95 protein-coding genes, 2 tRNA genes and 1 pseudogene (1 of these 98 running past the window's edge) are annotated in these 115,343 nt (G+C 57.6%); 43 read left to right on the forward strand and 55 right to left on the reverse strand.

Going from position 1 to position 115,343, the window contains the following annotated elements:
* Nucleotides 1-261: 261 nt before the first annotated feature.
* The 10 genes from PG871_RS19640 to PG871_RS19685 form a co-directional block, all read right to left on the reverse strand.
* Nucleotides 262-648, reverse strand: a complete 387-nt coding sequence (locus PG871_RS19640; protein WP_270732778.1) for a DUF805 domain-containing protein — start codon at nucleotides 646-648, stop codon at nucleotides 262-264.
* An 88-nt stretch (nucleotides 649-736) separates the two neighbouring features.
* Nucleotides 737-1,321: a hypothetical protein gene (locus tag PG871_RS19645; RefSeq protein WP_270732781.1), complete on the reverse strand. Its 585-nt coding sequence runs from the start codon at nucleotides 1,319-1,321 to the stop codon at nucleotides 737-739.
* Nucleotides 1,322-1,735: 414 nt separating this feature from the next.
* A complete protein-coding gene (locus PG871_RS19650) occupies nucleotides 1,736-15,616 on the reverse strand; it encodes a VCBS domain-containing protein (protein ID WP_270732840.1) in 13,881 nt (4,626 codons plus the stop codon).
* 23 nt (nucleotides 15,617-15,639) lie between these two features.
* The gene (locus tag PG871_RS19655; RefSeq protein WP_270732843.1) at nucleotides 15,640-16,941 is read right to left on the reverse strand and encodes an HlyD family type I secretion periplasmic adaptor subunit; all 1,302 of its coding nucleotides are present in this window, start codon (nucleotides 16,939-16,941) and stop codon (nucleotides 15,640-15,642) included.
* Nucleotides 16,938-18,899 carry an ATP-binding cassette domain-containing protein gene (locus PG871_RS19660; protein ID WP_270732846.1) on the reverse strand — a complete coding sequence of 654 codons (1,962 nt, stop codon included), beginning with the start codon at nucleotides 18,897-18,899 and terminating at the stop codon, nucleotides 16,938-16,940. The genes PG871_RS19655 and PG871_RS19660 overlap by 4 nt, the downstream gene beginning before the upstream one ends.
* On the reverse strand, nucleotides 18,896-19,795 hold the full coding sequence (locus PG871_RS19665) for a hypothetical protein (protein ID WP_270732848.1): 900 nt from the start codon (nucleotides 19,793-19,795) through the stop codon (nucleotides 18,896-18,898). Before PG871_RS19665 ends, PG871_RS19660 begins: the two co-directional genes overlap by 4 nt.
* Nucleotides 19,796-21,374: 1,579 nt before the next feature.
* On the reverse strand, nucleotides 21,375-22,511 hold the full coding sequence (gene nagA, locus PG871_RS19670) for an N-acetylglucosamine-6-phosphate deacetylase (protein WP_270732849.1): 1,137 nt from the start codon (nucleotides 22,509-22,511) through the stop codon (nucleotides 21,375-21,377).
* Nucleotides 22,508-23,539, reverse strand: coding sequence for an SIS domain-containing protein (locus PG871_RS19675; RefSeq protein WP_270732851.1), 1,032 nt, complete (start codon nucleotides 23,537-23,539; stop codon nucleotides 22,508-22,510). The genes nagA and PG871_RS19675 overlap by 4 nt, the downstream gene beginning before the upstream one ends.
* Before the next feature lie 25 nt (nucleotides 23,540-23,564).
* A complete protein-coding gene (locus tag PG871_RS19680; RefSeq protein ID WP_270732853.1) occupies nucleotides 23,565-24,320 on the reverse strand; it encodes a GntR family transcriptional regulator in 756 nt (251 codons plus the stop codon).
* Entirely contained in the window at nucleotides 24,307-25,194 is an 888-nt protein-coding gene (locus tag PG871_RS19685; protein ID WP_270732856.1) for a BadF/BadG/BcrA/BcrD ATPase family protein, read from the reverse strand. The genes PG871_RS19680 and PG871_RS19685 overlap by 14 nt, the downstream gene beginning before the upstream one ends.
* A 152-nt stretch (nucleotides 25,195-25,346) precedes the next feature.
* Between PG871_RS19685 and PG871_RS19690 the strand changes: the two genes are divergently transcribed.
* The 6 genes from PG871_RS19690 to PG871_RS19715 all read left to right on the forward strand — a co-directional run bounded on the left by PG871_RS19690 (nucleotide 25,347) and on the right by PG871_RS19715 (nucleotide 31,367).
* The gene (locus PG871_RS19690) at nucleotides 25,347-26,234 is read left to right on the forward strand and encodes an N-acetylmuramic acid 6-phosphate etherase (protein ID WP_270732859.1); all 888 of its coding nucleotides are present in this window, start codon (nucleotides 25,347-25,349) and stop codon (nucleotides 26,232-26,234) included.
* Between the two features lie 27 nt (nucleotides 26,235-26,261).
* Nucleotides 26,262-27,515 carry an ABC transporter substrate-binding protein gene (locus PG871_RS19695; protein ID WP_270732864.1) on the forward strand — a complete coding sequence of 418 codons (1,254 nt, stop codon included), beginning with the start codon at nucleotides 26,262-26,264 and terminating at the stop codon, nucleotides 27,513-27,515.
* Nucleotides 27,516-27,582: 67 nt separating this feature from the next.
* Nucleotides 27,583-28,497 (forward strand): carbohydrate ABC transporter permease, encoded by a 915-nt coding sequence (locus PG871_RS19700; protein ID WP_270732867.1) that lies wholly within the window; start codon nucleotides 27,583-27,585, stop codon nucleotides 28,495-28,497.
* 10 nt (nucleotides 28,498-28,507) lie between these two features.
* Nucleotides 28,508-29,347 carry a carbohydrate ABC transporter permease gene (locus PG871_RS19705; RefSeq protein ID WP_270732869.1) on the forward strand — a complete coding sequence of 280 codons (840 nt, stop codon included), beginning with the start codon at nucleotides 28,508-28,510 and terminating at the stop codon, nucleotides 29,345-29,347.
* Nucleotides 29,344-30,375 carry a Gfo/Idh/MocA family protein gene (locus tag PG871_RS19710; RefSeq protein ID WP_270732872.1) on the forward strand — a complete coding sequence of 344 codons (1,032 nt, stop codon included), beginning with the start codon at nucleotides 29,344-29,346 and terminating at the stop codon, nucleotides 30,373-30,375. The genes PG871_RS19705 and PG871_RS19710 overlap by 4 nt, the downstream gene beginning before the upstream one ends.
* Nucleotides 30,372-31,367: an ABC transporter ATP-binding protein gene (locus PG871_RS19715; RefSeq protein ID WP_270732874.1), complete on the forward strand. Its 996-nt coding sequence runs from the start codon at nucleotides 30,372-30,374 to the stop codon at nucleotides 31,365-31,367. Before PG871_RS19710 ends, PG871_RS19715 begins: the two co-directional genes overlap by 4 nt.
* A gap of 13 nt (nucleotides 31,368-31,380) precedes the next feature.
* Here PG871_RS19715 and PG871_RS19720 read toward each other — a convergent pair whose 3' ends face one another.
* The 16 genes from PG871_RS19720 to PG871_RS19795 form a co-directional block, all read right to left on the reverse strand.
* Nucleotides 31,381-32,256, reverse strand: a complete 876-nt coding sequence (locus tag PG871_RS19720; RefSeq protein WP_270732877.1) for a formylglycine-generating enzyme family protein — start codon at nucleotides 32,254-32,256, stop codon at nucleotides 31,381-31,383.
* 114 nt (nucleotides 32,257-32,370) lie between these two features.
* Nucleotides 32,371-33,420, reverse strand: a complete 1,050-nt coding sequence (locus PG871_RS19725) for an ABC transporter ATP-binding protein (RefSeq protein WP_270732880.1) — start codon at nucleotides 33,418-33,420, stop codon at nucleotides 32,371-32,373.
* Entirely contained in the window at nucleotides 33,420-34,688 is a 1,269-nt protein-coding gene (locus PG871_RS19730) for an MGH1-like glycoside hydrolase domain-containing protein (RefSeq protein WP_270732883.1), read from the reverse strand. Before PG871_RS19730 ends, PG871_RS19725 begins: the two co-directional genes overlap by 1 nt.
* On the reverse strand, nucleotides 34,685-35,893 hold the full coding sequence (locus tag PG871_RS19735) for a carbohydrate ABC transporter permease (protein ID WP_270732885.1): 1,209 nt from the start codon (nucleotides 35,891-35,893) through the stop codon (nucleotides 34,685-34,687). The genes PG871_RS19730 and PG871_RS19735 overlap by 4 nt, the downstream gene beginning before the upstream one ends.
* Entirely contained in the window at nucleotides 35,890-37,131 is a 1,242-nt protein-coding gene (locus PG871_RS19740) for a carbohydrate ABC transporter permease (protein ID WP_270732888.1), read from the reverse strand. The genes PG871_RS19735 and PG871_RS19740 overlap by 4 nt, the downstream gene beginning before the upstream one ends.
* Nucleotides 37,132-37,211: 80 nt before the next feature.
* Nucleotides 37,212-38,564, reverse strand: a complete 1,353-nt coding sequence (locus PG871_RS19745; RefSeq protein ID WP_270732890.1) for an ABC transporter substrate-binding protein — start codon at nucleotides 38,562-38,564, stop codon at nucleotides 37,212-37,214.
* Nucleotides 38,565-38,585: 21 nt separating this feature from the next.
* Nucleotides 38,586-39,701 carry a LacI family DNA-binding transcriptional regulator gene (locus PG871_RS19750; protein ID WP_270732891.1) on the reverse strand — a complete coding sequence of 372 codons (1,116 nt, stop codon included), beginning with the start codon at nucleotides 39,699-39,701 and terminating at the stop codon, nucleotides 38,586-38,588.
* A gap of 359 nt (nucleotides 39,702-40,060) precedes the next feature.
* The gene (locus PG871_RS19755; protein WP_270732893.1) at nucleotides 40,061-40,834 is read right to left on the reverse strand and encodes an HpcH/HpaI aldolase/citrate lyase family protein; all 774 of its coding nucleotides are present in this window, start codon (nucleotides 40,832-40,834) and stop codon (nucleotides 40,061-40,063) included.
* 11 nt (nucleotides 40,835-40,845) lie between these two features.
* Nucleotides 40,846-41,646, reverse strand: a complete 801-nt coding sequence (gene hpaH, locus PG871_RS19760) for a 2-oxo-hept-4-ene-1,7-dioate hydratase (RefSeq protein ID WP_270732896.1) — start codon at nucleotides 41,644-41,646, stop codon at nucleotides 40,846-40,848.
* On the reverse strand, nucleotides 41,643-42,497 hold the full coding sequence (locus tag PG871_RS19765; RefSeq protein ID WP_270732899.1) for a fumarylacetoacetate hydrolase family protein: 855 nt from the start codon (nucleotides 42,495-42,497) through the stop codon (nucleotides 41,643-41,645). Before PG871_RS19765 ends, hpaH begins: the two co-directional genes overlap by 4 nt.
* Entirely contained in the window at nucleotides 42,494-43,891 is a 1,398-nt protein-coding gene (locus PG871_RS19770; RefSeq protein WP_270732902.1) for a pyridoxal phosphate-dependent decarboxylase family protein, read from the reverse strand. The genes PG871_RS19765 and PG871_RS19770 overlap by 4 nt, the downstream gene beginning before the upstream one ends.
* A complete protein-coding gene (locus PG871_RS19775) occupies nucleotides 43,888-45,357 on the reverse strand; it encodes an NAD-dependent succinate-semialdehyde dehydrogenase (protein ID WP_270732905.1) in 1,470 nt (489 codons plus the stop codon). Before PG871_RS19775 ends, PG871_RS19770 begins: the two co-directional genes overlap by 4 nt.
* On the reverse strand, nucleotides 45,354-46,337 hold the full coding sequence (gene hpaD / locus PG871_RS19780; protein WP_270732907.1) for a 3,4-dihydroxyphenylacetate 2,3-dioxygenase: 984 nt from the start codon (nucleotides 46,335-46,337) through the stop codon (nucleotides 45,354-45,356). Before hpaD (PG871_RS19780) ends, PG871_RS19775 begins: the two co-directional genes overlap by 4 nt.
* Nucleotides 46,338-46,346: 9 nt before the next feature.
* Complete coding sequence (hpaD, locus tag PG871_RS19785; RefSeq protein ID WP_270732909.1) at nucleotides 46,347-47,201, reverse strand: 3,4-dihydroxyphenylacetate 2,3-dioxygenase; 855 nt, start codon at nucleotides 47,199-47,201, stop codon at nucleotides 46,347-46,349.
* Entirely contained in the window at nucleotides 47,201-48,712 is a 1,512-nt protein-coding gene (gene hpaE, locus PG871_RS19790) for a 5-carboxymethyl-2-hydroxymuconate semialdehyde dehydrogenase (RefSeq protein WP_270732911.1), read from the reverse strand. The genes hpaD (PG871_RS19785) and hpaE overlap by 1 nt, the downstream gene beginning before the upstream one ends.
* Nucleotides 48,709-49,098, reverse strand: coding sequence for a 5-carboxymethyl-2-hydroxymuconate isomerase (locus PG871_RS19795; protein ID WP_270733093.1), 390 nt, complete (start codon nucleotides 49,096-49,098; stop codon nucleotides 48,709-48,711). The genes hpaE and PG871_RS19795 overlap by 4 nt, the downstream gene beginning before the upstream one ends.
* 108 nt (nucleotides 49,099-49,206) lie before the next feature.
* On the opposite strand from PG871_RS19795, the gene hpaR reads away from it, so the two are divergent.
* Nucleotides 49,207-49,644, forward strand: coding sequence for a homoprotocatechuate degradation operon regulator HpaR (hpaR, locus tag PG871_RS19800; protein WP_270732914.1), 438 nt, complete (start codon nucleotides 49,207-49,209; stop codon nucleotides 49,642-49,644).
* On the opposite strand, the gene PG871_RS19805 is transcribed toward hpaR, so the two are convergent.
* The 5 genes from PG871_RS19805 to PG871_RS19825 all read right to left on the reverse strand — a co-directional run bounded on the left by PG871_RS19805 (nucleotide 49,641) and on the right by PG871_RS19825 (nucleotide 55,457).
* Nucleotides 49,641-50,873: a Tm-1-like ATP-binding domain-containing protein gene (locus tag PG871_RS19805; RefSeq protein ID WP_270732915.1), complete on the reverse strand. Its 1,233-nt coding sequence runs from the start codon at nucleotides 50,871-50,873 to the stop codon at nucleotides 49,641-49,643. The two genes, hpaR and PG871_RS19805, sit on opposite strands and share 4 nt — an antisense overlap.
* Nucleotides 50,874-50,882: 9 nt before the next feature.
* Complete coding sequence (locus tag PG871_RS19810) at nucleotides 50,883-52,367, reverse strand: aldehyde dehydrogenase family protein (RefSeq protein WP_270732919.1); 1,485 nt, start codon at nucleotides 52,365-52,367, stop codon at nucleotides 50,883-50,885.
* 6 nt (nucleotides 52,368-52,373) lie between these two features.
* Nucleotides 52,374-53,891 carry a tripartite tricarboxylate transporter permease gene (locus PG871_RS19815; RefSeq protein WP_270732921.1) on the reverse strand — a complete coding sequence of 506 codons (1,518 nt, stop codon included), beginning with the start codon at nucleotides 53,889-53,891 and terminating at the stop codon, nucleotides 52,374-52,376.
* Nucleotides 53,892-53,903: 12 nt separating this feature from the next.
* Nucleotides 53,904-54,443, reverse strand: coding sequence for a tripartite tricarboxylate transporter TctB family protein (locus tag PG871_RS19820; RefSeq protein ID WP_270732923.1), 540 nt, complete (start codon nucleotides 54,441-54,443; stop codon nucleotides 53,904-53,906).
* A gap of 69 nt (nucleotides 54,444-54,512) precedes the next feature.
* The gene (locus PG871_RS19825; RefSeq protein ID WP_270732926.1) at nucleotides 54,513-55,457 is read right to left on the reverse strand and encodes a tripartite tricarboxylate transporter substrate-binding protein; all 945 of its coding nucleotides are present in this window, start codon (nucleotides 55,455-55,457) and stop codon (nucleotides 54,513-54,515) included.
* Nucleotides 55,458-55,570: 113 nt separating this feature from the next.
* On the opposite strand from PG871_RS19825, the gene PG871_RS19830 reads away from it, so the two are divergent.
* Both PG871_RS19830 and PG871_RS19835 read left to right on the forward strand, forming a co-directional pair.
* Nucleotides 55,571-56,380: an IclR family transcriptional regulator gene (locus PG871_RS19830; protein WP_270732927.1), complete on the forward strand. Its 810-nt coding sequence runs from the start codon at nucleotides 55,571-55,573 to the stop codon at nucleotides 56,378-56,380.
* Nucleotides 56,377-57,723 (forward strand): aminotransferase class III-fold pyridoxal phosphate-dependent enzyme, encoded by a 1,347-nt coding sequence (locus PG871_RS19835; RefSeq protein ID WP_270732928.1) that lies wholly within the window; start codon nucleotides 56,377-56,379, stop codon nucleotides 57,721-57,723. Before PG871_RS19830 ends, PG871_RS19835 begins: the two co-directional genes overlap by 4 nt.
* A gap of 84 nt (nucleotides 57,724-57,807) precedes the next feature.
* Here the strand turns inward: PG871_RS19835 and PG871_RS19840 are convergent, their stop codons facing one another.
* Nucleotides 57,808-57,990 carry a hypothetical protein gene (locus tag PG871_RS19840; protein WP_270732930.1) on the reverse strand — a complete coding sequence of 61 codons (183 nt, stop codon included), beginning with the start codon at nucleotides 57,988-57,990 and terminating at the stop codon, nucleotides 57,808-57,810.
* 222 nt (nucleotides 57,991-58,212) lie between these two features.
* Between PG871_RS19840 and PG871_RS19845 the strand changes: the two genes are divergently transcribed.
* The 3 genes from PG871_RS19845 to PG871_RS19855 all read left to right on the forward strand — a co-directional run bounded on the left by PG871_RS19845 (nucleotide 58,213) and on the right by PG871_RS19855 (nucleotide 58,664).
* A tRNA-Asp gene (locus PG871_RS19845) sits at nucleotides 58,213-58,289 on the forward strand.
* A gap of 51 nt (nucleotides 58,290-58,340) precedes the next feature.
* Nucleotides 58,341-58,417: transfer RNA gene (locus tag PG871_RS19850), tRNA-Asp, on the forward strand.
* 73 nt (nucleotides 58,418-58,490) lie between these two features.
* Complete coding sequence (locus tag PG871_RS19855; RefSeq protein WP_270732932.1) at nucleotides 58,491-58,664, forward strand: RND transporter; 174 nt, start codon at nucleotides 58,491-58,493, stop codon at nucleotides 58,662-58,664.
* Nucleotides 58,665-58,839: 175 nt separating this feature from the next.
* Here the strand turns inward: PG871_RS19855 and PG871_RS19860 are convergent, their stop codons facing one another.
* Nucleotides 58,840-60,213 carry a M20/M25/M40 family metallo-hydrolase gene (locus tag PG871_RS19860; protein WP_270732935.1) on the reverse strand — a complete coding sequence of 458 codons (1,374 nt, stop codon included), beginning with the start codon at nucleotides 60,211-60,213 and terminating at the stop codon, nucleotides 58,840-58,842.
* 257 nt (nucleotides 60,214-60,470) lie between these two features.
* Here PG871_RS19860 and hemA point away from each other — a divergent pair, with 257 nt between their 5' ends.
* The 3 genes from hemA to ispG all read left to right on the forward strand — a co-directional run bounded on the left by hemA (nucleotide 60,471) and on the right by ispG (nucleotide 64,211).
* Nucleotides 60,471-61,706, forward strand: coding sequence for a 5-aminolevulinate synthase (gene hemA / locus PG871_RS19865; protein WP_270732938.1), 1,236 nt, complete (start codon nucleotides 60,471-60,473; stop codon nucleotides 61,704-61,706).
* Between the two features lie 105 nt (nucleotides 61,707-61,811).
* Nucleotides 61,812-63,008, forward strand: coding sequence for a helix-turn-helix domain-containing protein (locus PG871_RS19870; RefSeq protein ID WP_270732941.1), 1,197 nt, complete (start codon nucleotides 61,812-61,814; stop codon nucleotides 63,006-63,008).
* A gap of 72 nt (nucleotides 63,009-63,080) precedes the next feature.
* The gene (gene ispG / locus PG871_RS19875; protein WP_270732944.1) at nucleotides 63,081-64,211 is read left to right on the forward strand and encodes a flavodoxin-dependent (E)-4-hydroxy-3-methylbut-2-enyl-diphosphate synthase; all 1,131 of its coding nucleotides are present in this window, start codon (nucleotides 63,081-63,083) and stop codon (nucleotides 64,209-64,211) included.
* Nucleotides 64,212-64,411: 200 nt separating this feature from the next.
* Here ispG and PG871_RS19880 read toward each other — a convergent pair whose 3' ends face one another.
* Both PG871_RS19880 and PG871_RS19885 read right to left on the reverse strand, forming a co-directional pair.
* Entirely contained in the window at nucleotides 64,412-65,158 is a 747-nt protein-coding gene (locus PG871_RS19880) for a DsbA family protein (RefSeq protein WP_270732946.1), read from the reverse strand.
* A 13-nt stretch (nucleotides 65,159-65,171) separates the two neighbouring features.
* The gene (locus PG871_RS19885; RefSeq protein ID WP_270732948.1) at nucleotides 65,172-66,539 is read right to left on the reverse strand and encodes a M48 family metalloprotease; all 1,368 of its coding nucleotides are present in this window, start codon (nucleotides 66,537-66,539) and stop codon (nucleotides 65,172-65,174) included.
* A 23-nt stretch (nucleotides 66,540-66,562) separates the two neighbouring features.
* Here PG871_RS19885 and PG871_RS19890 point away from each other — a divergent pair, with 23 nt between their 5' ends.
* On the forward strand, nucleotides 66,563-67,711 hold the full coding sequence (locus PG871_RS19890) for a pyridoxal phosphate-dependent aminotransferase (RefSeq protein ID WP_270732949.1): 1,149 nt from the start codon (nucleotides 66,563-66,565) through the stop codon (nucleotides 67,709-67,711).
* On the opposite strand, the gene PG871_RS19895 is transcribed toward PG871_RS19890, so the two are convergent.
* The gene (locus PG871_RS19895) at nucleotides 67,708-69,528 is read right to left on the reverse strand and encodes a sensor domain-containing diguanylate cyclase (RefSeq protein WP_270732952.1); all 1,821 of its coding nucleotides are present in this window, start codon (nucleotides 69,526-69,528) and stop codon (nucleotides 67,708-67,710) included. The genes PG871_RS19890 and PG871_RS19895 overlap by 4 nt on opposite strands.
* Before the next feature lie 173 nt (nucleotides 69,529-69,701).
* Here PG871_RS19895 and PG871_RS19900 point away from each other — a divergent pair, with 173 nt between their 5' ends.
* From PG871_RS19900 to PG871_RS19930, 7 genes are all read left to right on the forward strand, one after another.
* Nucleotides 69,702-70,922 carry an N-acetylmuramoyl-L-alanine amidase gene (locus PG871_RS19900; RefSeq protein ID WP_270732953.1) on the forward strand — a complete coding sequence of 407 codons (1,221 nt, stop codon included), beginning with the start codon at nucleotides 69,702-69,704 and terminating at the stop codon, nucleotides 70,920-70,922.
* A 32-nt stretch (nucleotides 70,923-70,954) separates the two neighbouring features.
* Complete coding sequence (locus PG871_RS19905; RefSeq protein WP_270732955.1) at nucleotides 70,955-71,392, forward strand: NUDIX hydrolase; 438 nt, start codon at nucleotides 70,955-70,957, stop codon at nucleotides 71,390-71,392.
* A gap of 53 nt (nucleotides 71,393-71,445) precedes the next feature.
* Nucleotides 71,446-72,177, forward strand: coding sequence for a hypothetical protein (locus PG871_RS19910; protein WP_270732957.1), 732 nt, complete (start codon nucleotides 71,446-71,448; stop codon nucleotides 72,175-72,177).
* A gap of 101 nt (nucleotides 72,178-72,278) precedes the next feature.
* Nucleotides 72,279-74,828 (forward strand): penicillin-binding protein 1A, encoded by a 2,550-nt coding sequence (locus PG871_RS19915; protein WP_270732961.1) that lies wholly within the window; start codon nucleotides 72,279-72,281, stop codon nucleotides 74,826-74,828.
* A gap of 306 nt (nucleotides 74,829-75,134) precedes the next feature.
* A complete protein-coding gene (gene prfB, locus PG871_RS19920) occupies nucleotides 75,135-76,259 on the forward strand; it encodes a peptide chain release factor 2 (protein ID WP_270732962.1) in 1,125 nt (374 codons plus the stop codon).
* A gap of 114 nt (nucleotides 76,260-76,373) precedes the next feature.
* The gene (locus PG871_RS19925) at nucleotides 76,374-77,789 is read left to right on the forward strand and encodes an amidase (RefSeq protein ID WP_270732965.1); all 1,416 of its coding nucleotides are present in this window, start codon (nucleotides 76,374-76,376) and stop codon (nucleotides 77,787-77,789) included.
* A gap of 143 nt (nucleotides 77,790-77,932) precedes the next feature.
* Nucleotides 77,933-78,745 carry a DUF2189 domain-containing protein gene (locus PG871_RS19930; RefSeq protein ID WP_443020518.1) on the forward strand — a complete coding sequence of 271 codons (813 nt, stop codon included), beginning with the start codon at nucleotides 77,933-77,935 and terminating at the stop codon, nucleotides 78,743-78,745.
* Here PG871_RS19930 and PG871_RS19935 read toward each other — a convergent pair.
* From PG871_RS19935 to PG871_RS19945, 3 genes are all read right to left on the reverse strand, one after another.
* The gene (locus PG871_RS19935; RefSeq protein ID WP_270732967.1) at nucleotides 78,742-78,954 is read right to left on the reverse strand and encodes a hypothetical protein; all 213 of its coding nucleotides are present in this window, start codon (nucleotides 78,952-78,954) and stop codon (nucleotides 78,742-78,744) included. The genes PG871_RS19930 and PG871_RS19935 overlap by 4 nt on opposite strands.
* Nucleotides 78,951-80,114: an aromatic ring-hydroxylating oxygenase subunit alpha gene (locus PG871_RS19940; protein WP_270732969.1), complete on the reverse strand. Its 1,164-nt coding sequence runs from the start codon at nucleotides 80,112-80,114 to the stop codon at nucleotides 78,951-78,953. Before PG871_RS19940 ends, PG871_RS19935 begins: the two co-directional genes overlap by 4 nt.
* A 104-nt stretch (nucleotides 80,115-80,218) precedes the next feature.
* Nucleotides 80,219-80,977 (reverse strand): helix-turn-helix domain-containing protein, encoded by a 759-nt coding sequence (locus PG871_RS19945; protein ID WP_270732970.1) that lies wholly within the window; start codon nucleotides 80,975-80,977, stop codon nucleotides 80,219-80,221.
* Between the two features lie 282 nt (nucleotides 80,978-81,259).
* On the opposite strand from PG871_RS19945, the gene PG871_RS19950 reads away from it, so the two are divergent.
* Nucleotides 81,260-81,637, forward strand: a complete 378-nt coding sequence (locus PG871_RS19950) for a hypothetical protein (RefSeq protein ID WP_270732971.1) — start codon at nucleotides 81,260-81,262, stop codon at nucleotides 81,635-81,637.
* Between the two features lie 73 nt (nucleotides 81,638-81,710).
* Here the strand turns inward: PG871_RS19950 and ilvN are convergent, their stop codons facing one another.
* Together ilvN and PG871_RS19960 are read right to left on the reverse strand one after the other, a co-directional pair.
* Nucleotides 81,711-82,274, reverse strand: coding sequence for an acetolactate synthase small subunit (ilvN, locus tag PG871_RS19955; RefSeq protein ID WP_270732975.1), 564 nt, complete (start codon nucleotides 82,272-82,274; stop codon nucleotides 81,711-81,713).
* An 11-nt stretch (nucleotides 82,275-82,285) separates the two neighbouring features.
* Complete coding sequence (locus PG871_RS19960) at nucleotides 82,286-84,040, reverse strand: acetolactate synthase 3 large subunit (RefSeq protein ID WP_270732977.1); 1,755 nt, start codon at nucleotides 84,038-84,040, stop codon at nucleotides 82,286-82,288.
* 305 nt (nucleotides 84,041-84,345) lie between these two features.
* Between PG871_RS19960 and PG871_RS19965 the strand changes: the two genes are divergently transcribed.
* Nucleotides 84,346-84,717: a bleomycin resistance protein gene (locus tag PG871_RS19965; protein ID WP_270732979.1), complete on the forward strand. Its 372-nt coding sequence runs from the start codon at nucleotides 84,346-84,348 to the stop codon at nucleotides 84,715-84,717.
* Nucleotides 84,718-84,825: 108 nt separating this feature from the next.
* Here PG871_RS19965 and PG871_RS19970 read toward each other — a convergent pair whose 3' ends face one another.
* Nucleotides 84,826-85,485: a response regulator transcription factor gene (locus tag PG871_RS19970; protein WP_270732980.1), complete on the reverse strand. Its 660-nt coding sequence runs from the start codon at nucleotides 85,483-85,485 to the stop codon at nucleotides 84,826-84,828.
* Nucleotides 85,482-86,915 (reverse strand): cache domain-containing protein, encoded by a 1,434-nt coding sequence (locus PG871_RS19975; protein WP_270732982.1) that lies wholly within the window; start codon nucleotides 86,913-86,915, stop codon nucleotides 85,482-85,484. The genes PG871_RS19970 and PG871_RS19975 overlap by 4 nt, the downstream gene beginning before the upstream one ends.
* A gap of 248 nt (nucleotides 86,916-87,163) precedes the next feature.
* On the opposite strand from PG871_RS19975, the gene PG871_RS19980 reads away from it, so the two are divergent.
* From PG871_RS19980 to PG871_RS19990, 3 genes are all read left to right on the forward strand, one after another.
* Entirely contained in the window at nucleotides 87,164-88,246 is a 1,083-nt protein-coding gene (locus PG871_RS19980; protein ID WP_270732984.1) for a TRAP transporter substrate-binding protein, read from the forward strand.
* Between the two features lie 122 nt (nucleotides 88,247-88,368).
* Nucleotides 88,369-89,283: a TRAP transporter small permease subunit gene (locus PG871_RS19985; protein ID WP_270732986.1), complete on the forward strand. Its 915-nt coding sequence runs from the start codon at nucleotides 88,369-88,371 to the stop codon at nucleotides 89,281-89,283.
* A 17-nt stretch (nucleotides 89,284-89,300) separates the two neighbouring features.
* Complete coding sequence (locus tag PG871_RS19990; protein ID WP_270732987.1) at nucleotides 89,301-91,655, forward strand: TRAP transporter large permease; 2,355 nt, start codon at nucleotides 89,301-89,303, stop codon at nucleotides 91,653-91,655.
* 103 nt (nucleotides 91,656-91,758) lie between these two features.
* Here PG871_RS19990 and PG871_RS19995 read toward each other — a convergent pair whose 3' ends face one another.
* From PG871_RS19995 to PG871_RS20010, 4 genes are all read right to left on the reverse strand, one after another.
* A complete protein-coding gene (locus tag PG871_RS19995; RefSeq protein ID WP_270732990.1) occupies nucleotides 91,759-92,175 on the reverse strand; it encodes a VOC family protein in 417 nt (138 codons plus the stop codon).
* A gap of 30 nt (nucleotides 92,176-92,205) precedes the next feature.
* Complete coding sequence (locus PG871_RS20000; RefSeq protein ID WP_270732992.1) at nucleotides 92,206-93,027, reverse strand: arginyltransferase; 822 nt, start codon at nucleotides 93,025-93,027, stop codon at nucleotides 92,206-92,208.
* Nucleotides 93,028-93,134: 107 nt separating this feature from the next.
* Complete coding sequence (locus PG871_RS20005) at nucleotides 93,135-93,584, reverse strand: RDD family protein (RefSeq protein WP_270732995.1); 450 nt, start codon at nucleotides 93,582-93,584, stop codon at nucleotides 93,135-93,137.
* 78 nt (nucleotides 93,585-93,662) lie between these two features.
* The gene (locus PG871_RS20010; RefSeq protein WP_270732997.1) at nucleotides 93,663-94,088 is read right to left on the reverse strand and encodes a DUF2852 domain-containing protein; all 426 of its coding nucleotides are present in this window, start codon (nucleotides 94,086-94,088) and stop codon (nucleotides 93,663-93,665) included.
* 315 nt (nucleotides 94,089-94,403) lie between these two features.
* On the opposite strand from PG871_RS20010, the gene PG871_RS20015 reads away from it, so the two are divergent.
* The 6 genes from PG871_RS20015 to PG871_RS20040 all read left to right on the forward strand — a co-directional run bounded on the left by PG871_RS20015 (nucleotide 94,404) and on the right by PG871_RS20040 (nucleotide 100,529).
* Nucleotides 94,404-94,790: a nuclear transport factor 2 family protein gene (locus tag PG871_RS20015; protein WP_270733000.1), complete on the forward strand. Its 387-nt coding sequence runs from the start codon at nucleotides 94,404-94,406 to the stop codon at nucleotides 94,788-94,790.
* A 72-nt stretch (nucleotides 94,791-94,862) separates the two neighbouring features.
* Nucleotides 94,863-97,673 (forward strand): bifunctional [glutamine synthetase] adenylyltransferase/[glutamine synthetase]-adenylyl-L-tyrosine phosphorylase, encoded by a 2,811-nt coding sequence (locus PG871_RS20020; protein ID WP_270733002.1) that lies wholly within the window; start codon nucleotides 94,863-94,865, stop codon nucleotides 97,671-97,673.
* Nucleotides 97,660-97,944 (forward strand): hypothetical protein, encoded by a 285-nt coding sequence (locus tag PG871_RS20025; protein WP_270733003.1) that lies wholly within the window; start codon nucleotides 97,660-97,662, stop codon nucleotides 97,942-97,944. The genes PG871_RS20020 and PG871_RS20025 overlap by 14 nt, the downstream gene beginning before the upstream one ends.
* Before the next feature lie 135 nt (nucleotides 97,945-98,079).
* On the forward strand, nucleotides 98,080-98,736 hold the full coding sequence (locus PG871_RS20030; RefSeq protein ID WP_270733005.1) for a DUF6778 family protein: 657 nt from the start codon (nucleotides 98,080-98,082) through the stop codon (nucleotides 98,734-98,736).
* Between the two features lie 42 nt (nucleotides 98,737-98,778).
* Nucleotides 98,779-99,978: an RSP_2647 family RNA methyltransferase gene (locus PG871_RS20035; protein ID WP_270733007.1), complete on the forward strand. Its 1,200-nt coding sequence runs from the start codon at nucleotides 98,779-98,781 to the stop codon at nucleotides 99,976-99,978.
* Nucleotides 99,975-100,529 carry an RSP_2648 family PIN domain-containing protein gene (locus tag PG871_RS20040; protein ID WP_270733009.1) on the forward strand — a complete coding sequence of 185 codons (555 nt, stop codon included), beginning with the start codon at nucleotides 99,975-99,977 and terminating at the stop codon, nucleotides 100,527-100,529. The genes PG871_RS20035 and PG871_RS20040 overlap by 4 nt, the downstream gene beginning before the upstream one ends.
* Here the strand turns inward: PG871_RS20040 and PG871_RS20045 are convergent.
* Nucleotides 100,526-101,218, reverse strand: a complete 693-nt coding sequence (locus tag PG871_RS20045) for a M48 family metallopeptidase (RefSeq protein ID WP_270733011.1) — start codon at nucleotides 101,216-101,218, stop codon at nucleotides 100,526-100,528. The genes PG871_RS20040 and PG871_RS20045 overlap by 4 nt on opposite strands.
* Nucleotides 101,219-101,392: 174 nt before the next feature.
* Here PG871_RS20045 and PG871_RS20050 point away from each other — a divergent pair, with 174 nt between their 5' ends.
* The gene (locus PG871_RS20050; protein WP_270733013.1) at nucleotides 101,393-101,854 is read left to right on the forward strand and encodes a hypothetical protein; all 462 of its coding nucleotides are present in this window, start codon (nucleotides 101,393-101,395) and stop codon (nucleotides 101,852-101,854) included.
* On the opposite strand, the gene PG871_RS20055 is transcribed toward PG871_RS20050, so the two are convergent.
* The 5 genes and pseudogenes from PG871_RS20055 to PG871_RS20075 all read right to left on the reverse strand — a co-directional run bounded on the left by PG871_RS20055 (nucleotide 101,851) and on the right by PG871_RS20075 (nucleotide 106,020).
* Complete coding sequence (locus tag PG871_RS20055) at nucleotides 101,851-103,035, reverse strand: vWA domain-containing protein (protein ID WP_270733016.1); 1,185 nt, start codon at nucleotides 103,033-103,035, stop codon at nucleotides 101,851-101,853. The two genes, PG871_RS20050 and PG871_RS20055, sit on opposite strands and share 4 nt — an antisense overlap.
* Before the next feature lie 3 nt (nucleotides 103,036-103,038).
* The gene (locus PG871_RS20060) at nucleotides 103,039-103,206 is read right to left on the reverse strand and encodes a hypothetical protein (protein WP_270733019.1); all 168 of its coding nucleotides are present in this window, start codon (nucleotides 103,204-103,206) and stop codon (nucleotides 103,039-103,041) included.
* Between the two features lie 9 nt (nucleotides 103,207-103,215).
* Nucleotides 103,216-104,592, reverse strand: a complete 1,377-nt coding sequence (locus PG871_RS20065; protein WP_443020519.1) for a DUF2927 domain-containing protein — start codon at nucleotides 104,590-104,592, stop codon at nucleotides 103,216-103,218.
* Nucleotides 104,592-105,056, reverse strand: a pseudogene (locus PG871_RS20070) (GNAT family N-acetyltransferase); the annotation flags it as partial. The gene PG871_RS20065 and the pseudogene PG871_RS20070, both read right to left, overlap by 1 nt.
* 124 nt (nucleotides 105,057-105,180) lie before the next feature.
* On the reverse strand, nucleotides 105,181-106,020 hold the full coding sequence (locus PG871_RS20075; protein ID WP_270733022.1) for an AAA family ATPase: 840 nt from the start codon (nucleotides 106,018-106,020) through the stop codon (nucleotides 105,181-105,183).
* Between the two features lie 183 nt (nucleotides 106,021-106,203).
* Here PG871_RS20075 and dksA point away from each other — a divergent pair, with 183 nt between their 5' ends.
* Nucleotides 106,204-106,626 carry an RNA polymerase-binding protein DksA gene (gene dksA / locus PG871_RS20080; protein WP_270733099.1) on the forward strand — a complete coding sequence of 141 codons (423 nt, stop codon included), beginning with the start codon at nucleotides 106,204-106,206 and terminating at the stop codon, nucleotides 106,624-106,626.
* A 91-nt stretch (nucleotides 106,627-106,717) separates the two neighbouring features.
* The gene (locus PG871_RS20085; RefSeq protein ID WP_270733025.1) at nucleotides 106,718-107,893 is read left to right on the forward strand and encodes an FAD-dependent monooxygenase; all 1,176 of its coding nucleotides are present in this window, start codon (nucleotides 106,718-106,720) and stop codon (nucleotides 107,891-107,893) included.
* 9 nt (nucleotides 107,894-107,902) lie between these two features.
* On the opposite strand, the gene xth is transcribed toward PG871_RS20085, so the two are convergent.
* The gene (xth, locus tag PG871_RS20090) at nucleotides 107,903-108,682 is read right to left on the reverse strand and encodes an exodeoxyribonuclease III (RefSeq protein WP_270733027.1); all 780 of its coding nucleotides are present in this window, start codon (nucleotides 108,680-108,682) and stop codon (nucleotides 107,903-107,905) included.
* Nucleotides 108,683-109,088: 406 nt separating this feature from the next.
* On the opposite strand from xth, the gene PG871_RS20095 reads away from it, so the two are divergent.
* From PG871_RS20095 to PG871_RS20105, 3 genes are all read left to right on the forward strand, one after another.
* Nucleotides 109,089-109,349: a DUF6749 family protein gene (locus tag PG871_RS20095; RefSeq protein ID WP_270733028.1), complete on the forward strand. Its 261-nt coding sequence runs from the start codon at nucleotides 109,089-109,091 to the stop codon at nucleotides 109,347-109,349.
* A gap of 68 nt (nucleotides 109,350-109,417) precedes the next feature.
* On the forward strand, nucleotides 109,418-110,500 hold the full coding sequence (locus tag PG871_RS20100) for a DUF6902 family protein (protein ID WP_270733029.1): 1,083 nt from the start codon (nucleotides 109,418-109,420) through the stop codon (nucleotides 110,498-110,500).
* Nucleotides 110,497-111,390, forward strand: coding sequence for a DMT family transporter (locus PG871_RS20105; RefSeq protein WP_270733031.1), 894 nt, complete (start codon nucleotides 110,497-110,499; stop codon nucleotides 111,388-111,390). The genes PG871_RS20100 and PG871_RS20105 overlap by 4 nt, the downstream gene beginning before the upstream one ends.
* On the opposite strand, the gene PG871_RS20110 is transcribed toward PG871_RS20105, so the two are convergent.
* On the reverse strand, nucleotides 111,383-111,706 hold the full coding sequence (locus PG871_RS20110; RefSeq protein ID WP_270733035.1) for a HesB/IscA family protein: 324 nt from the start codon (nucleotides 111,704-111,706) through the stop codon (nucleotides 111,383-111,385). The genes PG871_RS20105 and PG871_RS20110 overlap by 8 nt on opposite strands.
* A gap of 92 nt (nucleotides 111,707-111,798) precedes the next feature.
* On the opposite strand from PG871_RS20110, the gene PG871_RS20115 reads away from it, so the two are divergent.
* From PG871_RS20115 to PG871_RS20125, 3 genes are all read left to right on the forward strand, one after another.
* Nucleotides 111,799-112,938 carry a deoxyguanosinetriphosphate triphosphohydrolase gene (locus PG871_RS20115; protein ID WP_270733038.1) on the forward strand — a complete coding sequence of 380 codons (1,140 nt, stop codon included), beginning with the start codon at nucleotides 111,799-111,801 and terminating at the stop codon, nucleotides 112,936-112,938.
* A 66-nt stretch (nucleotides 112,939-113,004) separates the two neighbouring features.
* Nucleotides 113,005-114,753: an arginine--tRNA ligase gene (gene argS / locus PG871_RS20120; RefSeq protein WP_270733040.1), complete on the forward strand. Its 1,749-nt coding sequence runs from the start codon at nucleotides 113,005-113,007 to the stop codon at nucleotides 114,751-114,753.
* Between the two features lie 83 nt (nucleotides 114,754-114,836).
* Nucleotides 114,837-115,343 carry the 5' portion of an SPOR domain-containing protein gene (locus PG871_RS20125; protein ID WP_270733043.1) on the forward strand. Its footprint extends 498 nt past the window's final position, so only the first 507 of its 1,005 coding nucleotides appear in the window; the start codon lies at nucleotides 114,837-114,839; its stop codon lies beyond the right edge, outside the window.

Genomic DNA, 115,343 nt, shown 5'->3' on the forward strand with positions numbered 1-115,343 from the left:
GTGCAAAGCCTGTGACCGGATCGTCCGGTCGCGAAGAGCGGCCTCCTCGCGGAGCAGTTCGTAAAAATCCGGGCGGAAAGTGACGTATCGCGGCATGAAAAACCTTTCCCTTCAAATGCGCTGCAATGCAGAGCGCGATAGAAGGGAAGGGGGGAGCGGCTTTAGATTAACGTCGGGCGAAACATGACTATCGGCAGCTCCCTGCCCAAAGACGATCGAAGTCGGTTGGTATGGCCGACCGGAACACCGTGCAGAATAAGTTCACGGAGCAGGCATGGGACTACCAAAGCTATTCGGTTCCTGATCGCCTTTGCATAGATAGAAATACAATAAAACCAGTCCTCCGATGAGAGGCACCAATCCGATTAGCAACCACCAACCGGATTTGTTGATGTCATGCAGCCTGCGAACGCCTACGGCGAGATTTGGAATAAAAAGAACAAGCGCAAGGAGTAAACTTAACGGTTGGCCCGCCGCACTTTCATAAGGTTGGAACCCTAACGCAGGCGCAATGATCGCGGCATCCACTGCCTGGGTAACGGCCATGAGGATAAAAACAAACAAGACCCACCACCACAGTTCAGCCCGGGAAGCACGTCCGGAGAACGTGGCATAGTTTGAAAGCACGGTGCGTATTGCATTGTTCATTTTGCGGCTCCTGAGTACTTGATATGCGTCGAATTAACTAGGGTCCGGGCATGGCTTGCGCCGGCGTTAGAAGACGCAGGTTTTTTAGTCAGTTGATCCCGATGCCGATGTCGAACGTCACAGGTTGGCTGCCTGCATTGACAACGCCAATCACGTGATCTCCCGATTGCCAGAGTTGCCCTTCATAAGGCCTGTCCGAAGAAATCAAATCCAACAACATCGAACCGTCAGGGTTTTCGATGCTGTAGTCCAGAGCGCCCCCGTGAGAGGCGACATCCACATTCAGAAACTGCCCATCGCTGGCGCCCAGAATGTAACGAACTGTCGTATTTGGCTTAAGAGTCGCGGACATTGCAGAACCACTGGTTCCTTTGTCAAATTGAACGCGTTGGGTCCCTGACACAACGTCCACTGGGGGAATTTCCTCTCCGTCGGCACGTCTTAGGTCCGCAACCTCAGGTCCCGACCAAACCACACATTCATACACCACCCCGTTTTTGTCGCGAAGCCGCACAAGTGTCCCTGCTTCACTTCCAAGTTGGTCAAGAATTTCACCGCCAACATTACCAAAACGCACGCGCATTTCGTCTATACAGGCATTGGCTTCTTCAGAGATGTCCGCCAGGGCAGCACTGGAAAGAATGGCGCACGCGAAAAGAGTTTTCTTGAACATTGAACCTCCAGTTGAATAATTGAGAGTTCGTTTCCTTAACAGTAGGCTCGAACAGCCTATTTTTCAAAGACTTTGACGTTCTACTTGTCCGTGCTGAAAGCTGGCGTTTCAACTGTATGCGCATTCAAACGGTGCTGGCGAGAACGGTTGTTGTCGGCCAATGATCAAACAGCCGCGTCAGCAAGGAGCACAACATGCCTTTGACATTCCTGACGCAGAAGCACTTGCTTTCGCCATCTGCTCCAATGACGACCTGCTTTGCATCAATGTGTGTTCGCGAAGGAAAGGGCACTCTGCGGGCCAATGACTTGTTCCATGGCGTCTCCACTTTCCGGGCACAGAGAATGACCGCGTGCAACCTGCAGCGGCAACGGCTTTCAGAACACTCTTACTTCCACAGAACGTCCGATTTTCTTACCCGTTCTGGGTGTCATCAGTGTCCGGAGGCGGGTCAGGGAGATCAAGAACGTCGTCCAAAGGATCAGGTAGCGGCAGATCATCAGGATTATTTGTACCGTCCTCCAAGTCTGGGATGTCCAGAAGATCAGGATCAACGCCAGTCGCACCTGTTTCGGGCGTTTCAGATGCATCGGCGCCTACCGCGTCCAAATAGGGGTTTTCAGGCGTGGTCGCATCAAGTGTCGAGGAATCGGCGTCTTGAGAAACACCGACGGCGTCGAGATAGGCGCCAACTGACGACGTTGACGCGGTGCCTGTTAGATCGATGCCAGAAACGGCGTCGGTGGCTGCTGCGGCCTCGCCCATGTCAACATTATCAGCCTGCGCTTCCATGTCTGTTGTCGTTTGAGCTTCATCTGACATCACCTTCGGTCCTACCGGCGCGGGCGGCGGCGGCGGCGGCGGCATGGTAGGTCCTTCGTCGGTCCCGTGGATAGCAATTGTGACCTCATAAAGTTGATGAGTTGAAGACTGGATCAATAGCGTGTCCGTCAGCTGATCTCCTGTGTCCAGTGCCTGTATCGCGGGGTTGCCGTTGTCGGCGGCATACATCCAATTGCCATCTTTGTTCATGATCAGATCCCCGTAGGTTCCATGAACCCAGTGGGTTGCCCATTGCTCTGTGTCTGGATCGACAAGTGCCATACTTCCGTTCACTGCAAGATGATTGTTGGAATTGACGTTGGTGTCTTCAGTTACCTGACCCGTTGAAGTGCCGAAAATGGCATCCTGAACTTGTGCATTGCCTTGTCCGTCCACGCTGACCCGCAAAGTGACAGGCGTAGTTGCGCTGCTTATACCGCCCACCGTTCCGTACACAGTAAACTCTTCCATAACCGTTTGATGCGGGTGGATCGCCGCGGCTTTTGCCGGATCAATGCTATAGGTCCAAACGCCTGAACTAAGATCGACCGCAACGCTGCCAAACTGCCCGTCAATTGAAGTCGCCGGAGCCCCGTGATCTGTCCGAAGAACGAACATGTAGCGCCCTGCATCTGTATCAACGTCGTGGGCGGCCAGCTGTCCACCCACGACGCTGGCCTGCGCGCGCGCCGTGCCTTGTGTAGCACCTTCGGTCAAATGCCCGAGATCATCCGATCCGGAAACCAGCACAAGCATCTCTTTGGTTGCGCCATTTGTCGTTTGCACGGTGAAGTGTTCGGCCTGCGTTTCCCCGGTCGCCATAGAATTGGCTTTTGCGTTATCAACCGTATAGGTCCATTGACCATCCTGATCGACGTGAAACAGGCCGTACTGACCCTGCTGGTCCCCATCGAAAAAGGTCGGTGCTGTGCCAAGGTTTGTGTCGATATCCAAATCGCCGCTGATACGGTGCGCGTCTTCGTCCGTGCGTACCCGCGGGACACCAGTTATGACGGTGTAATGGGCTCCCGCCGGATCGACCGCCACATGCACAGGGGCACTGGTGGCTGTTTGTCCCGTTCCGGCGTCGGTTGAAATTGCCGTCACCACAAGATCTAAAGGTGTTGAATGCAATACTTGTAAGCCCTGCAACTGGGCCGCCGTTACGGTCCAGGAGCCATCCTGATTATGGCTTCCAGCTGACAACGCCGCATTATGCAGCCCCTCAACATGCCACGTCAGGCTTTGATCCTGATCTGCGCTGTCTCCTGTTTGCCCCGACAAGTCCAGATTAGTTGCGTAGCGCACAAGTTCAGCCTCGACATGCGTCAGCTTCACATTGGTGTTGAAATGCGTATGTGCATTTGTTCTCGGTGGTGCCTCGGCATGCAGCGCAATAAAGGCAAAAGGGACAGTCGTTTCGATCGACAAATCCTTGATGTTTGTGGGGTTTGTTGCCGATGTTTCTTCTAAAATGCCTTTTGCAACCACACTATGATCCGCGCCATAGGCAACCCAGCTCACCCGGTCGCCTTGCCCGCCCATTGAGTCCAAGCTGAGAAATGCGGACCGCGAAAGACCTTGCAGTTCAACGACCAGTGTTTGACCAACCTGATCATCTGGACGCGTAATATCGGTCAACTGGCTGTTAATTTGATTTGCACCCGGCGTTGTTTGGACAGTCGCTCCGACCGGAGTGGGTGAGTCCACGCCAATCCCACCGTCTGAAACACCAACCGTCCCGGAGGTCGCAGCCAGATCCACCAACTTGCCGCCTGTTTCATACGCTTCGCCATAGCCCAAGGCATGCAGCGTAAAACCATTGGTCTGCAGATTAGAAACCCTGCCTGTTGTCACCACTTCCACAAGCGCGTGCCCCGGCACGGAAGCTGCAACTTGTGTAACCGCATGAACGGTTGGATCGTCGATCGCTCCATTGATCGTGACTGTGATTTCTTGACTTGTGCCATCAACAGTCATGACGGTCAGCTTGTCCGTCAGTTGTTGTCCCGGCCCCATCGTCTGGATCGCGGCTTGTTGGTTGTCCGCGCTGTAGCTCCAGTGTCCTGAGGCATCCACATCAAAGGTGCCATAGCCGTTTGCTCCTGCGACAGAAGTCTGCGGTACAAATCCGGCTTCTCCAGCGTCAGGGTCTGTGATCGCCAGATCGCCGGATGCGCTGATTTGCGCGACAACTGTATGCGGCCCTTGATCTTCGGTTATACCCCCTCTTGAGACGCCGGTGACGACGGCACGGTCTTCCCTTCCTTGAAGTGAGATTTCAATGTCATGAGTCGTGCCGTCCACCGAATGAACAGTGAAGGTTTCATGTTCAAGACTACCCGCCAGTAGAGCATCTGCTCTGTCGTCAGGAGAGTAGGTCCAATGACCATTAGCGCCGATCACCAGTCGGCCATAGGTGCCATTGAGCGTGGTCCCGACGATATGCGCGTCCGATGGTGTTGCGTCTGTGACTGTCAGAATACCTGAAACGGCTGTATCTTCGTCGGTAGTTTTATTGTCGTCACCCGAAATCGTAGCGTCAGCCACCGGGAGCGACGGATCAAAGATCAACGGTTTACTTGTTTCGGCGACGGCCTGTGTGCCGTCCGGGCCTTCGGTGGTGACCGCCAGAACAATACGCACATTCCCATGAAAACTGGCCGGCGGGGTGGCCGTCAAAGAGGCAAGCGTCCAATCCTTGATATCAATACCCGGGCTGGCTTGGCTTACGGTAAAGCTGTGACCTCCGACGCCGTCAGAAATCACCGTCCCATCCGGCAGTCCCGTTAGCTCTGCTGCAACAATGTGGTCATCAGGATCCCTTGGCGCACCAAGCGTCGTGGCGAGCACGAGAGTTGCCCCTGGATTTGGGGGCGCGATGGATGTGTCGACGACAACAGTTGGGTGGGTGAATGTTCCATGGGTGTCATAGTGGAAATTCCCCGTCTGATCGAGGATTTGGCCACCCGCTATCTGTACTGCGGTCAGAAGGCTCGGGTCTCCATGAAGCTGGTTGGCAAGAGAGGTGTGCTGGAGATCGGGAACATCAACCACTGAGGTGGCCAAAGCTGCGCTAAAGATCTTGCCGTTGAAGGCATCATTGCCGGAAAAGCCGCCGCGCAGGCTGTCCTGATCCCCGCCAAAGGCCAGCGTGCCGCCATCCGTCAAAGTGCTGCCCTTGGCCACGTTATCCATATGTTTGACGCAATTGCCGTCAATCAGAACGTCCAGTGTGCCTGCCTGACCGTTCCACAGGAAGCTGTACCTGTGATCGTGCCCATCAGACAAAAGAGCGACCCTTGTGTCGTACTCGTGCCCGTCCAGCTTGATCGTGAGCGAGTCGGGTTTGTAGATGTACATTTCGTCGGTGTGCGTGCCGGTTTCATAACTCGCAAGCGTCGCACCGTGGATGCCCGCGGAGGCCACTTGTTGCCCACCGAGCACCGTCATTTCAACCGCAAGGGCAGATATCGGACCGCCGTTTTGAACCGTTTCGCGGGTGAAAATGGCGGCAGCCGACGAGCTGTCAAAATGCATGACCTGCTGTTGCGCGGATATGGTTAGGCCCGGTGTTGCCAGATCGGTGACGGGTGCAATGTCGAATGTGCCATGTGCGTCGGTCGTGGTATGGCCGTCTGATACGGTGACCGTCACAGCGACATTGTCGTGGTGATAATCTGGAGCGGGCGTAAAGGAGAACGTGCCATCGTGGTTGTTGACGATTTGTCCGACGGAATTGGCAACATGGATGTCTGAGACAGTTATCGTGTCTCCGTCGATATCCTGGACGTTCAAGCTTTGCAAAATGGCATCGGCGTGCAATGTAACCGTCCGATCCTCTGTCATGACGGGCATGGCCACAGATCCGCTCACAATCGGGCCGTCATTGCTGCCGGCAACCGTGATGACCAAATCTTGTGTATCTGTTGCGCCTTCACTGTCAGTCACTGTCACTGGAATTGCGACTTTCTGTGTCGCGCCAGCGGCAAGGGTCTGATAGGCGGCGTTGGTCGGATCAAACGTCCAGTTCCCGTTCCGGTCGATGCTAAAGCCATCCACCGCCGCCCCAATGGCAAAAGTGCGGTTGTCACCAACATCTGCGTCCGTGGCAGACATCCGCCCAGTTACAGCTTGGCCGTCCTCGGTGGCTGACGCCGTTGCCGCTGTCAGAACAGGGGCGTCATTGGTTCCGTGAACAGTGACTTCAATTGCATGATGGGCGCTGCCGTCCAAGCTCTGGACCCAGATCCGGTCCATAACTGTTTCTCCGCTCCGTAGCGCCTGTGTCGCCGCTAAGGTGTTGTTTAGCGTGTAGGTCCAGGATCCGTCAGCCGCTACCGAGAAAGTGCCATTCGCGCCCTGTTGGCTGGCCTGAGCTACAAGGGCAGCCTCACCTGCGTCCACATCCGCTATGGTAAGCGTCCCGCTGACGGTCAGCTGCCCGTCTTCGGTCACGCTACCCTTATCCGTCCCCGAAATGACAGCAGCGTCGTTTGTTGCACTAAGTGTCAAAGTGGCGGTCTGGGCAGCCGTGCCGCCTTGCCCGTCGGTGACTGTGTAGTTCAACTGTACCGGGCCGTTGTAGTTGGGGTCCGGTGTGAAGGTGAAACCGTTGGCCGCGTCGCCGCTGAGCGTGCCGTGGCTGGCGCTCAGCCCAGTCACGGAGAGCTGGTCGCCCGTGTCGATATCGGTGGCATGTCCGAGAAGCTGCGTCGCGGTGATCTGCACCGCCTTGTCCTCGGTGCCACCGGGAAGCGCGACAGGGCCACTGACGGCTGGGCCGTCATTGGTGCCGGTGACCGTGATTACGAGGTTCTCGGTGTCGGTCGCACCCGCGCTGTCAGTCACGGTCACGGGAACGGTCACCTGCTGCGTCGCCCCTGCCGCGAGGTGCTGATAGGCGGCATCCGTCGGATCAAAACTCCACGAGCCATTCACGCTTAGTGAAAAGCCTGCCGGTGCTGTTTGGCCGAGCGAATATTGCAGTGTGAAAGAACTGCCATCGACGTCCGTCGCGGACATTTGACCAGTAACGGCATTGCCATCCTCGGTCGCCGAAGCCGTCGCAGAGGACAGGACCGGAGCATCGTTCCTTCCAAGCAGCTGAACTCTCAGACTTCCTGTACTGTTCAGCCCATCGGAATCCGTGACCGTAATGGGTATCGAAATTATCGTATGATCACCATTGTTAAGGTGGCTATATGCGGCGTTTGATGGATCAAAGCTGTAACTTCCATCATTATTCAGGTGGAAGCCCGCAATGGGCGCATTGCTTGTGAACGTCAATGACGTTGAATCATCGTGATCCAGATCGCCGGCAGCGATATTACCGTTGAAGACATTTTCGCCCTCGAACTTGGTTACGAGATTGCGATAAACGACAGGTGCGTCGTTCGTGCCTGCAATGGTGAAATCTACTGGATGAGTTGTGCCATCCACACTGTGAATGACAAAACTATCCTTTGCTTCTTCGCCAGTCTTGAGATGGTCAACGATAGTATTGGCGAGGTGGTAAATGTACTGCCCATCCGGATTGACCTGAAGGCTGCCCCCCAAAGATCCGGTGTAGGTTTGGAACCCCATATTTGGAAACTGGGATTCAGAGGCACCATCCGGATCAGTGACATGAAATTGGCCATAAGCGCTCAGCAATCCATGGTCCCCGACACCGGTTCCAACTCCGACATCTTCTTTTAGCGATGCTCCTACACCTGTGATCACTGCCTGATCACCGACAGCGGCCAGACTCGTCGTGGCGCCTGTATGCGTCACGCCGCCATGGGCGTCTTTGACGTCATAGGTGAAATGGACCGTGCCGTTGTAGTCCTTCTCTGGCGTGAATGTGTAGGTACCGTCCTTATTGTCCAGGATAGAACCGTGATCCGGATGCAGGTTGGCAATGGCCAGCTTGCCGGCATCGTTGGCATCCACGTCGACCGTGTTCCCGAGCAACTGCGCAGAGGTAAGCGTCTGGCGCGTGTCCTCGGCGCCGGGGCGCAACACGACCTCGGACGAGCAATAGGGCCGGTCATTGCTGCCATGGATCGTGATCACGATGTCATGGGGGGTACCGTCCTTGGAATGTACCGTGATCGTGTCGGTCAGCGTCTCACCGTCGCCCAACTGGTCAATCGCAGTGCCTCGCGTAGTGGGCCGTCCACCGACAAACCGCAAGCCACCAGCGTCCGCATTATAATGCCAAGACCCATCAGGGTTCAGAAGAAGATCACCAAACTGGCCTTGATAATTGAAACCAATTCCTTTGCCGTCAAACTCGGCTTCCCCTGCGTCAGGATCGATTATGGTCAACTGTCCGTCGACTTTCAGCGTCGCCATTCGAAGATGGGCCATGCCGGGTTGGGCATAATCAGGTGACATATCCTGACCTGCGGTTCCTTCGGTCACGCTTCCGGTATCCACTCCGCCGATCACAGCGGCGTCCCCAACAGCCGCGAGTGTCAGGGCGGCAGTTTGTGCAACTGTGCCGCCGTGGTTGTCGGTGACGGTGTAGCTGAGGCTGACCGGGCCGTTGTAATTCGGGTCTGGCGTGAAAGTGAAACCGTTGGCCGCGTCGCCGCTGAGCGTGCCGTGGCTGGCGCTCAGCCCAGTCACGGAGAGCTGGTCGCCCGTGTCGATATCGGTGGCATGTCCGAGAAGCTGCGTCGCGGTGATCTGCACCGCCTTGTCCTCGGTGCCACCGGGAAGCGCGACAGGGCCACTGACGGCTGGGCCGTCATTGGTGCCGGTGACCGTGATTACGAGGTTCTCGGTGTCGGTCGCACCCGCGCTGTCAGTCACGGTCACGGGAACGGTCACCTGCTGCGTCGCCCCTGCCGCGAGGTGCTGATAGGCGGCATCCGTCGGATCAAAACTCCACGAGCCATTCACGCTTAGTGAAAAGCCTGCCGGTGCTGTTTGGCCGAGCGAATATTGCAGTGTGAAAGAACTGCCATCGACGTCCGTCGCGGACATTTGACCAGTAACGGCATTGCCATCCTCGGTCGCCGAAGCCGTCGCAGAGGACAGGACCGGAGCATCGTTCCTTCCAAGCAGCTGAACTCTCAGACTTCCTGTACTGTTCAGCCCATCGGAATCCGTGACCGTAATGGGTATCGAAATTATCGTATGATCACCATTGTTAAGGTGGCTATATGCGGCGTTTGATGGATCAAAGCTGTAACTTCCATCATTATTCAGGTGGAAGCCCGCAATGGGCGCATTGCTTGTGAACGTCAATGACGTTGAATCATCGTGATCCAGATCGCCGGCAGCGATATTACCGTTGAAGACATTTTCGCCCTCGAACTTGGTTACGAGATTGCGATAAACGACAGGTGCGTCGTTCGTGCCTGCAATGGTGAAATCTACTGGATGAGTTGTGCCATCCACACTGTGAATGACAAAACTATCCTTTGCTTCTTCGCCAGTCTTGAGATGGTCAACGATAGTATTGGCGAGGTGGTAAATGTACTGCCCATCCGGATTGACCTGAAGGCTGCCCCCCAAAGATCCGGTGTAGGTTTGGAACCCCATATTTGGAAACTGGGATTCAGAGGCACCATCCGGATCAGTGACATGAAATTGGCCATAAGCGCTCAGCAATCCATGGTCCCCGACACCGGTTCCAACTCCGACATCTTCTTTTAGCGATGCTCCTACACCTGTGATCACTGCCTGATCACCGACAGCGGCCAGACTCGTCGTGGCGCCTGTATGCGTCACGCCGCCATGGGCGTCTTTGACGTCATAGGTGAAATGGACCGTGCCGTTGTAGTCCTTCTCTGGCGTGAATGTGTAGGTACCGTCCTTATTGTCCAGGATAGAACCGTGATCCGGATGCAGGTTGGCAATGGCCAGCTTGCCGGCATCGTTGGCATCCACGTCGACCGTGTTCCCGAGCAACTGCGCAGAGGTAAGCGTCTGGCGCGTGTCCTCGGCGCCGGGGCGCAACACGACCTCGGACGAGCAATAGGGCCGGTCATTGCTGCCATGGATCGTGATCACGATGTCATGGGGGGTACCGTCCTTGGAATGTACCGTGATCGTGTCGGTCAGCGTCTCACCGTCGCCCAACTGGTCAATCGCAGTGCCTCGCGTAGTGGGCCGTCCACCGACAAACCGCAAGCCACCAGCGTCCGCATTATAATGCCAAGACCCATCAGGGTTCAGAAGAAGATCACCAAACTGGCCTTGATAATTGAAACCAATTCCTTTGCCGTCAAACTCGGCTTCCCCTGCGTCAGGATCGATTATGGTCAACTGTCCGTCGACTTTCAGCGTCGCCATTCGAAGATGGGCCATGCCGGGTTGGGCATAATCAGGTGACATATCCTGACCTGCGGTTCCTTCGGTCACGCTTCCGGTATCCGCTCCGCCAATAACGGCGGCATCACCAGTCGCGGCCAGCGTCAGGGCGGCCGTTTGCGCAGCCGTGCCGCCGTGGCTGTCGGTGACGGTGTAGCTGAGGTTGACCGGGCCATTGTAGTTGGGGTCCGGCGTGAAAGTGAAGCCGTTGACCGCGTCGCCGCTTAGCGTGCCGTGGCTGGCGCTCAGGCCGGTCACCGAGAGCGTGTCGCCGGTATCGATGTCGGTGGCATGTTCCAGCAACTGGGCCGCGCTGATTAGAACGGATGTGTCTTCTGTGCCGGCGGGCAGGGTGACCGGGCCACTGACGGATGGCCCGTCATTTGTACCTGTCACGGTTATGACGAGGTTTTGGGTATCGGTGGCGCCGGTCTTGTCGGTGACGGTGACGGGGATGGTGACCACCTGAGTCGCGCCTGCTGCGAGGTGTTGATAGGCCGCATCTGTCGGATCAAAGCTCCAGGAGCCGTCGGTGTTCAGGGTGAAGCCGGGCACAGGGTTGGCCGGGGCAAAGCCGAGTGTATCTCTGGTATCCACATCCGTGGCGGACATCTGGCCCGTCACGGATTGACCGTCTTCCGCCGCCGAGGCCGTCGCCGCGCTCAGAACAGGCGCGTCATTCGTGCCATGAATCGTGATCTGGATCTGATGCGTCGTGCCGTCAACTGAACGGATCGTAACCGTGTCTTTGGTACTCTCGCCCGCCCCAAGCTCCTGAACAGCTGGCAGACGATTGTCCAGATAGTAAATGAAACTTCCGTCTTGAGACAGCAGCACGTGCCCGCCCATGTGGGTGTCATAGCCTATACCCTGCGTTGTCTGGGTGCCGCGATTGATATCGAACTGGGCTTCACCTTGGTCTGGGTCGACAATGTCTAACTTCCCATAAACCTGCAGTTCGTCGTGTGTATTGATATAGCTCCGATCCTCGGTGATTGACGGGATTTGAGCATCGGTAATCACGGCCGGATCGCCGACCGCCGCAAGGGTCAGTGTTGCGGTGGCTGTCAGGCTGGGGTCTGTGCCGTCGGTGACCTGATAGCTTATGGCAACAGCGCCATTGTAGTTGGCTTCTGGATGGAAGGTGAACGAGCCGTCTGTATTGGCCGTGAAGGTGCCATGATCGGCTGTCGGGGTGCCGGCAATGCTCAGGTGGTCGCCGCTGTCGATATCCGTGGTTTGTCCCAGAAGCTGGGTTGCTGTCACCACCTGGGTCTGATCTTCATGCCCGCCCGGCAGCGCCACGGCGCCTGCGACAACGGGCTGGTCATCGGTGCCGGTTACCGTGATGGTCACGGTTGATTGGGCTGATGCGCCCTGTGCATCGGTCACTGTTACGGGCACTTGCACCACCTGCGTGGCGCCCGCTGCGAGGCTTTGATAAGCCGCATCGGTGGGATCAAACGTCCAGCTGCCGTCCGAGTGCAAGGCAAACCCGGCAGGCGCGGTGCCATCCACCGCAAAGGTCAGCAGCGCGTGTTGATCGGCATCCGTGCCTGGCAATGTCCCTGAAACCTGCGCCCCGTCCTCTGTCGCCGTTGCCGTGCTGGCCGACAGCTTGGGCACATCGTTGGTGCCTTGGACGTTCATCAAAAGTGTGGTGCGTGTGCCGTCTGTGGTTTGCACCACAAAACTCTCGGTGCGGGTGTCGCCTTCGCCCAGTTGCTGCACCGCCGGACTGGCGTTGTTTAGCGTGTAGGTCCAGGCCCCCTGGGCATCAACTGCCAAGGTGCCGTAGGTTCCGACATGGCTTGCGGCCGCAAAGCTCGACTGGCCGCTGTCCACATCGGTTACACTGAGCTGCCCCGTGGCCAGCGGTGCGCGGTCTTCCACCGCTGTGCCGGTCAGCGGGCCGGTGACCACCGCTCGGTCATTGGTGCCGGTGACGGTGATGACGAGATTGCGTGCGTCGCTTCCGTGCCCATCCGAAACCATCACCGGAATTGTGACCTGTTGGGTCTGACCTGCTGCGAGGTGTTGATAGGCCGCGTCTGTCGGATCAAAGCTCCAGGAGCCATCGGCGTTCAGGGCAAATCCTGCAGGGGCCGCCTGCGGCAACCCAAATGTCAGCGTGTCGCCGGTATCCACATCCGTGGCGGACATCTGGCCCGTCACGGATTGACCGTCTTCCGTTGCAGAGGCCGTCGCCGCGCTCAAAACAGGCGCGTCGTTGGTGCCGGAAATGGTCACGGTGATCTGTTTGGTGGTGCCGTCCACAGAGGTAATTTGCAACGTGTCGGTCAGGCTCTGCCCGGCGCCAAGCCCCTGTATCGCAGGCAAACTGTTGTCCGCAGTGTAGCTCCAGTGACCATCCGCGCTCAGCGCAAAGCTGCCATACTGAGCTGCACCCGCAGATCCCGACACCGGCGTAAACGCCGCTTCGCCCGCATCCGGATCCGTGATGCTCAGCTGACCGCTCGTCAGCAAATTCCCACCCGAGACACCGCGATCCTCCGTCAGGGACGCGGCTCCGCCGGTAATCACGGCCGGATCGCCGACCGCCGCAAGGGTCAGTGTTGCGGTGGCTGTCAGGCTGGGGTCTGTGCCGTCGGTGACCTGATAGCTTATGGCAACAGCGCCATTGTAGTTGGCTTCTGGATGGAAGGTGAACGAGCCGTCTGTATTGGCCGTGAAGGTGCCATGATCGGCTGTCGGGGTGCCGGCAATGCTCAGGTGGTCGCCGCTGTCGATATCCGTGGTTTGTCCCAGAAGCTGGGTTGCTGTCACCACCTGGGTCTGATCTTCATGCCCGCCCGGCAGCGCCACGGCGCCTGCGACAACGGGCTGGTCATCGGTGCCGGTTACCGTGATGGTCACGGTTGATTGGGCTGATGCGCCCTGTGCATCGGTCACTGTTACGGGCACTTGCACCACCTGCGTGGCGCCCGCTGCGAGGCTTTGATAAGCCGCATCGGTGGGATCAAACGTCCAGCTGCCGTCCGAGTGCAAGGCAAACCCGGCAGGCGCGGTGCCATCCACCGCAAAGGTCAGCAGCGCGTGTTGATCGGCATCCGTGCCTGGCAATGTCCCTGAAACCTGCGCCCCGTCCTCTGTCGCCGTTGCCGTGCTGGCCGACAGCTTGGGCACATCGTTGGTGCCTTGGACGTTCATCAAAAGTGTGGTGCGTGTGCCGTCTGTGGTTTGCACCACAAAACTCTCGGTGCGGGTGTCGCCTTCGCCCAGTTGCTGCACCGCCGGACTGGCGTTGTTTAGCGTGTAGGTCCAGGCCCCCTGGGCATCAACTGCCAAGGTGCCGTAGGTTCCGACATGGCTTGCGGCCGCAAAGCTCGACTGGCCGCTGTCCACATCGGTTACACTGAGCTGCCCCGTGGCCAGCGGTGCGCGGTCTTCCACCGCTGTGCCGGTCAGCGGGCCGGTGACCACCGCTCGGTCATTGGTGCCGGTGACGGTGATGACGAGATTGCGTGCGTCGCTTCCGTGCCCATCCGAAACCATCACCGGAATTGTGACCTGTTGGGTCTGACCTGCTGCGAGGTGTTGATAGGCCGCGTCTGTCGGATCAAAGCTCCAGGAGCCATCGGCGTTCAGGGCAAATCCTGCAGGGGCCGCCTGCGGCAACCCAAATGTCAGCGTGTCGCCGGTATCCACATCCGTGGCGGACATCTGGCCCGTAACGGATTGACCGTCTTCCGTTGCAGAGGCCGTCGCCGCGCTCAAAACAGGCGCGTCGTTGGTGCCGGAAATGGTCACGGTGATCTGTTTGGTGGTGCCGTCCACAGAGGTAATTTGCAACGTGTCGGTCAGGCTCTGCCCGGCGCCAAGCCCCTGTATCGCAGGCAAACTGTTGTCCGCAGTGTAGCTCCAGTGACCATCCGCGCTCAGCGCAAAGCTGCCATACTGAGCTGCACCCGCAGATCCCGACACCGGCGTAAACGCCGCTTCGCCCGCATCCGGATCCGTGATGCTCAGCTGACCGCCGGTGCTCTGCAGCTTGTCCTCGGTTACCGCTCCGACGCTTGTGCCGGAGATGGTTGCCCCATCATCGCGACCGTTCACTGTTATGGTCACAGGGCGCGTTGTGCCATCAACTGTCTGTATCTGAAATGTCTCGGATACACTGTCGGTGGTCGTCAATTTTTGGACATCAGGGTTGCTATTGTCGAGTGCAAAATGCCACGCACCCGCCGTGTCAATCTCGAACCGGCCATATGCGCCTTGTTGAGTCGCGGCGACAAATGAAGCCTCTCCGGGATCTGGGTCAACAACGGTCAATTGCCCTGATGTCGATAGAACCAGATCTTCGGTTGTTGCGCCGGTGAGTGGCCCTGATATTTGCGCGGCATCCGGAGTGTTAAGTACCGTAAACGGCAAATGCGTCGACGTGCTTTGACCATCAGGTTGTGTAACCGTGATCGCCAAAGAACCTTGGCCGAACCAATTTGGAGCGGGAGTCATAGTCAGGCCGACCAATGATGTCCCTACAGGAATTACCCAGCCGCCGGTTGCCTCCGGATGTCCGGCAGACAGCGTCGCCCCCGGTGGCAAGCCCGAAAGATGTGTCTCTACGTTTGCGCCATTGTTGTTCCCGTCCGTAGCAGCCAGCAAAAGAGACAGCGGGTGTTCTTCAAATCCAGTCGCCGTCATGGCTGCCACTGCCGGTCCGTTCGGATGACCCGCAACAGCCAAATGTGGGAGCGGGTTGGCAGACGGCGCTTGGCCTCCGCCCGAGGTCAGCGGAGCGGAAATTCCGACAGACGCCCCCAAAGAGGAGAGCGGCATCTGAATGGAACCGCCGTGGCCTCCGACGTTGGGCAAGTGAACCGCACCGGGGAAGGCGTGCAAAATTCCTTGCAGCGATGGCATTGCGGCGGGCACAGAGACACTTCCGGCTGTCTCACCAGATGGCAAACTTTCAGCATTTTGCCCGACCAACCCCGCGATTGCAGACATTGGTAAAATGAAGCTGCGTCCGTCGGTCGTTCCGGCCGTCACCGAAGCATCCTCGCCGCCCTGAGCAACGTTTGTGGCTTCCGGAGTTGTGTCCGAAGACTCTGTAGTGACCCAACCGAACCCTTCCTCCGAGAGCCCCTCGCGAAGCGCCGGTTTTTTGACTTTCGGATCGTCAGTGCCAGGTATGTCAGACATGGAAACCTCGTGTGTGCAGGGCCTCAGCGTTCAGTCAAAGCGAGATCGAGATTGGTGAAGACAGGTTTCCAGATGTACTGGAAAACGGTCTTGGCCCCGGTAATGATGTCCGCTTCGCCCGTCATACCAGGCAAAAGTTTCAATTCGTCTTCGGGGTTGCGAAAATAGTCACGAGGCAATGCGACTTGAACCTCATAAAATGCCACACCACGCTCATCGAAGATGGTTGTCGGCGAAATCTCTTCGACCTCACCATCTAAAGCTCCGTAGCGACTGAAGTCGAAGCTTTCAATCTTGACTCGAACACTTTGACCCACGTCAACAAAGGCAATATCGCGCGGTGCAAGTCGCCCCGTAAATCGTATACCGCCTTCGGCGGGTACAATCGTTGCAACCATACCTCCAGCGTCGATGACATTGCCGGAAATTTCGTCAGGAACGTTTTGAACGAGGCCAGAAAGCGGTGCCTTTATTTCCGCTTCCAGCACCCGTGCCCTCAAGGCGTCCGATTCTGCGAGCAGGGCACGTCGCTCTGCAACTGCATCTACGATCCTGTTGCGCGCCGTGGAGTTCTGGTCCAGTTCGACGCGCTCAATAGAGGACTGCAATTCGATGATAGCTGCTTCTGCGATGGTTGCGCGGCCAGACAATCGAGACAAGTCAAAGCGGTACTGTGCCTCGCGCTCAACGAGTTCAACCATTCGGGCGCGGGCAGAAAGCCCTCGCTCAACTAAACCTTCTTCGATGGCGCGTTCTTCCTGCGCAACTGAGATCTGTTTCTCCAGTTCGGGACGCTGCTCTTCTATGGCCGCCAGTTCTGCGCGCTTTTCACGGATTTGGGCGCCGAGAACGCTCCGCTCAGCAGACACAAAGTTTTCCTGAGTTTGGATCGCTGCGACCTCAAATGCGACAAGTTCGGGATAGTCGGCAGAAAACTGTGAGAAATCAGGCGATCTCTTTTCAACAAATGCCGTCAGCCGTTCCACCTCAAGCGTCAGCCCGGCAATGCGAGCTTCTGTGGCCGAGAGGGCGCTTTGCGCTTCCGTGCGGTTCATTGTGACGATCACATCACCTGCGGCCACCATTTGCCCGACCCGCACCAGAACGTCGTCGATCTGGCCACCGTGACGGCTCTCAACTCTTTGAATAAGCGCGATCGGTTCAACAGCGCCGTGCGCTTTGGCAACCTCGTCGACCTGCGCGATCAACGACCAGCCAACAACCGCGGCGACCCCAATGACGGTTGCCAAAGCGGCGCGCTCCACCCATTTCGCGGTCGGTCCATCATCTATTCGGAACGGCTCTGAAACCTTGTTATCTGTCATGGTGTCGTCTCCTTGGCAGTCACTATGGACCCGTCCGCCACGTTTTCCGATGCGTTGACCGGACCGGAATAGACAAGCGATCCGTTTTCCAAAACGATGGCAATGTCGGCCAGTTGCACCAATTTGGTATCATGAGTTGCGAAAATAATTGTGGAGTCACCGCGGTTCTTGGTCACAAACGTTTCGATTTTCGCCAGCGCGTCAGGGCCACTTACTGACAAAGGATCGTCCAGAACAAACATCGGCGCGTCCCGCGCAATAGTGGCTTGCCATGCGGCTTCTTCGGAAACGACCTCGTCTATTAATACGTTCTCTGACAACATGGGCGCTACGTTCGCACAGTCACGTGGATCGGCGGGTAAGTAGGCAACCTTCTCGGCAAGGCTATCCGGACTGAAATGACTCAAAGATCGACCACCCAGCATCAATCGGCCCGATTGGGTTTCCAATGCACCGGACAACAACCGCAAAAGCGTGGATTTCCCCGAGCCATTTGGTCCAATGACAGCAACAACGTTGCCAGGTGGAATATCAAAACTAACTCCCGTCAAGGCTGGGTCTGCGCCAGTTGCATAGCGTACAAATAGCCCTTCTGCCTTGATCAATTTGGGTGTGGTCGGTGCGTGATCTTGCGCATGGCTCGCAGAATGTATGACCGGCAAGTCCAAAAGTGGTTTCAACTGCCGCCATGCATCGCTCAATGCCCGCAAGCGTGGCATTGCCAAAAATAGGCCTTGAGCGGGCCCGGTTATTCGCCACGTCAAAAGCATTGTTCCGATCAATGTTCCTGGCGACAAATGCCCCTGAAGCGCAAGGTCGAGCCCTACAACCAGAGTTATCAATGCAGTACCTGTTCCAAGAGTTGTACCAATGCTCTGAATAAGGGCGGGGCGTTGTTGTGCAGCGTGTGTTGCGCGCGCTGTGGCCTTACTCAGTTGATCAAACTTATCGAGCCACTGTGCCGACAGACCTTTGGTGCGAATGTCAGCTGCGTAGGGTAAATCCGCAACGAGGGCCCTGTGTTTTTTGACCAAGCGGGACCGAACAGGATCGGTCTCTGAGCGGGTCCACCCCAAAACCACTCCAATGACAAGAAATACCACCAAATAAAGCGCCGGGATGACTGCCAGAACGCCACCAACAATGACCAATGCAATCACTGTCAGTATGATAAAGGGAGCGTCATAAATTGCCTGTGTGTTTTTGCTGGAAAACAAGTCCGCTGTCCGCTCCGCGCCTCGAATGCGCGCCATCGCGGTTTCCGCATCTTGCCGGTCGCGTGCGACAAACGGCTGTCTGAACAGGCGATGCACCACGGCAAGGCTGACACTGGCCCCGAACCGGGCATACTCAGAAGCAAACATGTGGGCACGAATGCGCCGCAGTATAAACATGATAACGAGAACAAGGACCGCGCCGCTCAGCAAGGCTGGCAAGCTTGAAACAGCCGCGCCGCCCAGGACACGATCATAGACGGCCATCGTGAAGAAAGGCACCGAGAGCGCGCAAAGATTGACTGCCAGAGATTGCCAGATTCCGTGACGAAATGTGCGACGCGCGCGCGCAGAGAAGTCGTTAAATGTAAGTGCGGCCGCTTCATTCACCGGTACGGGCTCAATGTGTAGAACACGTTCCCCGGCCTGAAACGAAAGGTCCTGTTTTGGTGCGTTTGTAGGCAGGGTCTCAAGGACACCATCATAGCGGGTCTGCGCATAGAGTCGCCCATCTCGGAGGAAGATCAGCGCGCCTTCGCGGCCGTCGCGCCATCCCACCGGCACCTTTTTGACCACTTGTGCGGAGACACCCAAAAGAGAAACAGCTTCCGCAAAGTCGTCGAGATTTGTTTGTGGTGCAAAACCTGTGCATGCGCTGGCCGCTACTTCGGCACAGACGGGCCACCCCATTTTGGATAACAGGTCAGCAATGAATATTGCTGCGACTTGTGAGTCACGTGTCATGCGCGGCTCTCCACATCAGCACCGGATAACTCAGCTGCCACAGTTCTGGTGGCGACGCTCGCCAATTTTTCATCCGTTGTAGTCATCACAAACACGGTATCTTGCCCTCGAGACCTCAAGAATTCCGCAGTGCGCGTGCGTCCATCGATGTCCAAGCCGGCAGCAGGGCGCTCAAGGACCACCAAACGGGGAGCCGCCACCAAGGCTTGAACAAGTGCTGCCCGTTTCATGGCTCCTGGCGAAAGACCACCGTTGTTGGTCCGGCTGACTTCGGTTTGATATCCCCGCGACAGGCGGCCGATCATCGCATCAAGCCCGAGTTCTGACGCCATTTCCAGCGCGGTATCCTCGTGCTGTCGCTGAAAGGCCGACAGGTTTTCCAAAAGACTGCCCCTTGCAAAGGTCGGTCGAGCGGGGACCAAAATCGCGTCTTTAGGGGGCATTTTCTCATTCCAGACATGCTGAACTAAGGTCGCAAGCGCGCTTGCCTCAGCGTGTCTGTTTTCCGCGCTCACACGCAACACGTCACCGCCGATAACTGGCGCGGTATTGAATGCGCGTTCGACCTGCTTCAAACAGTCCACTGCAGCGTCATTCGGACCAGCTGCTAATTCCGCCAGCACAGCAGCAGATGCCTTGGTGTTCGCGCGGCGGCCAATCGCCACCACAGCGCCAATGCTTTGGCTGGCAGCTCTGCTGCCTAAAAGTGTACATGCGGCCAAGCCACCGGTGGTCATATCACCGGCAAGAACCTGTGCCGCTCCGAACCCGACGACGAGAACTGTGGTTGCCAAACCAGCACTTTGCATCAGATCCATGAGTGTGCTGTCGTCATTTTCCACGGCACGCACTTCGGCGGCGCGCTGCCTTAAAAGGCCGCTGCTGGTCGCAATCATAGGGACAACGGATGCCAAAGTGCTTGTTGAACCGGAAGACAGACTTGCTATGACACCATTTAGGTTCGTTTCGGCCTTCTCAAGATCAGATTTAGCGCGCTCGGCGGGCCTCCTGCGCGCCAGTAAAGTAAAGGAGACGGTTATCGCCACGGCAAAAGGCGCGAGGACAACATTGCCCCCAAGGAACCAGATCAAGCAAAGGAAAATGACTGCAAAAGGGGCGTCGTACAGCCCGACCAATCCCTGACCAGCGTCCACATCACGTGCTGCCACGGGCACCTTTGTAAGTGCGCGCGCTTTTTCAGGCGAAAAGCCCCTATTTAGAATGGCGGTCGAAACTGCCTGCCAGTTTGCATAATCCGACGAAGCGCTGATCCGCGAAAAAATCCTGGCCCGGACGGCCCGAAGAAAACCGCTTAGGACCAGCGCAATACCAACCGCAGTAAAGACAACAGCAGCTGTTCCAGTGCTTTGGTTTGGCAGAATCCGATCGTAAACTTGCAGAAGTGCCAACGGCAGCAACAGCGCCAATAAATTTATACCAACCGACAAAACAGAGACTGAAATACGCATGAATGAAGCTTTGCCCAAGCAAGCCCTTGCGTCAACTGTTCGATAGATGATGTCCTTAGGCGTTTGGGTAGCGTTCGCTTCGAGGGGAGGCTATTTTTCTCTTACCTGGAATGCCCAAATTGCCGAACTGAGACCCGTGGCACCTTCAACGGAAGCAAAAGAAACGTGTGCGCGTTGAATTCCTTTGAACTTTGGCAACCCTTTTGGCGGCCAGAGCGAGCCATTGGATGTCGACCCGACCCATGTAGCAAGGTGTCGCCGATCGCCCGGATTGCCTTTGCATGGCAAATAGCAATGCGTCTGGCTTTGGCATTTGTGAAACCCCGCGCTTAGTTTTTCTAAGACGATATATTCTCGGTGGTATCAAGCTCTCGATTTGTCCCGTGGTCGCCAAGGATGAATCGACTGGATGTTGCTTCAATTTGGGGGCCATACTTTTTTAGGAAACGAAATGGAGTGGCGAGTGGGGACAAGCATTTGTATTGCACCTTTGAACGCCGACATTGCCCAATTACAACTCATGACTGGTTAGCGTCCTTCGTGTGTCTTCATCTGAAGCAACCGAAGGGAGAAGGGCCGCAGGTGCAAAACCCTGCGTGGATAACTGAGCGCAGGGAATGAGGGGGCCGCCGAGTTAAAGGATGGCGCGCATTAAGTAGCTAACGAAGCGCTCCTCAGTTCATGGAACCAGAGAATCTCGACCTAAGTTGTGCAGGCATCTGAAAAGCCCCAATAGAAAGCGCTCTTTACGTCAAAAAACAATAACTTAGCTGAGGCGCGGTTTCTTTACACCGAAGATGTCGGGAGTTCGAGCCTCTCACGACCCACCATTTCCCCCTTGGGTTTCGTTGCCTGGATAGCCACTTCTTGGCGAGTTCCTGAAGAACTATGGGTTCAATGAACCTTAGACGCATGTTTGCCAAGCAACCTGAGATGCCACTTAGAGGCTCCGCCTTCCAAATGCTCTGGCAGGTAGGCAAAGCTCGCGTGGATTGCTGCGCCGCGTTCAAAACCTGTCGATGTGGTGCAGGTCTCGGGAGATCCTAACCAGATCGCCAAGCGCGGTTCCTTCCGTCAGCATGCTGGCCTCTCCAAGGTCAATCAGGCTTGCGGGGGTTGTGATTGCAGCTTGGAGGGCCGTTTCCAAGGAAACACCCGTGCTGTGCTTTAAAATCCGAACCGCCGTGGTTAGGTCCAGATCGGCGCCTGCGAGTGTGCCGTCCTCCAGCGTCAGTCGGCCATGCCGACGGGCGATCCTGCGACCTTCGAGCTGGAACTCGGGTACGTCAGTGCCCGCAACGGCCATTGCATCGCTGACCAAGAACAAACGGCCGGGGCCGGTTTTGGCCTGCCATGCAGCCCGCAGCGACTGTGTGTGGACGTGGATGCCGTCAGCAATGAGACCTGCCGACACCGACCCCGACGCTAGCGCTGCGCCGACAAGGCCGGGTTCGCGGTTGCCCAGCTGGCTCATGGCGTTGAACAGGTGGGTCACGCAGCGCGCGCCGGCGTTGAAATAGGTCATGCAAGTGTCAAAGGACGCATCGGTGTGTCCCAATGAGACAAGAACGCCTGCATCATTCAGTGCTTTGACCTGCGCAAGGCTTACGTTTTCCGGCGCGATCGTGATTTTCAGTGCAGGAAGACGGTCAGCAGCCTTCAGCAATTCGGCAAGGTCGACATCGGTCATCGGGCGGATCAGCGACGCATCGTGCGCGCCTTTTCGGGCAACGGACAAATGTGGTCCTTCCAGGTGCAGGCCGGCAATACCCGAGATGCCTTGTTGGATCGCGGCAATGGTCGCGGCTATCGTCAGATGCGTTTTTTCGGGTGTATCAGTTATGAGCGTTGGCAGAATGCGGCTGCAGCCAAGGCGTTTGTGCGCGGTGACCATACGCTGAAGCGTTTCCACGGTTGGCGCGTCATTTAACATCAATCCGTCGCCGCCGTTGACTTGCAAATCAACAAAGCCCGTCGACAGGATGTTGCCATCCAGGTTGATTACTCTGGCCCCGTCTGGTGTTTCTGGCGACGCCACAAATCCGGAGAACAGCCCGCCGTCAAAACGCGCCGTTCGGTTGTCGTGGAGTTGGCTGCCGTCAAATATCGGGCCGCCATGGACCATCACCACATCAGAGATCATACCGTTTCCGTCACTTTCTTCAGGTGGCGTGGCGCGTCGGGATTGATCCCGCGCGCGGCGGCGACCTGTTCCACCATGCCATAGAACGACACGATGGCGGCTATTGGATCGGTTATCCAGTGATCCGTGCGGATGTGTGGCAACACAATCGCGTCCTTGACCTTGTCTGTGGTGGCGAAAACCTTTGCGCCTTTGGTGACAAGCGCGTCGGCCACGTCCGCGACGCTGTCTTCGGCGGCATCTCCGGCAGCAAAGGCGATAACCGGAAATCCGCGTTCCACAATTGACACGGGCCCGTGCAGGACTTCGGCGGAGGAGTAGCTTTCGGCGTGGATCTGGCAGGTTTCTTTGAATTTCAAGGCGGCCTCATTGGACACTGCCCAGCTTGGTCCGCGACCCAGTGCGAACAGAGACCGGCCATCAACGGCCTCCACGACCGGCGACCAATCACAGGCGGTGGCCTTTGCCAAATGTGCTGGCAGGGCGTGGATGGCTTTGAGTAAATCCGCGTCACCTTTGATTTCCGCCAGCAACCAGAGGCCGGACACCATCGAGGTGACAAAAGTCTTGGTCGCGGCGACGCTGAGTTCCGGGCCGGCGTGGATGTCGAGCGTGGCATTTGTAGCCCGCGCCAGCGGCGAGCCGACGTCATTGGTTACGGCCACCGTATAAGCGCCGGTTTGGCCAAACGCTTCGGTTAGCTGCACGATGTCGGGGCTTTGTCCGGATTGGGAGACAGAAATACACAGCGCGCCGTCGCCTGCGATGTTGACGCCGTAGATCGATTTGATTGAAGGCCCAACAGAGGCCATCGGCAGGCCCAAAAGCAACTCGCTGGCATACTTCATAAAGCTCGCGGCGTGATCGGAGGATCCACGGGCAACAGAAAGCAAAAACCGTAAGTCGCGATTGCGGACTTCGGCGGCGGTTTTCTGGACCGACGATTTGCCGTTGGTGAGCAGACGCTCAACAGCATCGGGAATTTCCAGAATTTCGCGCTTCATGCGCGTTGCGTGTTCAACAGACATGTTGGCAGCCTCTCGTAGAAAAGGGTCAGTTTGACAGGCGCAGTTCGGCCACAAAGTCGTAGGCGTCGCCGCGATAAAGTGATCGGGTCAGTTCGGCGACGCGGCCGCTTTCGAGGTAGGAGGTGCGTTGAATGCTCAGTCCGGCAGTGCCTTCAGCCACGCCCAACAACTCGGCCTCGACCGGTTCAAGATTGATTGCAGAAATTTTTTGCACCGCGCGAACGGGGCGCAGGCCGTGGCGTTCCAGAACTTCGTAGAGAGAGGTGGTGACGTCGGTTGGGTTCGGCAGAATGTCGAGTGGCAGAGAGGCGCGTTCCAGCGCCATTGGCTGCCCACCAGCCTCGCGCAAGCGATAAATGCGCGACACCGAGTCACCGGCCGACAAACCCAGCGCCACAACCTCTTCGGGGGAGGGCATAAACACGCCGCGTTCCAGCCATTTGGAAGTTGTGTCCTTACCACGTCGTTTCATGTCTTCGGTAAAGGACGTCAGATGTGAGAGGGATTGTTCCACCTTCTCGACTGGCGCACGCACGAAGGAGCCGGACCCCTGACGCTGTTCGATTGCGCCCTGTTTGACCAGTTCGTGAATGGCTTTGCGCACCGTGACGCGGGACAGCGCAGTGATCTCTGCGATTTCACGTTCCGGTGGCAGGGAGCTATTGGGCGGCAGGACACCGTTTTCGATGCCTTCCTCCAGACGGTGGCGTAATTGGACGTATCGTGGCCCTGATGTTCGGCCAAGCCATTCTTTTGGCTGGAGAAACTCAGTGATACTCATCTGTGATCTCCTTGCTGAAATCTCTGGCCAATGACACGGCGCCGGCCATCGGCTCGCCCAGCTTCTCAGCCAAACAAGCCTGCATCTCCGGGGGCATGTACGGCGCATATAGCGGGCCAATCCCGCCAGTCAGGCAAATTGGTAACCCATCCTGCCATCCCAACTTGCGCAGGGTGGTTGCCATTCTATCCGTCGCGTCCTGCATGATCGCTATTGCCATGGCGTCGCCATTGGCGGCCCCCTTGGAGACCGCCGGCGCCAACGCCCCGAAATCCGCCGGAGACGCCGTTGCGGCAAAAGCCACGATGCCTGCTGTGCCGTCGAACCGGTCCATCAAAGCCTGAGACAAATCCGAAGGTTGCCTAAGGCCGTCCGACACATCCAACGTTCGCGAAAGCGATTTGCGCCCAACCCATTGTGCCGAAGACGGATCGCCCAGAACCGCGCCCCAGCCCCCCGCAAGATGCACGCGGCCTTTCAATTGCGCAGCTACAAAGGAGCCCGTGCCACAGTGGACGACAAACCCGTCTCCCGCACCTACGGCTCCGCGCAAGGCAGAGGGCCTGTCGTCTTCGACTTTGATGGTTTGAAAAGGCAGCGCTGCCGCGACGCGGCTGGCGATTTTCTGGCCGGTCACGCCTGCCAAACCGGCGTACGTCGGCATAGCGCAGAGCGTTTGCGTGGCGATCCCGGTCTCTTTGGAAAGGGCCGCGAGGCCCGCGAGAATCTCCCGAATCGCGGCCTCAAAGTTGGTCGAAACATTTGCTGAGCCAGCCTCGATCTGGGTCAGATTTTCGCCGTCCTGCAAGGCGATACGGCACCGCGTGCCACCGCCATCGATGGCCAGAACAGGAATGGTATGCTTTTTTGTCATGTGCATACCTATATAATACCTATGAGCACATTGGAACCCGAAAAACAAAACCTTTGCCTGCGCTTTTTGGTGAATTTGCCGGGTCCCGAACAAAATGGTAGACAAATGGTATCTAAAAGGTATTCTTGCCTGCAATCGAGAGGGGGAATCACGTGCCAGCAAAAGCCACAGAGAAAATCCATGCAAACGCCGAAGGGTTGGACGCCCGTCCGTTGGCGGAAGTGGCTGATATATTGGCAAAAGGTCAGGTTGAGGCCGCGCATGCCACCCTCCCTGCACGTATGGATATTGTCGCTGGCGGTGAGGCTATGGCGAGGACCATTCAGGCCGGTGGGACGCTGCATTATATTGCAGCTGGATCATCAGGATTGATGGCGGCCGCGGACGCGATGGAACTGGGCGGGACATTCTCTATTCCGGTGGATCAAATTCGGATTCACATGGCAGGCGGTCTACCGCAAAGCGCTGAAATGCCAGGTGATACCGAAGACGACACGGAGACACTGACGGATGCTCTTTCAGATCTTGCACCAAGGGACGCTGTGATAGCTGTGTCCGCCAGCGGTACGACACCTTACACACTGGCGGCGCAACGCATTGCACAAAACGCCGGGGCCACCGTTATCGGCATTGCCAACAACGCGGGTTCGGAGCTCTTGGCGAAGGCTGACATCGCGATCTGTCTGGAAACCCCGCCGGAAGTACTCTCTGGCTCGACCCGCATGGGGGCGGGGACGGCGCAAAAAATCGCACTCAATATGATGTCGACGCTGATGGCGGTGAACCTTGGCCACGTGCACGATGGATTGATGGTCAATCTGCGGGCTGACAACATCAAGCTGCGTGATCGCGCGAAGACCATCGTGAAAACCATCGCCGGATGTGCTGACGATACAGCCGTCGCGGCCCTGCAATCTACAGATGGCAGCGTAAAATCCGCGGTTCTTTGTGCTGCCGGAGAGATTCCGCCGGATCGTGCCGGACGCCTTTTGGATGAGGCGGGCGGCAATCTGCGCAAGGCTCTTAACGCACTGACTTAAAACTAAAATCAACCCTGGGAGGATACTATGACACGCAACATTTTAAAGATGGCACTGGCCAGCACGGCGCTGGTTGCCTCGACGGCTTATGCCGACGACGTCACGCTGATCATCGAAAGCTGGCGCAACGACGACCTTGCCTTGTGGCAGGAGAAGATCATTCCTGCGTTTGAAGCGGAAAACCCTGGCATCAAAGTGAAGTTTACGCCGTCTGCGCCTGCGGAATACAACGCCGTTCTCAACTCCAAACTGGAAGCAGGATCTGCCGGTGATTTGATCACCTGTCGCCCGTTTGACGCGTCGCTGGCGCTTTATGACGCTGGCCACCTGAGCGATCTGAGCGACATGGAAGCGATGGGCAATTTCTCGGATGTGGCGAAATCTGCTTGGCAGACCGATGATGGGTCTGCGAGTTTCTGTGTGCCGATGGCCTCGGTGATCCACGGCTTCATCTACAACAAGGACGCCTTTGCGGAATTGGGCCTTGAGGTGCCACAGACCGAAGCCGAGTTCTTTGCCGCGCTTGACGCGTTCAAGGAAGAGGGCAGCTACATCCCGATGGCAATGGGCACCAACGATCAGTGGGAAGCGGCCACGATGGGGTACAACAACATCGGCCCGAACTATTGGAAAGGCGAAGAAGGCCGTCGCGCATTGATCGCGGGTGAGCAGAAGTTGACCGACGCACAATGGGTTGCGCCTTATGCGACGCTGGCCAAATGGAGCGCGTATCTGGGGGATGGCTATGAAGCACAGACTTATCCTGACAGCCAGAACCTGTTCACGTTGGGCCGCGCGGCGGTTTATCCGGCAGGCAGCTGGGAAGTCTCTGGTTTCAACAACCTTGCCGACTTTGAGATGGGGGCATTCAAGCCGCCGGTCATGAACGCGGGCGACACGTGCTATATCTCGGATCACACGGACATTGGCATCGGCATGAACGCTGCCAGCGCGAACCCCGAGGCGGCACGCACATTCCTTGCATGGGTCGGTAGCTCCGAGTTTGCGACGATCTTTGCGAACGCTTTGCCGGGCTTCTATCCGTTGTCCAACGCACCGGTAGAAATTGAAGACCCGCTGGCCAAGGATTTCATCAGCTGGCGTGACGAGTGTGAGAGCACCATTCGCTCCACCTACCAGATCCTGTCGCGTGGCACGCCAAACCTTGAGAACGACACTTGGGGTGCATCTGTTGCCGCCATCAAAGGCACCGAAACGCCCGAAGCACTGGGCGCCAAGCTGCAAGACGGTCTTGCCAGCTGGTATGCCCCGCAACAGTAATTCTCCCTGCTGTTGCTGACCTCCGGGCGGCCACGTGTCGCCCGGTTCCTTAAGGAGCTTCTCACTCATGCAACCCCGACGCATCAGATGGCATATCGTTGTGTTTCTGGCCCCTGCGGTGCTGGTTTACACGGCGGTGATGATCTTTCCGCTTTTCAACACGCTGCGGCTGGCACTTTATAGCCGGATAGACCAGGAGCGGATTTTTGTGGGGCTGGAGAACTTCCGTACCCTGTTTTTTGACCCGTTTTGGGCCGAGCAATTCTGGAATGCGCTTGGCAACAATTTCTGGTTTTTCATTGTGCATATGCTGGTGCAAAACCCGATTGGCGTGGCCTTGGCTGCGATCCTCAGCCACCCGCGTCTCCGGTTTGCCGCGCTTTATCGGTCTGCCATTTTTATTCCCACGATACTTAGCTTCGTGATCGTTGGCTTTGCGTGGAAACTAATCCTTTCGCCGATCTGGGGCATTGCACCTTCGATGTTGGATATGGTCGGCCTGAAGTCGCTGTTTGCACCTTGGCTTGGCAAAGAAGAATACGCATTGACGACCCTTGCGATGGTGTCAGTTTGGCAATTTGTCGGGATCCCGATGATGCTGATCTATGCCGCGCTGCTGACCATTCCGGAAGAAATACTGGAAGCCGGCGAGATCGATGGCATCACAGGGTTCGCCGCGTTTTGGAAGATCAAGTTGCCGCTCATACTGCCCTCGATTGGCATCATTTCGATCCTGACGTTTGTTGGCAACTTTAACGCCTTTGACTTGATTTACACCACGCAAGGCGCGTTGGCAGGACCGGATTTCTCTACCGATATTCTTGGCACGTTCATGTATCGCACCTTCTTTGGGTTCCAGCTGCAACTGGGGGATCCACACATGGGATCCGCAATCGCGAGCGCGATGTTTGCGATCATTCTGGTCGGGGTTTGTATTTATCTATTCGGCATCCAGACCCGGATGCGCCGGTATCAGATGTGAGGGTTTGGAAATGAACAAAGCACGCTCAAACCCGCTGAACGCGGCGGCCATGCACGCCGCACTGATCCTTTACACCTTGATTGCGCTGTTTCCGGTTTTTGTAATCCTGATCAACAGCTTCAAAACACGCAAAGCGATCTTTCGTGAGCCGCTTGCCTTGCCAAATGCCGACAGCTTCTCGCTCATCGGCTACGAGACTGTTCTGAAGCAGGGGGATTTTTTCCTCTACTTCCAAAACAGTTTCATCGTCACAGTGGCGTCGTTGTTCTTCATTTTGCTGTTTGGTGCGATGGCGGCTTTTGCGCTGAGTGAATACCGTTTCAAAGGCAACACGCTTATGGGGCTGTATCTTGCGCTTGGCATTATGATCCCGATCCGTATCGGCACCGTTGCGATCCTAGAGATGATGGTCGCCACAGGGTTGGTGAATACGCTCTGGGCGCTGATCCTCGTTTATACGGCACAGGGTTTACCGTTGGCGGTCTTCATCTTGTCGGAGTTCATGCGTGGGGTGTCAGACGATCTTAAGAATGCGGGTCGGATCGACGGGCTTTCGGAATACGCAATTTTCTTCAAGCTGGCGTTGCCGCTGGTGCGGCCTGCGATGGCGACCGTGGCGGTCTTCAACATGATCCCAATCTGGAACGATCTTTGGTTCCCGCTGATCCTAGCGCCTGCTGAGGAGGTTAAAACCCTGACATTGGGCAGTCAGGTCTTTATCGGGCAGTTCGTAACCAACTGGAATGCGGTGCTGTCGGCGCTGTCTATGGCGATTATTCCAGTGTTGATCCTCTATGTAATCTTCTCGCGTCAGCTGATCCGGGGCATCACGTCGGGAGCCGTCAAATGACCCGCGTATTGATTGCAGGATTGGGAAATATGGGGCTGAGCCATGCGCTTGCCCACCACCATCACGCTGGTGCCGAAATCGTCGGGCTTGTGAACCGGTCGGGCGAAGTGGCAGATGAGGATCTGGCGGGATATCCGGTGTTTACCGATTTTGACGAGGCACTTGCCAAAGCGAAGCCGGACCTTGTGGTGATCGCGACATATTCGGACAGTCATGCCGATTACGCTGTGGCCGCGATGGAAGCGGGCGCGCATGTGTTTGTTGAAAAACCACTGGCGACCACGGTGGCTGATGCTCAGCGCGTGGCGCGCACGGCCACTCAGCTAAATCGAAAGCTCGTGGTGGGATACATTTTGCGCCATCACCCGAGTTGGGTGCGCCTGATCGAAGAGGCCCGCAATCTCGGCGGTCCGTATGTCTTTCGCATGAACCTGAACCAGCAGAGTGCGGGTGCTGAGTGGGAGACACACAAGGCGCTGATGCAAACCACCGCTCCGATTGTGGATTGCGGCGTACACTACGTCGATGTTTGGTGCCAGATCACCGATGCCAAACCCGTCAGCGTAAATGGAATGGGCCTACGTCTGTCGGATGAGATTGCCGAGGACATGTACAACTACGGCCAGTTTCAGGTGACCTTTGATGACGGCTCGGTTGGGTGGTACGAGGCCGGCTGGGGGCCGATGATGTCGGAGACTGCGTTCTTTGTGAAAGACGTGATCTCGCCCAATGGGTCGGTCTCAATCACCGAGGCAGACAAGAGCGGATCGTCGGATGTGGATGGCCACACAAAGGTCGGAGGCTTGCTGGTGCACAGGCCCGACGTGGATCGGGTGATCGAATTGCCGGGTGAGCCTGGCCATCAGGAGCTGTGTGATGCCGAGCAGGCCTATATTCTGCGTGCCATTGAAGAAGACATAGACCTTACCCGCCATATGCAGGACGCCGTGCAATCGCTGGCCATTTGTCTGGCCGCGGATGAAAGCGTTCGAACCGGAAAACCTATCAATCTGGAGGCGACCCAATGACGGCGCTGACCCTGAAAAACGTGAACAAGTCCTTTGGCGATGTCCACGTCCTAAAAGACATCAATATTGACATTGAAGATGGCGAGTTCGTGGTCTTTGTCGGCCCGTCAGGGTGTGGCAAGTCCACGCTGTTGCGGGTGATTGCAGGGCTTGAGGATGCAAGTTCGGGCGAGGTCCGGATTGGTGACGATCTGGTCAACACAACGCCGCCATCCAAGCGTGGTATCGCGATGGTGTTTCAGTCCTATGCGCTTTATCCGCATCTGAATGTGCGTAAGAACATGACGCTTGCGCTGAAGCAGGAAAAGCAGCCCAAAACGGTGATTGATGAGCGCGTGGCCGAAGCCAGCCGGATGCTGGATCTGGAAGGATATCTGGACCGATATCCGTCAGAATTGTCCGGTGGTCAGCGCCAGCGCGTCGCCATCGGGCGGGCGATCGTGCGCCATCCAAAGCTGTTCCTGTTTGATGAACCCCTGTCCAACCTTGATGCGGCTTTGCGGATGAATACACGGATCGAAATTGCCAACCTGCACGCGCAGCTGAGTGCCTCAATGATCTACGTAACACATGACCAGACCGAAGCGATGACGCTGGCGGATAAGATCGTGGTTTTGCGGGACGGGCGGGTCGAGCAGGTCGGGTCCCCCATGGAACTATATAACAACCCCGCAAACCAGTTTGTCGCCGGGTTCCTTGGATCGCCTGCAATGAACTTTTTGCCGGCCGACCAAGTCGGGGAGAGCGGAGACCACATTGTTGGCATTCGCCCCGAGGACCTCGTGGTTGAAGGCGATGGTCCCTTGCAAGCCCAAGTGCGTCACGTCGAGGAGTTGGGGGGCGACACCAATATCGTGGCAGACCTATCCGGCACCTCGGTGACCATTCGCCAGTTTGGTCAATTTGCAGTGCGACCGGGGGAAACGGTATCACTCGCCGCTCCAGAAAGCCGGCGCTACCGCTTTGATGGCGCAGGGCAGCGCATAGGCTAATGGCGGCTGATCATCAGGCGGGCCAAACCACGCGAAACCCGTGATGTGTTGTGGCACTGTCCGGCGATGTTCCGGACCGGGCCGCAATCCTGTAGCGGTAGCAATACGACTTGTGGCACAAAAACGAGCCGCCTTTGCTCAGCTTGTAGCCTTTCATCCCTGCAAGGCGCTGACGCACGTGTTTCTTGAGAGACTTGATGCGGTAGGCATCTGCGGTCCATTCCCAGACGTTGCCGGCCATATTGTAAAGCCCATAGTCGTTGGGGTCGTAGAACTGTGCAGGCGCGGTGGTGGCGAACCCGTCTTTGGCCGTATTGACCTGCGGGAAGCGCCCTTGCCAGATATTGCAGGGCTGAAAGTCAGTGTCGTTGGGTTCCTGATCGCCCCAAGGAAATTTCACGTCACCTTTGCCACCGCGAGCGGCATGTTCCCATTCTGCTTCGGTTGGGAGACGTCCGCCCACCCATTCGGCATAAGCGCGCGCGTCGTTCCACGAAACTTGGACCACGGGATGATCTTCGTGCCAATGATCGCCCATTGTGTCGGGCCCGTTGAGATCACGCCAGTTGGAACCATCGACACGACGCCACCACTCAACATCAACCACACCCTGTGTCGCCCCGACCTTATCGGGGACTTGTGCCCAAAACACGAAGGACCACCCGAAGGTTTCGGCCTCGGTGACATAGCCGGTTGCATCGACAAACGCCTTGAACTCGGCGTTGGTCACGCATGTCGCGCCGATCCGAAAAGGTTTGATCTGCGTTTTGCGGATGGGATCTTCGCCGTCATCCGGAATTTGGGGCGTGCGCGTTCCGATAAGAGACGCTCCGCCGGGAATGAGAACCGCGTTGGCTGCGGGTCGAAGGGCAGATGCACCGGCCAACATTTGAGGTGGGCTGGATTTTGGTAAGTCCCCTCGTGGAGGGATGCAGCAGCTTTTGGATTTGGATGCCTCAGACATGCCGCACCTTATGATCGGGCCTTGGCGTTGCCAAGTCGTTCAGCGTACTGCCAATCCGTCTTTATCAAAGAAATGAAGGCGCTCGGCAGGGAAGACCAAGCCAACTCTCTCGCCCGGCTTCAGCTCGGTTTCACCTGACACACGTGCCGTCATCTGGCCGAGCGGACCGCAGTCAAGGATCACAAAACAATCGGCGCCCAGATACTCGACCACGTCGATTGTTCCGTCCAGTGCACCTTCGCCCACGGCGCCGATCTGCATGTGTTCGGGCCGGATGCCGAGGTGAACGGCGTCGTGGTCTCCGTGGTAGGCCCCGCCGCGTCCGCTGTTTAGGTGGTACGTGCCGGCTTTGGCTTTGCAGGGAATGACGTTCATTTTCGGTGATCCAATGAATTGGGCCACAAACAGATTTGCCGGACGCTCATAAAGTTCGCGCGGGGGGCCGACCTGAGCGATTTTGCCGAACTCCAGCACCACAATCTTGTCGGCAAGTGTCATCGCTTCGACCTGATCATGGGTCACGTAAATCATTGTTGCGCCAAGAGATTGATGAAGCTTGGCAATTTCGTAGCGCATTTCGACGCGTAAGGCGGCGTCGAGGTTTGAGAGCGGTTCGTCAAATAGAAAGGCTGTCGGGTCGCGCACAATCGAGCGCCCGATGGCGACACGTTGGCGTTGTCCGCCAGACAGGTCTTTGGGGCGACGATCCAAGTACTGTTCAAGTTTCAGAACGCTGGCCGCGTGGTTCACCTTAGCGTCGATTTCGGACTTTGGTGCACCGGCGACCTTAAGGGAAAACCCCATGTTTTCCCCAACGCTCATATGCGGATAGAGCGCGTAGCTTTGAAAAACCATGGTCAGCCCGCGCCGCGCGGGTGGCTCTGGAGTGACATCGCGATCGTCGATCAGAATGGCGCCGCGCGAGGTTTCTTCTAGGCCACCTATCATCCGAAGCAGGGTAGACTTGCCGCAGCCAGAGGGGCCGACAAAGATGACGAACTCGCCGTCTTCGACGTCGAGGTCCACGCCTTTGATAACTTGAACATCGCCAAACCATTTTTCGACGGCTTTCAGTTTGATCGCACCCATTATGAGGCTCCTTTCGGTCGAGTTGGCGAGGTCCAGCCCAGCCAGACTGCGGCGGTCCATGTGAAGGTGCCGCCGCCCGCCGCGTGTCCTGTTAGCGGGTCAAAGTATTCAGCAAACCCGTGATCCCTAATGAGCTCACCGGTGGTTTTGCGCAGCGCCTCGGCGCGGTCTGTATGTCCGCATTCTTCAAGTCCGAGACCGATGAGCGCATTCATGATCCCCCAAGTCGGGCCCCGCCAGTAGCGTTTGGCGTCAAAGCGGTCAGAGCTGGGGTCGTGGCTGGGCACCGGATATTTACAGATCGAAGTGATGCGATCGTACTGCGCGACCATTCCGGGATGGTCTATTCCGGCATACCAATTCAGAAACGAGGCGTTGGAGACGCAGCCGGCCCATTTGCCGGACCGCACGTCCCTAGCGTCATAACACGCAAGATCGGGGTTCCAGAGCGTTTCGGCGCCAGCCTCAAGCTCTTGAATCGCGACGTCGATGCTGCTGACATCTTCGCCAAGGGCCCGCCCCAGCGCGGCCAGATCTCTCTGGGCTCTGAGCAGCGTGAAAGTCATTGTAGGGTCAGCGACACGGAAGGGGTTCTCTTCAAGTAGTGCGGCTTCGTCCCAGTTGAGCCTCCGCCCAAGTTGGACCAGCCAAATGTACCTGTCGTAGTCGTATTTCGTGGGCCGCATCGCCGGATCGACATGCGAGGTGTCGCGGCGCGTGTAGTCGCCGACACCAACGGGATCAATTCCGGCCATTGCCCCGTCCCAGTCAGGTGTATTGTCACGGCCTGCTTCCCATGGGTGGGTGATGCACACAGCCCCCTGATCCAGACGCCAATCCATAAACCATTGATGCCATGCCTTAAGTCTAGGAAAAATCCGTGCCAAGGCCTCGCGGCTCGCGTCCGGGTCGATGTCGTAAACACGGCGTGCGAAGCTCGCGGCAACGGGTGGTTGGCTGATCCCGGATGACGGAACCGGTCCGACGCCTCCCCAGACGTCAGGGCCGGGGAAATAACCGGGGTCGGGGCGATGGAACAGGATGTGAGGCACCATGCCGTTGTCCCACTGGCCGGTGAGCAACGTTTCGATCTCGACCCAAGCCCGCGCAACATCAAACGTTGCAAACCCCCATGCTGCAAAGGCGCTGTCCCAGTTCCATTGGTAAGGATAAAGACCAGCGGTCGGAACGGTGTAGCCGCCGCGATCGTTGCCGCGCAAAATCGCGCGGGCTTGCTCATCCATTGTTGGGGTCATTTGGTTGGTCATCCTTTCACGCTCCCTGCGGTAAGGCCTTTGGTCATGAATTTCTCCAACCCGAGGAACAAAACCATGACGGGCAGGGTTGCGATGACCGCACCGGCCATCAAATGTTCTCGGGGGATCTCTGAGCTGTTCAGCATGGACACGCCGCGCGTCAGGGTGAATTTCGAAGGGTCATCCAGCAGCATGAAGGCCAATAGGAACTCATTCCAAGCAATCATGAAGACATAGAGGCTCACCGAGGCGAGAGCAGGCAGGGCCAGCGGCAAGGTGATTTTCCAGATGACTTGCAGGCGGGTCAGCCCGTCCATCAGGCCGGCCTCTTCCACTTCCGGCGGGATGCCCCGGAAATAACCTTGCAACATATAGAGGGCTACGGGGATCGTCGTGACCGGGTAGATCAGGATAAGGCCAATAACCGTATTGCGCAGACCCGTTACAGAGAAGGCAATGTAGATCGGCAGCGCCAATACAATCATCGGCACCATGTAAATCAGCAGGATGGAGCGCGAGAAGGCCTTTTGCCCGCGAAAGCGCAACCGCGCAACGGCATAGGCGCCGGGGATCGAGAAGGCGAGGGTGATCGCGACGGTCAAAACCGAGACATAGGCGCTGGTCCACAAATATGTGCCGAAATTGAAATCTCGGAACAGCTCTTCGTAGCTGCGAAATAGGGCCCAGCCTTTGTCGAGATCAAGCGAGAAATCGAGTGGGTTTTGCAAGAGCGCTGATTGCGATTTCAGCGATGTCATCACCATCACGTAGAAAGGGATCACAACGATGGCGGTGAAAAAAATGTATCCAAATCCGGTCAGGAACCGGATCCATGCTTCTTCTGTTTCGTGTCGGGTCATGGCGCCGGCCGGTGCCTTATCCATGATGACCACCATCGACCAGCCCATCGCGAGCGCCAACGTCAAAGCTGCGATGACTTCTGATAGGAACGTGCTTTCCATGGCCATCGGGCCAAAACCCGAAACCGTGAAGACAAAGACCAGGCCTGCAATTGAGGCGATCTTGACCAACTTGTTTAACGGCCGCGTGGCGGAAAACCCTGACAAAGCGCCAATGCCAAGCGCGCTGACCGGCATGGGGCGAAATGGGTTGCCGGTGGCAAAGGACATCGTGATCGAGATGCTTGTGGCCAAGATAAAGAGCCACAACGCTCCGATAAGAGGTCCGCTGACGAAGCCAAAACGCAGGAGTTTCATAACCCTTCCTCCCGGCTGATAAATTTGAAAAAGAAGAAGCTAAACGCCAGCAAGCAGCCGAAAATTACGACGGCGACGGCTGCGCCAGCGCCGATGTTGGAAATTGCGAAGGCTTGTTCATAGACGTTCACGGTCAGGGTGCGGGTTCCCGCGTTGCCGCCCGTCAAAAGGAAAATGTCGTCGAACTTGTTGAAGGTCCAGATGAAGCGCAGCAGGAAAAGCACTGACAGAATGCCAAGCAGCATCGGCAGGCTCAGGTACCAGAATTTCTGGAACGGAGACGCGCCATCCATGTCGGCGGCCTCATACATATCAGTGTCGATGGATTGCATGCGGGCAAGGATGAACAGGAAGCTGAGCGGGAAGTAGCGCCAGATTTCAAACACAGTGACCATGATCAACGCAAGCGGGCGTTGGCCGAAGAAGTTGATGGCCTCGCTGGTCACGCCCATTTGCAGCAACAGCGCGTTTGCAGAGCCTGAAAACGGGTCGAACAGGTTAACCCACGTGAAGGCCACAGCGATCACCGGCGCGACATAGGGGAAAAGGTACAAACCACGTAGGATGCCTTGGCCACGGAAGCTTTTGTTCAACAGCAAGGCCGCGAACAACCCAAAAAGCAATGCGCCGATAGTGCCGAAGACTGTGTAGAAAATGGTGGTCCACATCACGGTCCAGAACTCGTCGCCATCAAAGACTTTGGCAAAGTTGTCCAACGTGAATTCTGTGTTGGTCAGGATCGAGTCCGCGGTGCCACGTACCACAGGCTCAGAGCCTTCTGCGGCCTCTTCGGCGGCGTCTTTGTCCACGCCTGTCGCCAATTCAACGGGCACGCGCAGGCGCTCGTTGTAGCCCGGTTCCAGCGTGCCAAGAACGCAGTTAAAGTCGGCTTTTTCCAATGTGCATCCGGTTGGCAAGTCCCCAGAAACAATCAGACTTTCGGGCCAAGTGTCATAGATGGTGACATCTGTGATTTCAGTGTCCTGACTTGAGTTGCGGAGCCGATATTCAACCCGCATCTTGTCGTCAGAGCCTCGCAGGCTTTCGCGCAAAATCGGTGCGGGTGGCCGCAAGTCAGCCAGTCCGATGGGTTTGAAGCTGATCCAGAAGATTGCAAGCAACGGCAAGATCACAACCAGGGACACGATGGTGATTGTTGGCAGCAACAAAGACCACGCCAGGCGCGCCTCGCGTCTTGCCAGCGGGCCGCGACCTTTTGGGGGGACTGAAACGCTCATGGCGCCCTCCGGTCAGCAAAAAAGTGAGAAAATGTGCCCGCCCCGGGGTCAAACTCCGGGGCAGGCGAGGGGAGGTTCCGTTAGTCGATTGCGGCGAGCTGCTCGTTCATGGCAGCGACCGCAGCGGCGGCGTCAATTTCGCCATCGATGTACTGACGCACCACGCGGTTGATGACCTGACTGTTGATCATCTTGGACGCGAGACCCAGTTGGCCTTCGGCGACGCCCCAGCGCTGCGCGACATCCAGACCACCGACGATTTCATCAATCATCGCCTGATCGTAAAGCTCACCGAGTGGCGCTTTGCGGTCAACACCGACGGGCAGTTTGGCCCAAGCTTCGGAGAACTTTGCTGGTTCATCCGCTGTGCCGCGACGCACGGGAAATTTACCCTCGGGCGCAATGGAAAGCGTTTGCGTGTAGCCGTCGTCCATCGAGAACTTCACAAAATCCATCGCCAGATCGGTGTCCGCGTCGTTGGTAATGCCGAAGTAACGCACATCACCCCAAGCGGCCCCGTCCGGGTTCGAAGGACCGGAGAAGTTGGTCACAATGCCGGTTTTGGATGCCAGCTCGGACGATGTAGGATCATCGCTGATTGTGGGTGGGGCACTGTCACGCAGGCCCGCCAGTTCGTCGAGGATGAAGGGCGACCAAATAATCATCGCCGCCTTGCCTGCAAAGTAGAGCTCGCGGGATTGCTGCCAATAAAGTTCACCCGGAGGGGACGCTTTTGCGATGGCCTTGTAGAAGTCGAGCACTTCTGTTGTTGCGGCCAGATCAAGGTCGGCGGCGCCGTCTGCATCAACTGGCGACACACCGTTGGCAAGGAAGACATGCTCCAAGACTTGGGACATGAAGTTTTCGTCGACTTTGGTTGCAGCCACGAAGCCATACATTTCCGGCGGGTTGTGCAGCGCCTCAAGTGCCGCAACTACGTTGGCATACGATGTCGGCGGCTCAAGCCCCGCCTCGGCAAACTTGTCGGCGCGGTAGACAAGCATCTGTGTCCAGCCATCCACCGGAACCGAGGCAACGCCGCCTTCAACCGCAGCCATAGCCAGTGGTCCGGGTGCAAAAGTGCCTTCTCCCAGCGTCTCAACAACTTCGCTCGCAGCTTCGGCATCCAAAATGCCGGCTTCCGTCCATGGCAGCGCGTATTGCAGAGGGTGGTAGATCACATCGGGCAGATCACCTGCGGCAAATGCGGCGGTGGCGCGTGTTCCAAGATCGGATTCCGAGACCGGAATCACCTCAACGGAGGTTCCTGTGGAGGCCTCAAACTTGCTGGCCATGTCTTGTTGTTTGGCGAGGCGGTCAGGCTGTTCTTCGGTTGTCCAGAACCGGATTGTGTCGGCACTTACTGCCCCGGACGCGAGCACAAGCGCAAGCGCTGCGCTGGTTAAGAGTTTGGTCTTTCTCTGAAATGTCATTTCGGTTCCTCCCATTGGACATCAGATAAGTGAATTAGTTTTGAGGCGCAGCGCCAAATCTGCGGACGACAAGCGCGGAGGGCGATCGGACCCTCGTTCCACCAACGTTGCCGGAGCCAATTCGCGCAGGTCCTCCGGCGCTGTGCCGCGTATGCGTTTAATCAGCAATCTGGCGAGGCGCTCACCGGCTTGGCGGCTGTTGACCGCAAAAGTGGTCAATCCCGGATCTGCGTAGGCGCCCTCGGGCAATCCGTCGTAAGCAATTATTGAAATGTCTTCACCAATGCGCAGGCCGAGATCCCGCGCCGTGCGGTAGGCGCCAAGTGCGGCGCGGTCGACGGCGAACGTGAACGCCGTGGGGGGCTCGGGCAGGGACAATAGCGCGCGGACGGAGGCGTCTCCATCCCGTCCTGTCAAAGCGGGCGCGCCGACGAGATCGGGATCAAAGACAAGCCCGGCGGCGTCCAGACCCGCGCGATAGCCTTCGATGCGGAGCTTTGAGTATGTGTATTCCTGACCGCCGGGAACGTGGGCAATCCGTGTGTGGCCAAGGCTGATAAGGCGGGCTGTTGCGGCCCGCATGGCGTCCTCGCCTTTGATGTCATACCAAGCGCAGTCCGTTGGATCCTCGGTTCGGCCAAACATGATGAATGGGATGTTTTGGGCGCGCAGGGTTTCGACCCGCCGATCCCGAAGGAGGGTTCTTGGCAGAATAAAGCCGTCTGCTTTGTGTTCATCGACCAGTCTCGACAGGGTTTCGCGTACACCCTTTTCGCTCTCGGCGGTAGCGATCGTGATCGTCCAGTTTTCCTCACTGGCGGCCTGCGTCACGCCGGCGATGAAATTTGCAAGAAAAGGGCGGGCGCCGTCGTCGGCGTCGATCTGCAAAACGAGGCCAAGGGATCGTACACGACCGGTGCGGATGGCCTGAGCATGGGCGAGCGGGCGATAGCCGAGACGCTCAGCAGCGCGGCTGATACGGAGGCGGGTGGCCTCGGCGATGTCGGGGTATCCATTGAGTGCGCGGCTGACTGTACTTTTGGTCACGCCAAGGTCGTCCGCAACATCCGAGATCGTGACGCGGCTGCGCCCCGCGACCTGCTTTTTCGCAGCTATGGATGTGTGACCATTGCGCAATTTTCATCCTCCCTAACACCACACAAAATCCTCGAAACCGGTTTCGGCAAGGGATTTTTTAAAAAATCGTGTTTTCGCGACTGCCCAACCGGCCGACTTTCCGTAACGGAGGACTTTGCAAGCGTAGACGGAGGAGGGGCGTTGGACAGGGGAAATTGAGCGCTCTGAGCCGCTCGTCCGAGGTGAATTCAAGTGGGGATGAAACCCCGAGGCTACATAGGGTTTCAGGGTAGAAACAAAGTCGCACTCACCAATGTCTGGTTGTGAATTGCGAGCCAAATTCGCGGCTTATGTAGGATACGAATAACTGGAGAATGGGCTATAGGATTGTGGTGCAGTTTTCTGGATTACCAGCCCGGTTACACGAGCGATTTTGCGGCCGCGGAGGCTGTGCGCATACCGCGAGCAAACAGCGTCACGTCGATCTCCGTGGCGATGAAGGTTGCGCCGAGCTTGCGACAGGCTTGTTGCAAATCTTTGTCCAAGGTGAGGATGCCAGCAGCTTTGCCAGCGGCAACGATGCGCTCAATAGCGTCCAAAACGACGGCTTTGACCTCGGCCTCTCCGGGTTGTCCGATGAAACCCATGTCCGCGGCCAAATCAGAGGGACCGACGAACACACCGTCAACTCCGTTAACGGCAAGAATGTCGTCCAGTGCGTCGATGCCTTTCTGATTTTCGACTTGGGCGAGCAAACAAATTTCCTGACGGGCGGTTGTCAGGTAGTCGCCAATTGCAGAGAATTCGGAGGCGCGGGCCAAGGCCGAGCCTACGCCACGAATGCCGTGCGGTGGATAGGTCACCGCGTCGACCAGATCTTGTGCTTGCGCACCGCTTTCGACCATCGGGATAAGAAGCGACTGGGCACCGGCATCGAGAAGTTGTTTGATAATCCACGCTTCGCCGATGGGTGGGCGCACAACGGCGTGTGTGTCGCGCCCTGCGATCACTTGCAGTTGCGCGGTGATGGATCGCAGATCGTTGGGTGCGTGTTCGCCGTCGATCAGCAGCCAGTCAAATCCCGCACCTGCGCTGATTTCGGCGATGTACGGATCGGCGAGGCCAAGCCAACAGCCGAGTTGCAGTTCGCCCTTTGAGAGCGCGTGTTTGAACGGATTGTGCGGTGCAGGCATAGTGGTGTCCTTTAGGCAAACGCGATGTCGACGGTGCCAAAAGATCCGAAATCTGCGTGGATTTTGGCACCTGACGGGCATTCAATCGGGCGGATAAAGCTGCCGGACAGGATGATCTGACCGGGGTCGATGGTTTGACCGTATTGCGCCATGCGGCGGGCGAGCCAGACCACGCTTTCGATAGGATCGTTCAGCACACCTGCGCCCAACCCGGTTTCCTCGACCTCTCCATTGCGCGAGGTGATGGCGCCAACCCAGCGTAAATCAAACGCATCGACCGCGTGGCGTTCCGAACCAAGCACAACACCGGCGTTTGCGGCGTTGTCGCTGATGGTGTCAAAGACGGTGCGTGTTTTGCCGGTTTCGGCGTCCATGCGCACGATGCGTGTGTCTAGGATTTCGATCGAGGGCGCGACATAGTCTGTTGCCGCCACAACATCGTCGCGGGTGACGTTGGCCCCTCCGATGGATGATTTCATCACAAAGGCGATTTCGGCCTCGATGCGAGGTTGAATGAATCGGCCTTTTGGGACAGACGCACCGTGGGAAAACACCATGTCGTCAAACAGGATGCCGCTGTCTGGGATGTCGATGTTGAGCGCGTATTGCATGGCCTTGGACGTCAGCCCGATCTTCCAACCGACCACTGGTCGTCCTTGTGCCAGCTTGGCGCGGTAGATCGCGTTCTGGATCGCGTAGGCGTCGTCCATTCCCATGTCGGGGTGACGCTTGGTGAGCAGGCCGATCTGTTCGCCGGTAGCCTCTGCACGAAGCAAATCATCAGCGGCGCGGGCGTGATCTTCGGGGGTCATTGGGCTTCGTCCTCCACAGTGTTGCGCAGGGTGCCGATGCCGTTCACCACAACCTCAACCACATCTCCGGGTTTGAGGAACTGTGGAGGGTCAAGGCGTGCGCCAGACCCTGTTGGCGTGCCCGTGACGATGATGTCGCCGGGGTGCAGCGTCATGAAGGTCGAGATGTATTCGATCTCCCGCCGTATCGGGTGCATCATGCGCGACAGAACATCGTCCTGACGGACCTCGCCGTTCACGCGGGTGATAATGCGGGCGTCGTCAAGTTGGGCGACATCGGTGAAGGGCACAAGCCACGGGCCGATAGAGCCGGAATTGTCCCAGTTCTTGCCTTGGGTCACGTTGAACTTTGCGTGGCGGACCCAGTCGCGAATGGTGCCTTCGTTACAAAGTGTCAGCGCGGCGATGTGGTCATAGGCGTCTGCCTGCGCGATACGGCGCCCACCTTTGCCGATCACAATCGCGACCTCGCCTTCGTAGTCCAGTTGCGGACTCTCGGGCGGGCGGATCAGCGGGCGATTGTGGCCCGTGAAACCCGATGCAAAGCGCGGAAAGAGCGACATGAATTTCGGTTGTTCGCTGCCGTCTTTGTATTCGGCGTTGCGGTCTGGGAAGTTTACACCGACGCACAGGATACGCGGCGCGTTGGGCAGCACCATTTCATAGTGAAAATCAGTGTGTGTTGCGGCTTTGTCTCCGGCGGCTTCGGTAAGTGCTGACAGGCCGCCAGCCTGCACCGCATCCAGCAAAGTGGGCCACTGGGGAAAGGCGTCGTTGAGGGCAATCATGCCATTGTCAGTCACCGCCCCGTAGAAGGTTTCATTTGCGCTGGAATAGGTTGCGAATTTCACTTGATGCTCTCCCAAATGTCTTGCGTGACGGTGGCGACTGCCATCACGTCGTCGCGTTTTGTGTCGAACTGACCAACCTGAACCCGAATGATCTTGCGCCCCTGAAAGGCGCCTTGGGTCAAATAGATCCGCCCATCATCGTTGATCGCGTCCACCAATCGCTGCTGCGTGGCGTCATCGCCCGGGCAGCGGAAAGAAAACAGGCTGAGAACAGGGTCTGTTGTGATTTCGAACCCGTCGATTTGTCGGATCACCTCACAAAGCTCATGCGCCCACTGGACGTGATTTCGAATGCGGGTTTGCAGCCCAGTCAGACCGTAGGAGCGGATCAGGAACCACAGTTTGAGCGCTCGGAAACGGCGACCCAGAGGTATTGTCCACTCGGAATAATTTGTGACGGCTGCGCCTGTAGTTTTGAGGTATTCCGGCTCAATCTTGAGCGTGTTGAGCTGCGGCGTCGCATCGCGCAGAAACTGGATGGAGCAATCAAATTGCGCACCGAGCCATTTGTGCGGGTTGAAGACGATGCTGTCGAAGGCGTCGACATCTTGCCAGAATTCCTCACGGATTTCGGGGCAGATCATGGCGGAGCCTGCCCACGCCGCATCAAGGTGTGTGTAAAGATCGTGGGCCTTTGCGACCTTGATAATCGATGGCAGGTCGTCACAGCCGCCAACACCAGTGCCGCCCGTAATCGCGATGATCCCGGCGGGTGTGTGGCCGGCGGCGATATCGGCCTTGATCGCAGCATCCAACGCGTCGGCGTCCATACCGTGCCGCGGGCCAGTCCCCGAAATTTTGACCAGATTTTCCTGACCGATGCCGGAAACCCAGCAGGCGCGATCAATAGAGGAGTGCACCTGATCGGAGCAGTAGACGCGCAAGTGGCCTTTGCCAGACATACCTTCGCGGTTGCCTGTGAATCCGGTGGCGCGTTCGCGCATGGTCAGCACAGCAGACAGGGTGGCGGAGGACGCGCTGTCCTGAATGACGCCGGTGAAGTGGTCCGCAAGCCCCAAAGCTTGTCGCATCCAGTCCACCATCAGCCCCTCGACTTCGGTCGCGGCCGGTGAGGTTTGCCACAACATACATTGCGCGGCGACGGTGTTGACCAACTGTTCTGCCAGCATCGAGGGAGGGGCTGCATTGGCAGGAAAATACGCAAAGAAACGCGGGTGCTGCCAATGGGTCATGCCTGGCATGACGATGTCCTCAAAATCCTGAAGGATGGCTTTCATGTCTTCTGGCTGGTCGGGCGGTGACGCAGGCAACTGTGCGGCGATGTCACCCGGTTTTGTTTGAGCGCGAACGGGCCGATCGCCCAGCGTCTTGTGATACTGCGCGCCCCAGTCGGCGATGTGTTTGCTCCATCCGGCGAAGTCGTCCCAATTCATACGTTTTCCCCTTCGATGCCGCCCATGCAGATGTATTTGAGTTCTAGAAAATCATCGAGACCTTGCCGTGCACCTTCGCGCCCGAGACCTGAGGATTTGACGCCACCAAACGGCGCCTCGGCGGTCGAGACGTGGCCGGTGTTGACGCCAACCATGCCATATTCAAGCGCTTCGGACACGCGCCAGACACGCGAGATGTCGCGACTGAAGAAGTAAGATGCGAGGCCGAATTCGGTGGCGTTTGCTGCAGCAATTGCCTCGGCTTCAGTGTCGAACTTAAAGAGGGGTGCCACAGGGCCAAAGGTTTCTTCGGTGGCCAGGGCCATGTCCGAGGTTACGCCGGTAAGAATGGTTGGCTCAAAAAATGTTCTGCCCAGTTTATGGGGTTCACCGCCAAGAGTGACGGCCGCGCCTTTGGCGACAGCGTCCGCAATGTGGCTGCTGACTTTGGTAACCGCAGCCTGGTTGATCAGGGGGCCAAAGATCACGCCATCCTCGGTTCCGTTGCCAACTGGAAGGGTCGCGATTTTGGCGGCAAGTTTTTCGGCGAAGGTGTCGTAGACGCCCGCCTGAACATAAATTCGATTGGCGCAGACGCAGGTTTGGCCGTTGTTGCGGAATTTTGAAAGGATCGCGCCTTCGACGGCGGCGTCCAGATCCGCGTCGTCAAAGACGATGAACGGCGCGTTGCCGCCCAGCTCAAGGCCCAGCTTTTTGATGGTTGGCGCGCATTGCTCATAAAGCTTGGCTCCGACGCCGGTTGAGCCGGTAAACGTCAGCTTGCGCACGACCGGGCTGCTTGTCAGCACGCCTCCGATTGTCGCGGCGTCTCCAGTGATCACCGAGAACAGGCCGTCGGGCAGGCCTGCCTCTTGCGCAAGGACGGCCAGCGCGATGGCTGAGAACGGCGTGAGTTCGGAAGGTTTGAGCACCATGGCACAACCGGCGGCAAAGGCGGGCGCGGCCTTGCGCGTGATCATCGCGTTGGGAAAGTTCCACGGCGTGATTGCGGCGGTGACGCCAATGGGCTGTTTTATGCACAAGATGCGTTTGTCCGGCGCGCTTGAGGGCGTGACATCGCCATAGGCGCGGCGGGCTTCCTCGGAGAACCATTCGATAAAGGACGCGCCGTAGGCGATCTCACCGCTGGCCTCGGCCAAAGGCTTGCCTTGCTCAGCGGTCAGGATCGCGGCCAGATCGGCTTGGTTGTCCATCATCAGGTCAAACCAGCGGCGGAGGATATTGCTGCGTTCTTTGGCCGTGCGTTTGGCCCAAGCGGCTTGTGCATGTTGTGCAGCCTTGATTGCCTCTTGGGTCTCGGCGGCGCCAAGATTAGGAACATGTCCCACCACGGCCCCCGTAGCGGGGTTGGTGACGGCGATGCCGGACCCGTTGGCGTTGATCCAGCGCGTGCCAACAAGGGCGGCCTCTCGCAGAAGAGCGGGGTTTTTCAGAGTGAGTGTCATGGGGCGATGATTGGGCTTGCCTGAATTGTGGAGTCTTTGGTGTCGACGCCGACAAATGTTGTGCCGTGCTTGAACCAGCTTTCGGGTGCTGCGGCCCCCCAAAGGGTTTGGCGCTGCGGGTCCTGAAGATCCCATTTGATCGGCTCGTGATCGGAGTCGACGGTTTGATAATCTGAACAGTAAATCTCGATACGGTGGCCATCGGGGTCGAGGATGTAGAGAAAGAAGGCATTCGAGATGCCGTGCCGTCCGGGGCCGCGTTCGATGTTGCCGACGTAGCCAGTTGTCGACATCAAATCGAGCAGGTCGATGATGTTCAGCGGGGTCGGCACCCAAAACGCCACATGGTGCAACCGCGGGCCGGTGCCATTGGTGAAGGCCATGTCATGCACGCCGCCTTTGCGGTGTAGCCATGCAGCCCAGAGTTTCTTGCTGTCCTCATCTTCGGTGTATTCCGTCACGCGGAAGCCGAAGTCGGAATAAAACTCCACGGAGGCATCCACGTCGTGGCTGAAGCAGTTGAAGTGGTCGATCCGCAGCGGTTTGACCCCGCGATAAAGCGCGTATTTCTGGTGGATCGGCGCGAGCCGGTCCATTTTGTGATAAAACTCCAGCGGGATGCCCATGTTGTCGGATGTCAGCAACGTTCTGCCTTGAAAGGCGCGTTCCACCCACTGCGTCGGGCGGCCTTTAGCTTTGAAATATGCCTCGGCACGGTCCAGATCATCCTCGTCAAAGGTTTTGAACCCCATGACTTCGACGGTGCCCGGCTGATCCGACTTTTGCAGGATCACACAATGGTGGCCGCGCTCTTCCATGGCGCGCAGGTAGATGTGGGTGGCGTCTTCGTCGGTAACCTGAAGGCCGAGAATTTCAGTGTAGAACTTGCGCGACGCGGCGAGGTCTTTGACGTTCAGACACACGTGACTCAGCCGGATCGTGTTGAAATCGGGATAGAGGTTGGGTGCGGGGACGGGCATCAGGGCCTCCTATTGAACGGGAAAAATGACGTTGGTCTGGCCGGTGCCAGACGATGGGAAATACTCGGTCACGACCTCGCATTTCGCATCATAGCTGTCCCAGCCAAGGGCACCATAAAGCATGGCGGTATCGTGCATAGAGCCTTCGCCGCAGCAGAACTCGGCATATTCCGGCAACATCTTGAGGAATGTCGCGTGATCGCCGCGCTGCCACATGTCCAACACGTGCAGATCCATCTGGCGGTTGAATTCAGAGCTGATGGTGAAGGTGCCGTTGTTGGCGGCATAGTCCTTGTTGGGCCAGATTTTGTGTGACAGCGATCCGGAGGCGACCAAAAGCACTTTGCTGTCGGACGCCTCAACCGCAGCGCGGATGGCTTCGCCGACGATACGGCTTTCGTCGTGGCCATGCACGGTGCACCATGCGGCAACCGACACGACCTTCATGTCGTGGGCGCGTGACATGAACCGCATTGGAACCAGCGTGCCATATTCAAGTTCTAGCGAGTCCAGATGGTGCGCCAGCGTATAGGCCCCGAGATCAGAGGCCTCTTTGGCAATTGCGTCGCCGAGTTCAGGATTGCCTTGGTATTCATACGGCATGTTCTGAATAAATTGCGGAAATTCGTTGGAGGTGAACAGCCCCTCAAAGCGGTTGTTCGCGTTGATGTGAAAACCCGCGTTGATGACCCAGTGAGTGTCGCAGATGATGACGGTATCCGCGCCGAGTTCTTTGGCACGGCGAGCGATTTCAAAATGTCCGTCGATAGCGGCCTGGCGTTTGCCTTTGATCGGGCCGTCCTGTTCGGACATCAGCATTGTGGGAACGTGCGTGCATTTCGCAGCGAGGACGATCTCTCCCATCAGAGGGCTCCCAACTTGGTGATTTTGTGCTGACCCGTGGCGAAACCGATGTGTTTTTGCTCCATGTAGAAATCGAAGCTCCAGTCGCCGCCGTCACGGCCGATGCCGCTGGCTTTGACGCCGCCAAACGGCGTTGGCAGGTGGCGGACGTTTTCGGAGTTCACCCAGATCATGCCGGCCTCAAGTTTGTCGGTAAAGCGTAAGGCGCGTGTCAGATCGTTGGTCCAGACATAACCTGTCAGTCCATAGGGAATGTCGTTGGCGATCTGTAATGCCTCTTCTTCGTTGGAGAAGGGGATGGAGGTCAGCACTGGGCCGAAGATTTCCTCTTGCGCGATACGCATCTGGTTGGTGGCCCCGGTAAACAGCGTCGGGCGGACAAAGTAGCCCTCATCCCCAATGGTGACGCCGCCGGCGGCAACGGTCGCGCCGTCCTCTTTGGCGATGTCAAAATAGCTTGTGACTTTGTTGAAGTGTTCTTCGGTCACAAGCGGGCCGATTTCCGTAGCGGGATCCAGCGGGTGGCCGACATTGATGTTGTTGACGCGCGCGATCAGTTTCGATTCAAATTCCTCGCGCACGGTGTCCTGAATCAACAGGCGCGACGAAGACGTGCAGCGCTCGCCATTTATCGAGTAGATCATGAAGATCGCAGCGTCCAAGGCGCGGTCCAGATCGGCGTCGTCAAACACGATGACCGGATTTTTACCTCCCAGCTCAAGGTGGTTGCGCTTGAGAGTGTCGGCGCCTTGTTTGGTGATCAGGCTACCTGTGCGGCTTTCACCGACAAAGGCGATGGCCTTGATTTTAGGATGCTCACAAAGCGCTTTGCCCGCACCTTCGCCAAATCCGTTGACGGTGTTGAGCACGCCGGGCGGCAAGCCGGCGTCCTCGGCGATCTCAACCAGCAGGCGCGCCGTCAAGGGCGATGCTTCGGCGGGTTTGTGCACCACGGTGCAGCCAGCGGCCAGAGCCGGCGCAATTTTCCATGTGGACAGCATAAAGGGCGTGTTCCACGGCGTGATGACCCCCACTGGGCCAATCGGCACGCGGGTGGTGATGTTCATCAACGTGGGCGATTGCAGGTGCTGACCGTCGCGGGCTTGCACCACCTGATCCGCAAAGTAGCGGAAGTTTTCGGCGCCACGCAAAGCGGCTTTGGACATGAACTTGTAGGCCTGACCGGTGTCCCAGCATTCACACAGTGCGATTTCCTCGGCGCGGGCTTCGATGCCTTCGGCGATGCGGATGAGGATCTTTTTGCGCGCAAGAGCCGGCAAGTCGCGCCACGCGGCAAAAGCGTCGTGCGCAGCACGGGCCGCCTTGTCGATGTCGGCGGCGGTGCCGTGCGCAACGTCGCAGATGACAGATTTATCCACGGGGGAGGTGTTTTGAAACGTGCCATTCATGCCTGCCACATCTTGGCCGGCGATGCGGTTCAGAATGCCGGCGTCGCGGAAGCGGCCAAGATAGCCGTCAAGTTTGGCGATGTTGTCGTCAAGAACGCTCATGCGTTGTCCTCCAAATGGTCGCGGACGGTTCCGAATTTCGGGGATAGGGCCGCGTCGATGTCGCGAATTTCGGCTGAAAGGGCGATGGAGCGGGTTTCCATTGCTGGGCCCATGAAGTCTTTGAGGGTGGCAAAGATGCGGGCGATGGCGTCTTGTTTGACGTCAACGCTGCGGCCTTCGCGCAAACGCACGCTCAGGTCGATGTATCCATGTTTTGGGTTGCCGTCGGCGATGGCGACGTGATCCGAACGCGTCGCGCGGACGCGGATACCAGCGGCTGGAAAGGTCTCGATCTCAGTGGCGGAGGCCCGGATCGCTTCGCACAACGCTTGGATGTCGACGACCTCTTCAATGTTTGCAGAATAGTCGATGTGAAAGTGAGGCACGGTCATTCCTTAACATGTTAATTGCTGCGAAGTTAATTAATGCTATGGTCAGTTGTCAACACTTGTGTTGCACTTCAATTTAGCAACACGCAGATTCTTGAGGCAAACATGACGAACCCCCTTCCTTCTACCGTGCGATCCCTGCCGATTGCACTGATCCGTGCGCGCGAAGGCGTGATGTCGCCGATCCGCGAGATGTTGTCAGAAACGGGAATCACCGAACAGCAATGGCGCGTTCTGCGGGTCTTGTCCGAGTATGGGCAGATGGACACAAAAACCCTGGCAGACCGCTCCAGCCTTTTGTTTCCAAGCCTCACGCGTATGGCCGCCACCATGCGTGAAAAAGGGTTGGTGACGCAGACACGGGACGTTATAGACCGGCGTCGTCAGTTTGTGGACATCACGCCGGCCGGTCAAAAAATCATCGACGACTGTTTGCCTGAAGCTGCGCTGATTGTGGCTGGTTTCAAAGAGACACTGGGCGAGCAAAACTATGAGACCCTGCTTGACCTGTTGGCCATGCTAGATCCCGGAAGCCATTCCTAAATCGAGATGGTGCCGTCGGCACACCAGCCGTCGAAAATCTCCAGTGCTTTGTCGGCGAATTCGGCATCGTTGATGTGGCAGGCAATACGGTGGGCTTGCACGGTATCGGGCAAGGTCTCCTCAATCTCAGCCAAGAATGTCGCGAGGCCGTCAGGATTGTGCAATTCCGCTCCGTCGCGGTCCCATTCGCCAAGGCCGTGTTCTGGCAGGATCAACGCCACCGGTCCTTTGGCTTGTGCGAGGTGCTCGGAGTGCACGTCTGCAACTTTTCTGGTTTCGTCTGCCTTCAAAACAACAGACGTCAGCAAGCGGTTGTGGTCATGGGTCATATGGTTGTCCCAGACCTCGGGCAGGGGTTGCCAACCAACGATGTCCACCAAATCATAACAGCCTGGCGCGACGATTTGCGGCGTGCCCGTGGCGCCGGCATTGGTCAGTCGGTCCGGACCGGCAGAAATGTTGGAGCCATTGACGTGGTTGCCCACCTCTTGGGTGCAGAAGTCAAAGACGCAGGCGAAGGCGCCTTGCGCTGCGAGGCTTTCGAAGGCCCGCCCGCCCATGCCGGTGGCATGAAACACCGCGACTTCAAATCCGCGAGCTTCCAGCGCTGGGATAAGCGGAATGACATATTTCAGCGCAGAAGTCCCAAGCGATGTCATGCCGATCAGCGGTTTGTCCGGGTCAGGCATTTGCACTGCGCGAGCCGCGCCCAGAACGGCGCCAGCCGCCTGCGACAGCGACGCTTTGCAAACTGAATTCAGGCCGTAAAGGCCACCTGCCCACAAGATCATCTGGGTGTCCGCCGCCAACCGTTCGGCTGGGATCAGCGGCGAAAATGACACGGTTGATACGATGTATTTCGGCACACCCAGCGGCAGTGCCGTTGCCACATCAAGCGCGAGGTCCGTGCCCATCGTGCCGCCAAGTACAATCATGCCGTCAAAGGCACCTTCGGAGTGCAGACGTGCCGCCAGAAGGCTGGCGCCTTTGGCCATGATCTGCATTGCGTGGTTCTCGTCGCCGCTGTCAATTGCGGTTTGGATGGTGCTGCCGCCTTCTGTGGCGACGTCGTGTTTGGAGTAATCCGTCGGCTTGGACGGGTCGCCCAAAACGGAGACGTCCATGGTGGCGACATTGCCACCTTGACTACGGATCACATCAGCAAGGAAACCCAGCTCGTCGTCTTTGGTATCGTAGGTGCCGATCACCAGAATAGTCTTGTCGGTCATGGCTGTCCCTTACAATTTGATCCAAGCAGTTTTGAGATTCACATATTTTTCAATGGCATGCAGCGACTTGTCGGAGCCGTTTCCGGATTGACCGACACCCCCGAGCGGCACAGTGCCATCCGCGCCGCCATAGGTGTTGATGTGCATGACGCCGGTGCGCACGGCTTTCACCATGCGATGTGCACGGCTTAGGTTTGCGGTCCAAGCGGCGCCGGCGAGGCCGTAAACCGTCGAGTTGGCGAGAGAGATAGCTTCGTCATCGGTTTCAAACGGAGTGACGCCCAAAACAGGACCGAACACCTCTTTTTGCGCCAACGTGGCATCGCGGGTGACGCCTGTGACAATTGTGGGGGCCATGTAGTAGCCGCCAGTTTCTTGCAAAATGCGATTGCCGCCGGTGACGATTTGGCCGCCTTCGGCTGTGGCAGTATCCACGAAACCCAGGTTGGCTGACAGTTGGACTTCGGAATTCACGGCACCAATATGGGTGTCGATCCTGAGCGGATCGCCGACACGCATTGCCTCGGTCGCCTTGGTTACGGCGGCGACAAAATCATCGTGGATCGGGGCCTCGATAAGAAGCCGTGAGCCCGCCACGCAGACTTGACCGGAATTGCGAAAAATACCGGCGGCTGCGACCTTGGCTGCTTCGTCCAGGTTGGGTGCATCGGCAAAGACAATGTTGGGGGATTTACCGCCAAGTTCCAGATAAACCCGTTTCATGTTGGAACGCGCAGCGTAGTCCATCAGACGCCGCCCTGTGGCGCCGGATCCGGTAAAGACCAAAACGTCCACATCCATCGACAAGCCAAGCGTTTCGCCGACAATACGGCCTTCGCCGGTAACCGCGTTGAGCACGCCGGGCGGTAAGCCAGCCTCAAGCGCCAGATCGGCCATGCGCATCAGCGAGAGCGATGCAGTTTCTGAAGGTTTCAGAACGACGGAGTTGCCCATCGCAAGGGCAGGCCCCAGTTTCCATGCGCCGATCATCATCGGGAAGTTCCAAGGGATGATCGCGCCGACAACACCCACCGGTTCTTTGTGGATCATGCCGAGTATGTCGCCAGCCGTCGGGGCGATTTCGCCGTAGATCTTATCCAGAGCTTCAGCATAGTAGCGGATGGTTGCGGCGGCGGATCCCGGTTCAGCCTTAAGCGCCATGCCGATCTCTGTACCGTTGTCGCGCACACCCAGAACGGCCAGTTCCAGCGCGTTTGCCTCAATCAGGTCAGCCCACTTCATCAGCACTTTCTTGCGGGCGGCGGGCGGTTGGGAGGACCAACGACCATCTTCAAACGCGGCGCGGGCCGAAGCGATGGCGGCTTTCATATCCGCCGCGGTACCGGCGGCGGCCGTGGTCAGCGCCTGACCATCGATGGGCGAGATGATATCCAATGTGCCACCATCGGAGGCAGGCACATGTTTGCCGTCGATAAGGTGATGAAAGGCGGGGACGGGCAGGGCGCGCAGGGCATCGATTTTTGACTGATCCATCGGGAATTACCTTGTTTGGCTGTCGTGCAAGTCGTGGTCTTCTTCGGGCTGATGCGCGCGCCATTCCTTGATCAGAGTGCGCAGGTGCAGTGCGAGAACCAGAACAATGATGCCGAAGATGATCGCGGCAATTGGCCGGTCGATCATGTCCAGTGGTGTCTTGAGGCGCGGCAGCGAGGAGCGGAGTTTGACTTCCATGATGCCGCCGAGAACCATGCCCAGAATGATCGGCACAATTGGTAGGTTCAGGCGCTTGAGGATCAGGCCGAGCACGCCAAAGCCGGCAGCAATCATACAATCGGTCAGCGAGTTGCGCAGCGAATAGACGCCGACAAACGACAATAGCAGGATCAACACGCCCAAAAAGCGGGTGGGTACGCGGATGATCTTGGTCAACAGGTTCGTTGAAAACAACAGAAAGACCATCACGATCACGTTGAGCGCGATCAGGGCGAAGTAGAGCCCGTAGACCAGATCAATGTTGTTCTGAAAGAGTTGTGGGCCAGGGATGACGTTGTGAACATAAAACACTGACAGCATCATGGCCGTCAGCGCTTCGCCCGGAATGCCGAGCGCCAGTAGGGGGATCATCGCGGCGGCGGGTACCGCGTTGTTGGCGGCCTCGGACGCAATCAGACCTTCGGGGGAGCCCTTGCCAAAGCTGTCAGGGTCCTTCGAGGTTTTCTGAGCATAGGTGTAGGACATAAACTGAGCGGTGAATTCGCCGGTGCCGGGGATCATGCCAAGGATCACACCAAAGCCTGAGGCAACTGTGGCGACACGTTTGTGTTTTAGCAGCTCCTTGATCCCTGCGCCCATACGACCGGTCACGGGTTTGGCGTCGGGGCTGCTGTCGGGAGCGGTGAGAAGGAAGAAGGCTTGGCTGAGGGCGAATAGGCCCAAGACGACAACGATCAGGTTTACGCCTGACGAAAGGAAAGATTGGCCGAAGGTGAAGCGTTGGGTGTATGTCACCGCATCCAGTCCAACGGTTTGCAAGAAGATACCGAACATCGCCAAAAGACCGGCAGCGAATATCTGACCTCGGTGGGCGAGGATCACGAGGATGATGCCAAGCAGGGCCGCAAGGAAGATTTCGCGCGATCCGAACATCGGGGCAATCATCGCCAAAACTGGCGACAGCAGAATCAAACACAGAATGCCAAAGATGCCCCCCCAGAACGACGCGGAATAGGCCAGAGACACTGCACGGTGCGCCTCGCCGCGTTGGGTCATGGGGTAGCCGTCGTAAGACGTCAGCGCATTGACGGCTGTTCCGGGCGTGTTGATTAGAACCGCGGGAATGGCACCGCCATACATCGACGATCCGTAGATGCCGAGCAGCATCGTCAGCCCAACAATCGGATCCAGTGAGAACGTCGCGGGCAGCAGGATCGCGATGGCAACCGCAGGACCGACCCCGGGGATAGCGCCAATAATGACGCCGCCGATTGACCCGACAAGTAGGGCCAATACCACATCCCAGCGGGCGAGCATTTCCAGTCCGGCAAGAAGGTTTTCCAACAGAGGCTCCGATCAGAAGTAGGTCAGCATGATCTGGCGCAGCCCGTCCGGCAGGCCTTCATAGATCAGGCCCGAGGGCAGGTTCACCTTCAAGAAGGTTTTGAACAGCAACACGATGATGACAGCGGCAACCGCCGCCGCAATGAGCGTGGAAGTCTTGCGATAGCCAACGCGCAGAGCAAGCGCGAGGGCGAACAGAAGCGTCGTAGGTAAGTAGCCCAAGTAAGGGACGGCAGCGGCATAGGCGATAAACCAAGCAGCGTATTCCAGCGAGGAGACCCACAGCCAGACCTCTTGCCAGCGTCCTTCTAGGCGTTCGGATAGCGCGGAGCCCAACAGATGAAAGGCCGCAAAAAACGCCATGCCACCAAGGGACACGGCGGGCCAGAAACGGGGTTGAGCAAACAATTTGCCGCCGTTGCGCCACACGGTTTGGTCGGCGATCTGCGACAGCAGTAAAACAGAGCCAATCAAGGCGAACCATGCAAACACGATGTCACCGGGTCTGCGGTAGCGCTTGAACAGAGATTGGAGCGTTTTCACGCGCGACATGACATTTTCCGTTCCAAAAAGGTCAAACGGCCGGTCAGCGCTGGGCTGCCCGGCCGAAAGGGAGGTATCTTAGTTGGCAAGCATGCCTTCGATGCGGGCCATGGTTTCGATATCTTTTTCGATCTGTGTGACCACCTCGGCAGCGGGCTGCCAGTAGACCAGCGCGCCGGTTTCAGCGGCCAGTTTCTGAGCTCGTTCACTCATCATGGTCTTCTCTGCAACGGCGATGATCTTGTCCTGTACGTCTTGTGGTGTGTCCGCGTGGACGAACAAGCCGTTCCAAAGCGCGACATTCAGATCAGGCGCAAGTTCGGCGACAGTTGGGGTGTCTGGTGTCAGGCCGATGCGTTCGTTGCCGATGGAGGCCAGAACCTTCACGTCGTCAAGGCAGGGCAGGATCAGCTGCAAGGTGGTGTTGATCACGTCTACATCACCTGAGGCCAGCGTGTTGCAGTCCAGCGCGTCAAAAGCCGCGTCAGCCGAGTAGGAAAAGCCCATGCTTTTTGCCAGGCCCATAGTGACTTGGGTGGGCACCAGCGGGGCGCCGAAGTGGCCCAGAACGACGTCGTTGTCGGAGGCATGCGCAGCGAGTTCTTCCATAGAGCCATATGGCGCGTTGCCACTGGTGGCGATCACAAACGGATACGTCAGGAAGTTGCCAAGCGGCACGAATGGATCGGGGTTTAATTCAGGAATGCCGATCTGTGGGCCAACAACGGGAATGGCGATGATAAAGGAGCCAACCGTGTAGCCATCAGCTGGCGCGTTTGCGACTTCGATAGCGCCGGGGAACGGGCCGCCACCGCCGCCGGGCTTGTTCACCACAGCCGTCGGGACGTCGTAGGCGGCAGAGAAATCTTCGGCGATCATGCGCGTCAGCACGTCTTCGAGATCACCGGGAGGCCACGGCACAACAAATTCAACCGGCTTTTCCGGATATTCGGCTTGCGCCGTTCCTGTGAGGGCAGTCATGGCCAGAGCCATTGCGGTCACAGACTTCAAAATCCTAGACATTTCATTCTCCCTGATTTGGTTCACATATTGAACCGTTATTTCGTAAAAAGGTTGCCTTGGTAATTATCTTGTGTCAAACTTTTTTTTGGATCAGACAAAATGAGACCGTTCAAATGTCCTCTGCTACCAAAGCTCTGAAGTTGCTTTCCTACTTTTCGACCGCGCGCCCCGAAATCGGGCTGTCGCAACTGTGCCGTATAGCTGGGCGCGATAAAGCGACGACCTATCGCCACTTGCAGGCCCTTGAATCTGTGGGGTTTGTTGAGCAGAATCCGCTAACAAAGCATTATCGCCTTGGGCCCGCGGTTTTGCAGCTTGCGCAAGTCAGGGAGGCCACGGTCCCGCGCAAAGAAGCCGCGAAGGCGGTGTTGTTGGCGCTTGCGGATGCGACAGGTGAAACAGCGCATGTCACGGTCCTGTCGGGCACAACCGTTTACGGATTGTGTGAATGCGAATCCCCCCATCACGGAGCGCGGGCGGTTATCGACATAGATACGTTCCCGCTACATGCCACGGCGTCTGGCCTCAGTTCATTGGCATTTGGTGACCCGAGCCTTTTGGACGTTGCCCTAGAGAACCTTGAAAGCTTCACAGCACACACGCCGGCCACGAAATCCGATTTATTGGCGCTGATTGAAAATACGCGAGAGGTTGGGTTTGGCTGCGCCGAACGGAGTTTTGAGTCCGAAATCCAAGGCATTGCCGCGCCGATTTTTGACCACACCGGTCACCTCGCTGGAGCGGTGGCCGTGGCCAGCGTGGCGTCTCGCCATACTGCCGAGTTGGAACGCACAATTAAATCCGAATTGATTATCGCAGCGCGCGAAATCACCCGCAATTGGGGCGGAACTATCCCCGTCCAGATCGAGGCCGCTTGGGCCAAGTCCGACACATCTCCAAATGCATTGGAACCCACACGATGAAAGATTCAAACTTCCTGAAGGAACACAACGGCCGCTTGATGTGGCATCCGATGACGTCACCACAAGACAGTTTGGATCAGCCGCCGACGATCATCACCGAAGCTGATGGCGTGTCGATCACTGACATTGATGGCCACCGCGTGGTTGATGGGGTCGGGGGGTTGTGGAACGTCAACCTCGGCTATTCGTGTCAGCCGGTGAAGGACGCGATTGCGGCGCAACTCGACAGATTGCCTTATTATTCAACCTTCCGCGGCACGTCCAATGATGCGGCGATTGAACTGTCATATGAGCTTGGTGAATTCTTTGCGGCGGACGGGCTTCACCGCGCATTCTTTACGTCGGGCGGGTCTGACAGCGTCGAGACTTCGCTACGGCTTGCGCGCCAGTACCATAAGCTGCGCGGCGAGGCAGGCAGAACGAAGTTCCTGAGCCTAAAAAAAGGCTATCACGGCACGCATATCGGCGGGGCGTCGGTCAACGGGAATGCAAATTTCCGCAACGCCTATGAGCCTCTACTGCCCGGCTGTTTCCACATTCCCGCGCCCTATACCTACCGCAACCCGTTCAACGAATCCGATCCTGAGAGGCTCGCGCAACTCTGCATTCAAGCGTTGGAAGACGAGATTGCATTTCAAGGCGCCAACACCATCGCCGCCATGATTATGGAGCCGATTTTGGGCGCTGGGGGGGTTATCCCGCCGCATCCGTCTTTTGCCCCTGCTGTGCAGGAAATCTGCAACCGCAATGGCATCCTTTTGATCACAGACGAGGTGATAACGGCATATGGCCGAACGGGTGCGTGGTCAGGCGCGCGGCTTTGGGGTGTTAACCCCGATATGATGGCTACCGCGAAGGCAATCACCAACGGGTATTTTCCTTTTGGTGCCGTGATGCTGGGCGAACGTATGATCGAGGTTTTTGAAGGCAACCCTTCGGCAAAGATCGGTCATGGCTACACCTATTCCGGTCACCCGGTCGGGGCGGCGGCTGCTTTGGCCTGTTTGGCGGAAACCAAACGGCTGAACGTGATCGATAACGCAGCCGCCCGCGGTACGCAGTTGTTTGAAGGCTGTAAGGCGTTGATGGAGAAGTACGATATTATCGGCGACGTGCGTGGTGGCTATGGGTTGATGACGGCGATTGAAATGGTCAGTGACCGCGCCACCAAGCAACCAATTGACGGGGCCACAGCAACAAAAGTGCAAGACGTAGCTTATCAGAGCGGTGCGATGGTGCGTGTCTCAGGCCCCAACCTAATCATGTCGCCGCCGCTGGTCTTGTCTGAGGCAGACGCGGCCACCATCCTGACGGCGCTTGAGGCCGGATTTGCCGCGACCTGAGAAAGGCTTGCACACCACAGAATGTCGAAAAGAAAAAAGGGCGGCCCCAAACGGCCGCCCTCTACAAAACTCATGTGCCTCGGATCAAGATGCCGGTGCGCAGGCCACGGACCCGGTTTCGGTGGTCACGAGAGCATAGCCCGCGTCACAGCTGGCGTTGCCGGCTTTGTCGAAGTTGGGTTGCATGTAAACAGGCGCAGGTTCTGGCTGCGAGCAAGCAGCGAGGGTCAGACCGGCGGCGCAAAGTGCGGCATAGAGAGGTTTCATGGCAGAATTTCCTTTGAAAAGTGACTCGTTTCAGTAAGGACATCTAAACACATCCCTAATGCTACGCAAAGTGGTGAGCAGGAGATCGCCTATGAGCCAATAGGGCTAAATGCGGCTTGGTAAAAATTCTTTGATTTGGGTGCGGATATGCGCTTGACGCGCTGAGATGCTCAGCATAAACCACGCCTCACGCTGAAGGGCACAGTCCTGATGCGGCAGCGAGCGGTTGTAGCTCAGTTGGTTAGAGTACCGGCCTGTCACGCCGGGGGTCGCGGGTTCGAGCCCCGTCAACCGCGCCATCGCTGCCTACCTTTGTCCAAGGTTAACTGGACGCGCCGAAAGGCATACGCGCGGTTGTAGCTCAGCTGGTTAGAGTACCGGCCTGTCACGCCGGGGGTCGCGGGTTCGAGCCCCGTCAACCGCGCCACTTTCTCCCTTAATGGATTGGTTAAATTGCGTTTATCGATCGCATTAGCTGGCCGACATTACTTACCATTGCAGTGATCTTGGGATTGGCGCCGTTTTCGCCTGAGCCACATCTTTGGGAAAAGCTCAAGATGTTGGTCAATGGCACTTTGGTGAAGCCGATGGACTGGTTTGATATGGTCATGCACAGTGCGCCGCTTGTTATGGTTGCTGCAAAAGCGGTGCGGCACGCCCAGCAGAAAAAATAGCCCGTTTAGGGTCTGGACCAGTCTGCGTGGGAGCAGTGCTCAATTGCGCCGTAGGTGGCGCGATGAAGTCGTCTTATTCCAGCCTTTGCATTTTGGGATTGCCCAAGAAACAAACCGGCGGATCATTTCTTGAGCAAAGGAAAAAACTGAGAAAAGAAGACGTTGAGAGCGGTGATTAAGTGCTCAAGGCGTCCAGAATGCGCGCCCAGGAGCGGATGCCTTTGTGGAAGCTTTCCAGATCGTATTTTTCATTGGGAGAGTGGATCTGGTCGTCGTCTTTGCCAAAACCGATCAACATCGCGTCAACCCCCAGCAAGTCTTTGAAGAAACCGGCAATGGGGATGGATCCACCACAACCAACATACGCGGCGGGGCGCGGCCATTCATCAGACAGAGCTTTTCGCGCTTTTTCAAACGCAGGGTCGTCTATGGACATCTGCGAAGCGGCGGAGCCTTTTTCGGTGCGGTATTCCACCGAAAAACCCTCTGGCATGTAGCTTTCCAGATGCGACCGGAAGCTGGCACGGATTTTGTCGGGGTCCTGTTGCCCCACCAGACGGAAAGACACCTTTGCCGAGGCCTCGGACGGCAGCACAGTTTTGAAACCATCACCGGTGTAGCCGCCCCAGATGCCATTTACATCACAGGTTGGACGCGACCAGATTTGTTCAAGCGGGGTGCGGTCTTGTTCACCGGCCGCAGCCGTTAGTCCGACGTCGCCCAGATAGGTTTCGTGATCAAAGCCCAGACCCTGCCACTGTGCCCGCACTTCGTCTGGCAGTTCAGGAACATCGTCGTAAAACCCGTCCAGCGTGACTGCACCGGTTTCGTCATGCAACGCTCCAAGCGCTTTGGTCAAAACGCGGATCGGGTTCATCGCGATGCCGCCATACATGCCGGAGTGCAGATCGCGGGAAGGGCCGGTGATGGTGAAATCTTCGGCCAGCAGACCACGCAGCATCGTGGTGATCGCAGGAACCGCACTTTCAAACAGGCCGGTGTCGCAGATAAGGGCAATGTCAGTGGTCAGCTCTTCGGCGTTTTCTTTCATGAAAGGCACGAGCGAGGGTGAGCCGCTTTCTTCTTCGCCCTCAAAGAAAAAGGTGATTTTGCAAGGCAGGGTGCCATATTCGGCCCTCCATGCGCGGCAGGCCTCGACAAAGGTCATCAACTGGCCCTTGTCATCAGATGCGCCGCGGGCGCGGATCACTTTGCCTGCGTCTGTGTCCTGAAGCTCTGGATCAAACGGGTCGCGGTCCCACAGCTCAATTGGGTCAATTGGCTGCACGTCGTAGTGGCCATAAAACAGCAGGTGCGGGCCATCGCCTTCGACGTGGCCGACGACCATAGGGTGGCCCGGTGTGACGCGTTTTTCGGCGGTGACGCCAATGCTTTGCAAATCGGCAACCAACCAATCGGCGGCTGCGTCGCAATGGTCTTTGTAGGCTGGGTCCGTGGAAACCGAAGGAATGCGCAGCAAATCGAACAGGCGCTCAATGGCCTGCGGCATATCCTGATCGATTCTGGCAAGTATTGAGTCGAGTGACATTTCGGTCTCCTTAAACAGCTAGTGACACACCATTAATCCTTTGGTGCGACGATTTGCGGGGAGCCTAACATTGCTTTTGGCACTGTCCAGCCTCGCAAAAATGGAATTTGATCGATATCAAGGTGGATAGGCAGCTTGTTAATCATTCTGTTGTCGGAGAGAGAGTGCAAGGCTACACTGGTGGCCATCGCGCCAGCCAAAGTTAAGGGCGTCCAAAATAATGGACTCGGCCCGGTAAGACAGTGAAGGGACGCCTTGTGGAGCATACTGTAGATTTCTCGGCACAGCTTGATCGTGCTTTGAACAACCTTCATGAAGAAGGCCGGTATCGGACGTTTATCGACATCGAGCGTCAGCAGGGCAATTTCCCGCATGCCACGTGGACCAAACCTGACGGCACTCAGCAGCCGATCACCGTCTGGTGCGGTAACGATTATCTGGGCATGGGCCAGCATCCTGTTGTGATGGCCGCGATGCACGACGCGATTGATGCAGTCGGAGCAGGCTCTGGCGGGACGCGCAATATTTCCGGCACAACTGTGTTTCACAAACGGCTTGAGGCCGAACTGGCAGATTTGCACGGTAAAGAAAGCGCGCTGTTGTTCACCAGCGCCTATATCGCCAACGACGCAACGCTGAGCACATTGCCCAAGTTGTTTCCGGGGCTGATCATTTATTCTGACGCACTTAACCATGCCAGTATGATTGAGGGAGTGCGCCGCAACGGCGGCGCCAAGCGGATTTTCCGTCACAATGACATCGCGCATCTGCGGGAACTGCTTGAGGCGGATGATCCCAAAGCACCCAAGTTGATCGCGTTTGAATCTGTCTATTCGATGGACGGTGATTTTGGACCTATCTCTGAAATCTGTGATTTGGCGGATGAATTTGGCGCGCTGACTTATATTGACGAAGTGCACGCGGTTGGCATGTACGGCCCGCGGGGCGGTGGCGTGACAGAACGCGACAACCTCGCGCATCGCATCGACATCATCAACGGCACTCTGGCCAAAGCGTATGGCGTCATGGGGGGCTATATCGCCGCGTCTGAGAAAATGTGTGACGCTGTTCGGTCATATGCGCCGGGCTTTATCTTCACGACATCTTTGCCGCCAGCGGTGGCCGCAGGCGCTGCGGCATCCGTCGCGCACCTGAAAAAAGATCAGGACCTGCGGGATCAGCATCAGACACAGGCAAAAATCCTGAAACTGCGCCTAAAGGGCCTAGGTTTGCCGATCATTGATCATGGCAGCCACATCGTTCCGGTGATTGTCGGCGACCCGGTTCACACCAAGGTTTTGTCCGACCATCTGCTCGCAGATTATGGAATTTACGTGCAACCCATTAACTTTCCAACCGTCCCACGCGGCACCGAACGGCTGCGATTCACCCCGTCTCCGGTGCATGGGCCGGACGAAATGGACAAGCTTATCAATGGGATGGACGCCCTTTGGAGCCACTGTGCGCTGAATCGTGCCGATTTGGCCGGCTAATTTACCCTAAGGTGTGAAATTCGTTATTTTCTGCTAGGATCGTGGTAACAAAGGATCGATCCGAATCGACAAATCACGGATCGGCATTACGATGGGGCGTATGGCATGATCGGGCGCAGAGCTAAGCGCAAATCCGAAGACGTAGAAGAACGGCCCAAGGGCTATGACGACTTCCACGTGCGTCTTGGGGATAATATGCGAGGTGAGCGTGCCACCATGGGCAAGTCGCTCTTGGATGTGCAGCGAGAGCTTCGAATCCGTGCCGCCTATATCGCCGCCATTGAAAATTGTGACCCCTCGGCTTTTGAAACCCCCGGATTTATCGCGGGTTATGTGCGGTCATATGCGCGCTATCTAAATATGGATCCGGAAGAGGCGTTTGCTAAATTCTGCGAGGAAAGCGGATTTAGCACTGCGCATGGCATGTCTGCTGCGGCGTCGACGATCCGCAAAAAAGAGGCCGTGGTGTCTCGCGGTCCAAACAACGATCCGTTTGCCACGCCGAACATGCCCTTTGCGCCTGCGCAAGATTCCATTCTGTCTCGGGTTGAGCCGCGCGCGATTGGGTCGTCGTTGATCCTGGTCGCGCTGATTGGCGCCATTGGCTACGGCGGGTGGAGCGTTCTCAATGAAATTCAAAGAGTTACGCTGGCACCTGTAGAGCAAGCCCCGGTAGTTTTGACCGATCTCGATCCGGTCAGTTCAGCGACCACCGACCCTGGAAATGCACAAGATTTGACCCAGACGGCAGGTATGTTGACCCCGCCAAGCGAAGCTTTGGACCGTTTGTACCGCCCGCAAGCGCTGGACGTACCTGTCTTGGTGGCGCGGGATGCGCCAATTTCGCAGCTCAGCCCGGACGTGTTGGGCTTGTTCACACCGGAACCTTCGGTTTTGGCATCGGTTTCGCCGGTGATTGAGAGCCTGCCAGTACCCAAGGTGATTGAAGACGGCGCGCCGGAAATGGTGATCATGGCTGTGCGTCCGGCTTGGGTCCGGGTTCGGTCGGCGCAGGGCACTGTCCTGTTTGAGAAGATTCTGGATGCGGGTGAGGAATATGTCCTACCGGCCACCGAAGAAGCCCCGACCCTGCGGGCCGGAATGTCCGGATCGGTCTATTTCAAGCTAAACGGTGAGATTTTCGGCCCCGCTGGAGAAGGCACCGGAACTGTGCGGGATCTGGCGCTAAGTATTGAAGAAATCGAAAAAAACTTTGAACTGGCGGACATGACCCGTGATCCGGCCCTTGCACGGATTGCGGCGCTTACGGCGACGCAATCGGCGGACCTCGGCGAGGAGTAAAGTCGCGCGGGATTGCCCCTTAAAGCGTAAGGCAGTAGACAAGCCCCAAACCTAGCGGTGAGGGGCTTTTGCATGTCCATGAATCACATTCGACCTTGGCGAAATATCGAACGACGCAAATCGCGCCAGATTATGGTGGGCAAGGTACCCGTCGGTGGCGATGCGCCCATTGCCGTGCAAACCATGACCAACACCGACAGCAGCGACGTGAAGGCGACGCTTGGGCAAGTCATGGCTGCGGCAGAGGCGGGCGCGGATATCGTGCGCATTTCGGTTCCGGATGTCGCGGCGTCCAACGCCTTGAAAGAAATCACAAAAGAGAGCCCGGTGCCGATCGTCGCCGACATCCATTTCCACTATAAGCGCGCGATTGAAGCGGCTGAGGCCGGAGCGGCCTGTCTGCGGATCAACCCGGGTAATATCGGGGATGAGAAGCGGGTCAAGGAAGTGATTGCGGCGGCGCGGGATAACGGCTGTTCTATTCGCATTGGTGTCAATGCGGGCAGCCTTGAGAAACACCTGCTGGAAAAATACGGTGAGCCCTGTCCCGATGCGATGGTCGAGAGTGGGCTTGAGCACATTAAGATACTGCAAGATAACGATTTTCACGAATTCAAGATCTCGGTGAAAGCCAGTGATGTGTTCATGTCTGCCGCCGCCTATCAGATGCTTGCGGACGCGACAGACGCGCCAATTCACCTTGGGATCACCGAGGCTGGTGGTTTTGTCAGCGGCACAATCAAGTCGGCGATTGGGCTTGGACAGCTGCTTTGGATGGGCATCGGTGACACGCTTCGGGTGAGCCTGAGTGCCGATCCGGTGGAAGAGGTGAAGGTTGGATTTGAAATCCTCAAAAGCCTTGGGCTGCGCCATCGCGGGGTGAATATCATCAGCTGTCCAAGCTGTGCACGTCAGGGCTTTGATGTGATTAAGACCGTGGAAACATTGGAAGAAAGGCTGGCGCATATCCATACGCCGATGAGCCTTTCGATCATCGGGTGCGTGGTCAACGGACCGGGGGAAGCCTTGATGACGGACGTCGGATTCACCGGCGGCGGCGCCGGATCAGGCATGGTCTATCTTGCGGGGAAGCAGAGTCACAAGCTGAGCAATGAGGCAATGGTCGAGCACATCGTCGAGCAGGTTGAGACCAAGGCTGCGGAGATAGAAGCGGCTATGGCGGCAGAAGAAGCCGCGGAATAACCGCTTTAAGAAATCTGCGTTAACACTCTGATTTTTTGTGAAAAATGCCAATTCGGTATCGCGTCGGCAATACGTCGGTATTGCGGCTGTGTGATTTGGTGACATTCGCTGCGTAAATAGTGCGCGCGTTGCCTGTCAGGAAAACCTGTCGAAAAGGGTCAGGCAGCGGCGGGTTTTGCGTCAAAACCCGCCGTGTGCCATTAGCCGCGTTTGTCGGCGACCAAGTCGCGCATCGCGTTGAGCGGCAGGTAGCCTCGCAGCAATTCGTCTTGCATGACAAACGTTGGTGTGCCGCTGATTTGCAGGGCGCGGGCCAATTCCTGGGTGCCACGCAATTCTGCGGTGACCTCTTCGCTTTGCATGTGTGCAACCACGGCGTCGCCATCAAAGCCGAGGCTCTTTGCCAATTTGGAAAGGACCTTGTCTGAGGGATCTTTGCGCATGGTAATTAATTCGTCATGCGCGGCCTTATAGGCGTCGTTGCCGTGCAGCTGTTTGATCGCTACGGCAAAGCGAGAGGACGCGGTAGAGGCTTCACCAAGGATCGGGAACTCTTTGACGATCAGTTTGATGTTGCCGTCTGATGCGACCAATTCGGCGACCTCGTCATGCGCTTTGCGGCAATAGCCGCAGCGGTAGTCGACAAATTCCACCAAAGTGATGTCGCCATCGGGATTGCCGCCAACCCAGGAGAAGCCGTCGTCAAAGATGGCCTCGGCATGTGCTGTAATCATCGCGCTGTCGCCTGCGGCCTGTGCGTTGGCCTGACGCTCTTCGAGGACGGCGACGGCTTCCATGATGACCTGGGGGTTGTCCAGTAGGTAGGCGCGGATTTCAGCGCGGAAGGCAGCGCGTTCATCGTCGGACATGCTGTCAATGTCAAAGGCGGCCAGCGGGGCCGCAGCGAGGCTGAGAGCCAGCGCGGAAGAGGCGAGAATGCGTTTCATAAAGAGAACTCCGTTATCGTTTTTTGCGGTTGGCTCGCTTTGCAGCGGCCAGAATGTCATCTGCGCGGCGATAGGCGCTTGAGCCACGCGGCAAAAGCCCCAAAGCGCGTTGGGCGTGAATTTCGGCGTCTTCGAGCCGACCTGCAAGCGCATAACGCTCGGCCGTCGAAAGTGAGGCCATACCGTTGTTGCCCACTTGGGCGTAGGCAGAGCCGAGATCACGCAGCACGCGCATATTGCGGAAGTCGCGATTGCGTGAGTCCTCGAGATAGGTCAGCGCTTTTTTCGGGCGCTCCACGGTCAACAGGGCGCGGCCCAAGTTGCCAAGGATCAGCGAATCCCGCGGCGCAAGATTTGCCGCGGTGCGGTAGGCCGCGACGGCGGATTGGAACTGTCGGCTTTGCAGAAGGATCTGACCTTTGAGGTCATAATACTGGGCGTCATCGGGGCGCAGGTCGATGGCGGTGTTGATGTGGCTCAGCGCTTTGTCGCGTTCTTGCTGGCGGTGATAAGCCACGGCGAGGCGCATGTGCTGCACGTCTTTGGCCGGGCTTTCATCATAACGCTGTAGCGTCCATTTTGCGGGCCGTTTGAAAGCGGTCACTTTGGAGCGGGCGCGGTCGTACCAGTATTCCAGCTCCGGCTGTGGACGGGCCTTGCCGGAATAGGCGGCAACATAGCGTTCCATCGCACGTATACGGTCACGAGTCAGCGGGTGGGAGCGCATGTAGGGATCTTGGCGGGTCACATTGAGCAGCTCCTGGCCTTCGAAAAGCTGCTGGACTTTGATCATACCTTTGGGGTCGATGCCGGCGGCCGCCATATAGCGCACACCGGATTGGTCTGCGGAGGCCTCTTCGGCGCGGGTGTGGCCAAGGAACTGACGCTGGGCCGAGCTTTGCGTGCCAAGCGCCAAAGCTGCTGCCACATCGCTGCGTCCTGTGGCGGCGGCAGCGGCAAGCGCAAGTGCAAGGCCAAGCCCCGCGACGGTGCGGGCATTGTCGAGATTGGCCATACGCCGCGAGATGTGGCCATTGGCGATATGAGCGGCTTCGTGGGCGATCACAGCCTGCAGTTTTTCCGGCGTGTTCATCTTCATCAACAAGCCGGTGTGGATATAGATATGGCCGTTGTCCACCACGAAGGCGTTCAGGCTGTTGTCGTCGATAAGCAGGATTTTGATGGAGCCGCCCAGACCCGACGCTTTCAGGATGGGTGCGGCCATACGGGCCAGCGCGTTTTCAATGTCGCTGTCGCGGATCAACGTGGCGGCGCGGGCAGGGGCTGTGGTCCACACCAGAAGCAACGCCGCGAGCAGCGGGCCGACAAAGAACATCGGCGCGCGCATTGACGGCGCGCGATTTTCGCGGTGAAACCTCATGGAGGCCAATAGGGAACAAAACGATGCGGAACTCAAGGCGTGGGGCGGTTGATCCCTTCATTGTGATGGATGTGATGGAAGCGGCGCGTCAGGCCGAGGCCGGAGGGCGTCATATTATCCACATGGAAGTGGGCCAACCGGGCACCGCGGCGCCCAAAGGCGCGCAAATGGCTTTGACAGAAGCGATGTCCAAAGATGCGCTTGGTTACACGGTGGCGCTTGGCATACCGGAGCTTCGGGCGCGAATCGCGCAGCTTTATATGGACTGGTATGGCGTTGATCTTGATCCCGGTCGGGTGATTGTGACGCCGGGCAGCAGCGGCGCCTTCCTGTTGGCGTTTACCGCGCTGTTTGATGCGGGAGACAAGGTGGCCATCGGGGCACCGGGTTATCCGAGCTATCGCCAGATATTGAAAGCGTTGAGCCTTGAGCCGTTGGATGTGCCCTCGGCGCCGGAGAACCGGCTGCAGCCGGTGCCTGACGACTTGCGGAACATGGCGTTTGACGGGTTGATGGTGGCGTCGCCTGCAAATCCGACGGGCACGATGTTGGATCGCGACGCCATGGCGGCGTTGATCGACCTTTGCCGCGAAAAAGGTGCAGCCTTTATCAGTGACGAGATTTATCACGGTATCGAGTATGAGGCCAAGGCTGTCAGCGCGCTTGAGCTGACGGATGACTGCTATGTCATCAACAGTTTCTCCAAGTATTTCAGCATGACGGGATGGCGTGTCGGCTGGATGGTGGTGCCCGAGGATCACGTGCGCAAAATCGAGCGGTTGGCGCAAAACATGTTCATCTGTGCCAGCCACGCGAGCCAAGTCGCGGCTTTGGCGGCGATGCAATGCCACGATGAGTTGGAGGCGAACATGGCGGTTTATCGCGCCAACCGTGCCCTGATGATTGAAGGATTGCCCAAGGCCGGGTTTGGCAAATTTGCTCCGCCGGATGGGGCGTTTTATGTCTATGTCGACGTTTCGGACTACACCACAGACAGCCGCGCCTTTGCCCGTGAAATCCTTGACGACGCAGGCGTTGCGGTGACGCCGGGGTTGGATTTTGATCCGGAACGCGGCGCCACGACCTTGCGGTTTTCCTATGCGCGCAGCACCGAAGATATTGCCGAAGGCCTTGAGCGGTTGAAGACCTTTATGGTCAACCGGGGCGCTTAGGCGGCCACGGTCACATTGGTGCCGGCGGGGGTGCGTACGCAGTTTCGCCCGTCCGATTTCGCAAGATAGAGTGCCGCGTCGGTGGTCTCTAACAAATGGCTGGCGGCGGGGCTGCCGGTGGCGTCGGTGCCTGCAACGCCGAAGCTGCAGGTGATGGCAAGTGGGCCATGGTCGGTTTGAAATGCGGTGTCAGCCACGGTTTTGAGAAGGCGGGTGGCCAGACCCTCGGCATCGCGTTGTGTGGTATTGGGCAGGATCAGAACAAATTCTTCACCACCGTAGCGGCACAGCCGGTCGGATTTGCGCAGGTTCAAGGCTGAGAGACGGGCCGAAAGGTCCCGAAGAATGGTGTCACCGGTCGGGTGGCCGTAGGTGTCATTGACCGATTTGAAGTGGTCGATGTCAAACAGGATCAGCGACAGAGGTGTTTTGTTGTCGATGCTATCAAGCCAGCTTTGGGCCCAGAGGTGGTCGAATGATTGGCGGTTCAAAAGCCCCGTGAGGTGATCGTGACGTGCCATGTGGAGTGCGTCATCATGCGCGCGCGCGAGTTGCTCTTTCTCCTGCTCCAGCAATTCGGTGCGTGCGATGGCCACAGAGGCGCGGTTGCCAACAATGTGGCTGAGGATCATCATCAGGGCAACAATACTAACGGGGATCAGGAACAGGTTATAGTTGTCCAGATTTGCTGAGATGATGTCGTGAAGGCCAGCGGTCAGGCAAAGCCCGGTCGAAATGCCGAGGGTCTTGGCCCCAGGTTGACGGGTTCGGATTGCATGGACGATGTGAAACGTACCAGGGACGAAGGTGATCAGACAAAAGATTTGCGCGTAGACAAGCACAGTCGATACCAAGCCGAGTGGCAACACGAAGGCCAGCAGGGCAAGAGTGTAGGCTGAAATATGAAGCGGAAGCCGCACAAGTTGCGGCAATCGAAGCGGGAAAAGCGCCTCAATCAGCAAATAGGTCCAAGAGGCGAGAAGTGGCACAAGCCCGACCTCAAGACGCATTCGGTAGGGATGCCATTCGGAGCCAAAAATCATTTCGATGATGTTTTCGACGGCAATGGCTCGCAAGATGATAATCAAGGACAGGACTGCTAAAACACCGGCAGCCCTGTCTCGGAGACCGCTGGTGAAGAACACAGCATTGCGCAACAAGATAAGCAGGAGCGCACCGATGGTTATGCCGCCGATCAGGCTGCGCAGGTATTGCGAAAACCGCTCGTTTTCGGCCGTTGAGATGTAAGGGGCCTCGGCCACGCCGCCCCAATCAAACATTGTCTTGCGCACATGGATCATCAAAAGGCCGTCGCCGACAAAAGGCAACGGATGGGTAAGGTTGCGATGCGCGGCAAGATCGGGGCCCGTGAGATTGCCTTTGACCGCGACTTCCAAGGCCTGCGAAGGGTTGTCACGAGGCACCCAGTACAAACGATAGGCGTCATGGATCATGCCAACGTGTAAAATCAGATCCGTTCGCGCGACATCGGGCAAGGACAGGGCCGCTACGTAAGTCGCGATGCCGTCGTCATGCGCGTTGTCCGGCAGTGACGGCACTTTGCCATACCAGTTTGCGGGCACTTTAAGTGAGTCCGCATCCTCCGCCTCGAAGGCCATTACGGCTTCTTGGGGGGTCAGGTATGCGCCCCATTTAAAAAGCCAGTCGCCTTCCAGAAAATAGCGGTCTACCTCACCCTCATACACCTGTCTGCCATCAAAGCTGGCATAGTCAGCCTGCGCCGAGGGTGCAGAGATCACCAACGTGCACAGCACTGCCATGCTGAAAAGCCAAAACCTGTGTGCAATCAATGTCACGTAGCGCCTCTTTTTCTGTCCGCCCTTTGGCCTAACGTTGATTCTTTATGTGATGGTTAAGATCGGCGGGATATTGCCTTGCTTTGTAATGACTTGTTTGCAGGAAAATTTTGACCTGTGGTGTGGCGGGCTTGGCTCGTGTAAGTTCCACCCAAAACCCGTTGAGAGGTGTCATGAGCAGAGTTTTGGCAATTGTTGCAGCGCTTTTTATGGCTGGCGCGGGGTGGGCGCAGGAGTTTTCAGCGCTTGCGCGGTTGGACGCTGAAAAGAGCAGCCTGCAATCCGGATGGCGCGGGGCGGTGATGCTTGAGGTGTCGCTGAGCCAAGGCGTGCCGTGGCGGGTGTTTCATCTGGATACGCCTCGGCGGTTGGTGGTTGATTTTCGCGAAGTGGATTGGGGCGCGGCGCGGCCTGAGGATTTCGGCAGCGTTGACGGCGTGAGTGCGATCCGGTTTGGCGGCTATAGACCCGGTTGGAGCCGCATGGTGTTGGATCTGGATGTGCCATTGGCGCTGGACAGCGCCGAGATGGAGGTCCCTGAAGGCACGGGCGCCGCGACACTGCGTATTTCGTTGGCCCCGACGACGGCTGAAGGTTTTGCCGCCAATGCTGGCGCGCCACATGATCCGCGTTGGGACTTGCCGCAACCTGAAGAGGTCGGGCAAACAGGCGAGGCCAAGCCAGATTGGGCGCCAACCGTTGTGGTGATTGATCCAGGCCATGGTGGCATTGATCCGGGCGCCGAACGCGACGGGACGCAAGAGAAAGATCTGATGCTGAGTTTTGCGCGGGAATTGCGCGACACGCTGCGGCGGGCAGGTGGGTTTGACGTGTTTTTGACCCGTGAGGAGGACACTTTTGTGTCGCTGGAGCGTCGTGTTGCGATCGCCCATCAGAAAGGCGCGGACGTGTTCATTTCGTTGCACGCAGATAGCCTGAGCCAAGGCCATGCGCATGGCGCGGCGGTGTACACGTTGAGCGCGGAGGCCTCGGACGCGGCGTCGGCCTTGTTGGCACAGCGTCACAATCGGGCTGATATTTTGTCGGGAGTGGATCTGTCGGGCGCGGACGACGAGGTCACGGATGTGCTGTTGGATCTGGCGCGGTTGGAGACAGACCCGCGCACACAGGCGTTGGCGGATATTATGGTCAAATCCTTGCGGGACTCGACGGGCTCGGTGAACAAGAAACCCCGACGTGAGGGAGGGTTTTCGGTTTTGAAAGCAGCAGATGTGCCGTCGATCCTGATTGAGTTGGGGTTCATGTCCTCGGAGCGCGATCTGAACAATCTGCAGGATGCAGGTTGGCGGGCGTCGATGTCGGCGGGTATCCGAGACGGGCTGCAAGCGTGGGTGATCGAAGACAAGGCGGCGCGGGCGCTGGTCCGACAGTAATGCCCCGACAGGGGCTTTGAGGTAAGGTAGTGATGCGCGAGTTTAGCGATTTTGACGGGGCCAAAGTGGCGATTCTGCATGGCAGCCGCGTGGTCACGATCCTGCGGGATGACGCCCCCGATATTGCCTTTCCAAACATGTGGGATTTCCCCGGCGGCGCGCGCGAAGAAGGCGAGTCGCCAGAGCAGTGCGTGTTGCGAAAGCTCGATGAAGAACTGTCGCTGAAGCTTGCGCCTGAGCAGCTGAGTTGGAAGCGACGTTTTGGGCCGGAGCGGCAGGGCATGCCGGTGACGTGGCTTTTTGTGGCGGAGTTGCCTGATCTTGATGAAGGGCGTTTGCGGCTTGGCGGTGCGGGGCAGGCGTGGCGGATGTTTGATGCCGAGAGGTTCCTGCGCCAGAGCAATGCGGTTCCACATTTGAAAGCGCAGCTTTCGGAGTACCTAGACGGGCGCGACGCACTCGAGGGTTGATTGAAAGCCAATTTCGCCGCCTAATACCCGAAGGCAACTTCGGGAGAAGACGCATGTGGCGAATTCTTGCTTGTGCAATTTTGGCGCTCGGAGCCTGTGCGCCGGTCAATTACGACGCGGTGACGAAGGGCGAGTTTAGCGGATTGGTGCAGCTTTACTGGGTTGGTGGCAACACCAGCTCTGCGGTGGGAGATGGTAAGTTTTTGTACTTGCCGCACGCGACCAGCCCGCTGCGGTACACCAGCAACGATCAGTATGACCCCAATGGCAAGCGGCTGGTGATAGAGCCGCCGGCGTTTTTCACAGACGGAGGATCGGTTCCACGCATGGTGCAGGGTGTCCCGGGGTTCAATGCGTGGGCATTTGGGCCTGCTTATATCGTCCACGATTGGGCGTTTGAGGCGCATAGGTGTCTGAATTACAAAAAGAAAAGAGGGGACACAGTGAAGGATCCCGACGTTCCGACGCCAGAGATGGAAAAGTTGGAGAACATGTCGTTCAAACAGAGTGCTGAGTTGATGGCGGAGACCATCAAGACGCTGTTGCCGAAGGACGCAGCGGGAGGTCCGGGTGGCGTGATCGCGTCTTTTACCGCGGGTCCGATAAGCTTTGCAGCTTGGCAGGACGAGAAGTCCTGTGCCGAGATCCGCGCCCCGAAAGACCCGGCCCCTGAAGAAATCCGACAGCAAATGACCCGCCCGGGTTTATCACAGGCGCAACGCGAGGTTTTCGAATTGGAAGACGGGCGGCAAGTGAAGTTGATCGGGGTTTTCAAGGTGCGCTAGGGGCTTGACCGCAATCTCGATCTGACGCGCGGTATCGTGTTTTGATCCTTGGCAAGCTGCGGTATATAGAGGGGCTTAAGTCGCTCAATCGGGGTTCGCGCGTGCTGAGATTTATCACTTCGTTCTTTGGGACGGTTTTCACTTTTGTCACCATGGGTCTTATCGTTGCCGGTTTGTCGGTTGGCGGGATTTTCTATGTCTATGGTCAGGAACTGCCCAGCCACGAGAGTCTGGCGCAGTATAAACCGCCGACAATCAGCCGGATTTATTCGGGTGAAGGTGAAATCATTGACGAATTTGCCAAAGAACGCCGGCTGTTTGTGCCTGCGGATGAAATACCCGATCTGGTGAAACAGGCGTTTATTTCGGCTGAGGACAAAAATTTCTATGTGCATTCTGGGTATGACGCGCGCGGTATCGCGGCGGCATCGATTGAGTGTTTTGCCTCTCGGGGGAGCGGGTGTCGCGGGGCGTCTACGATCACGCAGCAGGTGATGAAGAACTTCCTGCTGTCCGGCGACCGGAAAATCGAGCGCAAGATCAAGGAGATCATCCTTGCGACAAGGGTCGAGGAGACCCTGAGCAAAGACCAAATTCTTGAGCTTTATATGAACGAGATTTTCCTCGGGCAGAACTCTTATGGCGTGGCCGCCGCTGCGCAGACCTATTTCAATAAAAACCTGGATGAGTTGGCACCGCACGAGGCGGCGATGCTGGCAGCTATGCCGCAAGCGCCGGGCAAATATCACCCGGTGCGCGCCAAAGAGCGCGTCACCCAACGGCGTGACTATGTGCTGCGCGAGATGGCGCAGAACGGTTATATCACCGCCGAAGTTGCGGAAGCTGAACGGCAGAAACCGTTGCGGTCCGTGCAGAATGGCGACTTTGAAAGCTACCGCGTGGCCTTGCCGCCGCGTGACTATTTCACCGATGAAATTCGCCGTCAGTTGAGCCGCGATTTCGGCGAGGATGAGTTTTTCTCCGGTGGGATGACCGTGCGGGCGACCGCAGACCCCGAGATGCAGCAAGTGGCCGCCAAGGCTTTGCGCCGCGCGCTTGAAAAGTACGACCGGTCCCGCGGTGTGTGGCGTGGCACGCAGTTCAGCCTGCCTGCGGAAGCGCTTGAGAGCGAGACTGCATGGCGTGAGGCGCTGAGCGAAATTGAGGTTCCACGCGACGTGGAGCTTGAGGGTAAGTGGCATCCGGCCGTGGTTTTGGCGGTTGGTAATAACGACGCGCGTGTTGGTATCGAAGGCATTGACGAGGACGAGGACGGGCATTGGATCCCTGCCAAAGACGCGCAATGGGCCCGCAAGCAGCTGGAAGACGGCGCGCTGGGGCGGAAGGCCAAAGTTGCTGGCGATCTGGTGGACAAAGGCGATGTGGTTCTGGTGCGTGCGATTACCAAAGACGACAGCGGCGAGTTTGTGCGTTGGTCTTTGCGGCAGGTGCCAGAAGTGCAGGGCGGCTTTATGGCGATGGACGTCAACAACGGCCGTGTGATCGCCATGCAAGGCGGGTTCAGTTATCAGGACACGGTGTTTAACCGCGCCACGCAGGCGAAGCGTCAGCCGGGCTCGTCGTTCAAGCCGTTTGTTTACGCTTCGGCGCTGGACAGTGGCTATAGCCCCGCGACCATCGTGATCGATGCGCCGATTGAGATTGATACGCCGCAGGGCGTTTGGCGTCCGAAGAACTCGACCAACAAGTTTTATGGCCCGACCCCGATGCGGACCGGCATCGAGATGAGCCGGAACCTGATGACCATTCGTTTGGCGCAGGAAGTCGGTATGAGCGTTGTGGCGCGCTATGCCGAACGGTTTGGTGTGTATGATAACATGGGGCAGTTCCTTGCGAACTCTCTCGGCGCGGATGAAACCACGCTTTATCAGATGGTTGCGGCTTATGCGATGTTTGCCAATGGCGGCGAGCGGGTGGAGCCAACTTTGGTGGACCGGGTTCAGGACCGCTATGGCAAAACGATTTACCGCCATGACCAGCGCGAATGTTCCGATTGCGCCGACCCAAGCATTCCGGAAACCCGCAGCCCGCGCATTGTGACCAATCGCGAGCAGGTGATGGATCCTGTGACAGCCTATCAGCTGACCTCGATGATGCAGGGCGTTGTGACGCGCGGCACCGCGAGCAGCCAGATCAAGCTGCCGGTTCCGGTGGCGGGCAAGACCGGCACCACCAACGAGGCCAAAGATGTTTGGTTTGTGGGCTTTACCTCCAACATCGCGGCAGGCTGCTATATTGGCCACGACCGCCCGCGTCCTCTGGGCCGTGGCACCTATGGCGGCACCACCTGTGGACCGGTGTTTCAGGAGTTCATGGAAGAGGCGATCAAGAAGTACGGCGGTGGTAAATTCCGTGTTCCACCCGGTGGGCACTTCATCAAGATCGACCGCTACACCGGCGCGCGATTGGACAATGACGCCAGCGGCGCACATGTGGTGGCGGAATACTTCCGCGATGGCGAAGAGCCGGTGTTTGGCATTACATATGACGGTGGTTTTGGCATGGGATCAAACCTGCCGCTGTTTGACGAGGTCAATCAGGGTCGCGAAGTGACCACATCCACAGGCCGCGAGGTGATTGTGGGACCAAAGGCAGACTTTGGCACGGTGAGCTCGGGCGGCTTGTATTGAGACCCAAAATGTCCTGATGGTGGGCTTTGGCCTTCGGTGGCTGCGGTTGCACATGGGGTGTTCGCCGTGTCTGCGGATCCCACGGCGGTCGTAGCTGCCACGTTGACCGATATTGAAGTGCCTGAAACACTTGCAAGCGGGCAACGCGTTGATTTACGCCCCTTACGGCCGTCACATCCGAGGGCAATGGTGAAAGTCCTGATCGGCCTTGTCTGGAGTTGACACGGATCGGATTGCAGAGACCTTGCCGCGCCATGGGGTCTGCGCTATCACCCAAGTCTAAACCCGACAGGAGCAGGACCGAGCATGCGCGCTGAAGCACAGAACCTTGTGACAGACATCGAAAAATCTCTTGAGCTGTTGCGCCAGCGGATGAACGTGGAAACGGCAGCGTATCGGTTGGAAGAGTTCAACGCACGTGTCGAAGATCCTGACCTGTGGAATGATCCTGCGGCGGCGCAAAAGCTGATGCGCGAGCGCCAGATGCTTGTGGATGCGATGGACACCGTCAAAGCCATCGAAACCGACATGAACGACAACGTCGAGCTTATTGAATTGGGCGAGATGGAAGAGGACGACGAGGTGATTGCCGAGGCTGAAGCCGCGTTGGCCGCACTTCGCGACAAGGCCGCCAAAAAGGAGCTGGAAGCGCTTTTGAATGGCGAGACCGACAGCAACGACGCGTTCCTTGAGATCAAATCCGGCGCGGGTGGCACCGAGGCGTGTGACTGGGCCAGCATGCTGGCACGGATGTATGTCCGTTGGGCAGAAAGCCGTGGCTTTTCGGTGGAGTTGCAGGAAGAGCAGGCCGGAACCGAGGCAGGCATCAAATCCGCGACCTATCAGATTAAGGGCCACAACGCTTATGGCTGGTTGAAATCGGAAAGTGGCACGCACCGGTTGGTGCGGATTTCGCCGTTTGGCAAAGGCACCCGTGAGACGTCTTTTGCAGCTGTGGGCGCTTACCCGGTGATTGACGACAACATCGAAATCGAAGTGAACCCCGCGGATATTCGCATTGATACCTATCGCTCGTCAGGTGCGGGTGGTCAGCACGTGAACACCACGGATTCGGCCGTGCGGATCACGCACCACCCCACAGGGATTGTGGTGACGAGTTCTGAAAAATCGCAGCACCAGAACCGTGACATCGCGATGAAGGCCCTGAAATCGCGTCTCTATCAGATGGAACTGGACCTGCGCAGCGCCGAAGTGAACGCATTGCATGAAGCCAAAGGCGACGCGGGCTGGGGCGCTCAGATCCGCTCTTATGTGATGCAGCCTTATCAGATGGTCAAAGACCTGCGTACGAACTATGAGACCGCCGACACCAAAGGCGTGCTGGATGGTGATCTGGATGAGTTCATGGCTGCGACATTGGCGATGAATGTGGCTGGCAAGAGCCGCGCTGACGCGCAAAACGACGAATAAACGCTTAGTTGGATTGGATAAGACCGCTCGCCCCAGAGGTGGGCGCGTCCCTGTGTTGTCCCTTGCCTTTGCAGCCTTGTGATGTAGCGTTCCCGTAACTTTGGGGAGGCGGACATGAGCGATTTTCTTGACTGGGATGCGGTGGATCTGATTGGAGCACTGCGTGGGGGCAGCCTGACGGCGGAGCAGGTCATGACGGCGACGCTGGCGCGGGTGGGTGCGCGCAATCCGGCGGTGAATGCAATTGTCGATTTGCGGGCTGATGAAGAGCTTTTGGCGGAAGCGCGCGCAGCGGATGCGGTGCCAGCGGAGAAGCGTGGCAAGCTGCATGGTGTGCCAATGGCGATCAAGGCGCTGGCGCATGTGAAGGGTGTTCGAAACACCGAAGGATCCCCGCTTTATGCCGATCGCATTTCCGAAGAAGACAGCCGGTTTGTCGCGCTGATGCGGGCCGAAGGCGCTATTTTTATTGGCAAAACCAATGTGCCGGAATTCGGGTTGGGCAGTCACAGCTACAACCCTGTGCACGGCGTAACCCGCAACCCTTATGGGCATGATTTTACTGCTGGCGGCAGTTCTGGCGGCGCGGCGGTGGCCTTGGCAACGCGTATGGTGGCGCTGGCGGATGGGTCGGACATGATGGGCAGCCTGCGCAATCCAGCAGCGTGGAACAACGTGTATGGCTTTCGGCCAAGTTGGGGCTTGGTGCCGCGCGAGGCGGGCAGTGAGAGCTTTTGGCAGCAGTTGAGCACGATTGGTCCAATGGCGCGCAGTCCGCGCGATATGGCGCTGATGATGTCGGTGCTGGCGCAGCCTGAGGCACGGGTGCCGTTCAATATGCCTGCGCAGGATTGGGACTTGCCTGAGGGCGGTGCTGTGGCCGGGCGCCGGATTGGCTGGTTGGGCGATTGGGACGGAGAGATGCCGATGGAGGCAGGCGTGCTGGATGCCTGCCGGAGCGGATTTGAGGTGCTTGGAGAGCAGGGCGCCGACTTGTGTGATCTGAACCCTCCGTTTGATGCTGAAGCTATGTTTCAAAGCTGGGCGGACTTGCGGTCGTTTGCGCTTGCGGGAGAGTTGGCACCGCTGTTTGAGGACGCCACCAAGAAAGAGCGCCTGAAGCCGGAAGCCCAATGGGAAGTGCAACGTGGCATGGAAATGGGCGCGATGGATTTGCAGCGCGCCACCAAGGTGCGCTCGCAGTGGTTCGCGGCGGCGGCAGAGATGTTTGAACATGTTGATGCGGTGGTCTTGCCGGTGGCGCAGTGCTGGCCATTTCCGGCGGAGTGGGATTGGCCCAAAGACATCGCAGGCGTGGCCATGGACACATATCATCGATGGATGCAGGTGATGGTGCCCGCAAGCCTTTTGGGGCTGCCGGCTGTCAGTGTGCCGGTCGGGTTCAACGCGGATGGATTGCCCATGGGCATGCAGATTATCGGTGCGAAGGGGGCGGACCGGATGGTTCTGGAGATCGCTCAGGGCTACCACAAAGCGACCCATTGGTTGGCGCAACGGCCCGTGGTTTGAGTGGGTCATGCGCCTGACGAGGCCCTGATACCCGTTTTGGCGCCGGTTTCCTGTTGATTTAAGGCTGCTTTTTACCCGCGGGCTTGATCGGTTGCGCCAAAGCGGCTTTGATCAAGCCCGAGGAGATCAAAGGGAGAGCAGCAATGGCGCAAGATGCGGCAGGGCCAGTGGACGCAGGGCCACAAACACCTGAATTGGGGGTGCCGGACCTCGGTGCGGCCGAATTCTCGATGCTGGGCACCGCGCTGCGTCGTGGACTGCGGGATTTCATTAAGAAGCCGCTCTATGGCTTTGCTTTTTCTATGTTTTATGTGATCGGGGGCTGGGCGATGCTGTGGCTGACCCTTGCCAGTGGACAGAGTTACTGGCTGACATTTGCCGCGATTGGCTTTCCCTTGATTGGGCCGTTTGCCGCCGTGGGGCTTTATGAGGTGAGCCACCGTCTTGAGAATGGCACGCCAATGACATGGGGCGATATTACCGGGGTCGTCTGGCGTCAGAGCAAGAGGCAATTGCCGTCGATCTGTGCGGTGATCATAATCGTGTTCCTGTTCTGGTTCTTTCTTGCCCACATGATTTTTGCGCTGTTTCTAGGGCTGTCGACGATGACCAATGTCTCGTCCAGCTATGACATTTACCTGACCTCCAACGGTCTTCAAATGCTGGCGGTCGGCACGGTCGTCGGCGCGGCGTTTGCCATGCTGCTTTATATGATCACCGTGATGTCGCTGCCGCTTTTGCTCGATCGGGAGATCGATTTTGTGACGGCGATGATCACCAGTTTCAAGTTTGTGCAGGACAACTTGGTGGTGATGATTGTCTGGGCGGCGCTGTTGGCCGGATTGACGTTTGTGGCAATGATACCGGGATTCTTTGGCATATTCATTGTCTTGCCGGTGCTGGGACATGCCAGTTGGCACCTATATGCACAGGTCAAAGCGGCGGGCGCGGCCTAGTCGCGGCCCATATCAGACAGCTGTTGGCGCAGATCGGGTGCACGCGCGTCGCCAATTTCCAAGGCAAACACATAAGCATGCGTCAGAAAAAAACCGCGTGCCTCTTCTGTGGTGGCGGTTTCGGCGGCTTTGCAATAGAGGGCGACCAATGTTGGCACATCGCCCGCCGCATGGGCGGCGAGCAGGCGGTGATCAAGCGGATCGCTCATTCAGCGGCGTCAACTTGGGCGGCGCGGTGCAGTTGCATGCGTTGAGCAACCCAGTCGTGGAAGCAGTGGGTTGGTCCGTCCATCGCGGGAGAAAAACGCCCGCCGTCAAATCCGGGAGCGTGGCGCCCGCGTTGCATGCCTTCGACGACAAAGACGTCTTCCTCAAAGACCTCTTTCCACTGGGCCGTGTTTTTGGCGCGCAGAGCATCGTCAGTGTCTTCGGTGGCATAAAACAGGTGAATGTGTTCGATGGTGTTTTGCGTGTCGATAGGTTCGAGCACGATGGCAAAGGCGTGGTCCCGTTGCGCTCCCATCAGCACGTTGGGATAGACCGCGATGTATTCGGCGCCTTCGTTCCAGAAATCGGAGAGGCCGGTGAAATCTGGGAAGGTTTCGCCTGTTTCGGCGGTCAATTGACGATAGACGCTGGTGCCTTGGCCAGAAAACAGGCCTGCTTCGGCGATGTTATAGTGGTCTTCCAGACGTGAATAGCTGTTCAGACCGGGGTGCACCCACGGCAGGTGATAGCTCTCGCAGTAGTTTTCCACGGCGAGTTTCCAATTGGTGCGCACGGGCAGGGTGAAGGCGCTGTCCGCGCCGCCGTGGTGGTGGGGTTGGTCAAATTCAGCCCAGCGGGCGAGCAAGCCGGCGTGCACCTCTTCAAAGGCGGGTGCGTCGCCGGAGATGTTCACAAAGACGACGTCGCGCCAGATGTGGCTGCGGACTTCGATCAGGCCCAATTCCGCGCGATTCATGGCGGCGTGGGTGTTTTGGCCTGGCCCACCGACATGCGGTGTCGTCACCAAACGGCCGTCGGTCGCGTAGCACCAGCTGTGATAGGGGCAGCGGATCGCGCCCTCGATCTTGCGGGGTTCCTCGACAAGGATCATGCCGCGATGGCGGCAGGTGTTGTTAAACACGCGCACAACGCCCGCGCGGTCACGCAGCAGCAAAAGCGGCATGCCGAGAAACGTGATCGGTTTGGCATCGCCGGGTTCTGGCACATCGGCGGCCACGGCAAGGCCCGCCCATGTCGAGAGCAGCACAGCTTGCGTTTCTTCGGCAAAGACAGTCGGGTCGGTGTAGTGCGGGTTTGGCAGGCCTTGGGCGCTGTCCAAAGGGCGACGGACCGCTGTGAGGTCTGTGGGGGTCTGGGTCATGGCGATTCTCCGCGTTGGCTACACTCAGCCTAGGCGCGAGAGCACAGAGTTCACTTGTCTATGTGCGACAAGTGGTGGCGCGGATCGGCACTGAGTAGACCCGGTCAGGCGAAAGGCCGGCCCAGTTGCAGCAATTTCCGGTGATAAGGCGGGATTTCATCCGGGGTGCGGAAACCGACGGTGCGCGCAGCCTTGAGTGCCGCGCCCATGTCCTTGCCGAGATGTTCGTAGACCAGCCGTGCGGCGCGGCGTCCGGTGACAGTTTCGCGAACGGTGCGCGTGGCGTAGCCGATCCAGTAATGGTTCTGAAAGCTCGCAACGCGGGACAAGTAGTTGAAAGAGGTCGCCATGGTGCGCCGGTGGCTGAGCACGGCGGCAACGCCATCCTCTTGGGGCAGGACCACGCCGCGAAATTCGCGGGTCTCGGCGTCTGTGGGTAAGCCTTGTTCTTTCATCGCGCCTTTGGCCTCGTAGGCGCGGATGAAGCAGTGATCGTCTTTGCGAAAGACATAGATCAGTCCGGTGATGATCAAGTCGTTTTCGATGAAGCTGCGTCGGGAGAATTGGTAAAACCCGTCGGGGAACACATCCTGGGGAATGTCGGTCATTCCCGAACCGACGTAGTCCGCAAGATAGGGATGGTTGAGAATGCCGTGGTCGGGTTCGATCTTGGCCAGAGGTTCGAGCAAAATCCGCGCGTCGGTGCCGAAGAATTCACAAATTCGATAAAGCACATCGGGGCGCGGAAAGCTTTCCCCTGACAGGTAGCGGTTAAATTGCGTGCGGTTGATGCCGAGGTCGCGGCACAGCTTGGACACAGATGGGTAATCTGCGGCAAGGGTGCGCAGATTCTGGCCAAACATCTGGCGCAATTCCGACGGTGATTTGCCGTTACCATGAGTCCAAAGAGGTTCCGCCAACACTCATCTCTCCCGTGTATTTATTACGACCATTTCCTGCCTAAGTTTTAACTGTCCCGAAAGCATGCAAGGTCTGACGCTAAGTGGCGTCATACTGACGCAAACCCGCGCCTATGCCAAGAAATTTCGACACAATTTCGTGGGGCTCAACAGCGAATTAACCATGTTCCGCGTCACAGACTTTTGGGAGACTTCTAACTCGGGGGAAAAGGAGAGACGGATCAAATGCTTGGCGTCGTTTTATGGCATGATACAAAAAGCAACAGGGCGGTGATCTGGTGCGAGGATCACGGAGATTTGGCCTATTTTGACGGCTATGAGGAGCTTCGCGATTGCGATATCGCGCAAATCGGCGCCGGTGATCTGGTGCGGTTTGACGTCAGTGAAGGACAAAACCGACGCTTTGCCAGCAATCCCACACCAGTGGGGCACGGCAGTTTTGCCGGCCTGCCGCAAGCCTTGCGGGAAGCGGACGTTTCGCCACGAAAAGACACCCACCGGCCAAACCGCGCTCTGTCTGCGTTGGCGCGGCGCAGCAAGGCGCGCGACAGCAATGTTGTGCGGCTGTGGCCCGCGGCAATGGCAGCGGCCGCCGCGGACTAAACGGTTCAACGTTTTCGGGACAAAAAAGGGGCCGCGAAAACGGCCCCTTTTTCAATTCAGTCCGCTGTAGGGGCTATTGAGCGCCACGCGAAAGAGCTGCCACCCCGGTGCGGGCGACTTCGACAAGGCCGAGCGGGCGCATGAGGTCAGCAAAAGCGTCGATTTTGCTGGGCGTGCCGGTCAGTTCAAACACAAAGCTTTCAAGCGTGCTGTCCACCGCGTTGGCGCGGAAGATGTCGGCCAGACGCAGGGCTTCGACGCGTTTGTCCCCTGTGCCGGATACTTTGAAAAGCGCCAGCTCGCGTTCCACGGACGCACCCTCGACGGTGAGGTCATGCACTTCGTGCACGGGAACGATGCGGCCCAGTTGCGCCTTGATCTGTTCAATGACCTGCGGCGTGCCGGTGGTCACGACGGTGATGCGCGAGGTGTGGCCGGTGTGATCAACCTCGGCCACGGTCAGGCTGTCGATGTTGTAGCCACGGCCCGCAAAAAGGCCGATCACGCGCGCCAGGACGCCCGGTTCGTTGTCCACCAACACGGCCAGCGTGTGGGTTTCAGGCTCGTCCGAGAAGGTCGGGCGCAGGTTATACGCGGAGTGGCTCGTGGAGCCCTTTTTGATTTTTAGAGCAGACATAATCGTTCTCCTTACACCATCACCGCGCCGCCGGACTGGATCACGCCTTGCGTGTTCGCTTCGCCCAAAAGCATTTCGTTGTGCGGCTTGCCTGATGGGATCATCGGGAAGCAGTTCTCGTGTTTTTCGACCAGACAGTCGAAGATCACCGGACCGTCGTAGGTGATCATCTCCATGATCGCGTCGTCCAGATCGTCGGGGTCGGAGCACAAAATTCCCTTGGCGCCAAAGGCCTCGGCGAGTTTCACAAAGTCGGGCAGGGCCTCGGACCACGAATGGCTGTAGCGTTCGCCGTGCAGTAGCTCCTGCCACTGGCGCACCATGCCGAGGCGTTCGTTGTTGAGGATGAACTGTTTTACCGGCAAGCGGAATTGTACCGCGGTGCCCATTTCCTGCATATTCATCAACCAGCTGGCTTCGCCCGCGACGTTGATCACAAGGCTTTCGGGGTGGGCCATCTGCACGCCGATGGACGCCGGAAAGCCGTAACCCATAGTGCCGAGACCACCGGAGGTCATCCAGCGGTTGGGATCCTCAAAGCCAAGGTATTGCGCAGCCCACATCTGGTGCTGGCCGACCTCGGTTGTGATGTAGCGGTCATGCTCTTTGGTCAGGGCTTCAAGCCGTGCAAGCGCGTGCTGCGGCTTGATGGTTTTGCCTTCTTGTGTGAAGGCCAAGCAGTTGATTTTGCGCCATTCTGCGATCTGTCCCTGCCATTTGGCGACAGCGCCTTTGTTGGTGCGTTTGCCTTGAGCTTTGAACACTTTGAGCAGGTCGGTCAGAACGCTTTCAACATCACCAACAATTGGAATATCGGCCTTGATCACTTTGTTGATCGAAGAGGGGTCAATGTCGATGTGCGCTTTAATTGAGTTCGGTGAGAAGGCCGAGATCAAGCCGGTGATCCGGTCATCAAACCGCGCGCCGATGTTGATCATCAGATCGCAATCGTGCATCGCCATGTTGGCCTCATAAAGACCGTGCATGCCGAGCATGCCCAGCCAGTTTTCACCGGACGCCGGATAGGCGCCAAGACCCATCAGGGTTGAGGTGATCGGAAAACCTGTGGCTTCGACCAATTCACGCAACAGTTTGGACGCCTGCGGGCCGGAGTTGATCACGCCGCCGCCGGTGTAAAACACGGGGCGTTCGGCTATGGCAATGGCCTCGACCAACTCATTGATGGCTTCGATGTCGCCTTTGGTCTGCGGCTGATAGATCGTGGTGTCGGCCTTCTTGGGCTCCGTATAGGTGCCGTTGGCGAACTGAACATCCTTGGGGATGTCGACCAGCACGGGGCCGGGGCGGCCAGATTGCGCAACATGGAACGCTTGGTGCAGGGTTTCTGCCAGCGTGTCGGTGTCTTTGGCGAGCCAGTTGTGTTTGGTGCAGGGCCGGGTGATGCCCACGGTGTCGGCTTCCTGAAAGGCGTCCGAGCCGATCATAAATGTCGGCACCTGACCGGTCAGAACCAAGATCGGAATGGAATCGAGCAGTGCATCCGTCAGACCAGTCACGGCGTTGGTGGCACCTGGGCCTGAGGTCACAAGCGCGACGCCAACTTTGCCGGTTGAGCGGGCATAGCCTTCGGCGGCATGCACGGCGCCCTGTTCGTGGCGTACCAGTATGTGACGGATATCGTTTTGCTGAAAAATCTCGTCATAAATCGGTAGGACAGCGCCTCCGGGGTAGCCAAAGACTGTGTCCACACCCTGATCCTTCAGGGCTTGAACCACCATTTTTGCGCCGGTCATTTGACGTGTCATCCGTTTTCTCCGTTTATCGACGTCGTCGTCTCTATCAAGTCCACAAAAAAACCCCCGCTTTTTGGCGGGGGCGCATGGGGTACCGTTATGGTGTCCGTTACCGGCCCATGCGCCATTTTCCTACATGTACGACTAGCGTTTGCATTGTCGAGGTCCTTTAATGGGTTCGAACCGGACCTTATGGGCGCTGCATCGCGGCGTCAACAGCGAAACGGATGCGAAATCATAGTTTTTGACGTGAAATCTTTCCGATAATTGCGTGAAGTGGGGGTGATTGTGAAATTAGATGAAAAATTGGAGGGAAAATGCGGCTAACACAGATCACGCCATTCGTGCCGTGCAGCAATTTGGCGCGGCAGGTGGCATTTTATCGAGATGTGCTTGGGTTTCAGGTTGGGTTTCAGGCGGAGAATTACGCGTTTTTGCGGCGCGATGATGTTGCCGTGCGGCTTGTGGAGGTGTTTTCAGATGTCGATCTGTCCCACCCGGAGCGGCAGGGCAGTTTCTATATCGATGTTGACGACATTGACGCTGTTTATGCTGAGATGAAGCCGCGTCTGGAAGGGCTTGATGCTGACCGGGTGCGGACGCCGTTCAATCAAGAATATGGGCAGCGGGAATTTCATGTGGCAGATGAAGACTGCACTTTGGTGTTTTTTGGCGAAGCCTCAGCCTGAGCAGCTTTTTGTTCTCTAAACACTGATGCCGCGCAACGCGCGGCGCGGCCCAAGCTATTGACCGGCGCAGCGCAGCTGCGTCTCAATTGCGCGGGAGCATTCCCGGCGTCAGAGACCCACGCCCGTGCCCTGAAGAACGCCGTGTTCCATCGCGTAGCGGGTCAGGCCGGCGGTCGAGCTGATGCCCAGCTTGCGTTTGATGTTCTTGCGGTGGGTTTCCACGGTGCGCACGGAAATATTGAGTTCCAGCGCCACCTCCTTGTTGGATTTGCCCTGCGCGAGCTGCAACAGAACCGTTTGCTCGCGGCTGGTGAGCGGCTCACGGTCGGGGCCGTCTTCGGGTTCCAGAGAGCCTTTGGCGCCGGTGCACAGATACCGGTTGCCCATCATCACAGCATCTATGGCGGTTTTAATCTCTTCGGTAGGCACATCCTTAAGGATATAGCCCATCGCGCCGTGGCTAAGGGCGGTGGAAATATATTCAGGGCTGTCGTGCATCGACAGGATCAGGACGCGCAGGTCGGGGTCAAGCTCAAGCAACATCTCGGTGGCGGTCAGCCCGCCGATCTCTGGCATATTCAAATCCATCAGCACCACGTCGGGGCGCAGATTGGGCAGCAGGTCAACGGCTTCGCGGCCATTGGTGAGCGTGGCCACAACGGTGATGTCGTCAAAGCTTTCCAAAATCGACTGAATGCCTTCGGCCACCATCGGATGGTCGTCCACTATGGCGACGCGAATGGGGGAGGCTTGGGGGGCATCGGTCATGCGCGGGCCTTTCTTGTTTTTTCGGTGCCGTCAGACTCGGGCTTGAGAATGTGGCTAAGCGGGACTTCTGCCACGATCACGGTGCCGCTGCGAGAGGAGAATATGCGCAGAGTTCCGTCCAATTGTTCCACCCGTTCCTGCATGTTGCGCAGGCCCAGACCACCGGCACTGCGCCGTTGAATGGGGGTGTCTTGCGGCAGTCCCTGGCCGTCGTCAGCAATGCGCATGGTCGCGCCTTTTTTGTGACCGCGCACATCAATGGTGACTTGGGTTGCGTTGGCGTGGCGTTCGATATTGGTCAACGCCTCTTGGGCGATACGGTAGAGCGCGATCTTGCTTTCCTGATCCAGACGGTTGCGGAAGACCACGGTGTTGAAGCTGGTTTTGATGCCGGTGCGCGTGCCAAAATCATCGGTCAGCGCCTTGAGGGCAGGGCCAAGGCCCAGATCGTCCAACACGCCGGGACGCAGATCGCGTGAGATGCGGCGGACTTCCTGAATGGCGCCGGACAGGTGGTCGATGCCTTTGTCGAGGCTTTCCATGCCGCGCGCGTCGCCGGTCTTTAGGCGGCGGCTTGCGCTGTCGAGGGCATAGCGCACCCCAACAAGAAGTTGGGAGATCCCATCGTGCAATTCACGCGCCACACGACCGCGTTCTTCTTCTTGGGCGTCAAACACCCGTTGGGTCAGCGCCTTGAGCTTGGCATCCGCAAGACGGCGTTCACGTACGGTGATGACAAAGCCCGAGAGGAAGACCAGCGTCAGTGCTGCTACAGTGATCACAAGGATATAGAACGAGGTCCGCTGGACGCGTGCCTCAACCTCGGCGCGCGCGGCCGCAACGGTTTCAAGCACGTCATCGATAAAAATACCTGTTCCGACGGCCCACTTCCAGTCCTGTAGCCCCACCACATAGGTGACCATACGCGCGGTTTCACCGGTGCTGGGTTTGGTCCAGTCAAAGCTGTGATACCCGCCGCCGTTGCGGGCGACGTCAATTATCGGGTCGGTGATTTCCACACCATTGAGATCGGACAGGCCACGCCAGTTTTTGCCAATCAGATAGGTCTGACGCGGGCTCACCAGATTGTTGCCGTCATAATCGAACACAAAGAAATAGCCGTCCTGCCCGTAAAGCATCGCGCTCAGAATTTGTGTGACTTCGAGCTGGGCGTCGGCGTCATCGGGCGCGGCGCGACCGTAAATGTTCACAAAAGCCGTGCGGGCAATCGAGATATAGTTCTTCAGCTCGGCCTTCTTGGCTTCGATCAGCTGCGTCTCGAGCGCGCGGATCTCGCGGTCGGCGAGCTGCCGAGACTGGTTGGCCACGAGCACAGAAATCGCGGCGACCGCAAGCAAAAGCGGGACGGTCGCCAGCAAAAACAGCTTTTGCCCATAAGACAGGCCCAGATGAGGAAGAAAACGGCGCATTGCGATTCGTTACGTAAGATTTGAGGCGAATCATAGGCCGGAATCATCAAATGAACGAGGTGTGAGCGCTAACTACGCGTTTTTACTGATGCAATTGGTCAGTTTTTCTACCTTGGTTCGGACTTTCTACGCGGTAGTGGGTATTCCATGACGTGGGGTCGGGGGCTAGGCTTCGGGCACTGAAACGATCCGCTCGGACTCTCTGGAGGGAGAGAACCGGGCTGAACAATTCTGGGAGGAATACTTTTATGGATCGTCGTTCTTTTTTGAAAACTACTGCACTTGGCGGGTCCGCCGCAGCAGCCACCACTCTGGCAGCTCCGGCTTACGCTCAAGGCAAGCGTACCCTAACTATGGTGACTTCTTGGGGTCGTGGTCTGGCAGGCGTTTTTGACGCGGCTCAGTATGCTGCAGACTCCATCACTGCGATGTCGGGCGGAGACCTGACCGTAGAAATCAAAGCGGCTGGCGAACTGGTTGGCGCATTTGAAGTATTTGACGCCGTGACCGCTGGTCAGGCCGATATGTATCACGCGGCTGACTACTACTTCACCGGTCAGCACCCTGCGTACCAGTATTTCACTGCGGCGCCTTTCGGCATGACCGCTCAGGAAATGATGAACTGGTACCACCACGGTGACGGCATGGCTCTGCACGACGAGCTGGGCGAAATCTTTGGTCTGAAATCCTTCCTGGCTGGTAACACCGGCGCACAGGCTGGCGGTTGGTTCCGCAAGGAAATCTCTGGCCCGGAAGACTTCCAGGGTCTGAAATTCCGTATGCCTGGCATGGGCGGTCAAGCTCTTGGTAAAATGGGCGCATCGGTACAGAACCTTCCAGGTTCGGAAGTGTATCAGGCGTTGGCATCCGGCGCGATCGACGGCACCGAGTGGATCGGTCCTTGGGCGGATGAAAAGGCTGGTTTCCAGGAAATCACCAAGTTCTACTACACCGCTGGTTTCCACGAGCCAGGTGCTGCTTTGACACTCGCAACCAACCGCGAAGTCTATGACAGCCTGTCCCCTGCGCACCAGAAAATCATCGAGACTGCTGCTGCCTCCGCGCACCAGTGGAACCTCGCACAGTTCCTGAACAACAACGGTGCGGCGCTTCAGCGTCTGCAGGCCGGTGGCGTTAAGGTTCTGGAATTCCCTGACTCTGTTTGGGATGCGATGGGTGTTGCCGCCAAAGACACTCTGGACGGTTACATGGACGATGAAATCTTTGCCCGCGTACGCGCATCCGTGGAAGAATCCATGGCAGCGTCTTCCGGCTGGATCGTGAAGTCCGAAGGTGCATACCGCGCCCAGCGTGACCGCGTGATGGGCTAAGGCCTTCTGCGAGAAAGACACTTTGGCCCTCCGGTATGCTCCGGGGGGCCATTTTCCAAAAGGGAGCCTGCGCGGCAAACGACGCGGTTCCGGGAAACACCTAAATAGGGGATGTGGGGGCAATGCTGGACGCACTCGTCTGGTTCATTTCCAACATCGGCCAGGCTTTTATCAACACAGGGTATGCGATCACGCACCCGGGCCAATGGCTGAGCTGGATTGGCGGTCTTGAGACCACCGAAGACAAGCAAGCACTCATGCGCTTTGTCTACTACGGTGGCTCGGTAGAATTTTTCTTTGTGGTCTTTACGACCTTCCTTGTGATCACGGGCATAGGTCTGTGGCGCAACAACTTCATGTGGGGTTGTGTGCGTGTACTGGAAGGGTTCGCCAACACGGTTGGCCGCTTCTTTGCCTGGGCAGGTTTGCTCATGGTGTTGCAGCAGATCATGATTATCTTCATGCAGCGGATTTTCTCCGTGGCGGAAATCTCTCTGATCTTTGGCGTCGACTGGCTGACCAAAGATGTGAGTTGGTGGGCGGAAGAGCTGAAGCTTTATAACGCTATGATCGTGAGCTTGTGTGCGACCTACACCTTTGTGCAAGGCGGACACGTGCGCGTGGACCTCGTTTATTCGGCGATCAGCTTTCGTGCCAAGCGCACCATCGACATGTTCGGCTCGCTTGTGTTCATGATGCCTGCGGCAGTTCTGACGTGGATGTATGGTTGGTTCTTCCTGTGGCGCCATCTGGTAACACCGAAAGTGTCGGCTTCCGACAAGTTGAGCCTGTTGGAGAAAAAAGCGCGTATCCTGAAATGGAACGTGGAAACCATTGGCTTCTCGCCAAACGGGTTCAACGGCTATTTCCTTTTCAAAATCCTTCTGGTGGCTTTCGCAGGCATGGTGTTCCTGCAAGCAATCGCCTTCTTTTACCGCTCCTATCTTGAGCGCAAGGAAGGTCCTGCGAGCGAGGGCAAGTATCTTGACCGCGACTCGCTGGGCGAAGGCGAAGAAGCCTATGAAGGCACGCACTGATTTAAGGGGCAGAAACTATGCTATTTGGACTTGATGGGGTCGAAATCGGCCTGATTATCGTCTTTCTCTGCCTCTTCGGGGGCATCCTGTCTGGCTTTCCGGTGGCGTTTGCCATCGGTGGCGCAGGGGTTATCTCGTTTGGCATCATCGCCGCGCTCGACAGCGCCGGCATCCTGATCCATGAGGCAATTGACACGGGGTCGGTCCTGTATCGGGACCTGATCTCGACCGGGGTCAAAGCGGATACGATATCGATTTTCCGTTATCCGGACTTGCCGACGATCGCCAAGCCGGTGTTCGAATCCGGTTGGGAAACCGCGATGGACCGCAACCTGAGCTTTATCGTGAACCGGATGAACGAACGTGTTCTTGCGGGCCAGTCGATTGAAACGCTTTTGGCGGTTGTGATGTTTGTTCTGATGGGCATCACGCTGGAACGTTCGAAAATCGCAAACGACCTTTTGACCACTATGGCGCGGGTCTTTGGCCCGTTGCCCGGTGGTTTGGCTGTGTCGGTTGTGGTTGTAGGGGCGTTCCTTGCGGCCTCCACAGGTATTGTGGGTGCGACTGTTGTGACGATGGGTCTGTTGTCGCTGCCGACGATGCTGAAGCACGGGTACAACCCGAAGCTGGCAACCGGCGTGATCGCGGCCTCCGGCACGTTGGGGCAGATCATTCCGCCTTCGATTGTGATCGTTCTTTTGGGCACGTTGGCGGGCGACCTTTATTCTGCGGCACAGGAAAACCGTGCGCAGGTCGAAGGCTGTTCTGATGCGTTGACCTATTTGGGTGAGCCTGCGGTTGTGTCTGTTGGTACGTTGTTTCAGGCAGCGTTGCTGCCGGGGATCATGCTGGCGGTGCTCTATGGGCTGTATGCCTTTGGCTATGCGCTGATCAATCCGAAGGAAGCCCCCGCGGTGGAATTTGGCGAAAGCAGCGGCGAAGCGGTCACCAAACGCGAAGGTCTGACCTGGTTCCTGTTTGTGCCTGTGGCGTTGATTGGTGGTGTGATCCTGTTGGGTCAGGTCAATATGATCGGCAACCAGCACATCGTTGTGGACAGCTTCTCGGATGCGGGTAAGACCGCAAGCCTGCGTACCAACGTGGGTGAAGAATGCGCCGGCGCGATGTTGAAGTTGCACGGTCAGGAAGCCTGGGACACCGCTTTGGCGGAGCAGGCAGAGATTGATGCGGCAGGCGGCGTTGAGCAAGCACGTGAACTTTCCCCGGAAGAGCGCCAGACGCGCTTTGACGAGAAGGTCGCGGCGGCAGCACCAATCGGGTCCGGTATCGCGATTGGCTTTCTGATGCTGGCGCTTATTCTGACCACGGCACGTGGTGTGGCGCCGAGCAAGGATCCTAAACCGCTGTTGATTGGTGGCGCGGGCGTTCTGTTGGCCATTTTGGTGGATATTCTGCTGATCACGCCAACGACCACGCCCGGCTTTACGCTGATCTATCTGATTGTGCCGATCGCAATGACGCTGTTTGGGTGCCGCGAGGCGGCCAAGCGGTTGGGTGAGAACGAACTGTTGCGTGTGGTGTTCCCACCGCTGGTTCTGATCATTGCGGTTCTCGGCTCGATCCTTGGTGGCATCACCAACCCGACGCCGGCAGCGGCGCTTGGGGCCGGCGGCGCGATCTTGTTGGCGGCGTATCGTAAGCTGCACGATCAGGGCAAATCCGGCGGCATCATCATCTGGTCCACTTTTGCGATCATCATCATGATCCTCGTGGGTGTGAACTTTGATTTGCGCATCAACCAAGAAGGTGTGGCACTTGAGGATTACATTGCCTTTGGTGTGGCCAAGTCAGCGTATCTGTTTGCGATGTTCGGCTTCCTTTATGGGTGCTGGGTTCTGATGCGTGGCAAGGTTCTGACGCCAATCGTGCGGGAAACCGCGAAGGTGACCTCGATGGTGTTCACCATCCTGATCGGGTCGCAGCTTCTGAACCTTGTGGTCATCAGCTTCGGTGGTGAGCATTACATCCAGCAGTTCCTGCGCTCGTTTGACGATGAGATGAAGGTCTTCCTGATCGTGATGCTGGTGCTGTTTGTGCTGGGCTTTGTGCTCGACTTTTTGGAGATCATCTACATCGTGATCCCAATCGTTGGACCGGTGATTTATGGCGGAACGTTTGACCCGAAATGGGTCACCATCATGATCGCTGTGAACCTGCAGACGTCGTTCCTGACGCCGCCGTTTGGCTTTGCGCTCTTCTACTTGCGAGGGGTGGCGCCAAAAGAGGTCACGACCGGGCACATCTATAAGGGCATCATTCCCTTTGTGCTGATCCAGGTCGTTGGGCTGGGGATCCTGTGGTATTTCCCATCCATTGTGACGATCTTGCCGGCTTTGATCGGGAACTGATCCTGACGACAGAGTATTAAGCGGGGGCCTTCGGGCCCCCGTTTTCGTTTTGACATGGCTGTGTGAATTTCAGGACAGGCGGCGTAATCGCTTGGTCTTGGGGTTATTCGTCGCGACCGGGGTCGGCCGGATCACTTGAGAACAAGGCGATCTTGTTGCCCTGAGGGTCGCGAAGGTATCCCACGTAAAACTGCGGGCCGTAAGTGTCGCGAAAACCAGGCTGGCCTTCGTCGGAGCCGCCGGCGGCAAGAGCGGCGGCGTGCAGGGCGCGGACTTGTTCTTGATTGCGGGCCTCAAACGCCACCATGGATCCGTTTCCTGCCGAGGCGGGGCGTCCGTCAAAGGTGGGTTTGACGTAGAAGTCGGGCAGAAAAGGTGTCTGACCCGCGGGTACGGGGAGGGCGAAGCTCAGCCCTTCGGGGCCTTCTTCCAGCGTGTACTCAAGCGCTGGCAGGAAAGCGGTATAAAACCGCTTTGCAAGCGCGATATCGTCTGTACCAACGGTGACGTAGGCAATCATGCAGCGTGGTCCCTTCGGCTTGAGGCAGCCTTATTTGCGGTGTCCGAGGATGTCGGGCAGCTGAATATTGGCCACTTGTTCCGCGATTGGGTCGGCGCTGAGCGGATGTTGGATGTCGGCGAACCTTTGCGGGTCGCCAATCGGTTGCCAGTGCCCCTGAGAATAGACCTCTAGACCGGCAAAGCGCGATTTGTAGTGCATCTTGTCGCTGCCTGGCACCCAGTAGCCGAGGTAGACGTAGGGCAGACCCGCCTCGCGCGCGATCTCGATGTGGTCCAGTATCAGGTAGGTGCCAAGCGACTGTTGTTGTCGGTCGGGTGCGTAAAACGAGTAGACCATGCTGAGGCCGTCAGACAGCACATCGGTCAGTGATACGCCGATCAGGTCGCGGGACTCGGAATCGGTATATTCTACTACGCGGGAACGGATTGGCGTTTCCTCGATCATGGCGGCAAATTCGAACACATCCATATCGGCCATACCGCCATCGGAATGCCGCTGATCCAGATAGGTGCGGAAGAGGTCGTATTGCTCTTCGGTGGCCCAAGGGGAGGTCGCACGACGTTGCAGGCCCTGATTGCGGCGCATGGTGCGGCGCTGGCTTTTGTTGGGTGAGAACTTTGACACATCAATGCGCGCGGAAAGACAGGCGGCGCAATCGGCACAGGACGGGCGATAAAGCACGTTTTGGGACCGTCTGAAGCCTTGGTGGCTGAGCGCGTCATTGAGCGCGCCTGCGCTGTCGCCCTGAAGGGCTGTGAACAGCTTGCGCTCCATGCGTCCGTCCAAATATGGGCAGGGCTGCGGGGCCGTCACGTAGAATTGGGGCGTTAAGGGTAAAGTATGGCGCATTGCGCTCCGGAAAATAAGATCTCTGCCCACGATAGCAATAGGTCGTGAGCAGGCCAAGCCCCGGATTCTACCTCATTGGTTAATGCGGAGTTGGTGAACCGATCCGGTCAGGAGCGCGCCGCGCGGTTGATGGCCACGGTGCCAAGGAGATGGTCGGTCAACCCCTGCGCGCGGTTGGTGGTCAGCATCAGAACAATCGACACGATCTGGACGACAAAAAAGGCAAAGCTGACGTGGAACCCGAGCGTGTGCAGAAAGGCGGTGCCGAGATCAAATCGGTCGCCATCGGCGCGGCGCATTTCGATGGAAACAAGACGCATGCCCCATGTTGCCGAGCCGTTGGCCAAAGTGATCACTCTGTAGGCAAAACCAACAACCAAAAGCAGGAAGCCGAAAAAGAAAATGCCGGTGAACGCGGTGAGCGGCAGGACCACAACGCAGAGTAAGACCACCAAGATGGAGTCCACAACCCAAGCGATGAACCGCTTGAACGGGACATCGGCGTAAAACTCGGACTGAATTTCAGGATCGGGCAGGGTGAAGCTGCGATGCGACATGGGTCTCTCTCTGGAGCGGTGATTTCAAAAAAAGGAGCGGCGGGGAACGCCGCTCCTGTCAGTATAGCCTTGGGTGGCTTAGGCGTCTTCGGTCTCTTTTGGTTCAGCGGCGGCTTTGGCGCGCTCATCCATAAAGTCGTCGAACTCGGCCTTGTCTTTGGCTTCGCGCAGACGCTGGAGGAAGTCCTCAAAGCTGCGCTGTTCGTCCTCAAGACGACGCAGAGTTTCGTCGCGGTAGCTGTCAAAGGCGCTGTTGCCTGAGGTGGACATCATGTGCATGCGGCGCGAGCGGCCACAGCCGTTGCCTCGGCTTTTCTTGAACATATCTTTGCTCCAGATCATATAAAACAGAAGGGCCAGTCCAACGGGCCAGAAGAAGACAAAGCCAAGGACCATAGCGGCGATCCACGCGCCTTTGCCCTTGCTGTCGAGCCAGGCCTCCGACTTGCCAAGCCAGCTCATGTGCTGGGTGTTAGCAGTGTGGGCGGTTGCAGCAGGTGTCATTTGAGTCTCCGGTGTTTGGCGTGACGGTTAATGTAAATCGTGTTTACATATCCAAGATTGGCATTACGCGGCAGCAATGCAAGGGGGTATGTGAATGTTTTTTACATTTTGGGGTTATCGGCATGTAAATAAAGGTTTTTTGATTGGGGGTGTTCAGGTTTGGGTTTGAAACAGGTTCGATAACAGCGGATATTCTTGGCGGTTTTGGCTGGGGCTTCATCCCGTTGGGGGCCACTTTGAAGCGATTGTCGACAATGTCGGGGTTTAGGCCAACGCGACGTTGAATTCTTTTGTCACTGCGCGCAATCTATTGCCATGAACCAGATTTCTGAACGATTGCAGGCCCTTTTGGCTTTGGAAACACAGGTGTGGAACGCGCTTGTGACGGGAGATGGATCGGCGGATGCCGCGATGCTGTCGGAGGACTTTCTTGGAGTTTATCCGGATGGCTTCGCCGGCAAGGAGGCCCATGTCGGCCAGTTGGACGGTGGCGCCACGGTCGCAGACTTCCGATTGAGCGACGTTCACTTGCGGGATGCAGGCGAGGCGGCGGCATTGTTGATCTACCGTGCTGATTTTCTGAGGGTTGGCCACGACAGCTGGGAAACGATGCTGGTCAGTTCTCTTTGGGAAAAGCGGCCGGGTGGATGGATCAATTCCTTCAGTCAGGACACGCCGCTGACCGGTGACGCGGTTGTCTGAGGCGACCGGCCCTGCCGGGGCGCGACACAAGCGCAGATTGACCTCCCCGTATGTCCTGCGCAAGGTCGCGCCATGACATTTTCCAGCCGCATCACCCGCCTTCCGATTGCTTTTGACACCGACCTGGGTGCGGAGGCGGTGGGGTTTGTGCCTGCGCTCACTGGTGATCTGAAGAAACTGATTGATGGCACAGGCGGCTCATCACCTTACCTTAAGGGGCTGATCGCCAAAGAAGCAGATTGGTTGCCTGAAGCGCTTGATGATCCTGAAGCGGCCGTGGCTGCGCTTTTTGCCGCGTTGCGTCAGGTGGCGCCGGATCAAATGCCGGCAGCGTTACGACAAGGCAAGCGACGGGTGGCGCTGTTGACTGCGTTGGCCGACCTGAGCGGGGTTTGGGCGCTGGAGCAGGTCACCGGTACGCTGACCGATTTTGCCGATCTTGCCAGTCAGCTGGCGCTTGAGACCACGATTGGCGCCGAGATCCGGCGCGGCAAGCTGCCGGGGGCAACGGAAGACGACATTCCGACGGCGGGTGGCATGGTCAGCATCGCGATGGGCAAGATGGGAGCGCATGAGCTGAACTATAGTTCGGACATCGATCTGATCTGTTTGTTTGACGAAACGCGGTTTGAACCGGACGATTATCATGACGCCCGCGCCAGTTTCATTCGCGCGACCCGCAAGATGGCGGCGATGCTGAACGACCTGACGGGGGACGGCTATGTGTTTCGTACGGATTTGCGCCTGCGTCCTGATCCGGCGGTGACGCCTGTTTGCCTCGCGATGGAAGCGGCCGAGCGGTATTACGAGAGCCTTGGTCGCACATGGGAGCGGGCGGCCTATATCAAGGCGCGACCCTCGGCCGGGGATTTAGAGGCCGGACAGAGGTTTCTGGACACGCTCAAGCCGTTTGTGTGGCGCAAGCATCTGGACTTTGCCGCCATTCAGGACGCGCATGACATGCGCTTGCGTATCCGTGAGCACAAAGGGCTGGGTGGGCCGATTTCTCTCGATGGGCACAATATGAAGCTGGGGCGCGGGGGCATTCGGGAGATCGAGTTTTTCACACAGACGCGGCAAATTATTGCAGGTGGGCGCGATCGTGATTTGCGCGATCGGCGCACGGTGCCGGCCCTTGGGCATTTGGCGGAAAAGGGCTGGGTTCCTGAAGATGCGGCGGTGACATTGGCCAAACATTACCGGTTCCATCGCGAAGTCGAGCATCGGGTGCAGATGGTGAATGACGCGCAGACCCATTTGTTGCCAAAAACAGAGGACGGTTGGGGTCGGGTTGCGGGGCTGATGGGGCGGGACGTGGCCGACGTCAAAGCTGATTTGCGGGCGAGGTTGACCGAGGTGCATGAGGTTACCGAGGGCTTCTTTGCGCCGGATGCAGGCGAATCTGACGCCGCGCACAATGATGTGCTGGATCAGGCGGTGATTGATCGCTGGGCGACCTATCCGGCGTTGCGCAGTTCGCGGGCGGTCGAGATATTTGAACGGGTAAAACCCGAGATCTTGCGCCGGTTGGCCGAAACCGCGCGGCCTGATGAGGCCTTGTTGGCGCTCGACGGGTTTCTCAAGGGACTGCCAGCTGGCGTGCAGCTGTTTTCATTGTTTGAGGCCAACACGCATTTGATTGATCTGTTGGTGGACATTGTCGGCACGGCACCGGCTTTGGCACAGCATTTGTCGCGCAATTCCGGCGTGTTTGATGCGGTGATTGGCGGGTCATTTTTCACGGAGTGGCCGGGTGTCGACGGGCTGTGCGCCGAATTGGGCGACCGTCTGGCGCTTGAGGGGGATTACGAGCACAAGCTTGACGCGGCGCGGCGCTGGGGTAAGGAATGGCAATTCCGCATCGGGGTGCATCATTTGCGCGGACTGATTGATGCGCAGGAGGCCGGGGCGCAGTACGCGGATTTGGCACAAGCGGTTGTGGCGGGTGTCTGGCCTGCCGTTGCGGAGCATTTTGCAGAGAAACACGGGGAGCAGCCGGGACGCGGCGCGATGGTTTTGGGCATGGGCAGCCTCGGGGCGCGGCGGCTCAATGCCACCTCTGATCTTGATCTGATCGTGATCTATGATGCGGCGGGCGTGGATGTGTCAGAAGGGCGGCGGCCCTTGGCGGCGCGGGCGTACTATGCGCGGTTGACGCAGGCACTGGTTACGGCGTTGTCGGCCCCGATGGCGCAGGGGCGGCTTTATGAGGTCGACATGCGGTTGCGGCCCAGCGGCACACAGGGGCCGGTTGCGACCTCGGTGGCGTCCTTTAGGGATTATCAGACCAACGAGGCTTGGACGTGGGAGCATCTGGCGCTGACACGGGCGCGGCCGATTGCTGGTGAGGCTGGTCTGATGGATGAGGTTGAAGCGTTTCGCCGCGACATTCTGGGGACTGAGCGTGATCAGGCGCAGGTGCGAGCGGATGTTGCGGAAATGCGCGCCCGGATTTCGGCGGCGAAAAAGCCGGACGGGGAGTGGGATGCCAAAATCGGGGCCGGACGGCTGCAAGACATCGAGTTGATCTCGCAAGCCGGAGCTTTGCTGGCGGGGCATGCGCGGCGGGCTGTGGCCGAAGGCACGCAGGCAGGTGTCGCAATTGGCTGGTTGAGCGCCGCTGAGGCGGCAGAGCTGGGTGCGACTTACGGGCTTTGTTGGCAGGTGCAACTGGCGTCAAAGCTGCTGAGCGGATCGACACTTGATCCTGATGCGATTGGTGCTGGCGGGCGGGCGTTCTTGTTGCGGGAGACCGGTCATGAAGACATCGGCGGGTTATTGGCCGACATTGATGCGGGAACCGCGCGGGCGGCGGAAATCATCGCGGCAGCGCTGGAGCGCGCGCCGGGGCAAGTGGCTGGTTCGGCCAATGGGGAGACTTGAAGTGGCCAGAGACAGGTTTGATCCCAAGGGTCTGATTGCCGAAAGCTATAAGATCGAGGGCATTGCTTCCGAGGAATGTCGGTCCATCTTTCTGGACTGGGCCTTGTCGTTGGGTGACGAGTTGGACACAAAAGATGCCTTGGCTGTGCTGGTGAAGCGGCATGCAGACGCTGCACCGGACCATCCGATGAGCCCGGTTTTGCGCGACGGTCTGGTTCAGATGCACGCGCCGAAACGACGCGGCGGGTGGCGCAGTCGGCAGCGTAACTGAGGCGGCGGATCCGCTCATTTCCTCTAAAAATTGGCTAAATTCCCCTGAATCGTCGGGCCTGTGACGTATTCCCGCCCCATTTCGGAGCGATTCTCGACTGGGAATAGCAGAGGCCAAAGGCCCGAGGAGATGGACATGAAACATGTTCGACTGATTGCAGCGATGGTTTTGGGATTGAGTGCGGCGGCATGCGGCTCGGTGGATACCGCGACCCGAAATGCACCGTATGAAAACGCTCCGACTCAGGCTGTGGCTCCGGCGCCGTCTTTCCAGTTGGCTGGTATGAGCGTGTCTGTTCCGACCTCATTGAAAGTGTCCGAGAGCAACCGCTATTACCCCGGTGGTGACATCGTGTGGCGCGGCGATGCCTATGGCAACCGCTACGAGCAAGTCAAAGCCATCTTTGAAGACAGCATCGCATTGGGTGGTGGTCTGGCCGAGGGCGAAATTCCTGTGAACGTGTTTATCGAAGTGACACGGTTCCACGCGCTTACGGAAAAGACCCGTTACAGTGTCGGCGGTGTGCACTCGATCGAATTTACTATGACCATCACTGATCCACTGACTGGTGTGGTGCTGCGCGGTCCAAAAGAAATCAAGGCAAGCCTTGTGGGCTACGGCGGTGAAAAAGCGTTGCAGGCCGAGGCGCGCGGGTTGACCCAGAAGTATCGCATCACCCAGCATCTGGCGCGTGTGGTTCTGGACGAGATGACCAAATCGCAGGGCTTTGTGGCGCCAAAAGGTGGCGTGACAGCATCCATTGTTCCTTTGACATCGGCGCGTCCGATCTGATCGCACCTTTTCAGCGACCAAAGAATTGAGTAGGAGGGCGGCATGAATATGCCGTCCTCTTTGCCTATTGTGCGTCTCAAGCCCAAAGCCAACGCCCGCGCGATCCGTCATGGATTTCCGTGGGTCTATGACAATGAACTGGTCACTGACCGGCGCACCAAGGGGCTGTCGCCCGGTACGCTTGCTGTGCTGGAAGATGACAAGCGCCAAGCGATGGGCATTGTCGCCACCAACAGCCAAAGCCGGATTTTTTGCCGGATGCTGGAACGTGACACCGAAGTGGTGATTGATCAGGCGTGGTTTGAAGCCAAGTTTGCCCGTGCGCTGGCGATGCGACAGCGGCTCTATGCGACGCCTTTTTACCGCTTGATCCATGCCGAGGCGGATGGGCTGCCCGGTGTGGTGGTGGACCGGTTTGGCGACACCGCAGTTGTACAGCCAAACGCAGCCTGGGCTGATGTCTTGCTTGAGCCGATGGTTGCGGCCCTCGTGGCGGTCACTGGCATCACCAATGTGATCAAGAACGGATCAGGGCGCGCGCGTGGATTGGAAGGCCTTGAGGACAACAGCGGCGTTATGGTCGGGGCAGCCCCCGACGCGCCGGTGCCTGTTGTGATGAACGGTGCGACCTATATGGCCGACCTGACCGGTGGGCAAAAGACCGGGCTTTTCTTTGATCAACGTCCTAACCACGGATTCGCGGCCTCGCTTTGCAAAGATGCAAAGGTTCTGGATGTTTTCAGCCATGTTGGCGGCTTTTCCTTGGCTGCTTTGGCAAATGGCGCGTCTGAGGCTGTTGCGGTCGATGGATCGGCAGCTGCGTTGCAGTTGGCCGAAGCAGGCGCGGCGGCGACGGGCATGACAGATCGGTTTTCCACCCGCAAAGGCGATGCTTTTGACGTGCTGACAGCCTTGAACGAAGAAGGCGCGAAGTTTGATGTGGTGATCTGTGATCCCCCCGCGTTTGCGCCGTCAAAACCAGCGCTGGAAAAGGGGCTGCGGGCCTATGAACGGGTGGCGCGGCTGGCAGCGCCATTGGTGGCTGAAGGTGGCTATCTCGGGCTGTGCTCCTGTTCGCATGCGGCCGATTTGGCGCGGTTTCGCGGCGCCAGCCTGCGCGGTATCGGGCGGGCAGGGCGTCAGGCACAACTGATCCACACTGGATTTGCCGGGCCTGACCACCCATTGATGCCCCAGCTTGCGGAAAGCGGATACCTCAAGTCGCTGTTTTTCCGCCTGTGAGGCTGTTGCTGGACACCTGTGTTCTGTTCCCGACTGTGATGCGGGAAGTTCTTCTTGGCGTTGCCAAGACGGGCGCATTTGAGCCGCAGTGGTCCCCGCGCATTTTGGAGGAATGGGCACGCGCAGCACGCAAGATCGGGCCGACGGGCGAAGCGCAGGCGCGCGGTGAGATTGCGCTGGTGCGAGCCGCGTGGCCAAAGGCCGAGGTGTCGTGGAAACCGTCGCTGGAAGATCGGCTGTATTTGCCGGACGAGAATGACATTCACGTTTTGGCGGCTGCGATTTCGGGTTCTGCCGACGGAATTGTCACCTTGAATGCCAAGGATTTCCCCAAAAATCTCTTGGCGGAAGAGGGACTTGAGCGAATTGACCCTGATGGATTGGTTTACGGCATTTGGCTGCAAGACCCAGAGGCTGTGAGCGCTGCATGTGAAGCTGTGCGCCGTGAGGCGGATCGGTTGAGTGGCGCGCAGTGGGAGATGCGGGCATTGCTTAAGAAGGCGCGGTTGCCGCGTTTGGCGAAAGCCGTGGGGCAGAGATCCGCGACTTAGGTTGAGGCAATGCCCCAATCGCGTTCGAGCTTTTCGATTGCCTTGACGCGGTCTTCAGTTTTTGGATGGCTGAGCAACCACGCGGGCGTTGTTGCGCCGTGCGCACCGGTCAGATGCGGCAGGCGTTCGAGCAGGCTTTTCTGTGCGCTGGTGCCAATGCCGGATTTCACCAACAGGGCAGCGGCGTAGGCGTCGGCCTCATATTCATCGACGCGCGACAGGCGGGCCATCAGCAGGCTCATGACCGAGTTGGCGATTATCAAGCCGACGCCGGGAAGAAAGCGGTTCAAGACCATCGCGAGCGCCGTTCGCACCGCGTTCTGACCGGAAAAGTCGATCATGCGGCGGCGGGTGTGGCCAAGGGCGACGTGGCCCAATTCATGCGCCACCACCGAGGCGAGCTCGGAGGGGGATACCAAACCAGCCTGATAGCGGTCAAAAAAGCCTCGGGTCAGAAAAATGCGCCCGTCTGGCGCAGCGAGGCCATTGATCGGCTCGATCTCGTAGATGTGCACCTTTATGCGAGGCAAATCGAGCGCGTGCGCCATCTTGTTGATCAGGGTGGATAGCACAGGGTCGGTCATCTCGGTGGCGTTGGCATCCAGATTGCGAGCGGTGCTCCATGCGGAGAACCGCACCATGAGGATGCCGTAGCCAAGGGCCAGCAGAATGGGCAAAAATTTGATCATGGAGTCAATATGGTTGGTCCTGAAAAAAGAACAATACGTATTTTGAAGGCAGGACTGGCCCAATATCGCGGACGGTGGCGGGTATTTTTCCAGATGCGGTCAAAGTCTGGTCGCAATCCTTAGTAAGATAGAATAAACAAAATGAAATTCTATTTATGGTAGATAGGTATTAATATGAATTTTTGGGTTTACCTCAGCTATCGCGGAAGTTTACGAGCTTTGGGGGGATTTGCTGCCCTCATGGTTTTGGTAACTATGCCGGGGCTGTTGTCCAAACTGTCGATTGGCGCATTACCGCAGGCGACGGTGTTTTATCTTTTTCTGACACTGGCAGGTTGCGCGTTGGTCTTTAAGGGACTGAGACCCAAGTGGGTCGACCGGCCGCTGGGTTGGACCCAGGGCACTATGATTTTTCTGACGTTGATGGTGCTTGGGTTTTCCGCCGGAGAACTGGCCACCAAGGCGGTGGTGATGTCAGACATGAACCTTGCGGCGGCACAACAGATGACCATTTTGCTATGGTGTGTCGCTATGGCGCTTGGCACCGTGGCGGGCACAACCGGTGTAGTTGTCAGTCTTTTCAGTGATGTATCCGGCAGTCGCGCGGTCTTTGGTCAGAGCTCAAAAGGGATTTAGCGCACCAGTTCGCGCATGCCTTTTTCCAAGCCTGCAAGGGTCATTGGCACCATTCGGTTCTCGAAGATCTCGCGGATCATCTGAACCGAATGGGTGTATTGCCATTGGGCCTCGGGCGTCGGGTTGATCCAAAGGTTGGAACTCCATTGATCGCGTGCGCGTTCCAACCAGACCTGACCGGGCTCTGCATTCCAATGTTCATTTGCGCCGCCGGCATAGGCAACCTCATAGGGCGACATCGCTGCGTCCCCAACAAAGATGCATTTATAATCCGGCCCATAGGTGCGCATAACTTCGTGAGTTGAGGTTTGATCATTCCAGCGGCGTTTGTTATCGCGCCAAACGCCTTCGTATAGGCAGTTGTGAAAATAATAGTATTCAAGGTGCTTGAATTCAGCGCGTGCTGCAGAGAACAGTTCCTCTACAACCTTAACATGCGGATCCATTGAGCCGCCCACGTCGAGGAATAGCAAAACTTTCACGGCATTGTGACGTTCGGGGCGGGTTTTCACATCCAGATAGCCGTTCTCTGCCGTCGATTTGATTGTTCCGGAAAGATCGAGCTCTTCGGCTGCACCCTCGCGGGCCCAGCGGCGCAGGCGCTTGAGCGCAACCTTGATGTTGCGTGTGCCCAGTTCAACGCCGTCGTCCAGATTGCGGAATTCGCGTTTGTCCCAGACTTTGGTGGCGCGTTGGTGACGGCTTTCTTTCTGGCCGATGCGCACGCCTTCGGGATTGTAGCCGTAAGCGCCAAAAGGTGAGGTACCGGCTGTGCCGATCCATTTGTTGCCGCCCTGATGCCGGCCTTCCTGTTCTTTGAGACGCTCCTTGAGCGTTTCCATCAGTTTGTCAAAGCCACCCAGCGCCTCGATTTCGGCCATTTCTTCGGCGCTGAGATGTTTTTCCGCCATCTTGCGGATCCACTCTTCGGGAATGTCGACGGCTTCAAGTACGTCTTGGGCAGAGATTTCGTTCAGCCCGTCAAAGGTCGCTGCAAAGGCGCGGTCGAATTTGTCGATGTTGCGCTCATCTTTGACCATGATCGTGCGGCCAAGATAGTAGAAGGCGTCGATATCATAGGTGGCCAGTCCCGCCTTGAGCGCCTCAAGAAAGCCGAGGAATTCACGCAAGGACACTGGCACGCCAGCGGAACGGAGATTTTCAAAGAAGCGCAGGAACATAGATCAGAGAGACAGCCGATGGATGATGAGAGTGATGAACAGGCCAAGCATGCCAAAGATCATCGCGTAAATCACCGCATATCGCAGAATGTCCACTTTTTTGCCGCCACGTCTTTTTGCAGTGACGCCGCCAGTCAGTGCGCCCAGTAGGGCCCCCAGGATGACTATCATTGTGCCTTACTAACTCCCTTTGAGTGGGCTAAGGGCAGAGATTTCGCGCAGTTTAGAGCGCACTGCCCAGTCCGGTCCGAACCCGTAGCGCGCCCAACCCAGACTGTCCAGACGAAGCTGGCCGGCTTCTTCCAAACGGCCTTCGAGTTCAAGACCTTCGGCTTGCAGAAGCATCAGTTGTGACAGCAGGGCAGCGTTTTCATGGCGTCCGGCGGTGGCAATATAAGGTGCAGTGAGGTTGATGGCCTCTTGGCCACGGCCTGCAGCGACGGCATGTGCGGCAAGGCGTGCGGCGACAAAAGCGCGATGGGGGCCGTAGTCCGGAAAGCGGGCAAGCACTTGATCAGCATAAATGAATTGCGTGTGGGCCGCGTTGATATCGCTACCGGCCAGCAAGCGGCCGAGCGCGGTGTAGGAAAAGCTAAGGCGGTGGTCGTTCCAGCCTTCTTCTTGTGCGATTTGCAATGCCTGGCGGGCGGCGGCTCGGCGACTTTCGGGGCTGGTGGCACCGGGGCCAAGTGCCTGTTGGATCGCATCAATCCAGCTGCGAGGCGTGGCGGAAGGGTATTGCGGTGAAAGCCGGTCCCCGCGCGGGTTTATCCGAGACAAGATGTCGGGCAAGCGGGCCGCGACCTGATCACGGGACATGCCGCTTTGCAAAGAGGGATCATAGTAGGCGCGCAGTATGGTCATATCAAAACCGGTCAGCACGGCGTGCACATCGTCATCGTTAAACACACTGTCGGGCAGGCGATAAAGATCGTTGAGCGGACCAAGCGCTTGGGCCAGTTCTTCGTGCAGACAATCGCGGGTTTCCTGCGGTGTGGTGTCATTTGGCACAAAGATCGCAATTTTTTCGCGTTCTTTCAGGGTCAACCAATTGGCAGCGCCACTTCGGCGGGCCGATTTATACTGAGACAGAGACGAAATGTTGGGCACCACAAAACAGGCCGCCTGTGGCAGGGTGCGGCGGATGTCGCGGCGGGTCACAGCGGCGACGGTGATATTGGCGGAGTCGCTGTTGGTCAGGCGAATGTTGATCTGTGCCTCGTTGCGCAGGCGCGACAGCAGGCCTTGCAGATCGGCGGTCAGGTTGGCGGGGGCTTTGCCCGTGACGCGCACTGTAATCGGGCCTTCAAATCGGGTCAGATGTGGCAACGTGCGGCCACTTTCCAGAGCGAAGCTTAGATCAAGGAAGTCTCGGGCAATGTCACGATTGGAGCGCGCGGGAGGCGTTGGCCGTGGCGTGGCAAAACTTTTGACCGGGGGCAGGGTGGTATCCGAGATCGCGGCTCGGGTCGCGATGCCGGTGCCTTGCCCGGAATTGGGCACGGGCGCACAAGCGGCGGCAACGAAAGTCAGGGGAAGAAGAAACCGGAAGAGCATTAGGAACGCTGGTACCTTATGAAAGGGGTCTTTACGGCAATGCGGTCATAAAGCTGGCGCGCCGTGGTGTTGAAATCCTGTGTCAGCCAATAGACCGATGGGGTGCCGGCGGCGTCAGCGGCCGCATAGACGGCTTCGATCAGGGCGCGCCCGATGCCTTGGCCACGTATGTCTGGATCTGCGTAGAGGTCTTGCAAATAACAAACGTTTTCGATTTTCCACGCGTGGCGGTGAAAAAGGTAGTGGGTCAGGCCAACGGGTGCGCCATCAACCTCGGCGATCAAGCAGGTGAAATCCTGCGGATCATCACCCAGGAGGCGTGCAAACGTGGTCTGGTAAACCTCTTCGGGGGCGGAGGTCTCATAAAAGGTCAAATAGTCCGTCCAAAGACGGCGCCAATCGGCCTCGTCCGCTGCGGTTAGCGGGCGCACAGAAACGGTCTGTGAAGTCTTGCTCATGCGGTCTCCCCGACGCGCCTCTGTTGGGCGCGGTCAATTTTGTGCTCAGATCGTAGCATCTTGCCCTGCAAATGGGGCAACAATTCGTGCGCATCGGGTCGGTTTTCAGATGACCGGTGTTTTTGCCGAATTAGCGGCCCGACCGCGCCATGAAGGCCAGACGCTCAAACAGATGCACGTCCTGTTCGTTTTTAAGCAGGGCGCCGTGTAGTTTGGGTAAGGCGCTGGCCCCGTCGCGTTTGAGATCCTCAGGCGAGAGGTCTTCGGCGAGAAGCAGTTTCAGCCAGTCGATCACCTCAGATGTGGAGGGTTTCTTCTTAAGGCCCGGCGTATCGCGGATTTCGTAGAATTGGGTCAGCGCAGTCGTCAAAAGCGATGACTTGATGCCCGGATGATGTACTTCGACGATCTGTTTCAGCGTGTCGAGTTCGGGGAAGCGGATATAGTGGAAAAAGCAGCGTCGCAGAAAGGCGTCAGGCAGTTCTTTTTCGTTGTTGGAGGTGATGATGATGATTGGACGGTGTTTCGCGGAGACAGTTTCACCGGTCTCATAGACGTGAAACGCCATCTTATCGAGTTCCTGCAACAGATCGTTTGGAAACTCGATGTCGGCCTTGTCAATTTCGTCAATCAAAAGCACCACACGTTCGTCGGAATCAAAGGCTTCCCAAAGCTTGCCGCGCTTGATGTAGTTGCCGATGTCGTGCACGCGTTCTTCGCCCAGTTGGCTGTCACGCAAGCGAGACACGGCGTCGTATTCATAGAGCCCTTGTTGGGCTTTGGTGGTGGATTTGATGTTCCACTCGATCATGCGCAGACCGAGAGACTGCGCCACTTGCAGGGCCAATTCAGTTTTGCCGGTGCCCGGTTCCCCCTTGACCAGCAAGGGCCGTTCCAAAGCGACGGAGGCGTTGACCGCGACGGTCAAATCGTCGGTGGCCACATATTCTTTGGTGCCTGCAAATTTCATCAAAAGTCCCTGCGCATTGTCCTGTTTCGGGGGCGACCCTAGCGTGAACATAATTTGTCCGCAATGCGGTGCTAGGGGTGGTGGACATTACGTCACGAAGGCGGTATTGGCAGGCCAATAGAGGGGGGTTGCATGTCTGACCTGAACACAATTAGAGACGTGAACCGCGATGAGGGAGCAGAAATGAAGGCCGAGACTTTCCTGCCCGACGACTATCGTCCCGCAGAAGATGAGCCGTTCATGAATGAGCGGCAAATCGAGTACTTCCGACGCAAATTGTACGATTGGCGCGGTGAGCTGCTTGCCGAGAGCCGTGACACCATCGAGGGTTTGCAAGACAGTACACGAAACATTCCGGATGTGGCGGATCGCGCGAGCGAAGAAACCGATCGGGCGTTGGAGTTGCGGACACGCGACCGCCAGCGCAAGTTGGTTCTGAAGATCGACAGCGCATTGCGCCGGATCGACGAAGGCGAATACGGTTACTGTGAAGTGACCGGTGAGCCAATTTCGCTTAAACGTCTGGATGCACGACCCATCGCGACAATGAGCCTTGAGGCGCAAGAGCGTCACGAGCGCCGCGAAAAGGTCCACCGCGACGATTGATGATCGCGCTTTGCTGACATAAAGAACGCCGGGTCATCGAGGCCCGGCGTTCTTTTTTGCAATGGCCCATGTCGACAGGATAAAAACAAGCATGGATCTGAACGGACTCAAAATCAGAGTTATCGGCGCTGGCATTGGCGGATTGACGGCGGCGTTGGTGCTGCGGGAACGGGGCGCGGATGTCACCGTTCTGGAGCAGGCAGAGGCAATCACCGAAGTGGGCGCTGGCTTGCAGGTGTCGCCGAACGGTATGGCGGTATTGCGCGCTTTGGGGCTTGAGGCTGCATTGCAGGTGCGGGCCGTGCGGGGGCAGGCGGTGGAGTTGCGCGACTATGCGCGCGGGCGGCTGGTTTCTCGGCTGAATTTGGGCGCGCTTGGCGATGATGCGCCGTACTATTTCGTCCATCGCTTTGATCTGATTGATATTTTGGCCGAAGCGGTGCGGGCTGCGGGCGTGAAAATCCGGCTGTTGCAAAAGGTTGAGACTGTGGTGCCGGGGGACGTGCCGCGTGTTGTGCTGGCGCATGGGCAGGAGGTGTCCGTGGATTTGGTGATTGGCGCGGATGGGCTACATTCCAAGCTGCGCCCCGTGTTGAATGGCACGGTTGCACCGTTTTTCACGCGGCAGGTGGCGTGGCGCGCAACGGTGCCGAATACAGTTGGCCACGGACCGGTGGCCAAAGTGCATATGGGGCCGCGTCGTCACGTTGTGAGCTATCCACTGCGCGGCGGTGAGATGGTCAACATCGTGGCCGTGCAAGAGAGATCGGGCTGGCACGAAGAAGGCTGGCACATCGCGGATGATCCCGCGAACCTGCGTGGGTGTTTTTCGGATTTTGAAGGCGAAACCAAAGCGTTACTGGCGAACGTTGAGACGGTTCGGAAATGGGGATTGTTCCGTCATCCGGTGGCGCCCATTTGGCACAAAGGCCATTCGGCGTTGCTTGGGGATGCGGCGCACCCGACGTTGCCATTTATGGCCCAAGGTGCCGTCATGGCGATGGAAGACGCTTGGGTGTTGGGCGATGCTCTTGCCAAGGCTGACGACATCGAGGCTGGATTGGCGGCGTATCAGATGCGGCGGCAAGGGCGCGTGCGACGGGTGGTCGACACAGCGTCCAAAAACGCCAGGCGGTATCACCTGAGCGCACCACCTGTGCGGATGGCCGCGCATCTCGGGCTGACGATTGCCTCGACGCTGGCGCCAAAAGCTATGATGGGTCACTTTGACTGGATCTATAGATACGATGTGACAAAAGACAGCTAGGTCAAATTGTTACGCGGCGAGGTCAATCCAGATTGGGACGTGATCCGAGGGTTTTGACCGGCCGCGTTCCTCTTTGTCGATCTGCACGTCTTGCAACAAGTCGGCACATTGCGGGCTCAGCAGGAAGTGGTCGATGCGGATACCGTCATCTTTGTTCCATGCGCCCGCCTGATAATCCCAAAATGTGAATTGGCCAGCGCCTGTGTTGCGAGACCTGAAGGCTTCGGTCAGGCCAAGGTTTAGCAGACGCCGATAAGCCGCTCGGCTTTGCGGTAGGGCGAGCGCGTCTTCTTGCCACACGTCAGGGCGTTTGGCGTCCTCATCTTGTGGGATCACATTGTAATCGCCGGCCATCAGGAAGGGTTCTTCTGTGGCCAAGAGCTCAATCGCGCGGGCCTCAAGCCGTTTCATCCACGCCAGCTTATAGTCGTATTTTGGCCCCGGCGTCGGGTTGCCATTTGGCAAATACAGTCCGCACACCCGAATAGGCACATCGCCCATAACCGTGGCCTCGATGTAGCGGGCCTGCTCGTCTGTGTCGTCTCCGGGCAGACCGCGCGTCACATCCTCAAGGGGAAGTTTGGACAGAATCGCCACGCCGTTGAAGCTTTTCTGGCCATGTGTTTCCAGGGTATAGCCGCGGTCCTCAAAGATTTCGCGAGGGAAGTTTTCGTCCACGGATTTGATTTCCTGCAACAGCGCAACATCGGGTTGTGCTTCGTCCAGCCAACGCGGCAGCGTTTCGATCCGCGCCTTGACGCCGTTGATGTTGAAACTCGCGATTTTCATGTCGGATTGCCTATGATTTTGAGGTCCGTCACTTTAGGCCGGTTCACCCGTTCTGAGCAAGCCGAATTGGCTGCCAGACGGTGGGCACTACCTGACAGGAAATCTCCGAATCCAGCTCGGTGGAGTGGGAGATTCGTGGCGGTTAGAGGGTCCTTTTCCATGATGATTCGTAACTGTTCGCCAGTGGTACTGACCGAATTGAGGCAAATATGTGGCCAGAAAGTGGAAAAAAAATGAAAAAATTAACGTTAGGGAAAGTTTGGTGAGTTCAGTTGGTTACCACGGTTTGGTCGCAACTCGCGGCTGAAATTTAGTGCAAAATAGCACGTTTAAGAGGAGTTCGGACTTCACGAAACACGCTTTGCGTGTAGTCTTGACCCACTTCAACTCATCAAGGAGAGATCCATTGCTTGCTTACAATTCCACCGAAATTGCTACCGAAACGCTAACCCACGACGAAGCAACCTGTGACATGTTCTCAGGGGACGGTGCTTCCATGTTTTCATCCGGCCTGGAGGCCAGCGCATCTGACGCGTTTTCCGGCGATGGAACGGCCATGTTCTCCAGCGGCCTAGTCCAAATGTTTTCCAGCGGTCTTGCACCTCAGAAAGAGGGTCTGCGTTTGGTAGGCGGCGATGGCGTCGAGATGTTCTCGTCGGGTCTGTAAAGCTGATTTAACTGGCAGACAAAATTTTAGGGGCGGCCCGATGGGCTGCGGATTTGAGGAGAGAGACCATGTCCAACGTCATCACTCTGGCCGTCCCAAAGCGGCAAGAAACACAAACCCCAAACGCGGTGCGGCTCGCAGGCGCCTTTGCTTGCGAACGGCGCAGCGAAAATGATGTGTTCTGGCTTAAGGAGAACGCCGAATTTCTGAATGTTGTGCAGGCAACCGGGCAGGACGCGCAAGAGGCGCTGGCGCTGTATGATCGGTTTTACGAGACCATTGAAACACGGATTGAGTTCTTTCCGCAGTACTATCGGTTTTTGTTGTCGATCTGCTTGGACATCGAGGATTTGCGGGGGCAGGGCGATACCGGTGAAAAGCTGGTGCGCTGGGTTCAGGCGGAAGGTCTGGCGCTCGCGGAGTTGTCGGACTTACAACGCATGGAGGCGCGGCGGCTTATGGCGCGGCGAGGGGTGTTGTGCAGCAATATTGACGACGGACTGGACGCGCGCGCCCGGACATTTATGGGCCGTACAGCTCAGTTTGCTTTGCCCAACAAAAAGATTGCGTATGAACTTACACATGCCGTGTTTTATCTGTCTGACTATGGGAGCCGGGACCCTGAGTTGACGGCTGAGGCGATGACGTCTTTGGAGTTTGTCGGGCTTTGGGCTTTTGTTGAACAGAACGCGGATTTGCTTTCCGAGATCTGCGTGGCAATGCGATTTGCCGGCAGAACCCCGCCGCAGGATTGGCTTGCATGGCTGCGCGGGCACACTTGCAGGTTTGGCCATGATCCCGGCATGTCGGTTGTGGCGTCAGACAATTACCATGAGTTTTTGATGTGCCAATGGGCCGGCATGGTTGCGGGCGCCGCAGATGGATTTACCGCCGCACCGCCGCCCGGTGTGGTTCCGGTATTTCAAAGCCCGCAAACCGGATTTGCGCCGCTGCGGGAATTGAGTGAAAGCCTATACGGCATGCACAACAGACGCACGGCGGACTGGTCGGTGATGCGACCGGCGATTTGGGCGGATTTGTCGCCTGCCGCGCGTGATCAGGTGGCGAGAGCCGAAGCATCAAGTGCATGTTTTGAGACGTTCTTTGCGCATTTCTCAAGGGTCAGTTCAATGCCGAGAGTTGCGTCATGAACCCGCGTAAAGAGGCTTTGCTCGGGGTGGTTCTAGTGGTCTTGTACACCGGAGCGATTTCGTTTGCCGATGCCATAACCAAACACATCGCCGGCAATTATGCGGCGCCCCAACTTTTCGCCATATCCGGCCTTGCCGTCGCGGGATTTTGCCTGCTGGTGACGCGCCCGTCAGGTACGTTGCCCAGAACCAGTTTGTGGCGGCCGACTTTGGTGCGGTGCGCATTGGGCATTCTGGCGTCGCTTGCGTTCTTTCTATCATTTCGGTTGTTGCCGATGGCCGAAGTGTTCCTGTTCATCGGGCTGATGCCGATCATGTCGGCGACCCTCTCCGGGCCTGTGTTGGGGGAGCGGTTGCAGCCAAGTACATGGCTGGCTTTGGCGCTTGGGGCGGTGGGGGTGTTTTTCCTGTTTCCGGATGGGGTGCACAACATCGGAGCGGGGCATGCGGTGGCACTTTGTGCAACCTTCACAGGCTCGCTGTCGTTGGTTTTGGCGCGATATATTTCCAATCGCGAGCAAGCCAGTCTGGCGCAGGTGTTTTATCCAAACCTAGCGTTGGGCGGGGCAATGGCTTTGGCTTTGCCGTTTGTCTGGCAACCCATGGGATCTGTGGAATTGGCGCTGGTTGCGGCGTATTCAGTGGCGCTGTTTGCCGCGCGTTGGCTGTGCATTCTCGCGCTGAGATTGCTGCCAGTGCATGTGGTCACGCTGTTGATGAGCCTGCAATTCGCCTGGATGGTCTGGTTGGGCGGTCGGTTTTTTGGCGAGGTACCGGGGATGCACGTCTATATAGGGGCGGCTGTGGTGGTTATGGCGGGGGCCATGTTGGTGTTGCAACGCATGATGCCGCAGGCAGGTGCCAAGCCGGTTGGCAAGCCGCTTACATAGAAAAGCTGGTGCCGCAGCCACAGGAACTGGTGGCGTTGGGGTTGTTGATCACAAACCGCGCACCGATCAACTCTTCGGTGAAATCGATCACCGCGTCCGCGAGGAAGGGCAGTGACACGCTGTCGACCAATACTTTTTCACCGCCGCCCTCAAGCACGAGGTCGTCATCTTTGACGGTGTCGAGCTTGATTTCATACTGAAACCCCGAGCAACCGCCGCCTTCGACCGCGACGCGCAGCGCCTGACCCTGATCAGATGCACCGATCTCGGCGAGGCGTTCAAAGGCACGATTGGTCACTTTGGGTGGGATTTGCATGGGGCACCTGCGGTTGTCATCAAATGGCCGGTTCAAACCGGCGCGTGAGTGCAATATAGAAAGGCCAGTAACAGGCTACAAGGACCATCGCCATGCGCGCGCCCTATGCCTCTGATCCGATGACCGCCCGGGGACGGCGGTTTGCGGAAGAGGAAAGCGGTTTTCGCTCCAGCTTTCAGCGGGACCGGGACCGGATTATTCATGCAAGCGCCTTTCGGCGGCTGAAACATAAGACACAGGTGTTTGTTGAACATGAGGGCGATTATTTCCGCACCCGTTTGACGCATTCAATTGAGGTGGCACAAGTCGCGCGCACGATCGCGGGCGCGTTGGGGCTCAATCAGGAACTGACCGAAGGTGTCGCCTTGGCGCATGACCTTGGCCACACGCCTTTCGGGCACACCGGAGAGGACGCGCTGGACCTTTTGATGCAACCCTATGGCGGGTTTGATCACAACGCGCAAGCGGTGCGGATTGTGACGTCTCTGGAGCGCCACTATGCGGATTTTGATGGGTTGAACCTCACTTGGGAAACCCTTGAAGGTATTGCGAAACATAACGGTCCGGTGGTGGGCGATCTGCCTTATGCGCTGGCGGATTATAACGCCGAGCATGATCTGGAATTGCACACCCATGCCAGCGCCGAGGCGCAGGTGGCAGCGTTGTCTGATGACATCGCTTATAACAATCATGATCTGCATGACGGGTTGCGCGCAGGATTGTTTGATGAAGATGCCATCTGTGATCTGCCTATCGTGGGCGCGGCGTTTGCGCAGGTGGATGCAAAGTATCCCGATCTGGAGCCAATCCGGAGACGTCATGAGGCGCTGCGGCGTGTGTTTGGCGTCATGGTTGGCGATGTGATCGACACATCCACTGCGCTGCTTGAGGCCTCTGGCGCGCAGTCGGTCGAGGATGTTCGTCACTTCGGCGCGCCTGTGATCCGGTTCAGTGATGGTCTTTGGCAAGATCTAAAGGTCATTCGCGCCTTTTTGTTCAAACGTATGTATCGCGCGCCATCGGTGATCGAGATGCGCGAAAAGGTTACGGTTGTTGTAGATGATCTGTTCCCGCTCTTTATGCAGAACCCGTCGCTGTTGCCTGACCGATGGCAAGGGGATCTGGACAGTTGTGCCGGTGAAACCGCGGTGGCCCGCAAGGTGTCGGATTATATTTCGGGTATGACCGACCGCTATGCTTTGCAGGAACATGCTCGTTTGCTGGGCAAATGAGCAAGTGACATTGACGTGACGCCTTATGGTGGTAAACCCACCTCAAACCGACAAAGGACTGGTCTAATGAACCTCTTCACCGAGATGCGTGCGCTGGTGATTGAAGCGCTGACTGCGATGCAATCCGAGGGTGTTTTGCCTGAGGGATTGGATTTCAAAAACGTGGCAGTCGAGCCGCCGCGTGATGCTTTGCATGGCGACATGGCGACCAACGCCGCGATGGTGCTGGCAAAACCTGCCAAGATGAAACCCCGCGACATTGCCGATGTTTTGGCAGCGAAGCTGATGGATGATGTGCGCGTAGAAGTGGCCGAAGTGGCTGGTCCCGGCTTTTTGAACATGCGTCTTGCGGCAAACCTTTGGCAGGGCGTGGTCAAGGCCGCGCTTGTGGGGGGCGTTGATTTTGGCCGCTCCGACATGGGCGCTGGCAAATCCGCCAACGTGGAATATGTGTCGGCGAACCCAACCGGCCCGCTGCACGTCGGCCATTGCCGTGGGGCTGTGTTTGGCGACGCGCTGGCCGGATTGTTGGCCTATTGCGGCTATGACGTCACCCGCGAGTATTGGGTCAACGATGCCGGTGGGCAGGTCGACGTGTTGGCGCGCTCGGCTTATGAGCGGTATCGCGAGGCCAACGGGCTTGAGTTTGAAGTCAAGGAAGGTCTCTATCCGGGCGACTATCTTGTGCCCGTGGGCGAGGCTCTGAAAGAAAAGTTCGGCGACAGCTTTATCGACAAACCTGAATCCGATTGGCTTGTGACATTCCGTGACATCACCATGGAAGAGATGCTGCGCCAGATCCGTGAGGATCTTGAGGCGTTGAACGTGAACATGCAGGTCTGGACATCTGAGCGGTCGTATTACGAAAGCGGCAAGATCGAAAAGACGTTGGAAGAATTGCGCGAGATGGGTCTCGTGTATCGGGGTGTGCTTGAGCCGCCAAAGGGCAAGGAGCCCGATGGTTGGGAGCCGCGCGAGCAGACCTTGTTCAAAGCGACCGAGTATGGCGACGACGTCGACCGTCCGGTGCAAAAATCAGACGGCGGGTGGACTTATTTCGCGCCGGATCTGGCCTATCACTATGACAAAGTGAAACGTGGCTTTGACGTTATTATCGATGTCTTTGGTGCTGACCACGGCGGATATGTTAAGCGGATGAAGGCGATTGTCGCCGCGCTGGACACCGAAAAGCGGGTGCATTTTGATATCAAGCTGACCCAGCTGGTGAAACTTTTCAAAAACGGTGAGCCGTTCAAGATGTCAAAGCGGGCAGGGACGTTTATCACCCTGCGCGACGTGATCGAGCAGGTTGGCCCGGATGTGACCCGTTTTGTCATGCTGACACGTCGCAACGACGCGCCACTCGATTTCGATTTTGACAAGGTTCTGGAGCAATCCAAGGACAACCCTGTGTTTTACGTGCAATACGCGCACGCACGGGTGTGTTCGGTGCTGCGCAAGGCCACTGATGCGGGCATCGTCGTGGATGACGCCACTTTGGCGGCGGCTGACCTAACAAAGCTCGGCAGTGATGCAGAGATCACCGTGGCCAAAAAGATCGCGGAATGGCCGCGTTTGGTGGAAATTGCCGGGCGGACCAACGAGCCGCACCGCGTAGCGTTTTATCTCTATGAGCTGGCCAGCGAATTGCATTCCTTGTGGAACAAAGGCAACGACGACACCTCGCTGCGCTTTATCCAAGAGGACGACGCAGAGACCAGTCAGGCGAAAATTGCGCTGGCACGGTCCGTGGCCGTTGTTATTTCTGCAGGTCTTGGTATTCTGGGCGTAACACCAGCGCAAGAGATGCGGTAGTCAAGCTGCACGTCGCGCGGGTTTTGAGGAACTAGGCAAGACGACTCCGCCGGCAATGTATCGGCGTGGGCAGCGAGGCGAATATGGCAGACTATCCCGTGGATGGTATGGTTGGGCGCGAGGCAACTCGGCCTGTTAATCGGGCGTATGATGCGCCCGTGGGCAGCGGTGGTGCGGCCAATCTGGTGAACAAGGCCGGCGGGCTGGTGTCCGTTGGTTTGGTCATCGGCGCTTGCGTTTGGGGATTTCAAATCCTGTCGCGAGACGTGAGTGGCGTGCCTGTGGTGCGTGCGCTTGAGGGACCAATGCGCATTCAGCCCGAAGATCCAGGTGGCAGCCAGGCCGACCATCAGGGACTGGCGGTGAACAATGTCGCCGCCGAAGGGTCAGCCGCGAAACCGGCAGACCGTCTTGTTGTGGCGCCACCGCCGATCTCGATTGACAGCGAGGCGCCACGGGTACGGGCCGCCGTCGTGTCGCCGGTCGAGAGTGATGACTTGCAGGAAATAGAAGTGGCTGCGGTTGCGCCGATTGTTGCGCCCGAGCCGATCGATGCGAGCAAGGCTTTGAGTGTTGAGGAACTGGCGGCG

This window comes from Shimia sp. Alg240-R146 (assembly GCF_947331465.1).
GTDB lineage: Bacteria > Pseudomonadota > Alphaproteobacteria > Rhodobacterales > Rhodobacteraceae > Shimia.

Coding starts and splice junctions, on each gene's coding strand:
- PG871_RS19935 (WP_270732967.1), bottom strand. CDS start 78,954: ATGAGCGATCCGCTTGATCACCGCCTGCTCGCCGCCCATGCGGCGGGC.
- PG871_RS19755 (WP_270732893.1), bottom strand. CDS start 40,834: ATGCCTGCACCGCACAATCCGTTCAAACACGCGCTCTCAAAGGGCGAA.
- PG871_RS20030 (WP_270733005.1), top strand. CDS start 98,080: ATGAAACATGTTCGACTGATTGCAGCGATGGTTTTGGGATTGAGTGCG.
- PG871_RS19660 (WP_270732846.1), bottom strand. CDS start 18,899: ATGACACGTGACTCACAAGTCGCAGCAATATTCATTGCTGACCTGTTA.
- ilvN (WP_270732975.1), bottom strand. CDS start 82,274: ATGTCTGCTCTAAAAATCAAAAAGGGCTCCACGAGCCACTCCGCGTAT.
- prfB (WP_270732962.1), top strand. CDS start 75,135: ATGCGCGCTGAAGCACAGAACCTTGTGACAGACATCGAAAAATCTCTT.
- PG871_RS19710 (WP_270732872.1), top strand. CDS start 29,344: ATGACCCGCGTATTGATTGCAGGATTGGGAAATATGGGGCTGAGCCAT.
- PG871_RS20045 (WP_270733011.1), bottom strand. CDS start 101,218: ATGATCAAATTTTTGCCCATTCTGCTGGCCCTTGGCTACGGCATCCTC.
- PG871_RS19980 (WP_270732984.1), top strand. CDS start 87,164: ATGGATCGTCGTTCTTTTTTGAAAACTACTGCACTTGGCGGGTCCGCC.
- PG871_RS20075 (WP_270733022.1), bottom strand. CDS start 106,020: ATGAAATTTGCAGGCACCAAAGAATATGTGGCCACCGACGATTTGACC.
- nagA (WP_270732849.1), bottom strand. CDS start 22,511: ATGATCTCTGATGTGGTGATGGTCCATGGCGGCCCGATATTTGACGGC.
- PG871_RS19720 (WP_270732877.1), bottom strand. CDS start 32,256: ATGTTGGCCGGTGCATCTGCCCTTCGACCCGCAGCCAACGCGGTTCTC.
- PG871_RS19700 (WP_270732867.1), top strand. CDS start 27,583: ATGCAACCCCGACGCATCAGATGGCATATCGTTGTGTTTCTGGCCCCT.
- PG871_RS20020 (WP_270733002.1), top strand. CDS start 94,863: ATGACATTTTCCAGCCGCATCACCCGCCTTCCGATTGCTTTTGACACC.
- PG871_RS20005 (WP_270732995.1), bottom strand. CDS start 93,584: ATGTCGCATCGCAGCTTCACCCTGCCCGATCCTGAAATTCAGTCCGAG.
- PG871_RS20105 (WP_270733031.1), top strand. CDS start 110,497: ATGAACCCGCGTAAAGAGGCTTTGCTCGGGGTGGTTCTAGTGGTCTTG.
- PG871_RS20015 (WP_270733000.1), top strand. CDS start 94,404: ATGAACCAGATTTCTGAACGATTGCAGGCCCTTTTGGCTTTGGAAACA.
- PG871_RS20010 (WP_270732997.1), bottom strand. CDS start 94,088: ATGACACCTGCTGCAACCGCCCACACTGCTAACACCCAGCACATGAGC.
- PG871_RS19705 (WP_270732869.1), top strand. CDS start 28,508: ATGAACAAAGCACGCTCAAACCCGCTGAACGCGGCGGCCATGCACGCC.
- PG871_RS19675 (WP_270732851.1), bottom strand. CDS start 23,539: ATGTCTGTTGAACACGCAACGCGCATGAAGCGCGAAATTCTGGAAATT.
- PG871_RS19945 (WP_270732970.1), bottom strand. CDS start 80,977: ATGTTTGGCCAGAATCTGCGCACCCTTGCCGCAGATTACCCATCTGTG.
- PG871_RS19740 (WP_270732888.1), bottom strand. CDS start 37,131: ATGAGCGTTTCAGTCCCCCCAAAAGGTCGCGGCCCGCTGGCAAGACGC.
- PG871_RS19925 (WP_270732965.1), top strand. CDS start 76,374: ATGAGCGATTTTCTTGACTGGGATGCGGTGGATCTGATTGGAGCACTG.
- PG871_RS19650 (WP_270732840.1), bottom strand. CDS start 15,616: ATGTCTGACATACCTGGCACTGACGATCCGAAAGTCAAAAAACCGGCG.
- PG871_RS19840 (WP_270732930.1), bottom strand. CDS start 57,990: ATGAAACCTCTCTATGCCGCACTTTGCGCCGCCGGTCTGACCCTCGCT.
- PG871_RS19695 (WP_270732864.1), top strand. CDS start 26,262: ATGACACGCAACATTTTAAAGATGGCACTGGCCAGCACGGCGCTGGTT.
- PG871_RS19965 (WP_270732979.1), top strand. CDS start 84,346: ATGCGGCTAACACAGATCACGCCATTCGTGCCGTGCAGCAATTTGGCG.
- PG871_RS19960 (WP_270732977.1), bottom strand. CDS start 84,040: ATGACACGTCAAATGACCGGCGCAAAAATGGTGGTTCAAGCCCTGAAG.
- PG871_RS19860 (WP_270732935.1), bottom strand. CDS start 60,213: ATGTCACTCGACTCAATACTTGCCAGAATCGATCAGGATATGCCGCAG.
- PG871_RS19900 (WP_270732953.1), top strand. CDS start 69,702: ATGAGCAGAGTTTTGGCAATTGTTGCAGCGCTTTTTATGGCTGGCGCG.
- hpaH (WP_270732896.1), bottom strand. CDS start 41,646: ATGACCCCCGAAGATCACGCCCGCGCCGCTGATGATTTGCTTCGTGCA.
- PG871_RS20115 (WP_270733038.1), top strand. CDS start 111,799: ATGCGCGCGCCCTATGCCTCTGATCCGATGACCGCCCGGGGACGGCGG.
- PG871_RS19640 (WP_270732778.1), bottom strand. CDS start 648: ATGAACAATGCAATACGCACCGTGCTTTCAAACTATGCCACGTTCTCC.
- PG871_RS19880 (WP_270732946.1), bottom strand. CDS start 65,158: ATGAAACGCATTCTCGCCTCTTCCGCGCTGGCTCTCAGCCTCGCTGCG.
- hpaE (WP_270732911.1), bottom strand. CDS start 48,712: ATGAGCGTTCTTGACGACAACATCGCCAAACTTGACGGCTATCTTGGC.
- PG871_RS19975 (WP_270732982.1), bottom strand. CDS start 86,915: ATGCGCCGTTTTCTTCCTCATCTGGGCCTGTCTTATGGGCAAAAGCTG.
- PG871_RS20110 (WP_270733035.1), bottom strand. CDS start 111,706: ATGCAAATCCCACCCAAAGTGACCAATCGTGCCTTTGAACGCCTCGCC.
- hpaR (WP_270732914.1), top strand. CDS start 49,207: ATGACGAACCCCCTTCCTTCTACCGTGCGATCCCTGCCGATTGCACTG.
- hpaD (WP_270732907.1), bottom strand. CDS start 46,337: ATGCCCGTCCCCGCACCCAACCTCTATCCCGATTTCAACACGATCCGG.
- PG871_RS20025 (WP_270733003.1), top strand. CDS start 97,660: ATGGGGAGACTTGAAGTGGCCAGAGACAGGTTTGATCCCAAGGGTCTG.
- PG871_RS19685 (WP_270732856.1), bottom strand. CDS start 25,194: ATGACAAAAAAGCATACCATTCCTGTTCTGGCCATCGATGGCGGTGGC.
- PG871_RS19825 (WP_270732926.1), bottom strand. CDS start 55,457: ATGTCTAGGATTTTGAAGTCTGTGACCGCAATGGCTCTGGCCATGACT.
- PG871_RS19990 (WP_270732987.1), top strand. CDS start 89,301: ATGCTATTTGGACTTGATGGGGTCGAAATCGGCCTGATTATCGTCTTT.
- PG871_RS19715 (WP_270732874.1), top strand. CDS start 30,372: ATGACGGCGCTGACCCTGAAAAACGTGAACAAGTCCTTTGGCGATGTC.
- PG871_RS19835 (WP_270732928.1), top strand. CDS start 56,377: ATGAAAGATTCAAACTTCCTGAAGGAACACAACGGCCGCTTGATGTGG.
- PG871_RS19950 (WP_270732971.1), top strand. CDS start 81,260: ATGCTTGGCGTCGTTTTATGGCATGATACAAAAAGCAACAGGGCGGTG.
- PG871_RS19665 (WP_270732848.1), bottom strand. CDS start 19,795: ATGATTGCGACCAGCAGCGGCCTTTTAAGGCAGCGCGCCGCCGAAGTG.
- PG871_RS19885 (WP_270732948.1), bottom strand. CDS start 66,539: ATGAGGTTTCACCGCGAAAATCGCGCGCCGTCAATGCGCGCGCCGATG.
- PG871_RS19940 (WP_270732969.1), bottom strand. CDS start 80,114: ATGACCCAGACCCCCACAGACCTCACAGCGGTCCGTCGCCCTTTGGAC.
- ispG (WP_270732944.1), top strand. CDS start 63,081: ATGTCCATGAATCACATTCGACCTTGGCGAAATATCGAACGACGCAAA.
- PG871_RS19930 (WP_443020518.1), top strand. CDS start 77,933: ATGGCGCAAGATGCGGCAGGGCCAGTGGACGCAGGGCCACAAACACCT.
- PG871_RS19770 (WP_270732902.1), bottom strand. CDS start 43,891: ATGAATTGGGACGACTTCGCCGGATGGAGCAAACACATCGCCGACTGG.
- PG871_RS20050 (WP_270733013.1), top strand. CDS start 101,393: ATGAATTTTTGGGTTTACCTCAGCTATCGCGGAAGTTTACGAGCTTTG.
- PG871_RS20100 (WP_270733029.1), top strand. CDS start 109,418: ATGTCCAACGTCATCACTCTGGCCGTCCCAAAGCGGCAAGAAACACAA.
- PG871_RS19830 (WP_270732927.1), top strand. CDS start 55,571: ATGTCCTCTGCTACCAAAGCTCTGAAGTTGCTTTCCTACTTTTCGACC.
- PG871_RS19890 (WP_270732949.1), top strand. CDS start 66,563: ATGCGGAACTCAAGGCGTGGGGCGGTTGATCCCTTCATTGTGATGGAT.
- dksA (WP_270733099.1), top strand. CDS start 106,204: ATGAAGGCCGAGACTTTCCTGCCCGACGACTATCGTCCCGCAGAAGAT.
- PG871_RS19905 (WP_270732955.1), top strand. CDS start 70,955: ATGCGCGAGTTTAGCGATTTTGACGGGGCCAAAGTGGCGATTCTGCAT.
- PG871_RS19680 (WP_270732853.1), bottom strand. CDS start 24,320: ATGAGTATCACTGAGTTTCTCCAGCCAAAAGAATGGCTTGGCCGAACA.
- PG871_RS19735 (WP_270732885.1), bottom strand. CDS start 35,893: ATGAAACTCCTGCGTTTTGGCTTCGTCAGCGGACCTCTTATCGGAGCG.
- PG871_RS20060 (WP_270733019.1), bottom strand. CDS start 103,206: ATGATAGTCATCCTGGGGGCCCTACTGGGCGCACTGACTGGCGGCGTC.
- PG871_RS19970 (WP_270732980.1), bottom strand. CDS start 85,485: ATGACCGATGCCCCCCAAGCCTCCCCCATTCGCGTCGCCATAGTGGAC.
- PG871_RS20065 (WP_443020519.1), bottom strand. CDS start 104,592: ATGCTCTTCCGGTTTCTTCTTCCCCTGACTTTCGTTGCCGCCGCTTGT.
- PG871_RS20085 (WP_270733025.1), top strand. CDS start 106,718: ATGGATCTGAACGGACTCAAAATCAGAGTTATCGGCGCTGGCATTGGC.
- PG871_RS19810 (WP_270732919.1), bottom strand. CDS start 52,367: ATGGATCAGTCAAAAATCGATGCCCTGCGCGCCCTGCCCGTCCCCGCC.
- hpaD (WP_270732909.1), bottom strand. CDS start 47,201: ATGGGAGAGATCGTCCTCGCTGCGAAATGCACGCACGTTCCCACAATG.
- PG871_RS19745 (WP_270732890.1), bottom strand. CDS start 38,564: ATGACATTTCAGAGAAAGACCAAACTCTTAACCAGCGCAGCGCTTGCG.
- PG871_RS19985 (WP_270732986.1), top strand. CDS start 88,369: ATGCTGGACGCACTCGTCTGGTTCATTTCCAACATCGGCCAGGCTTTT.
- PG871_RS19805 (WP_270732915.1), bottom strand. CDS start 50,873: ATGACCGACAAGACTATTCTGGTGATCGGCACCTACGATACCAAAGAC.
- PG871_RS19645 (WP_270732781.1), bottom strand. CDS start 1,321: ATGTTCAAGAAAACTCTTTTCGCGTGCGCCATTCTTTCCAGTGCTGCC.
- PG871_RS20000 (WP_270732992.1), bottom strand. CDS start 93,027: ATGCGCCATACTTTACCCTTAACGCCCCAATTCTACGTGACGGCCCCG.
- PG871_RS19995 (WP_270732990.1), bottom strand. CDS start 92,175: ATGATTGCCTACGTCACCGTTGGTACAGACGATATCGCGCTTGCAAAG.
- PG871_RS19910 (WP_270732957.1), top strand. CDS start 71,446: ATGTGGCGAATTCTTGCTTGTGCAATTTTGGCGCTCGGAGCCTGTGCG.
- PG871_RS19725 (WP_270732880.1), bottom strand. CDS start 33,420: ATGGGTGCGATCAAACTGAAAGCCGTCGAAAAATGGTTTGGCGATGTT.
- PG871_RS19730 (WP_270732883.1), bottom strand. CDS start 34,688: ATGACCAACCAAATGACCCCAACAATGGATGAGCAAGCCCGCGCGATT.
- argS (WP_270733040.1), top strand. CDS start 113,005: ATGAACCTCTTCACCGAGATGCGTGCGCTGGTGATTGAAGCGCTGACT.
- PG871_RS20035 (WP_270733007.1), top strand. CDS start 98,779: ATGAATATGCCGTCCTCTTTGCCTATTGTGCGTCTCAAGCCCAAAGCC.
- PG871_RS19655 (WP_270732843.1), bottom strand. CDS start 16,941: ATGACAGATAACAAGGTTTCAGAGCCGTTCCGAATAGATGATGGACCG.
- PG871_RS19775 (WP_270732905.1), bottom strand. CDS start 45,357: ATGACACTCACTCTGAAAAACCCCGCTCTTCTGCGAGAGGCCGCCCTT.
- PG871_RS20055 (WP_270733016.1), bottom strand. CDS start 103,035: ATGTTCCTGCGCTTCTTTGAAAATCTCCGTTCCGCTGGCGTGCCAGTG.
- PG871_RS19820 (WP_270732923.1), bottom strand. CDS start 54,443: ATGTCGCGCGTGAAAACGCTCCAATCTCTGTTCAAGCGCTACCGCAGA.
- xth (WP_270733027.1), bottom strand. CDS start 108,682: ATGAAAATCGCGAGTTTCAACATCAACGGCGTCAAGGCGCGGATCGAA.
- PG871_RS19870 (WP_270732941.1), top strand. CDS start 61,812: ATGATCGGGCGCAGAGCTAAGCGCAAATCCGAAGACGTAGAAGAACGG.